At 48.3% G+C, this 115,343-nt stretch carries 92 protein-coding genes (2 of these 92 running past the window's edge); 40 read left to right on the forward strand and 52 right to left on the reverse strand.

Annotation, left to right across the window (positions count from 1 at the left end):
• The 4 genes in view from BTJ40_RS19045 to BTJ40_RS19060 are tightly spaced (at most 43 nt apart) and all read left to right on the forward strand, a layout consistent with a single transcriptional unit that may run on beyond the window.
• On the forward strand, window positions 1-72 hold the 3' portion of the coding sequence (locus BTJ40_RS19045; RefSeq protein ID WP_108734559.1) for an IucA/IucC family siderophore biosynthesis protein. The gene continues 1,848 nt to the left of window position 1, outside the view; the window shows 72 of its 1,920 coding nt (coding positions 1,849-1,920); its start codon lies off the left edge, out of view; it ends in the stop codon at window positions 70-72.
• Window positions 56-1,363, forward strand: coding sequence for an AMP-binding protein (locus BTJ40_RS19050; protein ID WP_157954167.1), 1,308 nt, complete (start codon window positions 56-58; stop codon window positions 1,361-1,363). The genes BTJ40_RS19045 and BTJ40_RS19050 overlap by 17 nt, the downstream gene beginning before the upstream one ends.
• A gap of 43 nt (window positions 1,364-1,406) precedes the next feature.
• On the forward strand, window positions 1,407-2,783 hold the full coding sequence (locus tag BTJ40_RS19055) for a DUF6005 family protein (protein WP_108734561.1): 1,377 nt from the start codon (window positions 1,407-1,409) through the stop codon (window positions 2,781-2,783).
• Complete coding sequence (locus BTJ40_RS19060; RefSeq protein WP_108734562.1) at window positions 2,780-3,628, forward strand: sugar phosphate isomerase/epimerase; 849 nt, start codon at window positions 2,780-2,782, stop codon at window positions 3,626-3,628. Before BTJ40_RS19055 ends, BTJ40_RS19060 begins: the two co-directional genes overlap by 4 nt.
• 53 nt (window positions 3,629-3,681) lie before the next feature.
• Here BTJ40_RS19060 and BTJ40_RS19065 read toward each other — a convergent pair whose 3' ends face one another.
• Both BTJ40_RS19065 and BTJ40_RS19070 read right to left on the reverse strand, forming a co-directional pair.
• Window positions 3,682-4,569, reverse strand: a complete 888-nt coding sequence (locus tag BTJ40_RS19065; protein ID WP_108734563.1) for a carbon-nitrogen hydrolase — start codon at window positions 4,567-4,569, stop codon at window positions 3,682-3,684.
• Between the two features lie 58 nt (window positions 4,570-4,627).
• Window positions 4,628-5,662: an agmatine/peptidylarginine deiminase gene (locus tag BTJ40_RS19070; protein WP_108734564.1), complete on the reverse strand. Its 1,035-nt coding sequence runs from the start codon at window positions 5,660-5,662 to the stop codon at window positions 4,628-4,630.
• Between the two features lie 475 nt (window positions 5,663-6,137).
• On the opposite strand from BTJ40_RS19070, the gene BTJ40_RS19075 reads away from it, so the two are divergent.
• Window positions 6,138-6,455, forward strand: coding sequence for a multidrug efflux SMR transporter (locus BTJ40_RS19075; RefSeq protein WP_108734565.1), 318 nt, complete (start codon window positions 6,138-6,140; stop codon window positions 6,453-6,455).
• Between the two features lie 39 nt (window positions 6,456-6,494).
• Here BTJ40_RS19075 and rsgA read toward each other — a convergent pair whose 3' ends face one another.
• The gene (rsgA, locus tag BTJ40_RS19080; RefSeq protein ID WP_108734566.1) at window positions 6,495-7,613 is read right to left on the reverse strand and encodes a ribosome small subunit-dependent GTPase A; all 1,119 of its coding nucleotides are present in this window, start codon (window positions 7,611-7,613) and stop codon (window positions 6,495-6,497) included.
• A 592-nt stretch (window positions 7,614-8,205) separates the two neighbouring features.
• Between rsgA and pulA the strand changes: the two genes are divergently transcribed.
• On the forward strand, window positions 8,206-11,532 hold the full coding sequence (gene pulA / locus BTJ40_RS19085) for a pullulanase-type alpha-1,6-glucosidase (protein WP_108734567.1): 3,327 nt from the start codon (window positions 8,206-8,208) through the stop codon (window positions 11,530-11,532).
• A 151-nt stretch (window positions 11,533-11,683) separates the two neighbouring features.
• The gene (locus tag BTJ40_RS19090; protein WP_108734568.1) at window positions 11,684-12,958 is read left to right on the forward strand and encodes an amidohydrolase family protein; all 1,275 of its coding nucleotides are present in this window, start codon (window positions 11,684-11,686) and stop codon (window positions 12,956-12,958) included.
• 125 nt (window positions 12,959-13,083) lie between these two features.
• Here the strand turns inward: BTJ40_RS19090 and ribA are convergent, their stop codons facing one another.
• The 13 genes from ribA to BTJ40_RS19155 form a co-directional block, all read right to left on the reverse strand.
• Window positions 13,084-13,701 (reverse strand): GTP cyclohydrolase II, encoded by a 618-nt coding sequence (gene ribA, locus BTJ40_RS19095; RefSeq protein ID WP_108734569.1) that lies wholly within the window; start codon window positions 13,699-13,701, stop codon window positions 13,084-13,086.
• 17 nt (window positions 13,702-13,718) lie between these two features.
• Complete coding sequence (locus BTJ40_RS19100; protein WP_108734570.1) at window positions 13,719-14,354, reverse strand: TIGR02281 family clan AA aspartic protease; 636 nt, start codon at window positions 14,352-14,354, stop codon at window positions 13,719-13,721.
• A 17-nt stretch (window positions 14,355-14,371) separates the two neighbouring features.
• Window positions 14,372-14,860 carry a phosphatidylglycerophosphatase A gene (locus BTJ40_RS19105; RefSeq protein WP_108734571.1) on the reverse strand — a complete coding sequence of 163 codons (489 nt, stop codon included), beginning with the start codon at window positions 14,858-14,860 and terminating at the stop codon, window positions 14,372-14,374.
• 42 nt (window positions 14,861-14,902) lie between these two features.
• Window positions 14,903-15,844 carry a thiamine-phosphate kinase gene (gene thiL / locus BTJ40_RS19110; RefSeq protein WP_108734572.1) on the reverse strand — a complete coding sequence of 314 codons (942 nt, stop codon included), beginning with the start codon at window positions 15,842-15,844 and terminating at the stop codon, window positions 14,903-14,905.
• Window positions 15,845-15,854: 10 nt separating this feature from the next.
• Complete coding sequence (gene nusB / locus BTJ40_RS19115) at window positions 15,855-16,298, reverse strand: transcription antitermination factor NusB (protein WP_108734573.1); 444 nt, start codon at window positions 16,296-16,298, stop codon at window positions 15,855-15,857.
• A 69-nt stretch (window positions 16,299-16,367) separates the two neighbouring features.
• Window positions 16,368-16,838, reverse strand: a complete 471-nt coding sequence (ribE, locus tag BTJ40_RS19120; protein ID WP_108735355.1) for a 6,7-dimethyl-8-ribityllumazine synthase — start codon at window positions 16,836-16,838, stop codon at window positions 16,368-16,370.
• Window positions 16,839-16,915: 77 nt separating this feature from the next.
• A complete protein-coding gene (gene ribBA, locus BTJ40_RS19125; protein WP_108734574.1) occupies window positions 16,916-18,037 on the reverse strand; it encodes a bifunctional 3,4-dihydroxy-2-butanone-4-phosphate synthase/GTP cyclohydrolase II in 1,122 nt (373 codons plus the stop codon).
• A 78-nt stretch (window positions 18,038-18,115) separates the two neighbouring features.
• On the reverse strand, window positions 18,116-18,778 hold the full coding sequence (locus BTJ40_RS19130; protein WP_108734575.1) for a riboflavin synthase: 663 nt from the start codon (window positions 18,776-18,778) through the stop codon (window positions 18,116-18,118).
• The gene (gene ribD / locus BTJ40_RS19135; protein WP_108734576.1) at window positions 18,778-19,923 is read right to left on the reverse strand and encodes a bifunctional diaminohydroxyphosphoribosylaminopyrimidine deaminase/5-amino-6-(5-phosphoribosylamino)uracil reductase RibD; all 1,146 of its coding nucleotides are present in this window, start codon (window positions 19,921-19,923) and stop codon (window positions 18,778-18,780) included. The genes BTJ40_RS19130 and ribD overlap by 1 nt, the downstream gene beginning before the upstream one ends.
• The gene (nrdR, locus tag BTJ40_RS19140; RefSeq protein WP_108734577.1) at window positions 19,920-20,387 is read right to left on the reverse strand and encodes a transcriptional regulator NrdR; all 468 of its coding nucleotides are present in this window, start codon (window positions 20,385-20,387) and stop codon (window positions 19,920-19,922) included. Before nrdR ends, ribD begins: the two co-directional genes overlap by 4 nt.
• Before the next feature lie 153 nt (window positions 20,388-20,540).
• Window positions 20,541-21,809, reverse strand: a complete 1,269-nt coding sequence (glyA, locus tag BTJ40_RS19145) for a serine hydroxymethyltransferase (RefSeq protein WP_108734578.1) — start codon at window positions 21,807-21,809, stop codon at window positions 20,541-20,543.
• A 218-nt stretch (window positions 21,810-22,027) separates the two neighbouring features.
• The gene (locus BTJ40_RS19150; RefSeq protein WP_108734579.1) at window positions 22,028-22,522 is read right to left on the reverse strand and encodes a porin family protein; all 495 of its coding nucleotides are present in this window, start codon (window positions 22,520-22,522) and stop codon (window positions 22,028-22,030) included.
• Between the two features lie 174 nt (window positions 22,523-22,696).
• Window positions 22,697-23,185: an outer membrane beta-barrel protein gene (locus BTJ40_RS19155; RefSeq protein WP_108734580.1), complete on the reverse strand. Its 489-nt coding sequence runs from the start codon at window positions 23,183-23,185 to the stop codon at window positions 22,697-22,699.
• A gap of 479 nt (window positions 23,186-23,664) precedes the next feature.
• Here BTJ40_RS19155 and BTJ40_RS19160 point away from each other — a divergent pair, with 479 nt between their 5' ends.
• A complete protein-coding gene (locus BTJ40_RS19160; RefSeq protein ID WP_108734581.1) occupies window positions 23,665-24,240 on the forward strand; it encodes a hemerythrin domain-containing protein in 576 nt (191 codons plus the stop codon).
• A 29-nt stretch (window positions 24,241-24,269) separates the two neighbouring features.
• Window positions 24,270-24,713 (forward strand): STAS/SEC14 domain-containing protein, encoded by a 444-nt coding sequence (locus BTJ40_RS19165; protein WP_108734582.1) that lies wholly within the window; start codon window positions 24,270-24,272, stop codon window positions 24,711-24,713.
• A gap of 67 nt (window positions 24,714-24,780) precedes the next feature.
• On the opposite strand, the gene BTJ40_RS19170 is transcribed toward BTJ40_RS19165, so the two are convergent.
• From BTJ40_RS19170 to BTJ40_RS19185, 4 genes are all read right to left on the reverse strand, one after another.
• Window positions 24,781-25,446, reverse strand: a complete 666-nt coding sequence (locus tag BTJ40_RS19170; protein WP_108734583.1) for a putative adhesin — start codon at window positions 25,444-25,446, stop codon at window positions 24,781-24,783.
• Window positions 25,447-25,896: 450 nt separating this feature from the next.
• Window positions 25,897-26,076, reverse strand: coding sequence for a helix-turn-helix domain-containing protein (locus BTJ40_RS19175; RefSeq protein WP_304598635.1), 180 nt, complete (start codon window positions 26,074-26,076; stop codon window positions 25,897-25,899).
• Window positions 26,077-26,436: 360 nt separating this feature from the next.
• Window positions 26,437-27,168: a fumarate/nitrate reduction transcriptional regulator Fnr gene (fnr, locus tag BTJ40_RS19180; protein ID WP_108734584.1), complete on the reverse strand. Its 732-nt coding sequence runs from the start codon at window positions 27,166-27,168 to the stop codon at window positions 26,437-26,439.
• Window positions 27,169-27,393: 225 nt separating this feature from the next.
• Entirely contained in the window at window positions 27,394-28,260 is an 867-nt protein-coding gene (locus tag BTJ40_RS19185; protein WP_108734585.1) for an SDR family oxidoreductase, read from the reverse strand.
• A 305-nt stretch (window positions 28,261-28,565) separates the two neighbouring features.
• Between BTJ40_RS19185 and BTJ40_RS19190 the strand changes: the two genes are divergently transcribed.
• Window positions 28,566-29,588 (forward strand): adenosine deaminase, encoded by a 1,023-nt coding sequence (locus BTJ40_RS19190; RefSeq protein WP_108734586.1) that lies wholly within the window; start codon window positions 28,566-28,568, stop codon window positions 29,586-29,588.
• Window positions 29,589-29,640: 52 nt separating this feature from the next.
• Here BTJ40_RS19190 and fnr (BTJ40_RS19195) read toward each other — a convergent pair whose 3' ends face one another.
• The 5 genes from fnr (BTJ40_RS19195) to BTJ40_RS19215 form a co-directional block, all read right to left on the reverse strand.
• Window positions 29,641-30,369 (reverse strand): fumarate/nitrate reduction transcriptional regulator Fnr, encoded by a 729-nt coding sequence (gene fnr, locus BTJ40_RS19195; RefSeq protein ID WP_108734587.1) that lies wholly within the window; start codon window positions 30,367-30,369, stop codon window positions 29,641-29,643.
• Window positions 30,370-30,439: 70 nt separating this feature from the next.
• Window positions 30,440-31,822 carry an oxygen-independent coproporphyrinogen III oxidase gene (gene hemN / locus BTJ40_RS19200; protein ID WP_108734588.1) on the reverse strand — a complete coding sequence of 461 codons (1,383 nt, stop codon included), beginning with the start codon at window positions 31,820-31,822 and terminating at the stop codon, window positions 30,440-30,442.
• Window positions 31,823-31,945: 123 nt separating this feature from the next.
• Window positions 31,946-32,647: an OmpW family protein gene (locus BTJ40_RS19205; RefSeq protein ID WP_202862829.1), complete on the reverse strand. Its 702-nt coding sequence runs from the start codon at window positions 32,645-32,647 to the stop codon at window positions 31,946-31,948.
• Between the two features lie 397 nt (window positions 32,648-33,044).
• Entirely contained in the window at window positions 33,045-33,950 is a 906-nt protein-coding gene (mmsB, locus tag BTJ40_RS19210; RefSeq protein ID WP_108734589.1) for a 3-hydroxyisobutyrate dehydrogenase, read from the reverse strand.
• A 72-nt stretch (window positions 33,951-34,022) separates the two neighbouring features.
• Complete coding sequence (locus BTJ40_RS19215) at window positions 34,023-35,129, reverse strand: enoyl-CoA hydratase/isomerase family protein (protein WP_108734590.1); 1,107 nt, start codon at window positions 35,127-35,129, stop codon at window positions 34,023-34,025.
• Window positions 35,130-35,309: 180 nt separating this feature from the next.
• Between BTJ40_RS19215 and ettA the strand changes: the two genes are divergently transcribed.
• On the forward strand, window positions 35,310-36,974 hold the full coding sequence (ettA, locus tag BTJ40_RS19220; RefSeq protein ID WP_108734591.1) for an energy-dependent translational throttle protein EttA: 1,665 nt from the start codon (window positions 35,310-35,312) through the stop codon (window positions 36,972-36,974).
• A 2,328-nt stretch (window positions 36,975-39,302) separates the two neighbouring features.
• Here the strand turns inward: ettA and BTJ40_RS19225 are convergent.
• From BTJ40_RS19225 to BTJ40_RS19235, 3 genes are read right to left on the reverse strand one after another with little or no spacing between them, the layout of a single operon-like run.
• The gene (locus BTJ40_RS19225) at window positions 39,303-41,420 is read right to left on the reverse strand and encodes an ABC transporter ATP-binding protein (RefSeq protein ID WP_108734592.1); all 2,118 of its coding nucleotides are present in this window, start codon (window positions 41,418-41,420) and stop codon (window positions 39,303-39,305) included.
• The gene (locus tag BTJ40_RS19230; RefSeq protein WP_157954168.1) at window positions 41,410-44,142 is read right to left on the reverse strand and encodes an ATP-binding cassette domain-containing protein; all 2,733 of its coding nucleotides are present in this window, start codon (window positions 44,140-44,142) and stop codon (window positions 41,410-41,412) included. The genes BTJ40_RS19225 and BTJ40_RS19230 overlap by 11 nt, the downstream gene beginning before the upstream one ends.
• Before the next feature lie 2 nt (window positions 44,143-44,144).
• Window positions 44,145-45,329, reverse strand: coding sequence for an HlyD family secretion protein (locus BTJ40_RS19235; protein WP_108734594.1), 1,185 nt, complete (start codon window positions 45,327-45,329; stop codon window positions 44,145-44,147).
• Between the two features lie 983 nt (window positions 45,330-46,312).
• Here BTJ40_RS19235 and BTJ40_RS19240 point away from each other — a divergent pair.
• Window positions 46,313-46,630 carry a hypothetical protein gene (locus BTJ40_RS19240; RefSeq protein WP_108734595.1) on the forward strand — a complete coding sequence of 106 codons (318 nt, stop codon included), beginning with the start codon at window positions 46,313-46,315 and terminating at the stop codon, window positions 46,628-46,630.
• A 109-nt stretch (window positions 46,631-46,739) separates the two neighbouring features.
• On the opposite strand, the gene BTJ40_RS19245 is transcribed toward BTJ40_RS19240, so the two are convergent.
• Both BTJ40_RS19245 and BTJ40_RS19250 read right to left on the reverse strand, forming a co-directional pair.
• The gene (locus tag BTJ40_RS19245) at window positions 46,740-49,613 is read right to left on the reverse strand and encodes a TonB-dependent receptor (RefSeq protein ID WP_108734596.1); all 2,874 of its coding nucleotides are present in this window, start codon (window positions 49,611-49,613) and stop codon (window positions 46,740-46,742) included.
• A 526-nt stretch (window positions 49,614-50,139) separates the two neighbouring features.
• Window positions 50,140-50,841 (reverse strand): GMP synthase, encoded by a 702-nt coding sequence (locus BTJ40_RS19250; RefSeq protein WP_108734597.1) that lies wholly within the window; start codon window positions 50,839-50,841, stop codon window positions 50,140-50,142.
• Between the two features lie 315 nt (window positions 50,842-51,156).
• On the opposite strand from BTJ40_RS19250, the gene BTJ40_RS19260 reads away from it, so the two are divergent.
• The 4 genes from BTJ40_RS19260 (at window position 51,157) to BTJ40_RS19275 (ending at window position 56,369) form a co-directional block, all read left to right on the forward strand.
• Complete coding sequence (locus BTJ40_RS19260) at window positions 51,157-52,758, forward strand: AbgT family transporter (protein ID WP_108734599.1); 1,602 nt, start codon at window positions 51,157-51,159, stop codon at window positions 52,756-52,758.
• 738 nt (window positions 52,759-53,496) lie between these two features.
• Complete coding sequence (locus BTJ40_RS19265) at window positions 53,497-54,555, forward strand: AraC family transcriptional regulator (RefSeq protein WP_108734600.1); 1,059 nt, start codon at window positions 53,497-53,499, stop codon at window positions 54,553-54,555.
• A 391-nt stretch (window positions 54,556-54,946) separates the two neighbouring features.
• On the forward strand, window positions 54,947-55,201 hold the full coding sequence (locus tag BTJ40_RS19270; RefSeq protein ID WP_108734601.1) for a hypothetical protein: 255 nt from the start codon (window positions 54,947-54,949) through the stop codon (window positions 55,199-55,201).
• Window positions 55,202-55,253: 52 nt separating this feature from the next.
• On the forward strand, window positions 55,254-56,369 hold the full coding sequence (locus tag BTJ40_RS19275) for a YHYH protein (RefSeq protein WP_108734602.1): 1,116 nt from the start codon (window positions 55,254-55,256) through the stop codon (window positions 56,367-56,369).
• Between the two features lie 137 nt (window positions 56,370-56,506).
• Here BTJ40_RS19275 and radA read toward each other — a convergent pair whose 3' ends face one another.
• Window positions 56,507-57,901 (reverse strand): DNA repair protein RadA, encoded by a 1,395-nt coding sequence (radA, locus tag BTJ40_RS19280; protein ID WP_108734603.1) that lies wholly within the window; start codon window positions 57,899-57,901, stop codon window positions 56,507-56,509.
• A gap of 261 nt (window positions 57,902-58,162) precedes the next feature.
• Between radA and BTJ40_RS19285 the strand changes: the two genes are divergently transcribed.
• Window positions 58,163-58,606 carry a pseudoazurin gene (locus BTJ40_RS19285; RefSeq protein ID WP_108734604.1) on the forward strand — a complete coding sequence of 148 codons (444 nt, stop codon included), beginning with the start codon at window positions 58,163-58,165 and terminating at the stop codon, window positions 58,604-58,606.
• 13 nt (window positions 58,607-58,619) lie between these two features.
• Window positions 58,620-59,417, forward strand: coding sequence for an MBL fold metallo-hydrolase (locus BTJ40_RS19290; protein WP_108734605.1), 798 nt, complete (start codon window positions 58,620-58,622; stop codon window positions 59,415-59,417).
• Here BTJ40_RS19290 and BTJ40_RS22865 read toward each other — a convergent pair.
• Window positions 59,397-59,735, reverse strand: coding sequence for a hypothetical protein (locus tag BTJ40_RS22865; protein WP_238152064.1), 339 nt, complete (start codon window positions 59,733-59,735; stop codon window positions 59,397-59,399). The two genes, BTJ40_RS19290 and BTJ40_RS22865, sit on opposite strands and share 21 nt — an antisense overlap.
• A gap of 220 nt (window positions 59,736-59,955) precedes the next feature.
• Here BTJ40_RS22865 and BTJ40_RS19300 point away from each other — a divergent pair, with 220 nt between their 5' ends.
• The 4 genes from BTJ40_RS19300 to BTJ40_RS19315 all read left to right on the forward strand — a co-directional run bounded on the left by BTJ40_RS19300 (window position 59,956) and on the right by BTJ40_RS19315 (window position 64,526).
• Window positions 59,956-60,444: a DUF411 domain-containing protein gene (locus BTJ40_RS19300; protein ID WP_108734607.1), complete on the forward strand. Its 489-nt coding sequence runs from the start codon at window positions 59,956-59,958 to the stop codon at window positions 60,442-60,444.
• Between the two features lie 11 nt (window positions 60,445-60,455).
• Window positions 60,456-62,246 carry a copper resistance system multicopper oxidase gene (locus BTJ40_RS19305; RefSeq protein WP_108734608.1) on the forward strand — a complete coding sequence of 597 codons (1,791 nt, stop codon included), beginning with the start codon at window positions 60,456-60,458 and terminating at the stop codon, window positions 62,244-62,246.
• Window positions 62,239-62,985, forward strand: coding sequence for a copper resistance protein B (locus BTJ40_RS19310; RefSeq protein ID WP_238152065.1), 747 nt, complete (start codon window positions 62,239-62,241; stop codon window positions 62,983-62,985). The genes BTJ40_RS19305 and BTJ40_RS19310 overlap by 8 nt, the downstream gene beginning before the upstream one ends.
• Before the next feature lie 512 nt (window positions 62,986-63,497).
• Window positions 63,498-64,526, forward strand: a complete 1,029-nt coding sequence (locus BTJ40_RS19315) for a hypothetical protein (RefSeq protein ID WP_108734610.1) — start codon at window positions 63,498-63,500, stop codon at window positions 64,524-64,526.
• Between the two features lie 463 nt (window positions 64,527-64,989).
• Here the strand turns inward: BTJ40_RS19315 and BTJ40_RS19320 are convergent, their stop codons facing one another.
• Together BTJ40_RS19320 and BTJ40_RS19325 are read right to left on the reverse strand one after the other, a co-directional pair.
• Window positions 64,990-65,802, reverse strand: coding sequence for an SDR family oxidoreductase (locus BTJ40_RS19320; protein ID WP_108734611.1), 813 nt, complete (start codon window positions 65,800-65,802; stop codon window positions 64,990-64,992).
• 95 nt (window positions 65,803-65,897) lie between these two features.
• Window positions 65,898-66,917, reverse strand: coding sequence for an MBL fold metallo-hydrolase (locus BTJ40_RS19325; RefSeq protein WP_202862830.1), 1,020 nt, complete (start codon window positions 66,915-66,917; stop codon window positions 65,898-65,900).
• 173 nt (window positions 66,918-67,090) lie between these two features.
• Here BTJ40_RS19325 and BTJ40_RS19330 point away from each other — a divergent pair, with 173 nt between their 5' ends.
• On the forward strand, window positions 67,091-67,702 hold the full coding sequence (locus BTJ40_RS19330; RefSeq protein WP_108734613.1) for a TetR/AcrR family transcriptional regulator: 612 nt from the start codon (window positions 67,091-67,093) through the stop codon (window positions 67,700-67,702).
• Window positions 67,703-67,792: 90 nt separating this feature from the next.
• On the opposite strand, the gene gbpA is transcribed toward BTJ40_RS19330, so the two are convergent.
• The 4 genes from gbpA to BTJ40_RS19350 form a co-directional block, all read right to left on the reverse strand.
• Window positions 67,793-69,403, reverse strand: coding sequence for an N-acetylglucosamine-binding protein GbpA (gene gbpA, locus BTJ40_RS19335; protein ID WP_157954169.1), 1,611 nt, complete (start codon window positions 69,401-69,403; stop codon window positions 67,793-67,795).
• A gap of 785 nt (window positions 69,404-70,188) precedes the next feature.
• Window positions 70,189-71,016, reverse strand: a complete 828-nt coding sequence (locus tag BTJ40_RS19340; RefSeq protein ID WP_108734615.1) for a DUF417 family protein — start codon at window positions 71,014-71,016, stop codon at window positions 70,189-70,191.
• Between the two features lie 156 nt (window positions 71,017-71,172).
• Window positions 71,173-71,541: a cupredoxin domain-containing protein gene (locus BTJ40_RS19345; protein ID WP_108734616.1), complete on the reverse strand. Its 369-nt coding sequence runs from the start codon at window positions 71,539-71,541 to the stop codon at window positions 71,173-71,175.
• Window positions 71,542-73,785, reverse strand: a complete 2,244-nt coding sequence (locus BTJ40_RS19350) for a heavy metal translocating P-type ATPase (protein WP_108734617.1) — start codon at window positions 73,783-73,785, stop codon at window positions 71,542-71,544.
• 200 nt (window positions 73,786-73,985) lie between these two features.
• On the opposite strand from BTJ40_RS19350, the gene BTJ40_RS19360 reads away from it, so the two are divergent.
• The 5 genes from BTJ40_RS19360 (at window position 73,986) to BTJ40_RS19385 (ending at window position 78,680) form a co-directional block, all read left to right on the forward strand.
• Window positions 73,986-75,293, forward strand: coding sequence for a DnaT-like ssDNA-binding domain-containing protein (locus BTJ40_RS19360; protein WP_108734619.1), 1,308 nt, complete (start codon window positions 73,986-73,988; stop codon window positions 75,291-75,293).
• The gene (locus BTJ40_RS19365; RefSeq protein ID WP_108734620.1) at window positions 75,205-75,870 is read left to right on the forward strand and encodes a replication protein P; all 666 of its coding nucleotides are present in this window, start codon (window positions 75,205-75,207) and stop codon (window positions 75,868-75,870) included. The genes BTJ40_RS19360 and BTJ40_RS19365 overlap by 89 nt, the downstream gene beginning before the upstream one ends.
• 142 nt (window positions 75,871-76,012) lie before the next feature.
• Window positions 76,013-76,723 carry an outer membrane beta-barrel protein gene (locus tag BTJ40_RS19370; protein WP_108734621.1) on the forward strand — a complete coding sequence of 237 codons (711 nt, stop codon included), beginning with the start codon at window positions 76,013-76,015 and terminating at the stop codon, window positions 76,721-76,723.
• Between the two features lie 218 nt (window positions 76,724-76,941).
• Window positions 76,942-77,652, forward strand: a complete 711-nt coding sequence (locus BTJ40_RS19375) for an outer membrane beta-barrel protein (protein WP_108734622.1) — start codon at window positions 76,942-76,944, stop codon at window positions 77,650-77,652.
• A 590-nt stretch (window positions 77,653-78,242) separates the two neighbouring features.
• Window positions 78,243-78,680: a VanZ family protein gene (locus tag BTJ40_RS19385; protein ID WP_192879357.1), complete on the forward strand. Its 438-nt coding sequence runs from the start codon at window positions 78,243-78,245 to the stop codon at window positions 78,678-78,680.
• Here the strand turns inward: BTJ40_RS19385 and BTJ40_RS19390 are convergent.
• Both BTJ40_RS19390 and BTJ40_RS19395 read right to left on the reverse strand, forming a co-directional pair.
• Window positions 78,658-80,538: a phytase gene (locus tag BTJ40_RS19390; RefSeq protein WP_108734624.1), complete on the reverse strand. Its 1,881-nt coding sequence runs from the start codon at window positions 80,536-80,538 to the stop codon at window positions 78,658-78,660. The genes BTJ40_RS19385 and BTJ40_RS19390 overlap by 23 nt on opposite strands.
• 131 nt (window positions 80,539-80,669) lie before the next feature.
• Entirely contained in the window at window positions 80,670-83,273 is a 2,604-nt protein-coding gene (locus BTJ40_RS19395) for a TonB-dependent receptor (RefSeq protein WP_108734625.1), read from the reverse strand.
• 229 nt (window positions 83,274-83,502) lie between these two features.
• Between BTJ40_RS19395 and BTJ40_RS19400 the strand changes: the two genes are divergently transcribed.
• The gene (locus BTJ40_RS19400; RefSeq protein ID WP_108734626.1) at window positions 83,503-85,425 is read left to right on the forward strand and encodes a PhoX family phosphatase; all 1,923 of its coding nucleotides are present in this window, start codon (window positions 83,503-83,505) and stop codon (window positions 85,423-85,425) included.
• 111 nt (window positions 85,426-85,536) lie between these two features.
• Window positions 85,537-86,619, forward strand: a complete 1,083-nt coding sequence (gene pstS, locus BTJ40_RS19405; protein ID WP_108734627.1) for a phosphate ABC transporter substrate-binding protein PstS — start codon at window positions 85,537-85,539, stop codon at window positions 86,617-86,619.
• On the opposite strand, the gene BTJ40_RS19410 is transcribed toward pstS, so the two are convergent.
• The gene (locus tag BTJ40_RS19410; protein WP_238152066.1) at window positions 86,616-88,478 is read right to left on the reverse strand and encodes a diguanylate cyclase; all 1,863 of its coding nucleotides are present in this window, start codon (window positions 88,476-88,478) and stop codon (window positions 86,616-86,618) included. The genes pstS and BTJ40_RS19410 overlap by 4 nt on opposite strands.
• 1,019 nt (window positions 88,479-89,497) lie before the next feature.
• On the opposite strand from BTJ40_RS19410, the gene BTJ40_RS19420 reads away from it, so the two are divergent.
• Both BTJ40_RS19420 and BTJ40_RS19425 read left to right on the forward strand, forming a co-directional pair.
• A complete protein-coding gene (locus tag BTJ40_RS19420; protein ID WP_108734629.1) occupies window positions 89,498-89,905 on the forward strand; it encodes a nuclear transport factor 2 family protein in 408 nt (135 codons plus the stop codon).
• An 81-nt stretch (window positions 89,906-89,986) separates the two neighbouring features.
• The gene (locus tag BTJ40_RS19425) at window positions 89,987-90,346 is read left to right on the forward strand and encodes a putative quinol monooxygenase (RefSeq protein ID WP_157954170.1); all 360 of its coding nucleotides are present in this window, start codon (window positions 89,987-89,989) and stop codon (window positions 90,344-90,346) included.
• 65 nt (window positions 90,347-90,411) lie between these two features.
• Here BTJ40_RS19425 and BTJ40_RS19430 read toward each other — a convergent pair whose 3' ends face one another.
• Together BTJ40_RS19430 and BTJ40_RS19435 are read right to left on the reverse strand one after the other, a co-directional pair.
• Entirely contained in the window at window positions 90,412-91,161 is a 750-nt protein-coding gene (locus BTJ40_RS19430) for a sulfite exporter TauE/SafE family protein (RefSeq protein WP_108734631.1), read from the reverse strand.
• 174 nt (window positions 91,162-91,335) lie between these two features.
• Window positions 91,336-91,944, reverse strand: coding sequence for a MarC family protein (locus tag BTJ40_RS19435; RefSeq protein ID WP_108734632.1), 609 nt, complete (start codon window positions 91,942-91,944; stop codon window positions 91,336-91,338).
• A gap of 156 nt (window positions 91,945-92,100) precedes the next feature.
• Here BTJ40_RS19435 and aceK point away from each other — a divergent pair, with 156 nt between their 5' ends.
• Complete coding sequence (gene aceK, locus BTJ40_RS19440) at window positions 92,101-93,855, forward strand: bifunctional isocitrate dehydrogenase kinase/phosphatase (protein WP_108734633.1); 1,755 nt, start codon at window positions 92,101-92,103, stop codon at window positions 93,853-93,855.
• A gap of 56 nt (window positions 93,856-93,911) precedes the next feature.
• On the forward strand, window positions 93,912-94,421 hold the full coding sequence (locus BTJ40_RS19445) for a hypothetical protein (protein WP_108734634.1): 510 nt from the start codon (window positions 93,912-93,914) through the stop codon (window positions 94,419-94,421).
• A gap of 10 nt (window positions 94,422-94,431) precedes the next feature.
• Here BTJ40_RS19445 and ppk1 (BTJ40_RS19450) read toward each other — a convergent pair whose 3' ends face one another.
• Both ppk1 (BTJ40_RS19450) and ppk1 (BTJ40_RS19455) read right to left on the reverse strand, forming a co-directional pair.
• Window positions 94,432-96,525, reverse strand: coding sequence for a polyphosphate kinase 1 (gene ppk1 / locus BTJ40_RS19450; RefSeq protein WP_238152067.1), 2,094 nt, complete (start codon window positions 96,523-96,525; stop codon window positions 94,432-94,434).
• A 307-nt stretch (window positions 96,526-96,832) separates the two neighbouring features.
• Window positions 96,833-98,881 carry a polyphosphate kinase 1 gene (ppk1, locus tag BTJ40_RS19455; protein ID WP_108734635.1) on the reverse strand — a complete coding sequence of 683 codons (2,049 nt, stop codon included), beginning with the start codon at window positions 98,879-98,881 and terminating at the stop codon, window positions 96,833-96,835.
• Window positions 98,882-99,268: 387 nt separating this feature from the next.
• Here ppk1 (BTJ40_RS19455) and BTJ40_RS19460 point away from each other — a divergent pair, with 387 nt between their 5' ends.
• From BTJ40_RS19460 to BTJ40_RS19470, 3 genes are all read left to right on the forward strand, one after another.
• Window positions 99,269-100,741: a Ppx/GppA phosphatase family protein gene (locus BTJ40_RS19460; protein WP_108734636.1), complete on the forward strand. Its 1,473-nt coding sequence runs from the start codon at window positions 99,269-99,271 to the stop codon at window positions 100,739-100,741.
• A gap of 64 nt (window positions 100,742-100,805) precedes the next feature.
• On the forward strand, window positions 100,806-102,272 hold the full coding sequence (locus BTJ40_RS19465; RefSeq protein WP_108734637.1) for a YdiU family protein: 1,467 nt from the start codon (window positions 100,806-100,808) through the stop codon (window positions 102,270-102,272).
• 159 nt (window positions 102,273-102,431) lie between these two features.
• Complete coding sequence (locus tag BTJ40_RS19470) at window positions 102,432-102,851, forward strand: DUF2147 domain-containing protein (RefSeq protein ID WP_108734638.1); 420 nt, start codon at window positions 102,432-102,434, stop codon at window positions 102,849-102,851.
• A 64-nt stretch (window positions 102,852-102,915) separates the two neighbouring features.
• On the opposite strand, the gene BTJ40_RS19475 is transcribed toward BTJ40_RS19470, so the two are convergent.
• The 3 genes from BTJ40_RS19475 to parC form a co-directional block, all read right to left on the reverse strand.
• On the reverse strand, window positions 102,916-103,995 hold the full coding sequence (locus BTJ40_RS19475; RefSeq protein ID WP_192879358.1) for an HlyD family secretion protein: 1,080 nt from the start codon (window positions 103,993-103,995) through the stop codon (window positions 102,916-102,918).
• Window positions 103,988-104,437 (reverse strand): MarR family winged helix-turn-helix transcriptional regulator, encoded by a 450-nt coding sequence (locus BTJ40_RS19480; RefSeq protein WP_108734640.1) that lies wholly within the window; start codon window positions 104,435-104,437, stop codon window positions 103,988-103,990. Before BTJ40_RS19480 ends, BTJ40_RS19475 begins: the two co-directional genes overlap by 8 nt.
• A gap of 136 nt (window positions 104,438-104,573) precedes the next feature.
• Window positions 104,574-106,823, reverse strand: a complete 2,250-nt coding sequence (gene parC / locus BTJ40_RS19485) for a DNA topoisomerase IV subunit A (RefSeq protein ID WP_108734641.1) — start codon at window positions 106,821-106,823, stop codon at window positions 104,574-104,576.
• Between the two features lie 516 nt (window positions 106,824-107,339).
• On the opposite strand from parC, the gene BTJ40_RS19490 reads away from it, so the two are divergent.
• Window positions 107,340-107,669: a hypothetical protein gene (locus tag BTJ40_RS19490; RefSeq protein WP_108734642.1), complete on the forward strand. Its 330-nt coding sequence runs from the start codon at window positions 107,340-107,342 to the stop codon at window positions 107,667-107,669.
• A 145-nt stretch (window positions 107,670-107,814) separates the two neighbouring features.
• Here BTJ40_RS19490 and BTJ40_RS19495 read toward each other — a convergent pair whose 3' ends face one another.
• Window positions 107,815-110,877 (reverse strand): hypothetical protein, encoded by a 3,063-nt coding sequence (locus BTJ40_RS19495; RefSeq protein ID WP_157954171.1) that lies wholly within the window; start codon window positions 110,875-110,877, stop codon window positions 107,815-107,817.
• A gap of 1,005 nt (window positions 110,878-111,882) precedes the next feature.
• Here BTJ40_RS19495 and BTJ40_RS19500 point away from each other — a divergent pair.
• Both BTJ40_RS19500 and fetB read left to right on the forward strand, forming a co-directional pair.
• Window positions 111,883-112,488 (forward strand): ATP-binding cassette domain-containing protein, encoded by a 606-nt coding sequence (locus BTJ40_RS19500; protein ID WP_108734644.1) that lies wholly within the window; start codon window positions 111,883-111,885, stop codon window positions 112,486-112,488.
• Window positions 112,485-113,285 carry an iron export ABC transporter permease subunit FetB gene (gene fetB, locus BTJ40_RS19505; protein ID WP_108734645.1) on the forward strand — a complete coding sequence of 267 codons (801 nt, stop codon included), beginning with the start codon at window positions 112,485-112,487 and terminating at the stop codon, window positions 113,283-113,285. The genes BTJ40_RS19500 and fetB overlap by 4 nt, the downstream gene beginning before the upstream one ends.
• 69 nt (window positions 113,286-113,354) lie before the next feature.
• On the opposite strand, the gene BTJ40_RS19510 is transcribed toward fetB, so the two are convergent.
• The 3 genes from BTJ40_RS19510 to BTJ40_RS19520 all read right to left on the reverse strand — a co-directional run.
• Complete coding sequence (locus tag BTJ40_RS19510) at window positions 113,355-113,660, reverse strand: hypothetical protein (RefSeq protein WP_108734646.1); 306 nt, start codon at window positions 113,658-113,660, stop codon at window positions 113,355-113,357.
• A 291-nt stretch (window positions 113,661-113,951) separates the two neighbouring features.
• Complete coding sequence (locus BTJ40_RS19515) at window positions 113,952-114,359, reverse strand: GFA family protein (protein WP_108734647.1); 408 nt, start codon at window positions 114,357-114,359, stop codon at window positions 113,952-113,954.
• A 389-nt stretch (window positions 114,360-114,748) separates the two neighbouring features.
• Window positions 114,749-115,343, reverse strand: the end of a protein-coding gene (locus tag BTJ40_RS19520; RefSeq protein ID WP_108734648.1) for a DUF748 domain-containing protein. Its footprint extends 4,661 nt past the window's final position; 595 of the gene's 5,256 nt are visible here — the last part of the coding sequence; the start codon falls outside the window, past its right edge — the gene reads right to left on this strand; the stop codon is at window positions 114,749-114,751.

A 115,343-nucleotide genomic window follows, 5' to 3' on the forward strand; every position in this document is an offset into this window, starting at 1 on the left:
CAAAAGGAAACCTCAAAGACATCAATATCAGTGCCAGCAGTACCAGGAAAATCCTATGCTTACAATAAATGATAAGTTTTATAGTAAAGAAGACTTTAACGAGCAAAAGCAGTCCTATGTCTCAATAAATACTATTAACCAGAGTAACGCTGTTGCGGTATGTGTTGAAGATAATTTTATTTGGCTGACTCTATGTTATTACTTAAAGTCAAAGAAAATATCTGCCATGCCTATCCACCCCAGTGTTCCGAAGGATACTGCAAAGCGTATGGCAGAAAAGGCTGGCTGCGAATTGCTGATTTATGGTGACTTAACAGGATTAATCGAGCTATCGACAACTAATTTGAATAAATCTGAAGCAGGTATTATTCAAATGAGCTCTGGTACCACAGGTGAGCCAAAATGCATATTACGAAGCTGGGCGGATATTGATATTGAGATAAAGAGTTATTGCCAAGCTTTCAGCGAGCCAGATAGCATGACTCCAGTTATCGCCTGTCCCGTTACCCATTCATATGGATTAATTTGTGGCGTAATGGTTGCTCTGAATCGGGGTCAGTCGCCACTGATAATTAGTAATATCAATCCTAAATACCTTATCAAGAAGCTGCAGAGTTGTCAGCGCCCGCTTTTGTATTCTTCTCCGGTAATGTTGCAGGGATTATTACGTTTATGGCCGGCCAATAGCAAACTATTTGCTGCCATGACTTCAGGTTCCACTATGCCACAACAGGTATTTGAGCAAATTCAGGCACGTGTAGAAAACTTATATCAACAGTATGGATGCTCTGAAGCGGGCTGTATTAGTATAGGACAAGATTTATCTGCTGCTAACGATCAGGGAAAGCCATTACCTCATGTCGAAATTACCTGTGGTAATCTCGACAATAAACAGCAAGAAATAGTTGCTTATGTAAAAACTGCATCAGGAACTAAAACTGTTAAAACACAGGATGTCGGCTATTTGAGTGAAAATGGTCGACTGCATTTTCTTGCACGAATGGATGACACTATCATCGTATCAGGCCTAAATGTATATCCTGCAGAAGTAGAAGATATCATACTTGAACACCCACAAGTTAATGATGTAGTGGTATTTAAGATAGATGATCAATTTGCAGGCCAACGAGTTTGCCTACAGTATGTCGCTTCCCCAGCAATAAACCCCGCTGAACTACGTCAATGGTGCAGTCAACACTTAGCACTGTTTCAAGTACCGCAAATATTACAGCCGGTCGATGAGATAATGCGAATGGCTAACAGTAAAGTGAACCGTAAGCTGATTGCGCTGAACTATCAACAGAACATACTGACCAGAACAAATAAAAGTAGTGAAGGAAAACAAGCTGAAAGAGCCAACTAGTAAGTAGGGGCTATCTATTGAGTAAACAAATAAAATATTAATTATGCAAAAGACTGAAATAGTAGATTCGATTCAGAGCATACTTACTAATGAGTTGAATCTAACACATATAGAAGATATTCAGCTTCACTCCAAGCTAAATGAAGATTTATATCTTGACTCCGTACTGATCCTGCAAGTACTTATTAGCTTGGAATTAAAGCTGGGAATTGATATACCCGATGAAGCCTTAAACTTGAAGGATTTTGATACAGTCGATAGCTTTAGTGAGTTTATATTAGGCCGGGTTAACTATAAGGGTGAGAATGGCGCTTCTCCCAAGTATACAGATCCTCAAGAGAAATCAGGAGTCGAAATAGCCCCAGCAGAACAAACTGGAGAGCAGACAGAAGAATTTGAGGATATTAAAGTACATTGTTTTGTGAGTTGTCTATGCGAGTGTATCAAAGCAAATGATCACGTTGACCATAGACCATTTTATTTTGGTGTATGGGACGCCGATGTTGTAGTTGATAATGATTATTGTATCAACTATCACGCTGAGAATTTGAACCATGACTTCTTTCGACACTGGTTCGAGAAAATTTATGGTGTCGAGGTAAAGTCCTGGTACAACCAAGGCTTATCCAAAAGCGATAATATTAATACATTACTAACATTACTAGACAATAAATCTGCCAGTCAGAACATAATGGTAATGCTAGATATGTATAGGTTGCCAGAACGCGAAAATAAGTTTAACCAGAATCCATTCCCTCACTACGTAATGCTGGAAAATAGTCAAGATCCAGAAATGTTATTTATGTGGGATCCTGATTTTCGTTGGGAAGGAAAGCAAAATAAAAAACAAGTATTACACGCAATTGAGTCGGACGCTGTTGCTGGCGGTTATATCTTTGATAGCAGCCAAATTAAACTAAGCTCCAACCAGTCAATCCATGACTATTTTATTGCCTGTTTGAACTTAAAAAATAATCCGATGACGGATGCCGTGCGACAAATTGTCACGGCACATTTAACGCCTGAAAGTCAGCTATGCCCCTCTAATTTGAGCCGTGCTCTCACTCAACTTCCCGTATTGGCTATTCGAAAATATGCCTACGAACATGGCTTGGCATATTTTATGTTGCAGCTGAATTTGGATTTTGATGAATTTGAAACATGGTGCGACATTATTGAAGAGTTAGTTTCCACCTATAAGCAGATTCAATTTCGCTCTATGAAAATTGCGAATTACGCTACTGAAGGAAACTATCCATCCGAATCATCGACAGATATTAAAACAGAAATCATGCAGCTACTGGATCAACAAGATCAGCGAGAATTTAAAATCAAACGTCAGCTACATACATTATTTCAACAATGGCAAAACCATGTAGCTATTACTAATAAAGAACGTTCCAATGAGGTGTGCATATGATTTTATCTATCTGTACAATCTCTTTTCGCCATCAACTGGTTTCAATTGATCATTTGGCAAAGTGGGCGAAGCATAATCATTTTCAGGGTATTGAATTGTGGGGAACTCACGCAAAAAATCTCGCCTCTCAACCAGAATATAATAAAGATTGGTTGGCGGACTACGGCCTAAAAATCACGATGTTAAGTGATTATTTAGCGCTATATGCCACTGAAGCAGAGTTACATAAACAAGTAGAACATTTATGTTACTTAGCAAAACATTGGGGCGCTAAGAAAATTAGGACTTTTGCCGGCTCCGAAGCAAGCGCAAACACATCTGAGCATGGCTTTGCACGATTAACAAAGACGTTGCGCAAGGTCTGTCATTGGATGTCCCGACATGACCTCAATTTGATTATTGAAACACATCCCAATACATATGCGGATTCCGTCCCAGCAACAAAGCATTTATTACAGAGCGTTGCTTGTGACAATCTTCAAATCAATTTTGACGTACTCCATGTCTGGGAATCAAAAACTGAAGTGATCCCAGCTTTTGAGGCTTTAAAAGATAATATTAATCATATCCACTTAAAGAATGTAAGTTCTGCAGAATTCCTGAATGTGTTCTCGCCTGCTAATGTATATTCTGCTTCTGGCTCGCGGGAAGGTATTGTCCCGCTGTTTGATGGCGCTGTTAATTATCAGGAATTCGTAAGTCATATTAGTCAACATCCAGACAAGAGAGTCCGCAACATTGAAGCTTCACTGGAATGGTTTGGTGATGACTGTAAAGAAACACTAGCTAGAGATAGATACCTAATTCAACAACTTCAGCAGTGTCGCGAACCACTAGCCATTTAGTAAATTGGGTCTGCTAATTTCTAGGAAATCTGGCAGACCCAAGCTATCAACTCTTAATCACGGTAAATTTTCGTTAAGTCTTGGTAATGATCGACACGTCTATCTCGCAAGTATGGCCAAATACGGCGTACTTGTTCACTTTTCTCCATATCTATATTCGCAATTAGTATCTCACCATCACTTTCACTTGCACAGACAAGTAGCTCGCCTTGTGGACCGCAGATAAAGCTATTACCCCAGAAATCAATGCCGGCAGAACTTCCACTGGAATCACTTTCATGGCCCACACGATTACAACTAATAACTGGTACGCCATTCGCTACCGCGTGGGACCTTTGTACAATTTTCCAGGCTTCAAGTTGTCGTTGCTGCTCAGCCGCATCATCGCGCGGGTCCCATCCAATTGCGGTTGGGTAAATCAGTAATTCTGCTCCAGCCATTGCCATCAGTCGGGCGGCTTCAGGAAACCATTGATCCCAACAAACCAATATGCCCAACTTGCCAATACTCGTCTCTATAACTTCAAAGCCCAAATCACCAGGCGTGAAATAAAATTTTTCGTAAAATCCCGGATCGTCCGGAATATGCATTTTTCGATACTTTCCGGCAATAGAGCCATCTTTATCCAATACCACTGCAGTATTGTGATAAATACCTGCAGCACGCTTTTCAAATAGAGAAGTCACTATGACCACGCCGAGTTCTTTTGCAAGCTGTCCAAAATAATCCGTACTGGGTCCAGGGATCGTCTCAGCTAAATCGAATAAACTTACATCTTCTGACTGACAAAAATACAGGCTACGATGCAACTCCTGCAGCACTACTAAATCAGCGCCTTCACTCGCTGCGGCACGTATTCCCTGAGTTGACCTATCAATATTTTGTTGGCAATCAACAGTGTTATTTTGCTGAACAAGTGCCACTTTAACTATGTTACTCATTAATAAATTCGCTAGATTATTTAATTTTAGATTAGATGCAATAAATTATTTTTAACGCCTAATTAGCTAAGAAGTTTTTCGGCAGCTGCATAGTTAAACAATGCAAACTACCGAACTGTTCGATAATGGGCCGGCAATTAACTGCAACTATCTGATGCTCCGGAAATGCCATCTGGAGAGTTTGTAACGCCTCAGTATCTTCTTCAACATCATATATAGGAGCTAGTACCGCATCATTGATAATTAGAAAATTGGCATAAGTGGCAGGTAAACGCTCACCACTTGCATTAGCTTGTCCGCTAGGCCATGGTAATTCCAGCAAATTAAATGGTTTCCCATCAAGCGAGCGCATTTGTACTAAACTCTGCTTCATTTTCTCAAGCTCATCAAAAAAACGATAACCACTTTCATTACAGCCCTGATAGATAATGGTTTGGCCAGGTGCAAACCGTGCAAGAGTGTCGATATGGCTATCCGTATCATCGCCCTCTAATACGCCATGATCCAGCCATAGAATATTCTTTGCACCTAACTCAGTTTTTAGCAGTCCCTCGATATCCGCTCTTGTCATACGGTGGTTACGATTTTTATTTAGCAAACAGCGCTCAGTCGTTAAAAGGTTACCCTTTTCGTCAATATCTATTGCTCCACCTTCAAGAACGACGTCAATTTTTCGCCAATTACAGATACCCAGTTGTTTAAACATTTCCTGGTTAATCTGATTGTCTAAATCAGCCGGGTATTTGCTTCCCCATCCATTAAACGTGAAATCGAGAGCAACAACTTGTCCTTGGCTGTTCACTACTGAAATTGGGCCATGATCTCTCGCCCAACTATCATTTGTGGCAACAATAACAAACTGAACATTCTGAATTATTACATTAGCCCCATGTAATAACTGGCTAATATGTATTTTTAAAACCTCATCATGACAAACGACTACCAGTTTTTGCCGAGCAGTTATAGCTTCGCAAATAGAAACATAAACCGCTTCTACTTCGTTTAGTATCGGTTTCCAATCAGTATCCGCATGGGGCCAAGTGAGCATTATTGCATCTTGCTTGGCCCATTCAGGTGGCAATCTATTTGACATAAGTTTTAATTACTTTATCTGATAGTTATTTTAAATTTACAAGGGTATTGAACCAGTACCAAATGATAATAATTATCATTACAATGATATAGAAAAATTCATTTCGCGCAAGTTTAGGCTCTGATTTAAATAGACTTTCGCACAGTTTTATCGTTTTCCAGATTTCATCTGGAAAACGATACAAAGCCCTCTCAGTAAAGATTTTATTTATTTAGCATGCTCCAACTTCCTCCGAAACAATGCACTTGGCAATGTAACTAATAGATAGCGTTTTAAGAACTCAAACAGGTCCGGCTGCACTTTGAGATTAATTACTGGATGGGAGCGAGGCACAGCTCTCCACCTGACTTTCAATAAAGCCATCTCAGCTATTCTCAACTATATCTGTTCTAATACGGGAAAGACTTGTTTACTGACATGTCAACATTGATTTCTACGCTAAAAGCAAATCGCCGAGTCTCTTTAAAGGAATATCATGGCCTGGTTCTACTTAATACTCGCCGGACTATGCGAAATTGGTTGGGTGCTGGGACTGAAAATTTCACAGGGCAGTAACACCCGCCTTCTGGGTGTGGTTATGGCTGTGGTATTTATTGGGGTCAGTGGATTTCTTCTGTGGCTGGCGCAGCGGGAGATACCTATTGGTACTTCCTATGCGGTCTGGACTGGAATTGGTGCCGCCGGAGCCTTTGCGGTAGGGGTGCTGTTCTTTGGAGACTCCACCAGCCTTGGACGCTATCTGGGAGTTTTGCTCATTATCTTAGGTGTTGTCACGTTAAAACTCTCTCATTAATTGAGAAGCACCCGGGAAAATTCCCGGGCGCCAGTTCTATTAATCCTCTGAATATTTGTGTTTACGCGCCTGGTTTTGTACAGATCGATACATCTGGGATAGCGCTCTCTCCCCTGCCCGTTTCTGCGCGAGAGTTTGACCGTTACGGCTTAGTTCCTGTTGCAGTTTTTGCCAATTGCGCAAGCGCCGATCATCCAACGAACCGCCCGTTATTGCCTCTTGTACCGCACAGCCTGGCTCCGACTGGTGCTGGCAGTCAGAGAAGCGACACTCTCTGGACAAGGCCTCAATATCAGAAAAAGTCTCCGCCACGCCATCTTCAACATGCACCAACCCCAGCTCCCGCATTCCAGGGCTATCGAGTAACAGCGCTCCCCAACTCAGGGAGTGAAGAGAGCGTTTCCGTGTAGTGTGACGCCCTTTACTATCGGCTTCGCGAATGGTCCCAGTCTCAGCCAGGGATTCGCCAGACAGCGCATTTAGCAAAGTGGATTTACCCACTCCAGAAGAACCTAACAGCGCGATAGTTTCCCCAGGTAAGCACCACTGGCGCAGCTGTGCCACGCTTTCTCGATCCAGGCTATTTACCATTGCAACAGGTAATTCACCGAATGGGCGCAAAGCCTGAAGAAAAGGGGCAATGTCTTCACACAGATCGGCCTTAGTCAGTATCAGGTGTGGGCTGCAACCGGACTCCCGAGCCAGAGCCAAATAGCGCTCAATACGTGAGAGGTTAAAGTCATCATTCAGGGACGAAACAATAAAAACACTATCGACATTGGCGGCGATCATCTGCACCTGATGCCCCCCAGGTGCCATGCGCTCAAACTGGCTGCTGCGACTCAACAAACGCACGAAATATCCACTGCTCTTCTCTAACAACAGCCAATCCCCCACCGCGGGCAAATTAGCCACAAGACTCCCGGTTAGCGGAAGGGACACAGCCCCCTGCTCGCCGGCCAATTCCAGGCGACTGCGGTGTACAGCCATAATCCGCAGCGGCAAACACTGCTCGAGTTCTTCGAGCGTCAGCTGCTGTTGGAAAAAAGACTTCCAACCAAGTTTTTGCAGCGGAGAAGCTTCCCGCTCAATTTTGATAGATGGGGATTTAGTGCCGAATCTATTAACAGACCGGCGGGTAAAGTGAGATTTACTCAAGATTGAAACCCTCTGGGCGCAACAAAGCACCAAGCGACCGCAGATACGCGGCCAACAGAGCTTTCTCAGGGAAAGCCCGACGTCTAGGAATCTATCGCCGGGCGTGGGCAGCTGGAGGCTGCTACTGGACCCGACGGAGGGCTGCAACAATCATCAATCATCCTCCGCAGTCATTGAGTTCTGGACTCCGCCATTTTACCTGGCGGGTTATGGGTAAATTAGCACTACCAGGGGACAGGAGCAAGTCGGTAATCCTGGGAAGCCTCTTAGTAATTGCCCCGCCACAAAAAGCAAAGCCGGCAAAAGCCGGCCTTCGAATCCGATTACAGCGAGTGCATCACCTTTCTCGACTCACCATAACCCGATCAGTTGAGTATAGATCCGGCTTTTTCTTTCGCCATCGCGTTTACTCGGGAAACATCTTCTCCTGCGGGTGTTTCCACCAAGTGACGAATTTATAAAGGTTTTATGACACCCCCAACCACCTCTGCCAGACCTCCACCTCCTCGGGGTGGGAGGCCGTCAATGCGTGACTGCGATTCAATACCAACTGAGAGAACCGCAACAAGTAAAACAAAAAATGGGAAGCGCTATGCCAACAACAAAATTTACAGGACCCGGCACAAGGGCGGGGCTGATTCTGGGGGCAGTCTTCTGCTCCATCCAATTACCGGTTTGGGCATCTGACACACCAGATCCCACAGAGGTCAATATTCCCGGCAACCTACAAAGCCAACTGGGCTGCGATGGCGACTGGCAACCAGGTTGTGTCGCCACCCTGCTCCGCTATGACAGCGAAGACGACAAATGGCAGGGCAACTTTTGGATACCCGGCGGCAACTGGGAGTACAAAGCCGCTCTCAACAATAGCTGGGATGAAAATTATGGCTGGGGCGGCCAGCGGGACGGCGGTAATATTTCCCTTAGCCTGGATGAGGCCCGCGAAGTTAAATTTATCTACGACCACGAGAGTCACTGGATCACCGACAACCACAATAGCGTGGTCGCCACTGTAGCCGGCAACTTCCAATCCCTGCTCGGGTGTCCGGGAGACTGGCAACCCAGTTGCCTGCGCAGCTGGATGCAGGATGCCGATGGAGATGGCACCTACACCTTTATCACCTCAGCGCTTCCTGCCGGTTCCTATGAATTCAAGGTAGCCCTGCACGAAGGCTGGGAGGAGAGCTACGGCAACAATGGAGCCAACGTCAACTTTACCGTGGCTGCCGATTACGACGAAATCTACTTTGCTTTTGACTCGAATAGTAAAGAAGTCACCGTCAGCAGTGATGGCTTCGCCAAGGGTGACCTGAGCAGCGATAAAGCGCACTGGGTGGATACCAGCAGCTTTGCCTGGGATATCCAGGTGCAGGAAGGCACCAAGGTTAAATTGCACTACAGCAACAGCGCCGAGCTAAAACTGGAGGACGGTGATATCCGTTCCGATGGCACCATCGATCTCACCCCTCTCGCCACCCTGCCCGGCAGCGCCCAACAAAAATTCCCACACCTGGCCAGTTTCAGTGCCTGGCAATTGCCAGGGCAGGTTTCCATTAGTGATCTGGTAACCCAGCAGCTCGCCCTCGCCGCTTACGATGCGGAAGGCAAGTTACTGGATGCGACTGGTGTGCAGATGGCAGGTGCGCTCGATGACCGCTTTTACTACGACGGTGAACTCGGTGCCCGTGTCGGCGAGGAGAGTATCCAACTCGATCTTTGGGCACCCACCGCACGGGCAGTAAAGCTGTACCTGTTTACAGACTCCAGCAGCGATAGCGCCGATCAGGTGGTATCCATGCTGCACGATGAATCTACCGGGGTTTGGAGTGCCGATATCGATAAGCAGTGGGACCGCAGCTTTTACCTCTACGAGGTCGAGGTGTACTCCTACTTCAGCCGCCAGATTGAAACCAACCTGGTCACCGACCCCTACTCCCTGAGTCTCTCCATCAATAGCGGCAAAAGCCAGATCGTCAACCTGGATGACCGGGACCTGAAGCCGCGCGGTTGGGACCGCCTGCGCAAGCCCAAGTTAACCCAGCCGGAAGATATCAGTGTCTACGAGCTACACGTACGCGATTTCAGTATTGCGGATCAAACTGTCCCCGAAGCAGAGCGCGGCACCTTCAAGGCTTTCACCCGCAAGCACAGCGACGGCATGCGCCACCTCAATAAACTGGCCCGCGCCGGCCTCACCCATATCCACCTGCTGCCGGCCTTTGACTTTGCCACAGTCAATGAGGATCGCACGCAGCAGCAGCAAACCCCGGACCTCTCAGACTACGCATCGGACAGCAGCGAGCAGCAGGCCCAGGTAGATTCTGTTCGCGATACCGATGGCTTTAACTGGGGCTACGATCCATTGCACTACACGGTCCCCGAAGGCAGCTATAGCAGCGCTCCCGATGGACCTGCGCGCATTCGCGAATTCCGTCAAATGGTGCAAGGGCTATCCCACTCCGGCCTGCGACTGGTGATGGACGTGGTTTACAACCACACCAGCTCCTATGGCCAATACGATAACTCCGTACTCGATAAAATCGTCCCCGGCTATTACCACCGCCGCAACCTGGAAGGCGGTGTGGAAATGAGCAGCTGCTGCGCAAATACCGCCAGTGAGCACGCCATGATGGAAAAGCTGATGATCGATTCCCTGGTCACCTGGGCCCGGGCCTATAAGGTGGACAGCTTCCGTTTCGATCTGATGGGACACCACAGCCTCGACAATATCCTCAAGGCGCAAGCGGCACTGCAATCACTGACGCCGGCAGCCGATGGTGTCGATGGCAACGCTATCTATTTGTACGGTGAAGGCTGGAATTTTGGCGAGGTGGCTGACGATGCTCGCTTTGTACAGGCCCGCCAGGGCAATATGGCAGGCAGCGGTATCGGCACCTTTAACGATCGCCTGCGCGACTCCGTGCGTGGTGGCAACCCCTTCGGAGGCTTTGAGGAGCAGGGCTTTGGTACCGGCCTGTTCACCGACAGCAACGGTAAGTTTGAGGGAGAAGATGAGCGTGCCACACTGCTAACCCTGGCAGATAAAGTCCGCGTTTCCCTCGCCGGCAACCTGGCAGATTATCCTTTTAAAGATGCCAACGGCAATATCATTACCGGCAGCGAGCTGGTCTATAACGGCCAGCCCACCGGCTATACCGCCGACCCGCAGGAATCCATTAATTATATTGCCGCCCACGACAACGAGACGCTATTCGACGGAGTACAGATCAAAGCCAACGACAGCGCCGACTTGGCTGAACGAGTGCGTATCCAGGCATTCAGTAATTCCCTGGTTCTGTTCGCCCAGGGAGTGCCGTTTATCCACGCAGGCCAGGATTTCCTGCGCTCAAAGTCGATGGATCGGGACAGTTACAACTCTGGTGACTGGTTTAATGCACTGGACTTCAGCCTCGCCACCGATAATTGGGGTGCGGGTTTACCTATCGCAGATAAAAACGAAGATAACTGGTCCCTGATGCAACCTTTACTGGCAAACCCGGAACTGGCTCCCGAGCGCCGACACCGCTTGTGGAGTTCTGCTCTATTCCGCGAGCAGCTGGCGATTCGCAACAGCTCTCCCCTGTTCCGCTTGTCTGATGCAGAGTCCGTAGAGGCACACCTCAATTTCCTCAACACCGGACCCGACCAGATTCCTGGGCTGATTGTGATGGAGTTATCCGATTCCAGTGGCGGCATCGATCGCCGCTTTGAACGTATTGTGGTGCTGTTTAATGGCGATGACGAATCATTGGAATTTACCAGCGAAAACCTTATTGGTGAGTACCTGTTCAAGCACCCACGTCAGCGCCGATCAGTAGACTCACGCCTGCACAAAGTAAAATTTGATAGGAGCAGCGGCACCTTTACCCTGCCCGGCCGAACTACCGCAGTATTTGTGCAGCCACGCCGTAGATATTAATTCTTCATAAATTTTAAAAGGCCGGATTTTCCGGCCTTTTTTTCATTTTTTAGAAACTATTTCCCGGGTCTAATCAAGTAATCAACTCGCAATTGTCATATTCCGCAGATTGATTTAGCGTGTACCTAAATAATAAATAGGTGTACAAATCATGAAGCATCTCCTTCTCTGCGGCATAGCAACTCTTCTCTCATCCGCAACACTGGCAAAAACTACTGTTATCCATGCAGGCACACTCCTCGCCGTTCCCGGTGAGAAACCTTTGCAAGAGCAAAGTGTAATTATCGAGGACGGCAAGATCAGTGCTGTCAGATCCGGTTATGTAAGCCCGGATAACGCTGAAATCATTGATCTTAAGAATAGTTTCGTAATGCCGGGCTTAATGGATATGCACGTGCATTTACAAGGTGAGCTGGGACCTAAAAATGATACCGAGGCTCTCAAGATGTCCATGCCGCTGACCCAGATGCGCTCGCAAATGTTTGCCATGCGAACCCTGGAGTCTGGTTTTACCACTGTGCGCGATGCTGGTAACAGTGGTGAAGAAATGTATGCGATGCGCGATGCGATCAATAAAGGTTGGGTAGATGGCCCGCGAATTATTGCAGCCGGCAGGGTGGGAATAACCGGTGGCCACGCAGATATCAGCGGGGTGAGTCCAGAGCTAATGGAGCTGCACGACGACAAGACCAAAACTGTATGCGACGGCCCCTACGAGTGCCGACGCGCGACCCGCCATGCGATCAAATACGGTGCTGACTTTATCAAGATTACTTCTACTGGTGGTGTGCTCACCGATCGCGCTACCGGAACCGGTCAGCAGATGGAAATGGATGAGTTAAAAGAGGTGGTCCTTGCAGCCCAGCGTATGGGCCGCAAGGTGGCCAGTCATGCGCATCAGGAAGAAGGCATTATCGCCGCACTGGAGGCTGGTGTAGACAGTATTGAGCACGGCACCTACGCAGGTCCCCGCGCCCATAAGTTGTTTAAAGAAACCGGCGCTTACTTGGTTCCGACACTTCTCGCTGGCGATACCGTGGTACAGCTGGCAAAAAATACCGATGTCTTATCTGAAGCTCAGAAGGAAAAAGCCATTCGTGTTGGCACAGACATGCGCGGCAATTTCCGTAAAGCGGTCAATGCCGGAGTAAAAATTGCTTTCGGTACCGACTCAGGTGTATCCAAGCACGGCATCAATGCCCGCGAGGCGGTACTGATGAATGAAGCCGGTATGGACAATATGGCCATCCTGCAATCTGCTACCGTTAACGCCGCCGACCTGATCGATATGAGCGATTCACTGGGCACCATTGAGTCCGGTAAGTACGCCGATATTATCGCCACCGATGGCTCGCCACTGGATAATATCGATGAGCTTTTAGATGTGGATTTTGTGATGAAAGGGGGCAAGGTCTTTAAGAATTAAAAGCCTCTGAATAGTTTAAAACCGAAATTAGAATATCCGAACCCAGTTTTAAATAATTTCTACAAAATAAAAAAGGCCGGATAACTCCGGCCTTTTTTATTGGGGTGCTTAAAGAAAAGTGAAAGTTAGTTTTCCTCTTTTCCTTCTTCATCCTCATTTTCAATCAAGTGACCAAGTTTGCCTTTTTTGGTGGACAAATACTTGGCATTGTGGGGATTGCGTCCGGACTGGTGCGGCAGGCGCTCAGTCACATTGATGCCCAAGTCCTCCAGCGCTTTTACTTTGCGCGGGTTATTCGTCATTAAGCGAATGGCATGGATACCCAGGTGTTCGATCATTGCCTTCAGAATCGAGTAATCCCGCATATCGGCGCCAAAGCCCAACTGCTCATTGGCTTCCACCGTATCCGCACCACAATCCTGCAAGTGGTAAGCGCGAATCTTATTTAACAGGCCAATACCGCGGCCCTCCTGGCGGAGATAGAAAATAGCTCCACGCCCCTCCATCGCAATACGATGCATAGCATGTTGTAGCTGGGCACCACAATCACAGCGCAGGGAGAATAGTGCATCTCCGGTCAGGCACTCAGAATGAATACGGGCCAACAGAGGCTCTTCGGTATCGAAGTCACCCATGGTGAGCACCACGTGCTCTTTTCCGGTTTCCACTTCCTCGAAACCGTGCATCTCAAACATACCCCAAGAGGTGGGCAGTTTTGAGGATTCCACAAAACGAATGGTCAACTTAATACCTCTTTAAATCAGTGTCGGGCGCGCAGTACCAGCACACCACCCTGCTGTTCCATATCAACCTGGCTGAGAAAGCTGTTGCCAAGAAGTACCACCTGGGGGAAGTCATCGGCATGAACTGTCGCATCAACATTGTGAACTTTGATTCCACCTATGGTGACACTGCTAAGATTCACTCGATAAACACTAGTAATACCATTAGCAGTAGAGACTAGTACTTCCTCGGCATTATCCAGATTCAGCCTTAGGCGACGAGCGGTAGGATAATTAATAGCAATATTGGTAGCGCCGGTATCCACCATCATCGGCACTCTCAGGCCATTGACCCAGGCATTTGTTAAATAATGTCCACGGCTATCGGCGGGAAGCCGTACTTCTGCTTTCGCCGCCTTGGCAAAACTAGTTGCTATAGGTGCATCCAAGGTCAGCTTCTGCTCCCGTCCAGACACACTAATCCGTGCATAACGAGTAGTCGCTTCCAACAGGGTGACACCCTCTGGGGATTTTTGTCCCGCCTTAAGAATTTTCTGGCGGCCATCAATTTCGAGCATGGCGCTATCGCCAAATAACCCCTTTAATTGAACCTGCTGCGCATTAGCACTCAGAGCAATAAAGAGACTTAAAAAAAATACAAAATAGCTGCGCATTGATCTTCCCTATCAATCTAAGCGCCCAGTACCCACGCCGTTAATTGCAGTACCAGGGACGCATAAACGGCGGCCAGTATATCGTCGAGCATAATCCCAACGCCACCTTGCACCTTGCGATCAGCCCAGCCAATGGGCGGGGGCTTGGCAATATCAAATGTCCGGAAGAGGACAAAGCCGTATAGCGCCCAAGCCCAACCTGTAGGAGCCATAAACATGGTGAGCCAGTAGCCCACCATTTCATCCCAAACAATACCGCCGTGATCGTGAACTCCCATTTTCTTGGCAGCTGCACCACATAGATAGCAACCTGCCACACCAGTAACAAACACAATGGCCAGATACCAGAATGGAGGCAAATCCTTCATCAACCACCAAAAAGGAATCGCTGCCAGGGTACCAAACGTACCCGGCGCTTTGGGTACCAGCCCGGAGCCGAACCCAAATGCCAACAGTAGGGTGGGATCGCGCAACAGCTGGGGAAATGTCGGGTTGTTAATGCTCATGTTATTGAATTCTCACAAAGGCACTATGGTCTACACAATGACTTAAAAGTGCCTATAGCCTGGCGATTGAGCAACCCAGGGGTTCCCGTGATAGGAGCAACGTACCTGCGGCTCCCCCTCAACGAGTTTCCCTATGGGTGTGAAACCCAGCTGACGAACTTGATCAACAGCGGCTGCCGGTGCAGTAAAACAGAGCTGGTAGTCATCCCCTCCACAGGCCGCCAGCTCTACGGCAGTATCAGCTGCCAATCGATTGGCCAGGGGTGCTATGGGCAGAGACTCCAGGTTTATTTCTGCTGCCACACCGCTCGCTTTGCAGATATGGCCCAGATCCCCCAGTAATCCGTCGGAAATATCCAACGCACTGGTAGCAATGCCTGCAATCGCGTTGGCGGTTTCTAATTGCGGCTCGGGAAAATAGAAAGCCTGCTCCGCCTCCCGCCGCACTGACTCAGTCACATTCCGCTCAGCCAAAATAACGGGCAGGGCTGCTGCGGCAGCGCCCAGTGGGCCGCTCACATAAATATTGTCGCCGACAGAAGCGCCATCCCGCCGGAGGGGCTTTTCGGTATGGCCGATCACCTGAATCGTAATGGACAAGGGGCCAGCGGTAGTGTCACCACCCACAAGGGAAACCCCAAACTTGCCAGCAGTTTCCAGCAGGCCACTGGCGAATTTCTCCAGCCAAACGGAGTCGCTATCGGGTAAGGTCAAGGCAAGGGTAAACCAGAGGGGGCGGGCATTCATTGCCGCCAGATCACTGATATTCACACGCAGTGCACGGCTGGCAAGCATGAATGGGTCAGCACCTGTGGGGAAGTGACGGCCTGCTACCAGGGTGTCCATAGAAGTGGCCAGCTGCCCGCTGACAGGTGCTTGCAATAGCGCGCAGTCATCGCCAATCCCCAGGGCTACGCCTTCGCCCTGGGGAGCGCGGGCGAAGTAATCGCGAATGATCTCAAACTCCCCCGGCGCTTTAGACATAATTGCTGACTCAGCCCTTCTTGTCTGCGGCTACCTCTGCCGAGCGCAGGTCCGCAGCGGTCTTATCCAAAATGCCATTGATGAACTTGAAGGCATCGGTGGGACCAAATTTTTTCGCCAGTGCCACCGCCTCATTAATGACAACCTTGTAAGGTACATCCATACGGCTTTTCAGCTCGTAAGTGGCCATGCGCAATAGCGCGCGGGATACAGGGTCCAGGTCTTCCACTTTGCGATCCAGGTGCGACGTGTAAGCGCCCTCTACCTCATCGAGGTTTTTCGCTACGCCGTGGAAAATATCACGAAAATATTCCACGTCGGTTTTGCTCATATCATTATCGGCGTGAAACTCGGCCTCAATGGAATTGAGGCTGGCGCCGGCCATCTGCCACTGATAGAGCGCCTGCATGGCGTAGTGACGTGCCTTACGGCGGGCGGATGCAGTTACGGTCATTGTCTTTTCCGGTAGATACTTCACAGAATGGGCTGCACCGACACACCTTTTGTGCCGGTGCGCCGGCAATTAAATCTTGCCGAGTAGGGAAACCATTTCCAGGGCGGTTTCGGCGGCTTCACAACCTTTGTTGCCAGCCTTGGTGCCTGAGCGCTCGATAGCCTGCTCAATGGAGTCCACAGTCAGCACGCCAAAGGTGACGGGAATACCAGTATTCATGGATACCTGAGCCAGGCCTTTGGTGCACTCGCCAGCCACATACTCAAAGTGCGGGGTGCCACCACGGATAACCGCGCCCAGGGCAATAATGGCATCAAACTTTTTAGTCTCAGCCAGCTTCTGTGCCGCCAGGGGAAATTCGAATGCGCCCGGGGCGTAGTAGATAGTGATATCTTCATCCTTGATACCCTTGCGGCGCAGGGTGTCCAGTGCACCATCCTTTAGGCTTTCAACCACAAAGCTGTTCCAGCGGCTCACCAACAGTGCGTATTTGCCCGTACTGCCGACAAAGTCCCCTTCGATCACTTGAATATTGCTCATAATTTTCAATCCGTATTTCTTGTCCATCGCCGCCGCTATCAGGACAGTAGCGGCGCTTCAGTATTGTTACTCTTTTATCAGAGTTGCGGCGCCTCTACGTTCAGGTATTCCTCTACTTCGAGATCAAACCCGGAAATAGCACTGAACTTGAACGGTGCGCTCATCAGACGCATCTTGCGCACCTTGAGATCCCGCAGAATTTGCGAACCGGTACCTACCTGCTTGTACACCAGGTCCTGGCTGGGGCGCTGTTGCTTGCCGCTGATCAGCCAATCAATACTCTCTTCGATTTCTTCAGTGGTTTCGTTGTGGCAGATCAGTACCACAACACCCTTACCCTCTTCTTCAATACGCTGCATCGCGCGGCGAAAGGTCCACGGGGTGAATTTTTCATCGCCGCGCTGAATCGTAAGCACATCGCGCAGAGTATTTCCCACATGCACACGAACCAGGGTCGGCTCTTCTGGGGTGGGGTCGCCTTTAACAAAGGCAAAGTGGCGTTCGCGGCGGGCCTTATCGAGATAAGTGCGCAGCTTGAACTCACCGAACTCGGTGCGCACCTTGCGCTCATTAACGCACTCGACGGTTTTCTCATTCAGGGCGCGATAGGTAATCAGATCGGCGATAGTGCCGATTTTCAGGTTGTGCTCTTTCGCGAACTTTTCCAGGTCCGGGCGGCGGGACATGGTGCCGTCTTCATTCATGATCTCAACAATCACCGCAGCCGCCTCAAAACCCGCCAGGCGGGCCAGGTCGCAACCGGCTTCGGTGTGGCCTGCGCGGCTTAATACACCGCCGGGCTGGGCCATAATGGGGAAGATATGGCCGGGCTGTACAATATCGCTGGGCTTGGCATTTCTGGCCACAGCGGCGCGAACCGTGCGCGCGCGATCGGCGGCGGAAATACCGGTGGTGACACCCTCTGCCGCCTCAATGGATACGGTGAAGTTGGTGCTGAACTGGGCTCCGTTGTCCCGCGACATCAGCGGCAGGTCCAACTGCTCACAGCGCTCTTTGGACATGGGCATACAAATCAGGCCACGGGCATGAGTGGCCATAAAGTTGATGTCTTCAGCGCGAATCTGCTCCGCAGCCATCACCAGGTCGCCCTCGTTCTCGCGATCTTCATCATCCATCAGGATTACCATTTTGCCCTGGCGGATATCGTCGATCAGTTCTTCAACCGTATTTAGTTCCATGGTTAACTCTGGATAAATTTATCAATTGCAAATAGAGCGGCTATCGCTGCTGTTTTCGCCGTGGTGCACGGCCCATCTTTAGCGCTTGTAAAACCCGTTCTGGGCCAAAAATTCGAGGGTCATACCCCCACCACTAGGCTTGGCTGCCTCATCACCGAGGAGTAGCCGCTCCAAGTAGCGCGCAATCAGGTCCACTTCCAGGTTGACCCGAGTACCGGCGGTATAGCCGGCCATAATCGTTTCCTGCAACGTGTGTGGCACTATGGTGAGTTCAAACTCAGCCCCATCCACGGCATTGACCGTGAGGCTGGTGCCGTCGACGGTGATAGACCCTTTATGGGCAATATAGCGAGCCAGATTTTCCGGTGCGCGCAGGCGGAAACGCTCGGCGCGAGCCTCGGACTTGCGCCATACCACCTCGCCAATACCATCCACATGGCCGCTGACAATGTGTCCACCCAGGCGGGTCTGGGGTGTCAGTGCTTTTTCCAGATTGACCCGGTCGCCTTTTTTCCAGCGGCCCACCGTTGTCACATCCAGGGTTTCCGCAGAGACATCCGCCCAGTAACCATCACCGGGCAGGTCAACAACCGTGAGACAAACACCATTGGTGGCAATGCTGTCCCCCAGTTGCACATCACCCAGATCCAGCTTACCGCTGCGCACTCGTACACGCAGGTCGCCGCCCTGGGGTTTTAACTCTGCGATCTCGCCTAAGGCTTCAATAATTCCGGTAAACATCAGCGCTCGATATCGGTTGTTGCAGTAATGCGCCAGTCGTGACCAACTGCGCGCATATCGGTAATCGTAATCGGCAGCATCGAGCCCATACGCTCGATAGGCAATTCAAACAGCGGCCGCCCGGTGCTACCCAGCAGTTTTGGCGCCATATAAACAATGATTTCGTCGACATGGCCCCGGTAGAGGAATTCACCAGAGAGGGTCGCACCGCTCTCTACCAAAACTTCATTGCACTGGCGTCGCGCCAACTCCTTGAGCAGGGCGAGCAGGTCTACGCGACCTTCTTTGTCGTGGGGTAAAACCACGACTTCCGCACCCGTTTTTTCAATACGCTCGCGGCGCTCGGCCTCCGCGCACTCTGTCGTGCACACCAATGTGGGGGCATCCCCCTGCAAAATAAAGGCTCTCGCTGGGGTGCGCAGCTGGCTGTCAACAATTACCCGCAGCGGCTGCACTTCGGCGGCTCGCTCTGCGGCCAGCATTTCCAGTGCCATTTCATCGGCGCGCACATTGAGATTGGGATTGTCGAAGCGCACCGTCTCAACCCCGGTGATCACTGCACAACTGCGAGCACGCAGGCGCTGTACATCGGCGCGAGCCGCAGGGCCCGATACCCACTTTGATTCCCCACTGGCCATAGCGGTGCGCCCATCCAGGCTCATGGCAGATTTGCTTCGCACCAGGGGCAGTCCCAGGGTCATACGCTTGATAAAGCCGGGGTTTAGAGCGCGACACCTCTCTTCCAGGATGGGGCCTTCCACTTCGATCCCAGCATCGCGCAATATTTGCAATCCGGCACCGCTGACATTCGGATTCGGATCCTGCATTCCGTAAATAACCCGGGCCACGCCGGCCTTTACCAGCGCCTCGGCACAGGGACCTGTGCGGCCGGTATGGCTGCAGGGCTCAAGAGTGACATAAACACTAGCCCCCTGAGCCAGGTCGCCGGCATCACTCAGGGCTTCGATCTCAGCGTGGGGTTCGCCGGCCCGCTTGTGCCAGCCTTCGCCGACAATATTGCCATCCCCGTCAGTAATCACACAGCCCACTCGCGGATTCGGCATAGTGGTGTAGAGACCGCGCTCTGCCAACTGAATAGCGCGGGCCATCAGTGCTTCCGCACTGTGTACAACAGTTTGACTCATTCCGTCTTCGATCCCTTACTGGTCAGGCGTTCAATCTCTTCTCTAAACTCGCTGACATCCTCAAAGCGGCGATAGACAGAAGCAAAGCGCACATAGGCCACCTGGTCCAGCTCACGCAGCTGCTCCATCACCAATTCACCAATAGCACGCGCCGGCAACTCCCGTTCTCCGGTCGCCTGCAGAGCGTGTTTTATTTGAGATACCGCCGACTCCACCCGCTCAATACTTACCGGGCGCTTTTCCACAGCGCGCTGAATACCCGCGCGCAACTTGTCTTCATTAAACGGCTCGCGCTGGCCGTTTTGCTTGATCACTCGCGGCAGCAGCAGCTCCGCAGTTTCAAATGTGGTAAACCTCTCGTGGCACTCCAGGCACTCGCGCCGGCGGCGTACTTGGTCGCCCTCAGCCACCAATCGGGAATCGACTACTTTTGTTTCTTCTGCGCTGCAGAACGGACAGTGCATGTGGGATTATCCCCGGAATGGAAAATGGGCCGCAGTTTACCACAGCCGTTGCACTGTGTGACCGCAGCACGCACAGCCACAGTGCAACGCAAATTCAACAGGGACACATAAAAAAAGCGGCTCTATGAGCCGCTTTTTTGTCAGCAGTGCTGATCAGCCTTTTTTATACACAGGAAACTCTGCGCAAATACCCAGAACCTTCTGCTTCACATCGGCGATAGTGGCTTCAACATCACCTTTCTCCAGTGCGTCCAGCACGTCGCAGATCCAGTGAGTGAGCTGTTGGGTTTCCTTTACACCAAAGCCGCGAGTGGTGATTGCCGGGGTACCGACACGCAGGCCGCTGGTAATGAAAGGAGAGCGCGGGTCATTGGGTACCGCGTTCTTATTAACGGTGATGTTGGCGTTACCCAGGGCTTCATCCGCATCCTTACCGGTGTACTCTTTGCCAATCAGGTCAACCAGCATCAGGTGATCATCGGTCCCACCGGATACAATGTTGATGCCTCGATCGAGGAAGGTCTCCGCCATTGCGCGGGCATTTTCCACAACCTTCTTCTGGTAGGCCTTGTATTCAGGGGTCATGGCCTCTTTGAAAGAAACCGCTTTCGCCGCGATCACATGCATCAGCGGGCCACCCTGACCACCGGGGAATACGGCGGAGTTGAGCTTCTTCTCAATTTCTTCGTTGGCGCGCGCCAGGATGATACCGCCGCGGGGGCCGCGCAGGGTTTTGTGAGTAGTAGAAGTCACAACATCGGCGTGGGAGATTGGGGAGGGATACTCACCAGCGGCAACCAGGCCCGCAATGTGAGCCATATCCACAAACAGGTAAGCACCCACTTTGTCAGCGATCTCGCGGAAACGCGCCCAATCCATCACTCGGCTATAGGCAGAGAAACCAGCCACGATCATCTTCGGCTTGTGCTCAAGCGCCAGGCGCTCAACTTCCTCGTAATCCACTTCGCCAGTTTCCGGGTTCAGGCCGTACTGTACTGCATTGTAGATCTTGCCGGAAAAGTTAACGCGGGCACCGTGGGTAAGGTGGCCACCGTGGGCAAGGCTCATACCCAGTACAGTGTCACCCGGGGCGCAGAGCGCCTGGTAAACAGCCGCATTAGCCTGTGATCCTGAGTGCGGCTGCACATTGGCGTAGTCCGCACCAAACAGCTCCTTAGCGCGCTCAATGGCCAGGGTTTCCACTTTATCCACATACTCACAACCGCCGTAGTAGCGCTTGCCCGGATAGCCTTCAGCGTACTTATTGGTCAGGCTGCTGCCCTGAGCTTCCATCACCATTGGGCTGGTGTAGTTCTCAGAGGCAATTAACTCGATATGGTCTTCCTGACGAGAGTCTTCCTCCTGAATGGCTTCCCAAATTTCCGGGTCATAAGAAGCTAAAGTGACAGATGAATCAAACATGGTGTTCCCTCGGTAAAGCGGGCTTGAGTAGAGGCTTGTGAAACTCGATACCACAGTGCCCAGGCTTTTGAGTAGGACCAAAGGCTCCCAGTATGGGATGGCCCTACTGCTCAATGCATTCTGGGCATTTTAGAAAGGCGCGCATTGTACACCAAGGGCAGTAAGAATGCGCAAATGTGAAGACGTGATAGATCACCACGCCTTCCCCAAAAAAACGATCAGAATTTGTACACTACAGAGCCGGACCAATAATCCACATCAGATTCAATAAATGTGTAATCCAGTTCCAAAGCTGCCTTATCAGTCAGCTTAAAGCCCGCTCCAAACCCTGCAGATGCTCCACTATCTGAATAGTCGCTGCCCCAGTCATCTACCTCCAACTCCTCGTGCAGGTAGCCGATACGCCCCTTGAGATAAATATCCCCCTGGGTCCGATAAGTAGCGTAAACAGCCTGAGTGGTCAGAGAGTAGTTATAGTCGTACCAGTAAAGGTCGTACTCACCCTCAATAACAGAGTCAGTGACTTCTGCTTCAAATCCCCAGCCAGAACCCCAGGTATAACCGGCGCGAACGCCCGCATTAAAAGGACTATCGCCTGCGGCATCAACATCCATAACACCGAAAACACCACCAACATACGCACCTTGCGCCTGGACAGTAGCGGAACAGAGCAAAGCAGTAGCTACAGCCATCGCCTTGAGATTAAAGCTCATTATCTTCTCCTTACATCTCGAAGACCGGTCAAAGGGCAGGGATTATAGGGGTAAGAGTAACTGGCACAAGTGTTCACTTAGACATGTTGCGATTGGAGTCAAAAGTTTTTGCGGAATTTACTAAGGGGAAGTGTCGCCACCGGCCAAAAGCCGGGGCGAACCGGGAGGGGCTAATTAAAATCTCAAGCTGAATCCTCCAGACCAAAAGCTGACATCTCTCTCTAACACCGTGTATTCAAACTCCAAGCGATAAGCATCGCTCAGGTTGTAACCAATGCCCGCTCCCAAGCTGATACCCAAATCATCACTGCTATCACTGCCGACGGTTACATCCTCATAAAGAACACCTAGACGCCCTTTCAGATACCAGTCTCCTTCAGTTCTATATGTCGCATAGGTTGCAAAGGTGTTGAGCTCAACATCTACATCCCGACCATAAACCTCAGTTTCACCACTTAACACAGAACTCGTATATTCGACCTCTACGCCAAAACCCGAGGCGCGAACATAACCTGCACGTAAACCCAGATTGAGAGGATTATCCACTCCCTTAAAGTCAAAATCCGCCATCCCTGCCACACTCCCCCAATAAGCCCCCTCAGCAATTACACCAGCTGAAGCAAGGAACGCCAGCAAACCAATACACACTCTAATTTTTCTCATAAACACTCCAGCCTGGTTTTATTCGCTTTGTGCCCGCACATAAATAGAGCAACCCAAAATAAATTTATGCCAACACTCACCCTAAGGCTCCGTTAAACCACTAGAACAACAGGCAAAAGCGCAGCTATTCAGCATGTGCAACAACACATCATCGAAAATTATTGAAATAGGAAGAACCAGACATACCCTTACCCAAGTCCGACAGAAGAGCGTACTTGTGGAAAAACTGAAGAAAGGGTTTTCTGAAAATAGGTATTATTTACTTTGTGGTCAAATACATCGGAGCACAGATCAGCTATGGACTTGGACTTCAAAGGTGTAGCCGAGCCACCCACAAAGTGATAGGTCTCCCTTACCCTATGTAGGTAGCGGTAAATTCTACCTAGCGTCCCATTAAGTCCCCCTCACTTGATCCAAATCAACTTTGCGCTTGTGCATATGGCAACAATAGGCCCATCGACAAATCGCGGAGGTCTGGGATGAATACCATCTACCGACAACTGTGCTGTGACCACAAACATATGCAAGAGCTACTCAATGCTTTTGAACGGCTGCTCTTGGATCTTTTTGGCTGCGGCGACCGCGATCCCAGTACCTTATCGTTGATCCTCGATGCCTTGGATTATTTATCGGTATACCCGGATCGGTATCACCACCCGATAGAAGATTTAATATTTTCTCGGTTATTAACTAAACCGATCCACGATAGAGAATCAATTTATGAGGCGCAAATGCAGCATGAAAAAATAGCAGCGACTACAAAACATATGTGCGCACTATTTTATGCTATTGCTAATGATGCGACTGTTGAGCGGAGAGTACTGCAGGAAGCTTGCAATACCTATCTTAAGCTACAGCGTAATCACATGGACCTGGAGAACAAATCAATATTTCCGCAGATTGAGCAATATTTGGGAACTACTGATTGGATCTACATTCAGAAACAGGCAAGCGAATTAAGCTGCAAGTATTTTGACAGGGCAACGAGAAAAATCTATGAGTCACTGCATGAAAGTCTCACGCAAACTCAGATGCCCGCACTGGCATTAGCTTAGATCTAGATAAAATCAGGGAGGAAATGATAATGCAGTTTAAACGTCACGGTATATCCATTGGCATGGAACGCATAAACGATGATTTTTTCCTTTATATTAAGGCTATTGGCCAGCTGACACATGAGGATTATGAGCATATAGCGCCACTTTTGGAATATGCTCTAGGAGGGGTAAAAAAACCCCAGGTTCAATTGCTTATTGATCTCAGGGATTTCGAAGGCTGGGGGATGCACGCGGTCTGGGACGAGTTCAAGCTGGCGTTAAAGCATGGCAACGAATTCTCACATATCGCTGTACTTGGGGATGAGGAGTGGCAGCAAATAGCCACAAAAGTCGGGAGCTGGTTTGTCAGCGGTGAAGTCCGCTATTTCAAACAGCAACAAGAGGCCATGGACTGGCTACAGGAAACAAGGAAGAGGGATATTGGTCACAGGGAATCTGAAAAGGAATTAGCTTTCTCCACACACTCCTGATAAGTAGTGGATTAAGGGGGCGTTTCCGCCCCCCTTTTTTTGCCCCAAAGTTGGCAATTGAATATTATCAAGTACTTACGCTCTGGTTCTTACTGTTCCACGAGGGAGTACCAATTACAAAATTCTTGAAACTCACTTCACTGCGACAGAAAGAACAGTAAATATTCTCATAGTGCAATTTGTTTCTATGCAAAATATTCAGAACATCCACCAAGGTTGGATCGTCCATTCTCACCCTGTTGCGGATCGTCAACAAATCGGCCGTCATTACCGGTTTGATACCTGTCGCTGCTATAAAGGGTTGATGCATAGGGTTATTCGGGTCAAGGTTACTCACCATTTGATTATGGCTGTGCGCCTTATCAATAGCGCTTTGCATATCGGAATAGCTCTCTCCCTTGATAAAAGGACGGGTGATACGACCGAGAATCTGCCCGGTCATTGTACCGTGATAGCCTTGATACTTGCTCAAGGTATAGTTATGACAAACCTTGCCCTTTCCAATCCACTCATGGTACTTGGCATGGCCGCTTAAGACGCTGTCAACCCCAGGGTCATTAAGTGAATACCCATGCGGTGAGAAAAAGAAAAGATTATCTCCACCATGTCCCTTAGTATAAAAAATCTGCTTGGTCGTAGCACCATGAGCAGAAATAACCAAGTTCGGGGCCTCACCTACCTGAGTCCCCTCTGCCGAAAATATTTTCACTAAATCCAGTTCTTTGACAGGCATGGAATCCATTTCCTCTTATTTACGATTTGTTATGCAACCTATCTTGGCAAGACATCTGAGAGGCTACTATGACTACTTGGACACTTGCGGATACTCCAATATCCGTTAACAGAAAAAATAATTGTGGAAAGAAATGCCAATCTTTTCTCGATGCCAGAGAAAACAATGGAAAACAAGGTTTCTTGTATCTTTGTAAAAAAGGGGTTAGTTGATAAAGATGCCGTTAAATCGGCAATAGTAGTCACACTATTGGCCAAACTGCCGCGAGCAGATCAATCAACGACGGCCAATCCCCTGAGACGGCACCAGGAAAGAGAAGCTTCGTAGCACTCTTTCAAGGCCAAAGAAGCAGCATTGAGGGATCACAACATATAAGACCGAGTTCAGTACATCAGAGTAACGAGATATTCCAATCTGTTTATGTCACAGGAAACTGTGAATCAGGAACCGCTATTGATCACTCTCATAGCCACAGTGAGTTCCAGCCAATTCACTCAGAGCTAATAAATCCAAGATTTCTACTGTTCTGCCACAAACCCTTATCAATCCTTCGCGTTGAAACCGGGAAAACAAGCGGCTTACAGTTTCAGCTGTCAATCCCAGGTAGTTGGCAATATCTATTCGCGGCATTGAAAATTTTCATTATTTGACTCCCCCTAATTGGCGCCATATAGAAAAGGCTACTACGACCTGCCAGGGCTTATCTAGCGAATGTAAAATCAATTCCGAAAAAAAATACTGACTAGCGAGTAAAAGCCTTCGATTAAAACTTCGAAAAAAATAGGTAAATTTAAAAATTATTATAGAAATGCCCATCTAAATAGCACTACCGTTCAACTTTCTAGCGGCAATATTCGCAGCATTTATGGCCAAAATAACTGGCAGGAAGATAAATAATCAGATTGCACCTTAAAAGGATCAAAAACTCACAGACTATTCAACGAATACATCCGGATTAAAGGACAGCCAATAAATGATCAGTAGAAGAACCTAGCCTCCTTCCTCATAGCCACAATGAGTTCCCGCTAAGTCACTTAATGCCAGCAGGTCAAGAATTTCAACAATCCTACCGCTAACTGTTATCAACCCCTCTCGCTGAAAGCGGGAAAATAAGCGACTTATTGTTTCTGCCGTTAATCCGAGATAGTTAGCAATATCCGTTCTTGGCATTGACAGAACAAACTCACGGGGCGAATAGCCTCGACAAGCATATCGACTCGAAATATTAATCAGTAATGCAGCGAGACGCGCATCCGCTGAACGCTTACCCAACAGCATCAGGATTTCATTTTCCTGACGTAACTCTTCAGAGAAAATGCTATAAATTTGCTGCTGTAAAGTAGGGACTTCCTGAGCGAGGGTTTCCAGCTGATCAAATGGAAGTAGACACACACTGCTGTCTTCAAGCGCCTCTGCATAAGTGGGGTGGACGCGACAGCTATAGGCATCGAGCCCTAGAAGCTCACCGGGAAGGGCAAAATGGGTTATCTGGGTATCACCATCCGCAGCAATGACCACCGTTTTGACACTTCCGGACCGAATCGCGAACAGGTTTTGGAAGGTGTCGCCTGCGCGGTACAAAGTTTCACCCGCTTTAAACATTTTCTTTTTACGGGTAACACGCTCAAGTCGATCAATATCGGCCTGTAATAGCCCTGCAGGCAAACACAAGCGCTTGACTGAACAGTTACTGCAACTTACAGCCACGGGGGCCTTGGTCATAGCGAATCAACCAAAGGAACTCTTTTCTATTATATTGTTAGCCTCGCATATGAAACGGTATTTTCACTATTTTTACGCCTGACTCACCTTAGCGAGTTAACTTTATAAAATCGCAAACGGTCCAATACGTGACCAATTGATCAACCACAAAGCAAAACAATTAAAATGGAATATAGGTTTTACCTTGTAAATAAATGATAAATTTTCCCTCTGAAAAATATAATTTTACAGGTTAGGTAAAAAGCTTTCTATCACCTGTTTTTGTTGCTTTTTCCCATCCTTATCCAGGCCGGTCTTAAAGTTACAAAACTTATTGGCCCAAGGGGATGTCCTGACCCGAATTGGTGGCTCCTCAGCCTGCACAACTTGTAAAACTACGGCTGCCACCTGATCAGCGGTTTGATATATTTCTTCTGTCTGCTCTGGGCTCCGCGATCTCATTCCGACGATATACTGATCGAAGACCGACTGGTATTCATCTTCGGGATACCCTTGGCTCTGCTCCAACTGCGTAAGCAAATTGTTGGCAAATTCAGAGTGAATGCCTCCAGGCTCAACAGCGGTAAAGTTAATGTTAAAAGCCGGTGTTACATAACTTGCCAGAGCTTCCGTATAGCCTTCTACAGCAAATTTGGCTGCACAGTACAGCTCATTAAATGGCTGTCCCACCAACCCACCTACCGATGAAATATTGATTACGTGACCACTGCGAGCCTTGCGCATATGCGGCAGAACCGCTTTGGTACAACGCACTACGCCGAGATAATTCACATCGGTTACCCAGTGAACCTCTTGTTCACTGGCATGCTCGGTGGTCTTTACAAAACCCGCTCCGGCATTGTTGATCAATATATCGATCCGCCCTGCATCCTGGATAATGGTATCCACGCAATGTTGGATACTGTCAGGGGCTGTTACATCCAGCTTCATTACTTCGATAGCAGCCCCCGGAGGAGCAGCAGTTGTCAGCTGACCGGCCTTGGAGAGATCTCTCATGGTGGCGTAAACCGTAAACCCCTGCCTGGCCATTTCCAGCGCCAAGCTCTGTCCCAGTCCAGTGGAAGTCCCGGTAATCAGCGCTACTTTAGTCATCGCCCTCTCCTCATTATCAGTCGACAAAAACCCAAAATGTAAACTAGTCAGTTTAGTATATATTTAAGGCGCAGGAAGTAAACCAATTGGTGTATTTTGTTTGGTGGCTAAGGGGCGGAGTTATATTTAGGGACTTTCCAGTCAGAATGGCCGGCAAAATAAGCCATGATAGCTAGATTCTCGGAGAGGGTAACCTGATACCATAAGCCCCCATTCACCACCCAAACAAGGTTCCAGTGTGCAGAAATGGTGATTAGCCATTGGCGCACTCACGTTTAAAGATAGCCCCGTAACAAGGTATTTGTATGTCCATTGCCGATTTGAACTTTTTAAAGGCACTGCCCAAAGCCGAGCTTCACCTCCATATTGAGGGCTCACTAGAACCAGAGCTAATGTTCGAGTTAAGCAAGCGCAACAATATTGAAATTCCTTTCTCAAGCATTGAGGAAATCAAAGCAGCGTACAAGTTTCACAACCTGCAGTCATTTCTCGATATCTATTACCAGGGTGCGTCGGTCCTGATTCACGAGCAGGATTTTTATGATTTAACCATGGCCTACCTCAAGCGCTGCCGCGAAGACAATGTTGTCCACACAGAGATTTTCTTTGACCCTCAAACCCACACGGAGAGAGGCATTGATATCGGTGTCGTCATCAACGGTATTAACAGCGCACTGCGGGATGCTGAGGATGAATGGGGAATCAGCAGCCATCTGATTTTGTGCTTTCTACGCCACCTGAGTGAGGGGGAGGCAATCGCCACACTGGAAGCGGCAAAGCCCCATATGGATTTAATTAAAGGTGTGGGGCTGGATTCCTCCGAACTGGGGCACCCCCCAAGTAAATTTCAAAAGGTCTTTGCTATGGCCAAAGAGCTGGGGCTGGAGAGAGTGGCCCACGCAGGTGAAGAAGGACCTGCAGAATATATCCTAGAAGCTCTTGATCTATTGGATGTGAGCCGTATCGACCACGGTGTTCGCTGCGTTGAGGACTTAGCACTCATTGAGCGTTTAAAGAAAGAAAATATACCTCTGACCGTTTGTCCCCTATCCAATACAGCGCTCTGTGTTTACGACGACATGAGCCAGCACCCAATTCTGTCACTCCTTGAGCAAGGCTTATGTGTAACAGTTAATGCAGACGATCCCGCTTATTTTGGCGGTTACGTGAACAAAAACTACCTAGCCCTTAGCGAAAGTCTGGGCATGACCAAAGAGCAGGCGAAAAAACTGGCCCTGAATAGTTTCAAAGCGAGCTACATTCCAGAGGCAGATAAAGAAAAATGGGCGGAGGCAATATCAGCAATCGAAACGGTTGCTGAAGTTTAGTGGATTGGGTAGTGTCCTGACTGACCATAAAGCCAGGACACTATTTTAAGATTCAGTCTTCATCATAACCACAGTGAGTACCCGCAAGCTCACTGAGTTCAATTAAATTAATAATCTCAACTGATCGGCCACTCACCTTAATTAATTTTTCTCGCTGAAAACGCGAGAAAAGCCGGCTGACAGTTTCCGCTGTCAAACCTAGATAATTGGCGATATCAGTGCGCGGCATCGATAAAACAAATGCACTGTGAGAGTATCCACGGCGAGCATAACGGCTGGAAATATTAATCAGAAGAGCCGCCAAACGAGTATCAGCAGAGCGCTTACCCAACAACATTAAAATATCGTTTTCCTGGCGTAATTCTTCAGAAAAAATGCTGTAAATCTGCTGCTGTAGGGCTGTCACCTGCTGGGCCAAAATTTCCAATTGAGTAAAAGGCAACAGACAAACACTGCTGTCCTCCAATGCTTCCGCATAACTCGGGTGTACCCGTGTACTGTAGGCGTCCAGACCGAGCAGTTCCCCAGGTAAAGCGAAGTGAGTGACCTGAGTGTCACCATCTGCAGCAATCACCACAGTTTTAAAACTACCTGAGCGAATTGCGTAGAGATTGGCAAATGGATCGCCAGCTCTGTAAAGGGTCTCCCCCGCTTTAATTATTTTCTTTCGACGCGTGATCTGCTCTAGCCGATCAATATCAGACTGACACAAACCCGCAGGCAAGCACAAACGCCTGACTGAACAGTTGCCGCAACTAACAGCTGTAGAGGAATCCATCATACTAAACCGGTCGGTAAACTAATTTGCCGCAATTGTAACGGCTGTCGAGCCGTTAGTCTCCTGCCGGTAGCTATAGAACACGTGAATATTTCGCATCTGTTTGTTGACTGTGCAAATACATATCAAATGCAGCGGCAACATTTCTCACAAACCAACGACCTTCCTCTGTAACAATAATATTTTGGTTATCCTGATAAATTAGACCATCGTCAAACATAGGCTGTAAGCGCGCTAATTCCTCAGCAAAATATTCCTCAAAGGATGCACCTATGCGCTGCTCAACAAGGTTTTTATCCAGGCGCAAACGACACATTAATTCACTAATAACCCACTGGCGCAAACGATCTTCATCATCCATTAACCAGCCCCGGCAGGCTGCAGATTTCCCTTCTCCAATCGCCTGAGTATATTCCTTTAAGCGATGTAAATTTTGCCAGTAGCCATCGCGACTGTAGCTGATCGCCGATGCCCCCAGGCCGACCAAAGCATCTGCCGGCATCAGGGTGTAGCCCTGGAAGTTGCGCTGCAACATACCGGCATGGGCTGCCTTAGCCAGTTCATCCCCAGGGCGGGCAAAGTGATCCATCCCCAAAAATTCATACCCCGCCTTACCCAGATGCTCTACAGCCGCCAGCTGCATCGCCACCTTTTCTGAGGCTGAAGGGATTAAATCAGTATCAATCAGGCGCTGGGCCTTAAACCGGTGTGGCAGGTGTGCATAATGATAGAGAGCTATACGGTCCGGTTGCAGCTCCAGCACTTTATCCAAAGTGCGGTGCAAGCTGTTCAGGCCCTGCTTGGGTAGTCCGTAAATCAGATCGTAGGAAATAGATTCAAATCCGCGCTCACGCGCAGCTACGGTCAGCTCAGTGACCTGGTCGGCACTGCAGATACGATTAATTGAGCGCTGCACTTCGATATCGAAATCCTGCACCCCCAGGCTCAAACGGTTGAAACCCAGTTCTCGCAGGGTATCCAGGGTCTCTAATTCAAGGGTACGTGGATCGGCTTCAATACTGTATTCGACCCCGTCGCCTGGTCGCAAATCAAAAACTTCGGCCAGCCCCCCCATTAAACGGCGCATATCGCCGTCACTTAAGAAAGTCGGTGTGCCACCGCCCAAATGCAATTGGGTAACAGGGACATCAGCCACTTTATCCCGGTACCATTGAGCTTCTTGCAATAGATGGTCCAGGTAACTGGAAGCCAAGCCATACTGATGAGTAATTACTTTATTACAGGCACAGAAGTAACAAAGGGAACGGCAAAAAGGAATATGAACATAAAGGGACAAGCTGCGAATATCCTGCAGTGCTGCCCAGGGCTCAATTCCATTTAATGTGTGAAAACGATCGGCGGTAGGATACGAGGTGTAGCGCGGGCAGGGTCCGCTATAACGGGATAAGAGTTCTTCAGACAGCCCTCCCACGGGGCTTTTAATCTCTTGCTTCATATTCATTCACACCTCGTTCGGTAGTTTGCTTGGAAATCCGACACAAACAAAAAAGCAGCCACCGGGTCTTCGACCAGAAAACCACAGTGACTGCTCTACCCCAGACCTATTTATTGCTACCTTTTAGAAGCGGTAGCCCAGACCAGCCATGTAAACCAGCGGATCAATATCCACATTGGCAGTCACCTCACCCAGGCCAGGTACTTTGACTTTGGCGTCGGTCTCGATGTCCATCCAAAACACAGACATATTGAACAGCCAGCGTTGATCGGCACCGAAGGTAAAATCGATACCGGCTTCTGCTGCCAGGCCAAATGAATTGTCCAGGGACAGTTCTGCATCACCGGTGGCGCCAAGGCCTTCGAAAGCGCTATCGGCGGTGCTGCTGATTTCTTCATCAAAGAAAGCGGTGTAGTTCACACCCAGGCCAACATACGGCTGAATGTTGGACTGCGGCTCCATCGGATACCACTGAACCAGCAGAGTCGGCGGCAGGTGCTTGGTTTCACCCAGGTTGAAGCTGCCCCCCAGACCCTGGCCTACAACTTCGATATCATGGCTGAACGGTGTCGCAGCAACCAGCTCAAGGCCCCAGTGGTCGCGGAACATGTATACGCCGGTAAGACCCAGAGCGGAGCCATCATCAACGTCAACGCCTGTCTGGGGAATGCTTCCCCCATTCAGGGACAGTGCGCTGGAACTGGTATCGGGTGCTACAGTGGCCATGCCACCACGCAGAATAAAACTGCCTTGTTCATAGGCCAGTACGGGTGCAGAAAGTACGGCGGTCAAAGCGGCTGTCGCACAAGCAGTTATACGATTCATTAACTTCTCCATAAAGCGATTAGGCATTTTTCCCGACTCAGGAAGGGCCCCCCTCCAGGCACAATCACAAGTCGCGGACAGGTTACTCGCTGACTGCCTGAGACTGCTTGATCCAAATCAAGCTGCCGAATTACCTGGAAAAAAATCCATTGGAATGTGCAGCAGCAAGATAATTGCGCTGTTTAAGGGAGACCCGTTTCCGGGAAGGGGCGGGGAAGATAGCGGCTCAGAAAGTCCGAGGGAACCTAGCACTCAATGGTATTTGACACGATCTTGCCAAATTGAGAACTACCGCAAATTTTTTCTTTAGGCGACAGGATTGAGGGCAAACAAAACAGGCCAAAATTGCACCACTGCCGACATTGCCAGACTGTGGTGCAGGACCTTTAAACAAGCTCTAAGTAAGGCTACCCGCCGGACGCCGGAACATATTCTGAATACTGGAGAAATCCAGTTGCTGGTTTTCCTCACTGGCGCCATGCAGTTGGAAAAGATTTTTCGCCAGGGCTCCCATCGGAGTAGAAGATGCACTGGTTGAGGCGGCATCCATAGCTAGTCCCAGGTCCTTAAGCATCAATGCCACACTGAAACCACCGGCATAGCCCTTTGCCGAAGGCACGCTCTCCATAGTGCCCGGGTAGGGATTGTAGTTAGCCAGGGACCAATTATTACCCGAACTTTCCCGCATAATATCGCTCAGTACCTTGGCATCCAGCCCCTTATCCACTCCCAGTTGCAAAGCTTCTGCGGTACCGGTCATATGGATTGCAAGCAAAAGATTGTTGCAAATCTTTGCCACCTGCCCGGCACCGGCAGCACCGGCGTGAAATATCTTGCTGCCCATAACCTGCAGCGGGGCCCGCGCTGCGTTGAATGCCGCTTCATCCCCGCCGCACATAAAGCAAAGCGTCCCCGCCTGTGCAGCAGCTGTACCACCGGATACCGGAGCATCTATCGCTCTCAACCCATGCTCCTCGGCAGCCTGGCTGACCAGGCAGGCATCCTCTGCGGAGATAGTCGAACAGTCGATAATCAGGTTATTGGCCGGGAGTTGCTGCAACAGCCCAGCCTCTCCCAGGTAGAGCCCTTTCACCGCGTTGCCACTGGGCAGCATGGAAATTACGATATCCGCGCCCTCAACAGCCTGTTGGGCACTATCACAGGGCAGGCAGCCGTCTTGCTGTGCCTGTTCCAGAGCAACAGGGCTCAAATCAAATGCCGCTACGGTATAGCCGGCCTTCGCCAAGTTGGCAGCCATGGGGCCACCCATATTACCCAGACCAAAAAAGGCTATCTTTTCCATAAAAGCCACTCCCTATTTTGTTGTTGGTATCCCCGGCGATTAACAGCCCGGGACGCTCGGTAAATACGATCTCTACAGGTCGGCCAGCGGGTGCTCACCGCCCCAGGGTCCCTCAAAGCAGCTTTCCACCTGCGCAGGTGTAATCTGTTCCAAGCTGCCAGGTTGCCACTGGGGTTCACGGTCTTTATCAATCAACAGCGCCCGCACCCCTTCCTTAAAGTGGCCGCTGGCACAGAGATTTACCGCGAGTGCTAACTCCATGCGATAAATATCCGCCAGGGACAGGTGTCGAGCCCGCTGTAATTGCTCCCACACAATCCAGGGTGTCAGCGGAGAGCCACCCGCCAAAGTGGCAGCTGCCCGCTGCAACCATTTATCCACACCCTGGTAAGCGCTGATGGCGGCACAAACTTCTGGTAAGGTGGCAAAATCGGTAAGTTGCTGGATTTGGTCATAATGCTCTCGCAGAGCAGACTCAGGCCGCTCCAGAAGGGGCAGCTCCAGGGATTTAAGGCAATTGCTAATTAACTGGTGATTGGCTTCCAGGTTTTCACCAAAACTGAGCCCCGCTAACGCAGACAAGACTGATTCCCGCTGGTCCTGACCGATTATGCGATCCGCCATACCGGCAAACAGGGCATCGGCGCCATTAAACTGCGCACCGGTCAGCCCCAGGAAAAGCCCAAGGCGCCCGGGCATACGATTCAGGAACCAGCTGCCCCCCACATCGGGAAACAAACCAATCGTAATCTCCGGCATTGCCATGCGAGTGGTTTCGGTCACAATCCGGTGGCTGGCTCCCGCCATAATGCCGATACCGCCCCCCATCACGAAGCCACCGCCCCACACCACGACGGGCTTGGCGTAAGTGTGAATCTGGTAGTCCAGGCGATATTCGCGGGAGAAGAAGTCGGTGGTGAAGCCGTAGTCCGGTGTCTCACCATAGGCGGCGGACTCCTGATACAGCGCCACCACATCGCCTCCGGCGCACAGCGCCTTTTCGCCACTGCCATCGATCCAGACTGCTGCCACTTCAGTATCTTCAGCCCAGCGGTCCAACTGGGCCGACAACAGGTCGATCATGGGTGAATTTAAGGCATTGAGAGCCTTGGGGAGGTTTAGTGTCGCGATCGCCAGGGCGCCGCGCCGGGAAAACAACACCGGGGAATCCTGATCCATTTTTATTCGTCTTATAGCTCTTGTACTAGATAGTGTCGCAGTTAAACACAGATCACATTTGACGTCAGCCACACGCGAGTACAGCGGGCTACCACAGACATGCCCGGTTGCACTTTTTACGCAAACTGATAAGTTGCGCGCAAAATCTGACCGATTCCAACACCCATTACGGAACCCCAAATGGCCGAATACGTATACACCATGAACCGGGTGGGCAAAGTAGTGCCCCCCAAGCGCGAGATCCTCAAGGACATCTCCCTCTCCTTCTTCCCCGGCGCCAAGATCGGCGTACTCGGTCTCAACGGCGCAGGTAAATCCACCCTGCTGCGCATTATGGCTGGGGTCGACCAGGACTTTAACGGCGAAGCCCGCGCAATGCCCGGCATCAAGGTCGGCTACCTGCCCCAGGAACCGCAACTCGATGCCAGCAAGACCGTGCGCGGCAACGTAGAGGACGGTGTACGCGAAGCCATCGACGCCCTCGCCGGCCTGGAGCAGGTCTACGCCGATTACGCCGAGCCCGACGCGGACTTCGATGCCCTGGCCAAGAAACAGCAACAGTTCGAAGACATTATCCAGGCCTGGGACGCCCACAACCTGGAGCACCGCCTGGAAGTTGCCGCAGACGCACTGCGCCTGCCGCCCTGGGATGCGGACGTCAACAATCTGTCCGGCGGTGAAAAACGCCGTGTGGCCCTGTGCCGCCTGCTGCTGTCCCGCCCGGATATGCTGCTTCTCGACGAACCCACCAACCACCTGGATGCGGAATCCGTATTCTGGCTGGAGCGCTTCCTGCACGATTTCACCGGCACTGTGGTAGCCATCACCCACGATCGCTACTTCCTCGACAATGTTGCCGGCTGGATTCTGGAACTGGACCGCGGCCACGGCATCCCCTGGGAAGGCAACTACACCACTTGGCTGGAACAGAAAGAAAAACGTCTGGAGCAAGAGCAGCGCGGCGAACAGGCTCGCGCCAAAGCCATGCAAAAGGAACTCGAGTGGGCCCGCCAAAATCCCAAGGGCCGTCAGTCCAAAAACAAGGCCCGTTTGTCCCGCCTGGAAGAAATGCAGTCCCAGGACTTCCAGGCCCGCAACGAGACCAACGAAATCTACATTCCGCCCGGCGAGCGTCTCGGCGACAATGTGATTGAGTTTAAAGGTGTGAGCAAAGGCTTCGGCGAGCGCCTGCTGATCGACAACCTGTCTTTCCGCGTGCCCAAGGGCGCAATAGTAGGTATCGTCGGCGGTAACGGTGCCGGTAAGTCCACCCTGTTCCGTATGATCAGCGGCACCGAGCAGCCGGACTCCGGCGAGATCAAGACCGGTGAAACCGTTAAGGTCGCCTACGTTGAACAGGGCCGTGAAAACCTGGATGACAGCAAGACCGTATGGGAAGCCATCTCAGACGGCCACGATATGCTCAAGATCAACAACTACGAAGTGGGCTCGCGCAACTATGTTGGCCGCTTTAACTTCAAGGGCAGTGACCAGCAGAAGCGCGTAGGCGAACTCTCCGGTGGTGAACGCGGACGCCTGCACCTGGCCTATACCCTCAAGCAGGGCGCCAACGTACTGCTGCTGGACGAACCCTCCAACGATCTGGATATCGAAACCCTGCGCGCCCTGGAAGAAGCCCTGCTCAACTTCCCCGGTTGCGCCCTGGTAATCTCGCACGATCGCTGGTTCTTGGACCGCGTTGCCACCCATATCCTCGCCTATGAGGGTGAGAGTGAAGCGGTATTCTTTGAGGGTAACTACACCGAGTACCACGAGGACTTTGTGCAGCGCAAAGGTGAGGATGCAACACCGCATCGCATGCATTATAAGAAGCTTAAGACTTGATTTTGATAATAAAAAAGCCCGCGTAAGCGGGCTTTTTTATTTAGAAAGTAAAAATACAAGCTTATTTTATGAGCTCTTATAAATTTATACGAGACCTTAAGCTTGAGCACGCGGCGGATCAAATGCACCATCAGGACCTGCAGAAATATCAGTTTCAATGTTCATATAAATCTCCTGTCGTATAATTTTTTCAACAAATATCCAAAAAAATCTCATTAGATTATTGGATAGCGATAAGCTTAACCCGATTACAGCACAATACACCATAAATACTCAACAATTATGGGGGAGTGGTCACAACTAAAGTCTCTTTCATGGCATCGAAAACAACTCAAAGTACGACTTAAAAATCCAGAAAAAGTGGTTATGGGCTGCATTCTTAAACAATCAACATTACTTTTCACCAAAGTGGTACGTATGACATAAATAGCACACCTTACTCTTCGTAGAGTAAAACCATCCACTTTGATTTGAGTTAGTGTTTACCACACAATATTTTTAACTTAAGCTCATCACAAAAATGATAATTTTCTAATATTCCCTTCTCATTGTAGACAATTCTTTTAGTAGACTAAAATACGATGCACTTGGACAACCTGATGTTACTTAATTTAATACAGTGAATACTCCAAGCTCAACTAATTACTTACCCAGCAGGAACTATAGTACCTATTAGATTGTAACAGCTTTAAGATTGCCTTTAGGGAGATCATTATGATCTACTGGTTCATTCGGTTAATTTTGTATCGAACAATATGCTTTTGCTACTGAAGCCATTCTTTTACTGGCAGACCTCATTGTTTTAAATGACTTGAAGCTACAGTGTTGTGAACTTTAAAAGTTTTTTCAGCCCTGACTTCAGCTCCAAAACAGTCATAAATACTTTCAGGTAAGGCGCTCTATACCCTAGTTTAGAAACCCTTCCTGTACCACATTCAAGCACGATGAACTAGGAGGGTAATGAAGGCGGGTACGCTAACTTGATTTTTTCAATCTCTAACTACTTTTACTTTCGGTAAGCTCTCTGAAGTCATCTTAAATTATATGATGGCCTTTTCTTGGTTAAGTGCAATGTTTGGTCAGCGTCAAAATTATAGGAACTCTTTGCTGACTATCCTATCCGCAACCCTTCCACTCTCCCAGCAATCGTATTTAAGAAGCAAACAAAATTTTCAACCATGTTTCTTATAGCAATTGACCCAAATTCCTATTCGTCTCCAATTTAGGGGCGATCGAGTGGCATTCAATACAAGCCTTGGTTTCGGATAATAAATGCAATTGGTAAGAGGGGTGTCAGCATCCCTCCAGGCCAAGAGAAAAACACGATGAGCTACCAGCAACTGAGCAAGAATGAACGATACCAGATTAAAGCCTATGAAAAAGTGGACACTCTCAGAAAGAAATAGAAAAATTGTTGGAAAGGCATCCCTTGACGACCAGCCGATAGCTGCAACGCAATAAAGATTTGCGAGGATATTACTCAGGGTAAGCACAGAAGCTTACGGATCTTAGGCGCCTGCAAGCATATGAGGCACAGAAAATAACCGATGGTGTGTGGCAAAAATAGACACTCTAACTTGGAAAGAATTAATTCCTCAGCAAGCTAATTAAAGAGACATACAGATGTATCATGACAACACGAAATGATCTATCAGCCGATCTATTTATGGAGATTTATACAAATAGCTTAGGATTACATCAAAGCCCTTTCGCAAGTGTTATGGAAAGCATGATAGGCACGAAAAATCAAAAAAAGTGTGAACATAGATAATTGTGCAATTGTTGTTGACCTAATGAATCGGATAGGTGAAAGGGAAGGTGACACTTTTATAGGCAAGGGGCCTGGCGGAGCTTTGCTGACGATGGGCGAACGCAAGACGTTATTTCTATTATTGTTCGATTGACAGGTAAGTGATCAGACTTATTGGCTGAAGCAATGGTTAATCATATGGTGTGTATCAAAGATAAAATAAAAACAACTATCATTCAATGATGATCTTGAAGGCCCTGATCATGAAACGATTATAGAAGGCTTAGAAACCGATATTTATTTTCCTTCCCCATAATTATTCTGGAATAGGGGCATCAATAAAAATACTAATGGAGTCATTCAACAGTATTCCCCAAGGGATACCATCTTTAATAAAGTAACAGACAAGTAGGTTCAATTTGTAATGGATCGCCTGAATATTAGTCCAAGAGCGAACCTGAATAAAATATCAACGAATAAGTTTTTTATAGAGCTGCAAAAAATCTGCTTGCAGTATGAAAAAGTTCCAGTTATTACTTGAAATCAAGACTCATAAATTTTTTCTATATTGTAATCAACTATGGGTGAGCAATAACCATTAGGGTTTTCGCATGCTCCTGCACACAAGCTACCGCCACCCGTAGATTCTCCGGATCAAGTGCCGCAAAACTTTCATCCAGCACCACTAACTCAGCATTTTGCAAGAGTGCACGAGCGATAAATAAACGGCTCATCTCGCCGTGAGATAGCTGCCATCCCATCTCACCAACCGTTTGTAAAATTCCCGCAGGCATTTTTTCCAATAATGGGGTCAACCCCAACTCATCGCAGATTGCATAAGCCCTGCGCAAGCTCTCACGGCGAGGTGGCCACTGATCTCCCATCAATAAATTAAAAAGAAATGAATCTCCCAACACATGATTTTCATGAAATTGCGGAGCTGAAGCGACCATCCTGCGCCAAGATTCGGCACCAATACTTGCGCGGTCGTAGCCATTAAGCAGCAACAGGCCATCATCCGGTTTCTGGATACCGGTGAGGACATTCGCCAAAGTGGATTTCCCTGAACCGGAAGCGCCCTGCAGCAAAAGCCGGTCACCGGGATAAATACTGAGATTACAACCCGCCAACACCGCTTGATTTTTTCCCTCGTAGGTAAAACGGATATCGCGTAAATAACACAGAGGCTGTGAAGAGCTTTTCTGGCCCGCCGACGCTACCATTGCCGAACCGGCACTGCCCCTTAAGTGGCTATCTTCCAGGGAAAATAATTCACGTACTTTTTCCCAGGAAACTGCAGCACTTAAGGCGCTGGTAAAGCCATTCATACACTTTAAAACTGCGCGATATCCCAACAACATGCTCCCGAAGGCAATTGCGAGTTGGGTGCTACTGGCACTGTCGCTAATAAATATTGGGGCCAGCCCCACGATCCCTAAAAGTAACCACAGGCGCGGCAAAAAAGCCTGCAAACGCGCCATGGTATTATCCATGTGAGAAGAACTTTCCAGGTAGTCATTTAACTCACTGTCTTCGCCCCGGTGCCACTCGCCGGGTGCCTGCTGCGCGAGCCGGGTGCGGTGGCCGATCATTTTCTCAATCAGACGGTGGGTCATTGACAGGCGCTGTGCTGTCCACTCTTTGCGTCCGTAGTACTGTGCCCGCCCCAGAAAAAATGCAACCGCTAAAAATAGGGGCAAAACTGCTGCATAGATAAGGCCACCAGCTCCCATCAGTAAAATTGAGGCTGCAATTAACAGTTCTACAACGCCGAGCAATAATAAAAAGGCACCCTGTAATGCACTGGCTTCTATATTCTCCGCATCGTAAACCCTGCCCAATACCTGACCCGAACCCATATGGCGAATACGACTGGGAATGACGCGCAGCGCGCTGGCGAGCAATCGCTGTTTCAGGAGTACGCCGGTCTCAACGGAGACCACACCGCGCAGCCGGGCTGTGAGCAGGGATAGGGGAACCTGAGTCACCATCAACAATACCCAGGCAGATAGCCAGCCGGTATCAATATGGCCCTCGAGCACAGCCCTACCTATCACCCACCAGCCGCACAGAAAAATAGCCATCTGGGCACTGTGACACACAAGCATGGCGGCAAAGCGCCAATACAGCCCACGCTGGCGAAGCTGTAAGCGGAAAGACCGGTGATTGGATTGACGCAATAGCCAGAAATCATCCAAGCGTACGCTGGCAAGATTCTCCCGCAGCAGAGCAGTCATGGCTGTCCTGCGGCGACGCCCTTGAATGTGTGCGCTATCCAGCAATTGTTCGATACGCTCGCGCTGGGGCCCTTCAAGCTCGCAAGCCAGCTGCTGAATTACCAACTCTAGGCAAACTTTCTCCAGGTGCAATGCCGGTGTGAGCAGCTGTAACTTATGCCCCCTGCCACCACACAGTGCTATAAAATATTCCCCCTCGGGAAAGCGAACCCGCAACAGTGCAGGGGCGGCTCCCAACAGCATGGTTTCGAGCTCTGGATAGCTACAACTCACCTGCTCCACTTGCAAGTCTAAAGCTTCGGCACCTGCCTGCAACCTGGCATTCAACTCCAGGGCGCTTCCAAGGGATTTGCGCTCCGCTACCTCAGGCTCCAAGCCGCTGTATTTTGCCAACGCTTGTAAAGCAGCCTCCAGCTGCGACACTGGCCAGCAATAGGGCATTAATTCTTTACTGCTCACTGGCAACCTCCGTAAACCGGGAGGCTGGTGTCGCCCCAGAAACTCCTTGCACTTCTGTCAATTGGCCGCTGGCCATGCGCAAGTGACGCCAACTGCTACTCTGCCAACACTCTTGCCAAAGACTGCTTTCAGCTGCCAGTAGCTGCGCATAGCGCGTGTCGCCCTGGGCTTGAAGCTCACTGGGCTTACCATCTTCAATAATGCAACCATCGCCCACGACCAAAACACGAGGAAAGTCCCGGGTTTCGCTGATATCGTGGGTAATACAGATCAGGGTGACCCCCTGCCAAACCTCCCGTACCCGGTTCATCAGGCGCTGCCGCTGTTGGCGATCAAGACCCCTGAACGGTTCATCCAGAATCACACAAGCAGTTTCCTCGCGGCCAAGTGCGCGCCCAAGACGTACGCGCTGCCCTTCACCACCACTGACCAGGGCACCACTTTCGCCTAGCGGGCTTTGCAGCCCCTCCGGTAGCGCTGCTACCAGCTTGAGTAAATCCGCTTGCTGTAAAATGGGGTAAAGGGGAGCTCCCGGCTTATTGCCGTAACTCAAGTTCTCTAAAAGGCTGCTATTCCACAACTGAATTGCGGGATCAACCCAGGCACAGTGAAGGCGAAAACGATGCAGTAATTCTCCCTTCAATTCTCCGCCGTTGAGCATTACACGGCCACTGGCCGGTTTGTGCCACCCCAGCAATACCCCGGCAAGGCTCGATTTGCCAGCGCCGGATGCCCCGACCACAGCAATTTGCTCGCCGGGGCTGATCTCCAGATTTACCCCGTTGAGAATAGTGCGGCCGCTGGCATTAACGCTGACATTCTCAAACTTGATTCCCACTGGTTTTGCCGGGGAAAATTCCACACTATCAGCGGAATTTTTATCTGTATCAGTCTCAGTGACTGCTTGCAGCGGTTCGAGGGCTCTCAGTAAGAAATTTCGCTGCCGTGGATAACTTCGCATCAGCCCCGAAATTTCTTCACCCAGTGGTGGTAGTGCCAGTACCCAGTAAATCAGCAAAAGCAGATCGGGACTTGCCCCTCGTGCATTAACACAATAAATCACCAGCACGCTACTGAGGGTACAATTCACTAATAGCTGCACTGCCTGACTATTGAGTTGAAAGCGTAATGAGGAATAACCAGCTCTAATCCACTCGGTGAGTAGGCTTTCATGCTCTCGTTGAACGGACTCACTGGCGCCGTGAGCCCTAATTGGTATTACTCCCAGTAGCGCATCCATATAAAAGCGAGCCAGAGCCCCGGCGTGAGTCTGTACTCGCATACTGTAATCAGTGAGCACTGGATGAAATATCAAAGGTACAGCAACCTGCAACACAGCCATGATGAGTACTAAAGGCGCAGCGGTAGGTGCGAGCCAGATAATTCCCATTGCAGTTGCCAACAGAGTAAAAACCTTAAAAATAATACTGGTCCCAAGGACAGGTAAATCTCTCAAGGTGGAAATGCGGTGCGAGCGCTCGGCAGTATCAGACGTGGGGCGACTCTGAAAGAAGTGATCGGGTATTTTTGGTAGTGCAGCTAGAAAACGCATACGAAAACGGTTTTCCAAATGGCGCCCTATCATCATTTGAACTTTTGCCGTGGGAAACTGCAATAGCAATAGAGTAACCATAAAGCCAATTAGCAGGCCAATCGTACCAGCTCGTTGTACCTCTGTCGCTAGTTCACTATGGATATCTATCAGTCCGCGGAAAAGCAGTGCTTCAAACATTAATCCCAGTACCGATCCGAGCATAGCGATAAAAATAGTAAGTGGAGCAATTACTCCATCTTCACGCATAAACCTCCAGAGCTGCTGGAGAGGTTTAGCTGGCGGCTCACTTAAAGCTCTCGACAGCGCTTCCGATTTTGGCTCTACTTCATTGAGATCACGTACACCTTTAACACTTACGATGACCGCACCACTGAACTCCAGCAGCTCGGGAGCAAGTTCAATTTTTTCTTCAAGCTCACTTCCACGTGGGTGGGATGGACGCACGCACCAGTAATTTTCCGGTACTAATGAAAACCCTTGGCTGGTATCTGTAGAAAATTCAACTGATAACCTTCGCAACATTCCACTAACTTCAGCCCCACGTTTTATTGCTCCAGACATAACCAGTGAAACAAGCATCCGAATGGAGGCATCAAGAAAAGCCAATGAGAGCCAACTCTCATCCTTTAATGCTCTTTCACATAGAGCGGTGGCCACAGTACTTCCGACCTTAAGTGCTGCGATACGCTCTTTGAGTGGCCCAATAAAGTCGTCACTACCGGCCCAGCTTCGCCACCTCTGAGGAGGGATCCGAGCAGTGTGAACGTGCAACTCATCCAAAAAACGGCGTGCACTGGGCCAACGCCTACCGCTTGCTGGGTCCATCACTTGTACAATTCCGCAATGATTTCTCCAAGCTACAACAAAGTGGGTATTACCGTTAGGCAGTCGCACCACAACTAGCCCGGGTAAGTAACCAGGAATATCCAATAATAGATGGTCAACAGGAACCACCATCTGAACAGCGTCCAATCCCAGCTCTACTGCAATTTTCTCCAGTGTATTTATGGAAGTACCGTCCACATCCGTCTGGCAGGCATCGCGCAAATGGCCGTAGTGTGTACTTACACCAAAACCTTCAAGTAAGCACTTTAAGGATGCCGGACCACAATCCATATTGGAGGTTTGAACTACCTCAGGAACCAACCAGCGTAATTTCTGTTTCAAGATCACGCTCCCTCCTCCATAACATCTTTGGGAGCTTTACCTGAGAGTATTTCTCCTGCCCGCTGTAAAAGCAGCTGATAAGGTGTCTTCTTACCCGTGGCAATTTCTACCCGCGCTGGCAAATCATGTAATAGCGGGAGGTGAGGTGGAACTTCACCTTGCAGAGAAAGCTGTACGAGGACTTTACCCTGTTGAACGGCACTGGCCACTCGTTCCACACGCGCTTCCAGTTGTCCATATCGGGCCCAGGAAAAACCATCCAGTTTTACCCGAGCCTGCTGCCCGGGCTGGATATGTCCCAAGGCTAGCGCCGGTGGAAAAAATGCCTGAATCGAGATAAGGCCCTCTGCCTGAATAGTCGCTATTTGTTGACCCGCCGCAAGAACCTCGCCCTCCCTAATTTCTGCAAGGGCGGCGAGTTTCCCGGCGATTGGTGCCCGCAATTTTTGCTCACTCACCGCTAGGTGGCTTTGTTGAATACGGGTATCTACTTCTGCAAGCTTGCCATCTATATCTTGATTTCGTTGTTTGAGGGTACTCACCTCCAACTCATATTCACTGATCAACTGTGCTCTTCGATCCTCCAGAGCACGAATATCCGCTTGTATTTTAAGTGTCGCCATTGCCATTTGCTGGTAGGTACGCTTTGCAGCTAAGTAATCCAACTCTGAACTTTGCTGTTTCTCCAGTAATCGCTCATAGCGATCGGCAACCTCCGCTTGAATCTTTTGATTGCTAGCCTGAAGCTGGTACCTCTGTTCCAGTATCTTCAATTGATCGCTAAGGGCTTTTTCATCTTCGCCAATTTTTTTATCTAGCAACCGTCGCTCTCGCTGGACAGAGTCAAGTTGGTCCCTCAAACTTTCAGATATTTTGGTATCACCCTTTAAACTCAAATCAAGTACAGACGTATCAAGTTGTACCAGGATATCCCCGGCCACAAGGGTATCACCTAGTTCAGCATCAACAGTGATCACCCGACCAATCCTCTGGGTACTCACATGAATTGTGTTTTGCTCCTGCTCCAACCTAGCATCATCACTTACGCTATAGATGGTAATATCTTTCGTAAAAAACCAAATTAACCAAGCAATCAGAAGTAAAAATCCTAACAAGGTAACAACGACCAAAGCGCGGATAGAGTCTGAGGCAATAGCTCGGGTAGTATGAGAAAAAGGCGTTGACAATGCATTAAACCTATTAGTCGACCTGCCGGGCAGGCAAAAAATCAAATCTTTATTTTTTGCAGATTATTGTAAATTAAGTGCTCAAAATTAGATGTGTTAAATTTAAATTTCTTACATAGAGGAGTCAATTAAAATCTATACTTCATTTATCGGTAAATAACAATCACTTCATACTTTTAATCCATGCTTTACAAACTACCCAGAACAACCTCTGATATTTCCGCTGTCAATTCATTCTGAACTTCTCTATTAGGAGCAGCCAAGAGGAAGCAAGATATAGAGATATCTCCATATCCTCATATTGGATTCGTACAAGGCCACATAGAAATATAATTTTCGGATGGGAGCGCTCTTCGCTTATTATAAGTTTTCCTTCCAAAAGATTCAGCCTACAAATGGAAACCAGATGGTCTATATACTTCGCTCTTACATATACCTCTCTCATACCGCTAACTCGTTAACTACTTTTACTGAACAAGCTATATTGATTAGTAACCGAAAAAATATTTTTAGACTTGAGAGGTTGATACCTCTATAAGAGACCCAATCCAACCAGTCATTATCCATTCAATATCAAAATATGATTTTTACCAGCCTTGAGTAGCAACTATTTTTGGAGAGGCACTCAACCCAGTAAAACCTACTAAAAAATACTTTCCTGCTTTGCATACCTGTAAGTATAGCGCTGCCGTATAAATTTCTACTGAAGTGACACATAAAGCTTATCAGTCGACTCATCTAAAGCCCTCAGCCATCTACCCTATATAATAAATCGTTATAGTCATATATAGATAATCTAAAAAATTGAGTGGCGCATGCTAGGATCCTCTACTATGAAAAGTATGGTGAAATATATTAGTTATATACTTTTATTTACCAAAAAACCTAAAAGCAGGTTTTAGAGAATTGCCATTCAAGGCGAGCTTATTGTAAGGACACTTCAGGACAGGCACCAAATCAACTAATCAAACTGGAAACTAAGTATGGCCAGCTGTAAAATTTATCTTGATAAATCTAAGTTATCTCCAGATTCAACCCCATCTTTTTTAGCAGACTTACTAAACAGGGCGCTTGATGTAGAAGAAGATACTGCTGTCGTGATAATACCAGCCACTTTAGCGGTTCCGGCAGGTTGCTATATTGAAATATTATGTAAAAAGCAACCTAACAGGACTCATCAGGTCTTGCAGAATCTTGCCATTCAGATTGATGAATCCGCTCGTAGGATGTTTCAAATTGAAGAGCCAATTAGAGTTCGGATTGTTATGCTGGAAGAAGATTTTATTTTTGGGGTAAATTAAAAATAAGAAATCTTATAACACAGACAAATAACTATAAATCTAAGCCTATAAGTTCAGGCAAGTTTTTTCACTTGCCTGAACTTAGCAAGAACTAAGTTAAAAATATAATCTAATTAAAATCGTATCTTAAGCCTAAGCGAATGCTGCGTGGCGTTTGATAATAATAAGCACGCCCAAAGTAATCATATGGCTCCGTCGTCCCATCAAGATCTCCTTGTTCTTCCACCTCTAAAACAGCATCATTATTAAAAACATTAAAAACATCCAAGCTAACTAACAATCTCTGATTGTCAGCAAACTCAATCGGGTATTGTGCATTTAGGTCAAGATTCCAGTAATCATCAGTTCTTCCCAGACTACCTCGTGAATTGAGCTCTCCTTGACAGTAAAAAGACTCAGATCCATATTCCTGGGCAAACACATCATTCGGATGCATTCCAAAGCAGTTTTTTGGACGGCCTGTCTGCCACATGAAATTGGCCCCTAATCTCAACCCCATATCAAAACTATAGGTACCAAAAGCTTTGACCGTGTGCCTGCGGTCATTTGGCAGATCGCCATACCCACCCTCTATCAATCCCGGTTGATCAAAGTTAGTTGTTAACCCTGAATCTGTTTGTCCATTATCTGAACGAACGTACCCTTCATTGTTACCCCAGCTATGCCCCCAAGTATATGAGGCATCTAATGACCACCTGCCATCAAATGGGCGCTTGAAAGTAAATTCAACAGCACCGTATTGTCGCTTAGCCTCAGGATACCCTAGTTGAGCTGCCGATAAATTAATATACTCCCCCTGTTCAGGAATATAAATTCGCATATCGTTGCCAGGGTTAGTCAATACATACTGGTGGAAACCACCAAATATATCTTCGACGCTGGCACCATCGACCTTAGATGCATCCCAAGTACCAGAGGAGTTATAGTAGTCAATTACTGCTGCATCAATAGCCAAATCTTCTAACGCAACTTCCAAGTTGCGATAAATACCGCGAACACCAAGCTGAATACCGCTATCCATAATATATTCATATCCGAGAATATACTCAGACTGATACATTGGGTCGATATTCTTATCTACAACACTTTTGGTATCTTTTAGACTACCATCAGCATAATATCCGAGACCATCGGATTCACCTAAATTGCAAGGCGTTGAATCACTATTCAGGCAAGAACCATCCCAATCGAACCACTCAGTGGTATATAATTCTGTACCAGCAAGTCTTACATTGGTATTTGAAGCTACAGGAAGGTAATAAAGACCAAAATTTGCAAATATCTTTTGCTTTCCTTCACCAGTTGGATCCCATACAGTAGAAAATCGCGGTGCCCACTGATCACTCACGTCAATAAATTCCTCTCCTGCTGCATTCTTATTGGTGAAAGTCTCATTCCGCAAACCCAACTGAACAGACCAGTCATCTGTTATCTGCCAGGTATCCTGTAAATAAAAAGCTGTAGACTCTGTTTCAAAACTGCCAACATTTTCGTAGATAAGGTTGCGAGCCCGTCCTAGCTCTGGATAGAGCCTCCACACCTCTCCCCCTGAATACGTGGTATTTTCTGTAAGGTTATTTGTCTCATTATCAATACCAACTTCAACAAAATGATCCTTAATAACCCAGGAGAAATCAATACGGAACATTTCCCGTGTATCTTCTCCAACTTCTACTGTCGATCCAACCCAATCACCAATTGATACTCGACCCGGGTTGTACCAATAAACGGTAGAAGCATCTTTGTTTTCTGGTATTTCACTTCGATCCTGTGTGTTTTCACCATAGGAAATACTTAAAGTCATATCATCATTTAAGTTGCCGATATAGGAAGCTATCCAGTTGAAACCTCCCCTTCCATAGACAATATCGCCGATATAATCGCCTGTTTGCTCTGTCTCAGAATCATAGTTATAAATACCTTCTACAATATCTCTTTCATCACTAAAGGCGGTAAGCTCTATTCGATGGTCTTCAGTAATATAGCCATCTATTTTCACCCCCCAAAAGTCTGATTCGGTTTCCTCTTTATAGCCACGACCACTGGTCATCCCATAGTATTCTTTATTTTTTAAAACACCACTATAGAGAGCATAAAAAAACAATCTGTCTTCTATGATTGGCCCCGAAGCATAAATATTTGCCTCCCGAGCATTTAGTTCATCCTGATCATTATCGTAGACAAAGGTATTTGGAGCGGTTTCAGTCTCCTCATCATAATAAAAACTAGTACCAAATTTAAATTCATTAGAGCCACTCTTGGTAGTAGCGTTCATTACCCCACCCGTAGAGCGACCAAACTTGGCTGAATAGCCACCAGTTTTTACTTGTATATTATCGTAAAATTCAAATGGAACTGTAGAGTAACCCAACCCATTCCTAAAATTAGTAGTATTCAATCCATTAATGTAACTTACATTTTCTGCAATTGATGCTCCTGCAAAACTAGTCCCACCACCGAACTCATCAAAAGTACGATCACCCCTAGAAACACTTGGTGCAAGAAGAGTAACCGAGTCCAAGTTTCGTGCCACAGGAAGCTCTATAATTTCATCTGATGATATCACCAAACCTGACTCAGCAATTCCTGTATCTACCTGAGAAATTCTCTGCCCTTGAACAATAACTTCCTCCATTTCAGAACTATCGCCGAGAGCAATATTAACAGTCCCCCCCAAACTCACCGATACTGAACGAGATTCCGTGACTTGGCCACCAGAATAAAGGTCCAACTGGTATTCTCCAGGAGGCAGGCTTCCCACTCTAAATTCTCCGCCATTACCTATGGAAATATCTTTAGAAATGCCTCGAGCAACATCTGTAATTCTTACTTTGTCTGATTTTGCTACATTTAGCACAGACCCCCTAATTGTACCAGTCGTATTATCTGCTAGAGAAATTGAGCTTATTGAAAGAGTTGCACCAATTGAAATTGCTAACAGGCTCTTAGAAAAACCCTTCTTAACTTCATATATAGAAATCATAAAACCCCCAGAAATTATCTTTATTTAAATAACTGGGACGCAATCTGGCACATCGAGACAGACATCCCGAGAACCGTCATTCTCAACTTTACAAATAAAAAATCACACATAAAAAATGCAAATCAGTTCTCAAAAAAAACAAAACACTTAATACTTTTAATAAAAAACAAACAAAAGACTGATACGCGATATAGCAACTATGAACATTCGAAATATGGAGAATAAGAACAAATTAAACGCCAACAAAACATTAAGACAGATTAAAACTATGGAAATGGCACGAAAAAATCAATTAAAAACCCAAACCCTCAGCACAAATATATTTACCTTGATATAAAAATAACAAAGCACCAAAATTAATTAACAATTAGATAAAATCATTTAAAAAAACAACAAGTCATTTCCACTTAAAAATTCCCTATAAACTAAGGAATTTAGACTATTGGTTATTTTTCAAATAATGTATGAGGGAAATAAAGCATATAAAAGGTGGGCTCCCCCACCTTAAGATTGATTTGGCGCTATACTATTTACGCAAAAACTCCAGCATCCACCTGGCAACCGCATTCTCATGGATATCGTTCTTTAGCGACTCCTGCCCTTTATCAACCACAGCTTCACCAAAAGCTTTCCGACGAAGCTCCATTAGGCTGTTTGAATAAGGCTTGGTAAATTCAGGATGCGCCTGGAAGCTAAGCATATGGCCATCCACTTGCACCATCGCCATAGGACAGAACTCACTGGACGCCAGTACTCGACCACCTGGTGGCAGCTCATCCACCTGGTCCTGATGCGTCACTAGAAGGCTAAAGTTAGGCGCGGGCTCGGACATCCAGTTTGGCGTCTCCTGCATCTCATAGGTGTGCACTCCCAGCCCCCAGCCCTTATCTGATTTGCGCGCCCGGCCTCCCAAGGCCTGGGCAATTAACTGGTGACCAAAGCAAATACCGATGGTTGGCTTTTTCTCATCATGGAGCTTTCGTACAAAGTCCATTAGCGGTGGAATCCAGGGTTTATCGTCATATACGCCTGTCTTACTACCCGTAATAAGGTAGGCATCCACTTCATCTATCTGTGCTGGGTACTGACCGTGCTGGACTTCGTAGGTATTAAACTCCAGCCCGGGGTCCTGGTCGCGCAGCAGGTCGGCAAACATTTCTGGGTACTCCCCAAATTCGCCCACAAGCTCTTTGCGCACATCATCGGTTTTTAAAATTCCAATCTTCATTATTTTCACCGCTGAATTGACTGCTTAGTATTGGGATTATGGCATATCGAAGCATCAGAGGCCGCAAGCTAAAGCATTTGGTGCTCAATACCAATAACGCCACCAGCACATCGTTCATCATAGATCTCTTATCTATCAGGTCAGCCTGATAGCATTTTAACCGGTCACCTAGGAGCAACATTTCTTCCAAGGCATTCTTAGCTGAAGTAGTTTTGTGTATGATCTCGCCTTTAGCACATTTTTCAGCCAACCCTTCGGCTACAGGGCGATCCAGAGGCAATTAGGGTCGCTTGCAGTAACGACTGAGGACAAACAATGACCACAACAACCTCCCCGAGCGATCGACAGGACGGTCCACCCGGGCGCAAGACAGCCTTTATCCGCTTCCTAGATGCAGTGGAATGGCTCGGCAACCTTCTCCCCCACCCGATAACGCTGTTCGCATTATTCGCCGTTGGCGTGATAGTCATTAGTGGTATCGCTTCTTACTTTGGCCTGTCTGTCCCCGATCCCCGCCCGGTAGGCGCTGCTGGCCGAGCACCAGATGGCGTTATTGAGGTATTTAACCTCTTAAGTGGTGATGGCCTCAGGATGATCGTTACCAGTCTGGTGAAGAATTTCACCGGATTTGCCCCCCTGGGCACAGTTCTGGTAGCTCTATTAGGGGTTGCGATTGCCGAGCACTCAGGCCTGTTGAGCGCTGCTGTACGGGGCCTGGTACTCCAGGCTTCCAAACGCACGGTGACTGTTATCGTAGTTTTTGCCGGTATTATCTCCAATACAGCCTCTGAATTGGGCTATGTGGTACTGATTCCATTGGCAGCAATGATTTTCCACTCCCTCGGTCGGCACCCTATTGCCGGCTTGGCCGCTGCATTTGCCGGTGTCTCAGGCGGCTACAGTGCTAACTTGCTGCTGGGAACCGTGGACCCGCTGCTGTCGGGGATCACTGAATCCGCAGCCCACATGATTGACCCGACCTACTCAGTGGGCCCGGAGGTAAACTGGTTCTTTATGATCGTCAGTACCTTCCTGATCACTGGAGTTGGCAGCTGGGTGACCATGAAGATCGTAGAGCCCAAGCTGGGTAAATATGATCCCAGTGAAGCATCTGTCGACCTGACTCAGGACAAGGTTGGCACACTGACCGACGCCGAGAAACGTGGTCTCAAGTATGCAGGCTTAGCCGTTCTGGGCGTATCCGCTGTACTCGCTTTAACGGTAGTACCCGAGTGGGGCGTCTTACGTAACCCAGAGACAGGCCTGGTAGCGGGCTCCCCCTTCCTTAAAGGGATCGTTTCACTGATCCTGGTGTTCTTCGCTATCCCCGGTTTTGTCTATGGCAAGGTTGTCGGCACCATGAAAAATGACAGAGATGTCATTGATGCCATGGCCAAAAGTATGAACAGCATGGGAATGTACATTGTGTTGGTGTTCTTCGCCGCACAGTTTGTCGCCTTCTTTAAGATCACAAACCTGGGTACCATCTTTGCCGTTCTGGGTGCTGATGCACTACAGAGCATCGGCCTCACCGGACCGCTGCTATTCCTGTTCTTTATCATGATGTGTGGCTTTGTGAACCTGATGCTGGGCAGTGCCTCAGCTCAGTGGGCGGTAACAGCTCCCATCTTTGTGCCCATGCTGATGCTGCTGGGTTACGCTCCGGAAGTAATTCAGGCGGCCTACCGTATTGGTGACTCCGTAACCAACGTTATCACACCGATGATGAGTTACTTCGGCCTGATTATTACCTTTGCCGCGCGCTATAAGAAAGACCTGGGTATGGGAACTCTGATCGCTACAATGATCCCCTACTCCATCTTCTTCTTTGTCGGCTGGACAGCTCTGTTCTTCATCTGGGTCTTTGCCCTCGGGCTGCCAGTTGGCCCAGGTGCAGCCACTTATTATGGCAGCTGACCCATTACCCAAATACTGATCCAAGAGCCCGCTTCAGCGGGCTTTTTTATCTGTTCAGGATGACTATTCTTCAAGCGTGGTCATTTTTATTCAGCTGCGACTTCCCCCAAAAATGTTAAAGCGTTCCTGAAATCGCCAGTCAATCAAGATAGCTTTAGGTAGAGGAAAAAAAGTGGATAAAATGTGAAAAAAATTATTATTCCCAAATCTAGAGTCACCATAAAACAAAAATATTTTATTGCTGTCATTTAGAAATAAAGTTTCAATATATTAAGCTTTAGCAGCATTTTTTTTCATTAGGTGACACTTTGTTTATGGGTAAAAGTCAGAAGCCCTTCGAATCCACAAAAAAAAACAAGTAATATAGGCCTTGAAATAATACCTAGCGGAGACTGATAGGCGGATTGCGCCAGTTTCGCCTGCCCTGTTTTAATCTCAAATATTATTTTCTCAGGATGAGCCGTGTGCACTTTGTGGTAGTTAGTGCAGTAACAATTATCCATCGCACACAATACATATCAGGAAATCGAAATAAAACAGGCATTCGCCAATATGACGGTTTCGTTAATCCGTCAGACAAAGCCCAGGAAAGCATAATCCTGGAATTTGCTCTTAATTGCAGATTCCTAAAATTATCGGGCGCCCCTATCAGTTGAACATTTCCGCTCAAATAGAAGTTGCGACCCGGCACGCCTAATAATTAAATCAGGCTGGGTTCTTGGAAGGATTTGGAAGACATTGACCCAACAAATAAGAGCTAAGCTGTTAACCGGCTTTTATGACCAAGTATCCCAGCTAAATGGCTGCCCGGAAACACTGCTTAATAGCGCCGGTATTAACCCCGAGCAAGTTGAAAAACTCGAGGGGTATCTCCCGTTGAGTAAAGTGACTGACCTTGTTGAAAAGGCTGCCCGCCAACTCAACTGTGCAGATTTCGGACTGAGACTGGCAAAAAGCCAGGGGGCTGCAGCCCTGAGTTCTCTCGGTGCGGCAGTATTGCAGTCACTGACTCTGGGCGAGTTCCTCAATGCTGCGGTAAAACAATTTGCCGCCCCACCTTATAACCTGCGAGTAGAGTTAGAAGTTAAAGGGCTGCAAACGTTTATAACTTTTCATTGTTTAAATGACTTGGAAAGTTATATACCTTCAGACTCTCCATTACCTCTTGAGCTATTCCGGGAATTTCTCCTCGGGGTTTCCGTTGTCGCATTGCAAATACTGTGTGGAGAGAAATTTCATTTGGAAGCGGTTATTTTAAAATCCAAACAACCGCTCCACGACAAGTACCAAGACTTTTTTGGTACAGAGGTACAATTTTCACAAAACAGCGATACCCTGGTTCTCAGCAGCAGCCAATTGTCCCAGCCTACAGAGAAATGTAATCCGGTATTGAGGCCTCTGCTGAAGTCTTATATCGATAAAGTGCTGGAACAAGGTGAATCAAACCTGATTCATCAGGTAGAGCAACTTATCTACTGCCTGATGCCCCTAAAGCGTTGCAGTCTGCAGGAAGTTGCCAACCAATTGAGCATGCATAAGCGCACGCTGCAGCGCAGGCTGCGCGACCGGGAATTGGTATTTGAGGATATTCTGGACCGAATTCGCCGCGAGCGTGCAGAGCACTACCTCAGCAGGAAGTTGCCGCCTATGGCCCAGATTTCCAATATGCTGGGATACCGGGAACAGAGTTCATTCAACCGGGCCTGCGACCGTTGGTTTGGGGCCACCCCCATGAAAGTGAGACGCAGACTATTGAGTGAAGCTGCTGCAAAAGCTGCACTGGAAACCGAAAATTAAAATTCTTTCAGGCAGAATAAACCGTGGCACAAACCAGACTCAGGTTTGCGTCACGACTACTTTCGCCCAAATAGCCAACCTCTAAGCCTCGTACCCTAGCAACTTCGCCTCGCACTTAGTAACAATACGCAGATATTTCCCCGGATAGGCAGTCATAAAGCGGCCTCAGTGCACCACACTTCTTTACAAGTAATCCACATTACTTACTCATTCCTCAACTATTTTCGATTCAAGTCCCAGGGCGATATCAGGAAGCCAATGTTCTGCTGAGCGGTCATCGCCATTACCCGAGCCTATAGTTTCGGGCGACAGCAAAAATCTCTGTCAAAGCCCTATGAGCGAAATCAAGGCTCTGGGACTCCCCTCAATGTGCCTACGACAGGAGAAGATGATGAAAAGAATATTTATCCCAGTAGCAGCCCTTTTACTGGCCACAAATGTATCTGCGCAGGGTCGCCAACCGCCGCAAGAAGCGATTGATGCCTGTAGCAGTTTGGCAGAGGGCGATGCCTGTAGTGTAGAAACACCGAGAGGCACCATGGAAGGCACCTGCCGTATGCCGCCACAAATGGAACAGCTGGTCTGTGTACCTGCTGGCGGCAAGGGCAAAGGTGGCTCCCGTCCCACGGAAGATGAAGATCAGTAAATTCCAATAAGTAGCGGCCGGCCAGCGGCACTGTAAACCTTGAGATGTGATTATGAAGAAGTGGTTATTTGCGGGGCTTTGCAGTATTGCGCCGCTCGCGCTGGCTCACGTACCAGAAAGCGCCCTGGAAGCCTGCCAGGATCTATCCAACGGCGCCAGCTGTGCTATGGAACTGCCCAACGGCCGGATGAGTGGCCGCTGCCGTACCCTGCCCCAGTCACACGGCCTGGCCTGTGTTCCTGAGCGAAAATCGGCAGCGCGCCCAACCGGGAGCGCCGCTGGCGGACGCCCCGCAGCCCGCAAACATACAGTAGTGCAGTCCGACGGTCTGCAGCACACAGTCCCTGCTACCGAGGCGCCCATCACCTTTAGTGAAGTGAGTATCAGTATTCAAGGGCCTTGGCGCGTTATTGAGGCCAACGGTATTTCCGAGCACAAGACTGGCACCTTCCCCAATCGCGGCAATCCCCATGAAATCGAGGTGCAGCGCTACCGTTTTCGAGTTCCGGCTATACCCCAGATCGCCGCTCAATCCACACCGGTTCCGCTACAGGATTTTGGTATCGGCCTGAACGGGGTACCCTTCGACCCCAGTGCCGCCGAATGGTATCTGGGCAACCGCGGGCGCTGGCGCTACGAAGCCCTATCCGGTGCGATTCAGTTAGGTGTAGACGATAACTACGCCCACGTTCAACCCAATGGCGCCTACCACTATCACGGCATTCCCACCGGCTTGCTGCAGCGCCTGGGGGTGTCCAAGGAAAGGCATTCACCGCTAATTGGCTGGGCTGCCGATGGCTTCCCTATCTATGCCCTATACGGCTATGCCGATGGTTGGGAGCCGGAATCCGGTATTGTGGCGATGAAGTCGAGCTATCAGGTGAAACCAGGGAACCGCCCCAAAGGCAGTAAAGAGCCAGGAGGTTACTACGATGGCACCTTTGTAGATGACTACCAGTATGTAGCCGGCTCCGGCACCTTGGACGAGTGCAATGGCAGGATGGTTCGTACCCCGGAATTTCCTCAGGGTACCTATGCCTACTTCCTGACTGAGGACTGGCCGATTATCCCACGCTGCTACAAAGGCACACCATCAGAGGATTTTCGTCGTGGCCCCGGTAACAATCAGCGTGAGAGGACAGCCAAAAGACCAGCCAGACGCCTATGACCCTCGGGACTTAGAAAGCTCACATCCCCTAGAGAGAAAACCCTGCAATATTACTCTTGGCAAAACGATTCGCCCCTTTGATAGTGCAAAAATTGAGATTGCGCAATGAGGGGCTGATCACAGATTTTTAAGAGACGTTAACTCATATCAATCACAGCCAGCGCTTCCGCCAGGGTTTTAACCGAGTGCATTTCCATTCCCTCGATATCGTTCTTAAGACGGTTGGCTGCAGGCACAATGGCTTTGCGAAAACCATGTTTGGCCGCCTCGCGCAAACGCTCCTGGCCCGAGGGCACCGGGCGAATCTCGCCTGACAGCCCCACTTCCCCGAATACCACCAGATCCCGGGGCAGGACACGGTTGCGGAAACTGGACACCACCGCCAATAACAGTGTCAGATCGGCGCTGGTTTCCATCACCTTTACCCCGCCGACCACATTGATAAAGACATCCTGGTCCCCCACCAAGACCCCACCGTGGCGATGCAACACAGCGAGCAGCATGTTCAAGCGGTTCTGGTCGAGGCCCACCGCTACCCGGCGGGGGTTGCCGAGGCTGCTATCGTCCACCAGGGCCTGCAACTCTACTAACAGCGGCCGGGTGCCCTCCCACACCGAAGTCACCACAGAACCGGCTGCGATCTCCTCGGCCCTTTGCAGGAAAATGGCTGAGGGGTTGGATACCTCTTTCAAGCCCTGCTCTGTCATGGCAAACACGCCGAGTTCATTGACGGCCCCAAAGCGATTTTTATGGGCCCGCAGTGTGCGGAAGCGGGAGTCGTGGGTGCCTTCGAGGAGAATGGAGCAGTCGATAATATGTTCCAGCACCTTGGGGCCCGCGAGACTGCCATCTTTGGTGACATGCCCCACCAGAATCAGCGCCGTGCCGGTCTGTTTGGCAAAGCGGGTCAGGTAGGCCGCACTCTCGCGCACCTGTGCCACAGAGCCCGGTGCCGATTGAACATCGCTCATGTGCATCACCTGGATCGAGTCCACTACCATAACCCGAGGATTCACTTCCTTGGCCGCCATGCAAATACGCTCCACATCGGTTTCGCTGAGCAATTGCAGGGAATCCGTGGGCAGACCTAAGCGCTTAGCGCGCATAGCAACCTGCTGGAGAGATTCCTCGCCGGTGATATAAAGCGCCAGCATTGAAGTGGCGAGATGGCACAGGGTCTGAAGTAAAACGGTGGATTTACCGGCACCGGGATGGCCGCCGATCAATACAACGGAACCCGGCACCAGCCCGCCGCCCAATACCCGATCCAGTTCCGAGGCCGAAGTGGGAATACGCGGCAATTCACTGAGGTCGATTTCTGATAATTTTTGCACTTTGCCAGCACCGGCGGAACCGGCGTAGCCACTTTGTGCATCAGTAAAATTCGCGGCGCGGCTGTCCTTGTGATCCGGCCCCAGACGTACTTCCGATAGGCTATTCCAAGTGCCACAAGCACTACACTGCCCTGCCCATTTGGTGTAGTCGGCGCCGCATTCATTACACACATAGGCAGTTTTACGTTTTGTGGCCAAGACACTCTCCCGAAAAGTCACAGAATTTAACGGCGCACAGTTTACCCCTTATCCGGCCGAGGCGGGTGGTGCTCAGCGGTCAAAAATGACTCTCCTACACTGATCCCTTCTATTGGCATCTTCTCCTTCTAATTGGTCTATCTGCGCGATTGATCTAGATCAATTCACCCAGCCCCCTCCGAGATAACATCCGCCGCTGCCTCTACCCACTAATGGGGAGGCGCTGAACAACACTGACTAACCATCGAACAGGAAGTAAGTATGTCGTCTATTACTCTTCGCGGCGCGATCCTGGCGCTCGCCATGGCCTCGACCTCCGCCCTGGCTGCGGATCACGAAGTTAAGATGCTGAACCAGGGCAAGGAAGGCATGATGACTTTTGAACCGGCATTTCTCGCGGTAGCACCGGGCGATTCTGTCACCTTCCTGCCCACTGATGCCGCCCACAACACTCACTCAGTTTTGTCCCCTGCCGAGGGCGCTACCTGGAATGGCAGCATGGGAGAAAAGGTGACTGTCACCTTGAACCAGGAAGGTGTCTACGTATACCAGTGCGACCCACATCTGCCACTGGGTATGGTTGGGGTAATTCAGGTAGGTAAGGCAACCAACTTGGAAGAAGCCAAGAAGCATGCCGAAGGCATGAATGCCGGTATTGCTATGAATAAGGAGAGGCTCACTCAATACCTCGGCCAAGTCCAATAAGGGGAGTCGCGGCGTGGACATCCTATTTGAAAAAGGTCACCACCTGGTTGCGCGGTTCGGCGATTTGGTCAAAGAGCAGAATGGCAGCGATGGGGTACAGGCCAATCAATTTGTTATTCGCCGCGGCACCAAAGGGGCGCTTATCGATCCCGGCGGCGATCTGACCTACACACACCTCACCATTGAGCTCAGCCGCCATTTGAACCTGAGTGAACTGGACCTGATCCTGGCCTCTCATCAGGATCCAGATATTATCGCCTCGCTGCCGCGCTGGATGCTGCATTCGCGCTGTAAGGTAGCGGTGTCGAAACTGTGGTCGCGGTTTTTGCCACACCTCGTTTCTGGCTTTGTCGCCTCGCGTGCCGGTGCTGAGCGCTGGCAGGAACGCATCATGCCTCTGGATGATAAGGGAGAGATTATCCCCTTCAGCGACAGTGAGATCTGGGCGCTGCCAGCGCACTTTATGCACTCCTGTGGCAACTTCAGTTTTTATGACCCGGTCAGCCGCATATTATTTTCCGGCGATATCGGTGCCTCCCTCGGTGGTGAGGAGGGCGAAGTCAAAGATTTCGACGAGCACCTGCCGTCGATGGAAGGGTTCCACCGCCGCTATATGGGCGGGAACTGGACCTGCCGTCTCTGGGCCAAGATGATTCGGGAACTCAACCCCGCAATGATTGTGCCCCAGCACGGCGGTTACTTTGCCTCAGGCGATGTCAAAGAGCGCTTCCTGGGCTGGCTCGAGCGCCTCGAATGTGGGCCGGACCTGTTGCGACACCAGGACTTCCGCCTACCCCTGGGCCGCTCTTAATCCACCATCCCGCAAGCGGGAAAGTTGCACCGGCAGAGGCCAGCCCATACACTGCGGGCTGGCTTGTTTTCTGAATACCGCCATGCACACCGGGATCTTCCGCCTATTTTTGCTCATACTGTTACTGGCCTTCGGCGGCCAGGCAGTAGCGTCATCCTGTGCGGAAACACACGAATCCCCAGCGGCATCCATCGCCGCAGAAGAAAAAACCCACTGCGACGGGGCAACCCTTGAGAACTGCAGCGATAGCCATCCCTCCAGTTGCACCGCTGAGTGCAACTGTTGTGCAGGGCCAGGCACCAGCTCTGCAGTAAACACTCAATATAAAATCCTTGTATACAACCGCAATCTACTTGTAACAGCCTACCGGGAATTTAATTCCTCTCCAGATCCGGAAATGGCACTGCGCCCACCCATATTCCGCACTTAATGGGCCCCGTATGCCTAGGCATACGCGTACTCCCCAGTTTTACTCCAAATATTTTTTATAAATACCCGCACACCTATGTGCGCCCTAAATCTCATCACCGGAGTTCATATGAACCGTTCAATTTTGATCGCTATTGCTGCGCTACTCACAACCCTGGCATTAAGCGCCTGTGCCGAATCTCCAGACCCCCAAAAGGAATCTGTGAGCCTGACCACTTATAAATCCGCCACCTGCGGCTGCTGCAAAATTTGGGTTGAGCATGCCCAACAAAGTGGCTTTGACGTCGTAGCAAAGGATGTCGAAGATCTTAACGGCGTAAAAAAGCAGCACCATATCTCTCCGCGCTACCAATCCTGCCACACCACAGTGTCAGAACAGGGCTATGTTTTTGAAGGGCATGTACCGGCAAAGCTGATACAGCGTTTCTTGCAAAATCCACCGCAAAATGCCATTGGCCTCGCAGTGCCAGGTATGCCCCTGGGCAGCCCCGGCATGGAAGTGGGCGACCGTTTTACGCCCTACCAGGTAATGCTGCTTAACAAAAACGGCAGCAGCGAAATTTACGCCGAAATCAATACGGCACAAGAGCAGTTTTAAAAGGGACGTCGATGACAGAGAGCTTCCGCACCGACGCCGTATCGAGGCGTACTTTCGTCACAGGTCTTGGAGCGGGAGCCCTGCTGCTGGGGTTACCCCACAGTTCGCACCCAAACTCGCCAACAGCATCGACAACAACCCTGCGCGGTAACCACTTTGATCTATCCATCGGTTACCGCCAGGTAAATCTTACCGGGCGCGAACGACAAGCCCTTACCATTAATGGCAGTCTACCGGGCCCCATTTTGCGCTGGCGGGAAGGGGAAACTGTCACCCTGAATGTCCATAACCAATTACCCGACAAATCCTCCCTACACTGGCACGGTGTTAGGGTACCCAGCGATATGGACGGCGAACCGGGGCTGAGCTTTAGCGGCATTCAACCTCGGAAAATATTTCGCTACCGATTCCCAGTACGCCAAAGTGGTACTTATTGGTATCACAGCCAATCCGGATTTCAACAACAGCGGGGGCTAATTGGAGCAATAGTCATTGATCCGATATCTCCAGAACCATTTTCTTACGAGCGGGATTATGTTGTTGTCCTATCCGATTGGAGCGATGAATCTCCCCAAACTATTTATACCCATCTAAAAAAAGACCCGGACTACTACAACCGGCAACAGCGCACGGCTACAGATTTATGGCGTGAAGTGCGTACAAAAGGTGTCGCACGAACCTGGCGGGACCGGCACCAATGGAACTGGAAACAACTTTCTGACCGCAATATCTCCCAGGTCACAGGCGAGACTTACACCTACCTGATTAACGGGCATACACCCGATACCAATTGGACTGCATTATTTAAACCTGGTGAGAGGGTTCGCCTGCGATTAATTAACGCAGCTTCGATGACCTTATTCGACCTGCGTATCCCCGGCCTGAAAATGAAGGTGGTGGCGGCCGATGGACAAAATGTCGAGCCCACTAGCGTCGATGAAATTCGCATTGGCAACGGTGAAACCTATGACGTAATTGTCGAGCCAGAGAGCGAGCTGGCCTACAGTATATTTGCGCAGTCCATGGACCGCAGTGGCTATGCGCGAGGCACTCTGACAAGTGATATACGTCTGAGCGCAGAAATTCCCGCGATGGATCACCGCCCAGTGCTCACTCTGCAAGATCTGGGACTGGCGAGAAAAGCCGAGGAGACAAACACTCACTTTAAAACCGCCCAGACTGCTCACACCGAAAAACATTCCGACTTGCCCGATGCAACTGAGGGGGGATGGTTTTACGGAAACCTTGCCGCCGCAGGACTCGGTAGTAATAGCCCTATCATTCACCAGCCAAGTGAATCCAGCTTCAGGGTGGATCATCGCGCGCTGACGCCAGGAAACGGAATCGCCGACCCCGGTGTAGGACTCAGACACCACAAGCATCGCTATAACCGCCGTGTACTGACATACAGCGATTTGCGCAGCAGTAAACCTACCCAGGATCAACGGGAGCCACAGCGGGAATTACAATTGCACCTGACCGGCAATTATGAGCGCTATCTCTGGTCAATAAATGGTGAAAAATTTCGCGATGCCAGCCCATTCTTATTTCGGCACCAGGAGCGCCTGCGTATTACCCTGGTCAATGACACCACGCTTCCCCAGCCCATGCACTTACACGGTTTTTGGAGTGAGCTGGAAACCGGTGACGGAGAGTATTTACCTCGCAAGCACACGGTGATCGCGCAACCCGGATCAAGCATCAGTTACTTGGTCAGCGCCGACACCTATGGACGCTGGGCTCTACACAGTCAAATGCTTTACCAAAGGCCCGGTATGTATCGGGAGGTGCGCATTGTTTAAGAATGTAGCAGGGATAACAGCAACACTATGGATACTTGCTGCCCAGACCAGCTATGGGCAGGCAGACTCTCAGCATCAACGCCACAGCTACCAGTCCTCTGACGAGGATAACGAAGAAGAACCCATGGCTGAAGTCAGCCTCGACTATGTGGAGCTTCGAGGTGATAACGGCGGAGAAATCGAGGGAGACTTCAGTTATGGCGGAGAGCAAAATAAGTTTGTTGCCGAAGTGGACTATGAGCGAAGCAGTGGGGAAATTGAAAAAAATGAATTATGGGCGCTCTATAGCCGGGCAATTTCGGCAAACTGGAATTTCCTAATTGGAATTCGCCACGATTTTAATCTGGAGACTACCAGCAGGAATTGGGTTGCTGTGGGTATTACTGGAGAGTCTCCCTACAAATTTGAAATGGATGCAGTATTTTTCTATGGAGAACATGGCAGTACTGCATTCCGCCTGGAAGGTGAGTATGAAATAAAGTTGGCACAGGACTGGAACCTAGTCCCACGTATCGAGCTGAACTTTTTTGGACAGAACGATGAGGCCCGAGGTAGCGGCTCCGGCTTATCGGAAGCGGAAGTCGGCCTTCGGCTCATGTATGAAGTCACCAGGAAATTTTCACCCTATATTGGCATCCACTATGAACGGGAAGTGGGCAATGCCGCTGATTTCGCCCGTGAAGAAGGCGAGGATGTGGTCTCGACCGTATGGGTGCTGGGGTTTAGAGCTTGGTTTTGATAAAAAAATTTTTGTATCCGTATCGAATGTACCACACGATATTTACTTCTATCGACTTTACCACTCCATCAATCTGCCATAACATTTAATAACACACAGAAAGTGACTGATATCAATTTTTATAAATAATAAAGCCCAGCAAGGATATCGGTGATATAGTTTATTCATGAACAGTAAAAACTTCAGCTTTTCTTTTATTATTCATATCACGAGCTACCTAAAACTTATAGAGCTATCTTTCTATCACCGTATCAAAAATAAACCAGCTGCAAATACCTGTGGTAAAATCCATTGATTTAGGCACAAATAAAATAAAAGGATTTAGTTCGACGTGAACAAACTAGCAACTACTGGCATACCAGTTAACACTTACGTACCAAACAAGTGGAATAAAGCGCCAGTTTTCAAAGATAATCACCCTTAAATTAACCCTCTAATCGACTCAAATAAAAGTTCCACCCTAAAATAGATATAAATGGAAAACAACTTTAAACTAAAAAAGGATTCTACATGTGAAACAATTTAAACTTTTCTCTATTATTATTTTTTTCCTGACTTCAAGTTCCAGCTTTCTGATAGCAGAAGAGATAGAGCCTACCAAAGCAATGGATTTGAAAGAACCTCCAATGGTGATAATCCACGGGCCCATATCTATCCCGATTCTGGCTGATCCAGGAAACGTTGTTCCTGATCATCTAGAGGCATTTGGATTCTATCAATCAGGGTGGGAAAAAGAAGACATTCCTGATGCGGCAACATTATCAACCTTTGTTAATATAGACTACGGAGATGTTGATACATATTTGGAAGTTGCAAAAAATAGTGGCACCAAAGTTTGGATCTCTCTTAGGTCAGTTTTCTTTAGTGGATACAATGATGGCTACATTAAATATGACAACTATTATGACAATTGGATGGAAGCCAAGGAAAAACTAAAACCCTACGAAGAGATCATCTATGCATTTGACCCTATTGATGAGCCATACCATCGCTCATACATGCCAAACAATGAATTAAAGGAGTATCTAGAAGAAATTGGGCTTTTGCTTAAAGCAGACTTTCCCAACGCACACAGGGCAATAACTTTTACAAAAGATACCGTGGGGGAAATGAAAGATGAATACAAATTTCCAACAAACTGCGACTTCTATCCTTTGTGCTACCCTCCACTACCACCTAGCAACTATGATTTATTTGGTGCAGACTACTACAAGCATATAAATTTTCAGTATGATGTAGTTGAAGATCTTATGTATGCAACACAGGATATGAATGTAAAATACTATATTATACCTCGCGCATTTAAAACCGACAGCCCAAGCTACAGCGTTATGACAGAGGAGCAGTTGATTCTTCGAGCCTGGGATGCTTATGATTATGCTACTAGCAATGAAGACATTATAGCCATATTCCCGTTCGTTTGGCGTGAAGCTGGGAACTCTGTTAATGAACCTTATACTTATTTTGGGGTTAAGACTCTTCCCTTATTAAGAAGTCAATACGAAATAATTGGAAAGGCAGTATCCATGTTTAGAAATTAATAACTTATAAACATGGACCACCTTCTGAAATAGGCTTTTAGGGTTGCCAGTTTTTACAGGCGACCCAATTTATTTTACATCAGATTTTCCTCAACAGGAACCAAGACAACCTCAATATTTTATTTATCAATTTGAGCATCAACTTTAATTAATTGTATCGCGATATACTTTCTTCGAACGGACCAGAAACACCAAAAGATACACTCACTCGCTTTCTACATAAACTCGAACCAGAGAGACGGACAACAACCGCTATTTCCAATTGTTGCTAATTTTAAAGATAGAGGATCCAAATTCAACAGAATAATGACTATGGCTTACAGCCTACTTATACTGAAAAACAAATATAAAATAATAAAAATAGCTACTTTAATCCACAACAGAGCATTCTAATAGAATTTCTGTATGGACAGCCCCAATACAAACAGTTCGGACTGCCCTTAAAGTTTTTTTAAGAGATTACTCAGCGTCCTTCCATTAGCCCTATTTTCTTATTGTTCACTATCTTTTTAAAAATTTTTCCAGACAACTTCAGCAACTTAGAGCGACTTAAGAACCTGGGTAAGATACTAAGTAACATCTTTTGTTTTCCAGAGAGCACATAGCTCCTGTTGGCAAGAAATCCATGCAACCCTACTTTAGCTACATGCTCCGCTGTTTCGTACTGTTTTTCATCAACACTTACTTCATTATTTGCCACTGCTGCAAAGTTTGTCTTAGTTCCACTAGGACATAAACAAGTTACGGTGACACCTGTCTCCTCTAATTCGTTATATAAAGCCTCTGAAAAATTTAAGACATAACTCTTGGATGCAGAATAAACACCTGCATAGGGCACTGGCATTAAGGCTGCACCAGAAGCGACATTTATAATTCCACCAGACCTTTTAATTTTCATACCGCCAAGGTATAGGTAACAAAGTTCTGTGAGAGTATTAATATTGAGCTGCAGCATCCCTTTATAGGTTCTTAAATCAAAGTCCTCAAAACGGCCCCATTTCCCAAATCCAGCATTATTAATAAGAATATCTACATCAAGTTCCTTATCCTTAGTTTGCTGAAATAATTCCTGTGCAGCCCCCTCTACACTTAAGTCCATAGCTATTAGGGCTACTTGGACTTGATACTTCTCTTGAATTTTTTTACTGACTTCTGCCAAGCCCACCTGAGATCTAGCAACCAGAATTAAATTTGCTCCTTTATTTGCACACTCATGCGCAAACGCCTCGCCGATCCCTGAAGAAGCACCTGTGATTAATACGGTTTTTGACTTCATAATACAGCCACTTAAACATTTAGAAATTGGAAAAAGGTTAAGATAATAAAAGGTGTATAACCTTATATTTACCTAATTAAGATTCAAACGATAACTTATCTATTCTTTTCAACTAAAAGCTCCCGCCACCAGGACTGGGTGGGCAATGGATTTCTCAACTTTACAGGTGCGCCTATCACCGGTATTAACAGTTTTACACCCCAGTTTTCCGCAGTAATTTCTGCACGCTCTAATGGTTCATACCAATCGTGTAGAGCAAGATCAAAAGTACTGTTATGAATAGGCAGCATCGCTCGCCCACCGAGATCCAGATGTGCCTGTACGCTCTCTTCGGGCATCATATGAACTGATCTCCAAAGCTTGTTGTAAGCACCCGTTTCCATCAGTGTCAGGTCGAACGGACCAAAACGCTCACCAATTTCACGAAATCCACTAAAGTAGCCGCTGTCACCGCTAAAGAATATACGGCCCTCGCGCCCTTCAATTACCCAGCTGGCCCAAAGTGTTGAGTTTTTATTCGTAAGTCCACGTCCGGAAAAGTGCTGAGCCGGAGTCGCAGTAAAATGCAAACTCCCCAGGGCAAAGGATTCCCACCAGGCCAACTCCTCAATTTTTTCTGCCGGAATTCCCCAGTTACGCAAGTGACTCCCCACCCCGGTAGGAACTACAAACTGCTCTACCTTATCCTTGAGTGCGCGGATACTATTTTTATCCAGGTGATCGTAGTGATCATGGCTGATAACTATCGCTTTAATCGAGGGTAAGTCTCTGATCTCTATGGGCAATGGATGGAAGCGCTTTGGGCCCATCCACTGTACCGGGGATGCCCGCTTACTAAATACCGGATCTGTCAAAACATACTGATCATCCATTCGAATCAGTACCGTGGAATGCCCGAGACGATACACAACACTTTCAGATTCTGGAGCATCCAGCTCTGAGGCGGGAATCTGGCGCAATGGAATCGGTTTCACCGGTGTTGGCGCAGCCCGATCAGCCTTGATGTAGGCGCCAATCATCTCAATCATACCGCCACTACTGACCATGTAGTCAGAATCACTATTGCGGAACTTCTTTGGCTGATTTGTAAAGCTGCCAAAAAGACTTACCGACATAACAATCACTCCTGCCAGAATCAACCAGCGCTTCCTCATTGCATTCACCATGTAAACTATACGGTGCAGTGTACAAACTAACTATAGGAAAGTAAACCGATTAGTGTAAAATTGATTTATCGAGTTATTTGCCGACCAAGGAAGCTATCGGCCCCTATTCAGTAGAGAGTTCTATGACTGAAAAGAAACTGACAAGAAGTGAATTGAAGCGCCAGGCTATTATCGATGCCGCCAAGCAGGCCTTTCAGGAATTAGGGGTTCAAGGCACTAGCATGGACGAGCTAGCAGCCCGCGCCCAGGTGTCAAAACGGACTGTCTACAATCACTTTGCCAGTAAAGAGGCGCTGGTAATGTACTTGATCAGTGAACTCTGGCAACAGGCGACACAGTCTCCCGGTTGTGATTACAATCCAGATGCTGACATGCACACGCAGCTGTGTAACTTACTGAAGTTAGAAGTTAAAACAATTTGTAACCCGCAGTATATTGAACTTAACCGAATGGCCTTCGACTACTTCTTCCATCAACCGGAAGCATTGCGTAAGGAGATGGAAAAATATAAGGCCCATGAAACCGGGGTGCAGCGCTGGATTAAATCTGCTATAGCTGACGGCCGACTAAAGCCTCTCGACATAGAGGTCGCCAGTGGGCAGATTCATAACTTGATTAAAGGCGGTTGCTATTGGCCTCAGTTACTCCAACTTTCCGGCCCACCAAGCCTCATCGAACAAGAGGCACTTGCCGAGCGTACCGCTGCGATGTTTTTAAGTTATTACCATGCTTAAATCACTGCTCTATAAAGGCCATTTTTTACCGGCCAATTTACCTATAAAAAAGGCCCCTAAAGGGGCCTTTTTTATTTCATCGGGACTAAATTACAATCTTTCCCACAATATCTCCCAGTTTCCACCGACACCCGGCTCGAACTGTATTGCACCTCTTTTTACTTCCTTACAGTAATGAGAGTAGGCAGAGTCCTTACACTCGTAGACATTACCGTCACGGCCCAGAACTTTGGTGCCCGCGGCATAGTTTCTATGACCTCTAGGGAAGACATAATCGTAATCCTGATCACCCGAGGACTGGTCATCATCATTGGAGGTATCATCATCTCCGTTCGAAGTGTCGTCATCTCCGTTCGAAGTGTCGTCATCTCCGTTGGAAGTATCGTTATCCTCATTCGAGGAGTCATCGTCACCAGAGCTATCTTCAATCAGATAGAAGTTCAGGGTGTTTTGATCAACCATGTTGCCATCGCGGTCTTTTACCACCACTACAACCATGTGGTGCCCTGCTACAGTCTCTGACAGAGTCAGGCTTGTGCTGGCAGTATCACCATCATCAATATCATTGCTATAGCTTGCGAGAGTATCACCATCATGGTTCACCACTGTAACCTCAACGCTGACATCTCCAGTTGCACTGAGAGCCAAGTCTAGAGAAATAGCACCGCCTGAAATCGTGTATTCATTTTCAAGGCCACTTACCGTTACTTCATAGTTGGGTTCTTCTTCGCTCAACTCATAACCGATCTCGACATTTTCCAGGCCACTGCCATCTTTTAGATAAATTCGGTTGATACCGTACAGAGGTTCAAAACTATTATCACCATCGAAATCACCGGCACGAATATCGGTCTGCTCTGCATTAATCAACTCAGCCAGATCGTGTGACCAGTTTTCAGCAATACCCTGCTCTTCGGAGGCAATTTCCAAAACAGTGCTGTAAGACGAGTTTTCACCTGAGCCATCAAATACGCGGATATACACTTTATCACCCACGTTCAAGTCCTGCGTCGGATTGATGGTGCCCACAGCGCTCCACTCGGTATTAGTGACATTATCGCCATCGAACTCTACATCGATAATATTGTAGAAAGCATTAACCGTATCGCCCACATCCCAAACAGCCAGAATTACATGATAGCCCTCGCGACCCGGCACCTGGCACTCATGAGTTGTATTTACATCTGGCTGTTCATAATTGCCATCTATCTCACAGAATGGGTCGAGATCAAATTGATCGCGAGTCAAGACTGAATTCGGATTCCAATCTTCTTTAGTAATATAGTATTTCCAATCACGAGTTACATGGTTGGCGGTGAAGTACCATTTGAAGGTTTGCCAGCCGGAGCTAATATAATTTTTTACCCAGCGATCAGATGTCTGTTCATTAAGCTCAGACCAGGCACTACTTCCTCCGCTGGCAATTTGTCCATCGGCAGGGCCACTATCTGGAAAGCCTTCAGGCCCCTCAATACTTTGAGGTTCCCACTGAACGGCACCGCAACTCAGGTTCATTTCCCCCGTATCTAATGCGTATTTACATAGGGTTCCTCGTGCAGAAGCAACACCGCCGTCAGCGGCCTCAACATAACCATGGCTGAAAGCGTTGGAACTGGCTCCGGCTAGCGCCACAGCCATTAGTGTCCGATTGACTATTGGCTGTTTAAATACAGATGCTAATTTTTTCTTACGTAGAATCATATCTCTGCCCATTTATTGATTCGCACCCAACTTCCTTCTCAAGCTGAGTACAATCTTTTAATTTTGTAGGATGTTAATCCTGCAGCGCTAGCGACAGAGTTATGGACCGCCACTAATTTTCACGGTTCCTGTTCATTTTATAATTTAGGGCAACACTAAGTGAATTGTCACCATAAGATAAGCATCGAGCTTTCCAAATAAATATTCATCCCGCATATGAACTTTTACCGCCTACCTGAAAACAATCAATTTATCTTTAAAATGGAATCGAGAAAGGGGAGGCAATTTACTTCAAAATAGAAAATTTAACTTCATGTTACAGTTGACGTCAGCCTGGAAAAAGAAAGATAAATAGACCAGGCAACCAGTTCTATAGTTAAAAATGGAAATTAAATTCTCCCCAGCAGCCAACCATAAAACTCAAAACTGAATTTATATTGAGCCTTACCATTAATTGCTGCCGACTAAAGTCAACTACCTCGTTGATATGTAAATAAGGGGGGGGGTATTTTAATAACAGCCGTAAACGGTATACCCTGGAAAATACGTAACCGAGATGAAACGCCAAGGTTTAACATTTTTTTGAATTTAGATATTGACGAGCATAGCTTCAAATTAATACTAAGCTTAATTACCTGAGAAAAAACACCCTACCATTGACGTTCTCTTTATAAAGAGAGTGAGCGTTTTATACTAGAGGATAAATTTTTCCACCTATCCACTATCTCTAATTTATTGAATCTAACGCTCTGGGGCCTCAGAACTACTCTTCAGCCCCATGAGACTTAATATTTTTCCATGGAATTTCTAAAACCAAGAATTAACACCAGGTTTGCGATAAACCATAGATCTTTAATAATAAAAATACCGCTGGAGCTAAGTTGCCAGGGGGCTACCCAGCTACCCGGGTAGGAGTAGAGGAAGGTCTGGGTTGTTATAAATACTGCGGCACAAAGCAATAGTCCCGGCCAAAACAGCTGCCGGATATAAATACCCAAGGCGAGAATAGCCAGAGCAATCAAGTCATATATACCAATAAGATTTGAGGCCATTTGCACGCTAAATACACTGTATAACCAAGACATCAGCGGCGAAGTGCTTACAAGGCCTTCAATCCCCTCAGCCTCAAGCGCTGTGAATTTCATCCCACCGATCCAGAGTAATACCAGGCCGACAGGGAAATAATTGAGCCATATCAGCTTTAGTGGGCTCAACGAATCCCGATACAACCAGGTGACACCCAGGGTTAACAGGGCAAAGTACTTAATTATCCCCTGCCCTGAGCCAATTGCCGGAAAACCGCCCAGGGAGTCGATCCAATGGCCGCTGCCAAGAAGACTCAGTAGGGGCACTAGCGATATTAAAATCAGTAGAATTGCCAGGGGCTTAACAGCCCGCTCAAAACGAAGGGCGAGTGCCCCCAAAATAGCGGCGACTGAAAAAATAATGGCGGTCAGTAACCGTATAGAGGAAAGCACCTCCTCATTAGTGACACCGTAGAATTCAAATACGCGCTTGATACCACCCCATTGGCCGGAAAAAAGCGCCACCGCAATAAGCGCAAAGGCGATGGCCACCAGGGCGAAGGGAAGTTTTCGAAGAAGAAATGACATTTGTTGACGACCTCTTAACAAATTAGAGCTTAGTCACCAGCCTGACCAGAGCCGCCTCTCTCCGTACGGGTGAGAGGCGGCTCTGGGGTATTGGTTAAATCTATGTCGTCTTGGCCCGAGGAATTATTACACCCCCATAGAGGTGCACACTTACTGTCACTCCAGTATCAATGTGCCCCGATACATTTGCATCTGGCAGTTGAACGGGTATTCACCCGGCTCGGCTTTTGGTATTTCCACCAAGGTATCCTGGTTCAGGGCAAGCTGAGCGCTGACTTCCAAGTCTGGAAACAATACCCACTCGGAGCAGGGACTGGGGTCCTCCCGGTGAAAATGCAAAGTCGCTGTGCGACCGGCGGGCAGGCGGATAAGATCCGGTTCGTAAACACCGTCCTTAACCAGAATCTGTAAATTATCCGTGCTCGGCGTCGCCTTACTGGTACTTCGTTTTGGCCCCAACCAAAACCACCAAATAACAGCCAGTATCATCAGCACACCGACAATATTTACGAGAACTTCAGCCATTTAGCGAGCCTCCGATGGTTTAAAGAAGCGCAGGCGGTTGGCATTACTGACCACCGTCAGGGAGGAAAGCGCCATAGCACCACCGGCAACAATGGGGCTCAGTAACATACCCGTAATCGGGTAGAGGACACCGGCGGCGATGGGAATACCCAGAGTGTTATAAATAAATGCGCCAAACAGGTTTTGCTTGATATTGTGCAAAGTGGCCCGGGACAACTCCACGGCATTGGCAACCCCGTGCAGGGAGGAACGCATTAGGGTGACATCGGCGCTCTCAATAGCAACATCGGTACCGGCACCTATCGCAAAGCCCACATCGGCCCGCGCCAGGGCTGGGGCATCGTTAATCCCGTCACCCACCATACCCACTCGCTCGCCTTTTTTTTGCAATTCAGCGACGATCCCCTCTTTATCTTCCGGCAATAGTTCTGCGTGAACTCGATCGATGCCCAGTTGCCGGGCAACCGCTTCGGCACTACCGTGATTGTCCCCGGTAAGCATTTCAATGCGTAAACCCAGTTTGCTCAGCCGCTCGATTGCAGCTTGCGCATCAGCGCGAATCGGATCGGCTACGGCAATAATCCCCCGCAACTTGCCGTCCACGGCGGCGTACATCACCGTGCGCCCCGCCTCGGCCAATTTGGCTGCCCGCTCACTCCAGGCATCCAGAGAAATGGCCTCCTTTTGCATTAACTTGGTATTCCCCAACAGCACGCGACTGCCACCGATATCACCACTCACACCGTGAGCTGTGATGGCTTCAAAGTTGGCTGGAGACTGCAATTCAAGGTTTTTATCGTGAGCTGCCGTCACTATGGCTTCAGCCAAGGGGTGCTCTGAGCCCTGCTCCAGGCTCGCCACTAAACGCAGCAGTTCATCGCTGTCGCCATCACTATCGATATCTGTCAGACGCGGAGAACCCTCGGTGAGAGTCCCGGTTTTATCCACAACCAGGACATCCAGAGTACAGGATTGTTGCAGGGCCTTGCCGTTGCGCACCAGTACACCGTACTCGGCACCTTTGCCGACCCCCACCATAACCGACATGGGAGTCGCCAAACCCAAGGCACAGGGACAGGCGATAATCAGCACCGAAGTCAGTACTACTAACATATGGGCAACCCGAGGATCGGGGCCCAAGTTGAACCAAACCAGTGCGGCCACTAGGGCAATAATCATCACCACTGGAACAAAGATGCCGGAAATCTTGTCCGCCAAGCGCGCGATAGGTACCCGGGAGCTCTGGGCATTCTTTACCATCTCGATAATCTGCGCGAGGCGGGTGTCGGAACCCACTTTATCTGCGCGAAACAACAGGCTGCCATTTTTATTCAGGGTGCCGGCGGCGAGGCTGTCACCCTCCGCCTTTTTCACCGGCACTGGTTCCCCGGTGAGCATGGATTCATCCACCAGGCTGCGCCCTTCAAGGACAGTGCCATCCACCGGAATTTTCTCGCCGGGGCGGACGCGCAGCTGGTCTCCCTGCTGCACCTGCTCGATAGGGAGATCCACCTCTCGGCCGTCTCTCAATACCCGCGCGGATGTATCCTGGAGCTCCAACAGCTTCTCCACTGCGGCACTGGTGCGCCCGCGAGCCCGAATCTCCAGTGCCTGGCCGAGGCTGATCAGGCCAATAATCATGGCACTGGCCTCGAAGTACACATGTCGTGCCGCTTCCGGTAAGAGATGGGGGACCAATACCACGATCATGGAGAAGAGCCAGGCCGTTCCCGTGCCCAGGGCCACCAGCGTATCCATAGTGGCATTGTGGTGACGCAGTGCCTTCCAGGCGCCACTGAAGAAGTTGCCGCCACAGAAGACCAGTACCGCCAGGGTAATCAGTCCCATAACACCCCAGGCCAGCTGCTCCACCGGGGTATTCACCGATACCCTATCGGTGATCAGCCCCCAGGCCATCATTGGCACGCCCACGCCCAGAGCAAATGCCGAGCGCCACAACTGCTGGCGATAGTGCCGCTGTGTCTGCTCCCGCTGTTCCGCGCGCTGCTCTCGTTCACTACTTCGCAGGAGTTCAGCGCCGTAGCCCGCGCTTCGAACGGCTTCGATACAGGATTCAGCCTCTGCCGAGCCGTATACTGACAGGGTTTTATCGGACAGGTTTACCCGGGCATCAGTCACCCCGGCTACGGTCTTAACCGCAGTCTCAATTTTGTTGATACAACCGGCACAATTGACTCCACTCAAACGGAACACCGTTGGCGCAGATTGTTGCTCCTTCGTCATCTTGCTCTCCCGCAACACCAATTACAGCGACAAAGTTACAACCTTACCGCTAGGGGAAGGCAACAGTTGGCAGCGCACCGCCCGCCGAAATTTCGCAGTCAATTCATCCTTCAGCTTAGTGGCTGGCACCAGGTGCGGGAAAAGGCTGAGGATTCGCCAATGATCGCGCATGCGATGCGCCGGAATGTTATTATCGCGCCATGACACATCCCCTGCTTCCCGAAAGACCCCTGAGTATCTCTCCTTCTCTGGCTGCCACTGTCGGCCTGGAGGAAGCTGTGCTGCTCACTGCACTTGGCGACCTGGCTCCATTCCTTCCCCTGGAGCCCTACGGAGGCCGGGATTGGTATACCGCCGAGGGGGAGCAGCTATATCTGCTGCTGCCCTTCTGGCAGGCAGCGGATATCCAGCGGGTAGCCACCAGCTTGCGCAACCAGGGTGCCCTTCTGCTGGGGGCGGCACCATTCGGCAGTAGCGAGATTCTGAAGTTCGCCCTGCCCGGTGAGTACAAGCGCCCGGTGGCAACACCCCCTACCCCATCCAACCGCAATGCCAACACCATTGCCCCCAGTTGGCAGCCGGATAGTGAAACCATGGCGCGTATCGCCCAGTTGGGTATTCCCGAGCACTTTGTAAGGGAGCAACTGCCGGAGTTTGTCACTTACTGGCGCGAGCGCGCCGAGCCCCGCCACTCCTTTGGCTCCCTGTTCCTGCGCCAGGTTAAAAGCAAGTGGGAGGCTTTTCGAGCAACTGCTCAGCGCAAACAGCCACTGCCCAACGGCTGGCAGCCCAGCGATGAGACCCTGCGCAAGCTGGCAGACGAGGGAGTCCCCAGCACTTTTGTCGGTCGCGGCCTACAGCGCTTTCTCGATTACCACCGCTCCAGTGGCAAGCAGTCCATTTCCTGGGATTTGGAATTCAATGACTGGATTATGGAAGACTGGGAAAAGCAGGACACGCCATTTATCGAAAAGCGCAAGCCCACTGCTATGTCCCGCGACTGGCAGCCCAGCGAGCACACCTGGGAGCAGTTGCAGCGCCTGGCCATCAATCCGCGCTTTGCTGCCGAATTGCTGCCGGAATTTATTTATAAATGGACCGAGCGCGGTGGCCACAGTGCCCGCTGGGGTGAACTGTTTATCGAGTATGCGCGGGAAGAGTGGGCCTATTACTGCCAGGGTATTGAGAAAAACCCGGTGGCCAAACCCATCTCCCGCAACTGGCAGCCCAGTGGTGACTGCCTGAGTCATTTGATGAACCAATGCGAGATAGATCGCGACTTTGCTCTATCCCTGGTTCCGGAATTTATTATTTACTGGCGCGGTCAAAATGCCGCACGTAAAAGCTGGGACGCCGTATTTGTGCGTCACGCGCGCCACCAGTGGGCGGAGCGCAACAAACTGGCAATAGGAAACTCTTATGGCAATCCACAAGACTCCCACAACAACACCAACCAGCGCACCCGCGACCGGTCAATCGGCGACATACTCACAGACACAAACTGGTAGTGAACAGGGCCAGGAACTACTGAACGAAAAGAAGCGCGCAATCAATGAAGTATTTGCGCTGTTTAAACTGAATTATCACAATCAGTTCAGCGCAGCGTTTCCAGACACTGAAACCCTTCACCACGCTAAGCGCCTCTGGCTGGAGGCCCTGCTTGCTTTCGCTCCCCAGGATATTATGCAGGGTGCCAAGCGAGCGATCCTGCAAAGTGAGTACCTGCCCACCGTACATAAAATGCTGCAGCTGTGCGCCGCTGGGGAGAATGGTTTACCAGAAGCTCGCGCCGCCTATCGCGAGGCCTGCAATGCCCCCAGCCCCAAAACCAATTACAACTGGAGCCACTTAGCGATCTACCACGCGGGGCGGGAATCCAACTGGTTTTTTCTTGCCAATAACCCCGAGTCTATCGCCTACCCGGTCTTTGCCGAGCACTATCGAAAAATATGTGAACGAGTCCTGGGGGGAGAAAAACTAACCGCTCCAGAGCAATTAAAGCTCGAGGAAAACCCCGGCTCACCACTTTCCAAGGAAGAAAATTCGAAAAGACTCTCGGAGATGCGAGCAAAGCTTGGTATTTAGAAATTAACAGCCAACTGCTTACTCTGACTTTGAATACAGGGCCTGATACCTAAAGGCCCTCACGCCAATGACTTGTTAAGTAAAAGCCCTGATCTAGCTTTACTGTGCTTGAAATAAAAATAAACAAAGCACAGGACAGATCATGAATAATTTTAAGACCACCGTAAAAACAAGTTTGTTTTCCAGCCTTATATTCACTTTCGCTACAAATACCAGCGCTGACTTTGCCAACAGGAAATATATTGGGGCTACCCTCGGTGAAACCTCTTATCCTCAATTTTGCTCATCTGCAAACCCCCGGATAAAATCCCAGATTCCTCAAGGATCTACAGACGGACGCTTTCATTGCAATAGTAGCGGCAGTACGGTTAAGTTTTATGGCGGCTTGCGCTGGAACAGATACCTCGCCCTTGAAATCAGCTATCTAAAACCTTCAGCTGCGCAAAGCAGCTTTTATACCAATAATGAAAATGGAGAGTATGCAAAGGCCGCATACCAGGTTGAAACACATTTATTGACCGCCTTTTTATTGGGGTTTTATCCTATTAACTCCAATATAAATATGTTTGCCAGAGTCGGGGCTGGAGCTTGGAGAGGGAAATTATCAGAGCAACAATCCGCTCAATTTTATATCCCCCAGCAATTATCCAATGGACAATTCACGGCACAACTTCAGACGCTCGATAAAGACAAGTCCCAAAACCACAAAGGCCCTCACTGGGGAGTTGGGGTCGGTATGAATTATGTCTATAGGAGTCACTGGATTTGGAGACTGGAGTGGGAGAAACTGGAGCCCACTGGAGTAGACTTCAATGCAGAAACACTATCACTGGGTTTAGGGCGGCTTTTTTGAATTTTGTTAATTGACACCTATAACTTTATACAAATTAAATAGAGTTCCCGCGAACTATTACTGGGAACTCTACCTTTAGGCGCCGAATCCAGTTAATAGAGTAGATCCTACCTTCGACCATTTTAAGAGACGCTGTTATTTTGGTGGTTGCCTTAATCAAATTTCACTCTAAAATCAGCTTCAGCGGTCCCCCCATATAAGCTAAACAAGGTCAAGCCATGAACCGCTTTAGCCCCCTATTCATTATTTTTCTACTTTCCTTACCTGCCCTTACTTGCGCCGATTTCTACTCACACAAATATGCTGGTATCTCTTTCGGTAACCAGCATGCCAATAACTTGTGTAGCGAAGCAGAAAAGCGAATTCAACAAATTAGCGCCAGCTTAGATCAAGTGGATCTCAGTCGGTGTGATGATAAAAATAACGCCTGGAAACTATTTGCAGGAATTCGATGGACACCTTACCTGGCAATTGAAGCCAGCTATCAAAATTTCAATAAGTACCAGCTGGATACCCATATCTCATATGGGGATGGTGAATATTTAAACTATTTCTCTGATTTTGATAGCCAGCTTTTCAATATATTTTCCCTGGCATATCTTCCCCTGGGAGAGTCATTTAGCTTATTCGGGAAACTTGGCACCGGCATCTGGTACGCGGAAACCAATGAGATTCAGAAGGGTGAAGTGTTTATCCTATACCAGTTTGAAGATGGCAGTTTAATAGAACAGTTAACTCCAGTCAGAGGTGAATTAACCGATAGCAGCAATGGATTCCACTGGGCATATGGTGCTGGTGTTAACTATAGCTACAGGGGCAAATGGAGCCTACGGATAGAGTGGGAACAGTTTTCAAAAATTGGGGGCGATACGTTTCTTGATGAAATAGATAGTGAAGCTATCACCATGGGGTGGAGTATGCATTTTTAATGATAAAATCCTGTTAAATACTGATAGGACTCCTCTGTATAAACAGCCATTAACTAATACATTCCAAAATGAACAAAAAAAGAATAAAATACTGAATGAAAAAGATCTGGAGGAATACCAAGAAGACCATCGAGCGAAAATAGATTATGAAAACACGCTAAAAGAAACCAAAAAAACTCATTCAATTATATACATTACAATAGTTTCTATACTATTAATTTATTCAATCTTCGTTTCGAGAAGCTCTAGGCAGCCAGACAATTTTCAATGGACCATTCTTATAGTGTTTGTGCTGTTAATATTCGGAACAAAAAAACAGCTAGAGCAAGAAAAACTTGAAAACCCACCTATTTGCACCGACTGTAAGAAAAGCATGGAGCCCTATGAGTTTCGATCTAAAAGTAAATCACTAGATATTAATGGTATCGCCTACCTATGTAGGGACTGTAAGTCGAAAATAATTGATACTGAGCCATCACATTCTGGCTAATTCACATAGCCAAATGGCCTATCTTTCCGATCCAATTAGATCTCTATAAAATCAATAGCCAAGCTTCACAAGATTAGACAAAACTGTATCAATAAGTATTATGCCAAGATTTCTCAAGGCTTCAGCCCTACTGTTTTTTCTTTTTATTCTTTGGATTATCTATCTAGCCAATACCGGATCGAGCAGTATATTTTTCGACCTTGTCCGTGCTATGCCCTATGGCGATAAACTAGGCCATATCGCCTTGTTCGGTACTTTTAGCCTTATCCTGATACCTGCCACCCGCGCCACTTATTTTAAGCTCGGCTTTATTAGATTTTACTATGGTGCTATCGCAGTGCTTAGCTTTGCCCTGATTGAAGAGATAAGCCAGGCATTTGTTCGCTCAAGAACTTTTGACTTAATTGATCTGGCCGCCGATATCGTTGGAGTGATACTTGCGAGTTCTCTGGTTTACCTGGTTCAGAGAGCCCGCAATATTAACAATTTAAGCCAGCCTGAAAACCCCGATACCACTAGTGAGACAACAGACGATTGATATCCCTCCAATCAACCAATTTAAAATTCTGGGCTGCGCTGGGCATTCGGTTGCGCCCATCCTGAACAACTAACAAACCTTGCGGATATTCCGCGCCCAAAGCTGAACTGGTAACGGCCAAACCATCGGTTTCCGAACTGCCATCCACACCTAGTTGGGGATTCATACCAACCCGAAAATGGGTAATAAATTCATTCCCACTACGGCTGAATAGTGCATAGCTATCATTACCTTGACTGGATATCACTAGATAGCCCTTGTCCCCATCCTGATAAAGTGCCAATCCCTCTATATCTGCCACCAGCTTTTCACCATCCACTTCTGCCACCAACTCTGGAGCGGCCTCTGATAAGGACTTTAGGTCCAGCCGCCAAATCCCCCGGCCCTCCTCAGCAAAAAACAGGGTTCCGAACTGGTCATCCACAACACAGCCTTCAACCTGTCCATAACCATCAAACTGGATACCCTGCTCAATCTCAAACTCATTGGAGGACTCAGAGACATTGATTTTCAGCTGATACAAGCTGGCCTCCTTGTCAGAAACCCAGGCATAAAACCCACTATCGTCCTGTTGTAGGCATAAGCCATAGGGATCATCAAGTTCTATACCCCGGTATCCCAGGTGCTCCACCTCGCCCAGTGCTCTGATAGCAAATAGATCCAAACCGGGGTTAGTACGATTAGAGGCAACGGCAATCGCATCGATATCGGGGTGAGAGATTTTACGAATATCAACGTTATTGACCCGGCCCACAGGAAAATGCTGTTTTAAGTCGCCTGATAGATGGTAAATATTGAGCCCCTTTTTTTTATCTGTAGCAAAAATCAGGCTGTTTGCTGGCGAATGAGAGTTCACCCAAATAGCGGGATCATCAGCAGCATCCCCATAAGAGTGAACCGGGTCAGTTTGTCCCCTGGCGGCAATAGTGGGAATAATCTCAAGCGGATTATCTGTAACGCTGGTCAGCTTGGCATTTATCGGGAAATAGGTTATTTCACTCTGCTTATCATTTAACACGGCCAACCTATCACCAAAAACTGCTATAGAGGCAGGACTTTCTTCAGGCAATGCCCAAGACTGGTCGGGCCTACCACTTCCTGACAAGTCGAAAACCTGTACTCCCTGTTCCACAGCAATCCAGATTTGGTCCTGCTGATAACTCAGTCGCAAGCTACCAAAATCATCACCGAGCTGTTTGGCCGAGATTAAAAGCTCACGCTCCTCATCTCGCTCTGCATCGGCATTCAATGCCAATATCCCTACAGGCGGCTGTGATACCAGTAATCGCCCCCGACGGTTATCCACGCTACAACTATTAATCTCCTCCCCCAAATATATTGGGCGGATCTCGGTAAAATCCCAGTGCTCATCACTGGGAGAAAGCAGGTACTCAAACCCCAGTCCGTCCTCTCCAATGGCAAACAGGTGATCTCTTCCTGCTTGTAGTGAAAAACAGAGTGCGCTCACAGGCTTGACACTCTCAAGCTTTCCTAAAAGTTGAGGCTGCAAATCATCATTTAGATCAGTAAATAATTGATATAGCTGTAATTGCGCTTCCTGCTCTTCGTAAGCCGCCACCAGGTAGCTACCATCTTCCCTTGGCTGAATGGCAAGTGCCTCTACTCTGCCATCCTTTTGAACTTGTATTTCTGCGGACTCATCTACAAGCACTAGCCCCTTATCTTTACTGGATAGCAACAAGTATTGCTGCTCAGGGAAACTGACCAGCTGAATCTGTTCAGCTATCACCCCCTTTAAAGAGATAATCTTTTGCGAAGATAAGCTTTTACTATCCTTTTCAAGATCACATCCGAGTAATATAAGGCTGGACAAAACACCGACCATTAAAAAACGCATAATAAAACCTGCTTAGGATTTACCGGTAACTGACAGAAAATATTATTTTTACAAAAACAAAGCCCCCACAATATTGCAGGGGCTTTATCAGGGTAAGAATTTACACTAATCCAAAAATTCCAGTGAAAATTCTAGAAAGTGCTATAGCTCAGCCCAATCGCATAAGTCGGACCGTATTCTTCGTACTGACCATTAAACCCAGACGTGTGAACATAGTAAGGCTCATCCGTGAGGTTAACCCCAGTAAAAGTAAGTTGAAGGCCATTATCAAAGCGGTAGCGGGCCGACAAATCCAATTGCAAATGGTCTTCTTCGTAGCGGTCATTGGACTCATTTTCAAGGTCAACTTCCAGCAGGCGTTCACTGCGGAAAGCTGCTGACAGGCGCATACTAAAGGCATCGCGCTCATAGCCTACAATAAAGTTGCCGACAAAATCCGCCTGGGAAGGCATAGATATTTTGTCACTGCGATCACTGCTATTGAGACCCAGATCAGCTTCTGAATCGGTATATGTTGCATTGGCCCTGAGTAAGAACCCATTTTCAAAACCTTGGGTCCAGGCCAGTTCGGCACCGCTGATACGGGCGTTGTCTCCGTTAATCGGTTGCCATACTTCAGCATCATCAACCGCTAAATTACCTACAAAACGGGTAAAATCGGTATTACTGGAAACCTCAGACATGACAATAAAGTTATCGATACTCTTATGGAAAAGTCCCACAGAAAACATACCCAGGTCATCCGCATAGTATTCGGCAGACAGGTCGATATTACGGGATTCATAGGGGTCTAACTCTGGATTTCCAGCTTCAACCTCCAGTTCCCCATCATCATATTCAATCTTGGCCGGAGAAGGGTTCAAATAACCAAATGATGGACGCGATAAAGACTCCGAATAGGCTGCACGGAGAACAACATTATCATTGTAATCAAACTTGTAATTAATACTGGGGAAGAAATTGTCGTAGTCCCGTTCGTAGTTAACCTCAGTGGCATAAACCTCTTCTGCAATTAAATCGGCACCTGGCAGGGGTTCTTCCGACTCTGCCACATTCACGCCTTCAGCATTAAATTCGGTGCGTTCATAGCGAACCCCAAAAACCAGCTGGGAGCGATCCAACTCAATAGAATTCATCACATACAAGGCCGTGATGTCTTCATTCATTGCGTAGTCACGGGCGGATGCCAAAGCGGTCTCTGTCTCATCTATGTCAAAATCACTGAGATTAGCATTGATAAAACTATTCAAGCTTCCAACATTGACGCCAGGTCCAAATGCATCCAGGCCATAATCGATACTATTTCGAGAAAAGTCCGCCAGAGTGTAATCCCCATCGAACCCTTCATATACAGTCGCATTCAAGTCGCCAGTCTTTTCTCGCTGACGCTCATGCAATCCGAATTTAACTACTGAAGGATTGCCAGCCCAATCAATTTCTCTACTAATATCAATACGGAAGCTGATTTCTTCATCTTCAGTAAAGTTATCTTCAATGACCAACTCATCGAGTTGATAACTGGCCGGGTCCAATACTGCTTCAACATCCTCACTTCCCACCGCCATACGGGGAGTATCACCAGCTTCAACATACCCCAAACGCAGGGAGTCCAAGACAAAGTCGGTATCGCGGCGATTGGGTTCAGATTCCTCTGCATGGGAATATCCCAAGGCATAGGACAATCCCCATTGCTCAAAATTATGCTCGCCACCAAATACCGCAGAAATAATTTCCTGTTCTTCCAGGCGGTCCTTCAGGGACTTCTCCAACGCGGCCTCTTCCCATTCTGCCGAGTTGGTCGAAATAGTCTCCGGCTCATCGCGCTCATCATCGAGCTTCCAGGAATTGCGCTGGCGGATTTCCTGATCAGAAAAATCGGAGTACAAGCTGTGGAGATAGATGCTTGAGTCACTGCCCAGTTCCAGGTCGAAGTTGGCAGCAAGACCTGTGCGCTCCCGGGTAATACTGTAATCGCGATGTTCTATTTCGGTCGCGCCCTTAGCTACAGAGCCATCTTCAGCGGTCAGTTCTTCCCAGCTACCATCAGTCTCAATATTATCTGAGCCAAAATCCCGTTCCTGGTGACTTAGCGCCAAGGCCACCCCGAGACGGCGCTCTCCATCAAGTTCAAAAATATTGGTCATGGTCGCAGCCACTTTGGGGCTGTACTCTTCCTGAAGCTCGCTGTAACTATTCTCTACGCTGAACTTGTAGCGATTGCTGTCATAATCCAGGGCATTCAGACTTTTGATCTCAATGGCACCACCAATAGAGTCTGCGCTCATATCCGGCGTAAGAGTTTTAAATACCTCCAAACTCGCCAATAAGTCCGATGGAATAACATCCAGGGCTACCGCCCGGGTGTTTGTTTCCGGTGCGGGCAGGCTCACCCCATTAATTGTCGCCGCATTCAAATTTGGATCTATACCCCGTACCCCAACGAAACGCCCCTCACCCTGATCTCTCGCAATAAATACACCGGGCATCCGCTGTAACGCTTCTGTGACATTGGCATCGGGGAGTTCACCAATCGCATCAGAAGTTTGCACCGCTACGACCTTATTGGCGTCCCGCTGTCGATCCAAGTCGCTGCGCGCATTACTTGCCTGGGCGGTAACCGTCACCGTTTCCATTAGCTGCTCATTTTCTGCGACAGCATTTGCACTAATGATGGCAGTCGCCAGAGCCGCCAATGGCATTCCCAGTAACCGCAAGCCTGAAGTTCTGTATTTCATTGCGTCCCACTCCCACATTACCGGTGGTTAATTGAATTGGACGCAGACTAGAAGGCCGCTATGAACTTTACGTGACATTTTTTTTAAGCTTGTCATCACATAGTCAATTAGTACTGCGACGATAGATGTAAGCCCTGTTATTTACACAGATATCCATCGCCTTAAAAAGAACCATCAAGGCAATTAACAGTAAAAAGCGTCATATACTGAAGCCAAATATGGAGCAGTCATGAACGAAAGCCCCAAAAACCCAGCACGCCGGTCTCTTTTTAAAGTCTTGGGTGGTGTAACCGCCACCGGTACTGTAAGCAGCTTACTACCCGGCTGTAGTGGGAGTGAAAATCCCACACGCAACTCCCTCACCTTTAAAGAAATCCCCCATAGACTGGATTACCAACACCATCTACCAGAGGGCTATAAATCCACGGTTCTGCTGAGGTGGGGAGACCCTTTACATAAAGAGGAAACATCTTTTCAGCCTGAAGAACTTAGCGCCAGTAGCCAGGAACAGCGATTCGGTTACAACAACGATTTTATTGCTTTTATGCCCTTGGCAGCGGGGACCAGTTCCACCCAGGGGTACCTGCATATACAAAGTAAAAATAGTGATCGCGGGCTTTTATGTGTCAACCACGAATACACCCAGCCCCATCTAATGTTCCCCGGTTATAACGACGAATACAGTGCCACCCGGGGAGTGAGTGCCGAGCATGTGGCCATTGAACAGGCCGCCTGCGGACACTCCATCGTGGAAATTCAAAGAGCTAAACAGGGCTGGAAGTTAGTGGCTGACAGTCCCTATAACCGGAGGATAACTTCTACGACGCCAATGGAAATCACCGGTCCCGCCGCAGGCGACGAACGTTTGAAGACCCGCCAAGATCCCAGCGGAACCCAGGTCCTCGGCACCATAGGTAACTGTGCAGGAGGAAAAACTCCATGGGGAACCGTATTAATTGCCGAAGAGGGGTTTGGCGGCGCTTTTCAGGGAGACCCAAAAAAGCTCGAAGATTCCCGGGAGATCGAAAACCATCAACTTTTTGGTATAAAACCGGAAAATCGCAACTGGGGTGACCACGACCGCCGATTTGATATTCAGGTAGAACCCCATGAGCCCAATCGCTTCGGTTGGATGGTGGAGTTTGACCCCTATAACCCCCAATCAAAACCGCGCAAGCTGACCAGTTTGGGGCGCTTTGAGCACGAAGGCTTTACCCTGGTCTGTAAACCGGGACAACCGATCGTTGCTTACGGCGGCGATGATGATGAACATCAATTTGTCTATCGCTATGTATCCCAAGATAACTATCAGCCCGAAGATCCCGATACAAACCGAAAGCTACTCGTTAATGGCACGCTCTATGCCGCGCGATTTGCCGACGATGGCAGTGGCGAATGGCTGCCGCTGATATATGGCCAGGGCCCACTGACCGCAGAGAATGGTTTTCGCAATCAAGCAGATGTAATGATTGATGCGCGCCGCGCAGCCGCGCTACTGGGAGCCACGCCAATGGATCGGCCGGAGGACGTGGAGACTAACCCCCACAATGATTGCACCTATGTAATGCTGACCAAAAATAAGAAGCGCAGCGATACCGATGCCGCCAACCCCCGCGCCCGCAATACTGCCGGCCATGTATTGGAAATAGCGCCCCCCGGGGAGAAGGGAGACCGCGACCACACAAGCGCACAATTTCAGTGGCAGCAATTTCTACTTGGTGGAAATCCCAATGCTGAAAACCCGGCTGAAAGGGGCGCCTATGGGCAGCAGTCCCCTTACGATATCTCTGAGCACGGCTGGTTTGCCAATCCCGATAACGTCGCTTTCGATCCCAGGGGCAATATGTGGATTGCTACCGATGGCTGTGAGCGCTTTGGGTTCCACGATGGACTTTGGGCAATGGCGACTGAGGGGCCTTTGCGGGCCGCACCCAAGCATTTTTTTGGCTGCCCGCAAGGGGCTGAAGTGTGCGGGCCGGAATTTACTCCCGACGGAAAAACCCTGTTTATTGCCGTGCAACATCCAGCCGATTCACGCAACTCCACTTATGACCAACCCCTGCACCGCTGGCCAGATAATAATCCTCTGTTACCACCTCGGCCGTCGGTACTGGCCATTTACCGTGAGGACGACCAAATAGTCGGTAGCTAGGCAATTGATATGACAAACCAGGGACCCTGCTAAAATTTTAATCTAAAGCAGTTTTTGGCCTCTCACCCCGCCTATAGGCAGGTTGTCGGAGGCCTATAAGCCGAGGTCCCTATGATATCGAGGTGTGCAACCCTTTTACGCCGCCTTACCGCTGTGCTGGCAACCGCCAGTTTTATCCTTGCCGCCACATCGGGAACTGCCCAGGTACCAGAAAATCCTGTAAATCTCCGGGGCAGCGGCGCCAGTTTCCCCTACCCAATCTATGTGGAGTGGTTTCGGCAGTTCACTCATAGAGAAAATAATATTTTTATTTTTTATGAAATGAGCAGTAGTGGAGATGGCATTCGCGATTTCCTTGGACATACAGTAGATTTTGCCGCCTCTGATGCTGCTATTGAGATTGATGAATTACGCGACCTGAAAGAAGGTGGCGTCGTATTGCCAGTCACCGCTGGTGAGGTAGTACTGGTATTTAACCTTCCTGGCATCAATAACCTGAAGCTATCCCGGGAAGCTTACGCAGGTATTTTCCTCGGTGAAATCACCCACTGGGACGATCCCAAAATTGCAGCAACCAATTCGGAAATCAAATTGCCAAGGGATGAGATTACTGTCGTTACACGCTCCGAGGGATCAGGGACTTCCTATATTTTTTCAGGACACCTAAGCAGCTTTAGCCAGGCTTTCCGCGACAAAATTGGTCTGGCTCGCACACCAAACTGGCCTAAAATACCCAGATTTAAAAAAGCACCAGGCAATCAAGGCGTTGCGGCCAAGGTTCGAAAAGTTCCGGGAGCAATTGGTTACGTAGAACACGGTTTTGCCCAGCTGGTCAATCTTCCCGTTGCACTACTGGAAAACCACGCCGGTAATTATATTGAAGCAGGCCCCAAGAGTGGTGCAGAAGCACTTTCTGAAGTGGTGTTTCCAAAGGAAGCTCTGCCCGTTAGCGGAGCCCCAAACCTTATCGCCTGGGTTTGGGACCCGAAAGGGGAAACTGCTTACCCTATTACCAGCTTTTCCTGGTTGCTGCTATACGCAAACCAGGATGATGAAAAAGCAAAGGCACTTCGCCAAATGCTGGTATTTATGCTGAGCAGGAACTCTCAAAGCCAGGCTGGTACCCTGGGCTTAGTACCACTACCGGAAAATATACGCCTCAAAGTACTAAACGCAGTCACTTATGTCCGTTAAGTAGCTTCGACACATTCGACTATACGATTACGTCCAGAGCGCTTCGCCTGATATAACGCAGCGTCCGCACGACGTATTAATTCCAGTATATCTTCTCGCTCCTGTAAATTGGCAATTCCTATACTCGCAGTAAATTGAGCCTGACCTACTGCACTTTTAATCACTATTTTTGCGATATCTCGGTGAATACGATTGGCAACTGCCATAGCACCTTCAATATCAGCACTGAGTACCAGGGCAAATTCCTCACCACCAATACGTCCAAAGATATCCACATCCCGCACATGCTGAGAAATCACTCGAGCAGTAGCACAAAGTGCCTGATCACCAATTAAATGGCCGTGAACATCATTAACGGATTTAAAATCATCGATATCCAGCATTAAAACACATAGAGGGATGCGATTATTAATCGCCATTTTAACCTGTTTACTGGCCTCTTCAAAAAAGCAGCGGCGGTTAAATATACCAGTTAAGGGATCGGTGCGAGCCTCGCGCTCTGCCTTGGTCTTAGCGTGCTCTAACTCCTGGGTACGTAACTGAACCTGCTGCTCCAGGTCTGTTCTCGACGCTTCCAGGTGCAGTAAATATTTCCTTTCCGCCGATTCTTTCTGCTTACGCAAACGCTGCACCATGAGACCGATAGCCACCATAATCGCCAGCATCTCAACAAAGGAAGCAACCGGTGGCCAGTAGTAGTTAATTGGATTATGAACTACATAACCCAAGTCGCGCATCGCCTGAACCAAGAGCCCCAAAACCAGAATCAGCCAAGCCAGAGCGAATACAGCAGCGGCGGCATTGCCTTGTCGCCAGCGCACCAGTGCGACAACGACAACACCGGGGTAGAAAAATAAAGCCAGCATCATAGAGAGATGGGCCAGGGCTTCCCACTGAAAAGCAACACAAACAATCAAGAACAATCCATTAAATAACATCACCTTTAAGAAATTGTCCATTCTTGGAGTGTACTTTGCGGTTTCCAAAAAACAGCGGGCAAACAGAATTCCTGTCAATATCACTGCTGCGCTACTAAGTGATTGGTAACTCCAATGGAAATGGTCTTGTATCAAGTACTGATGGGTATATCCCAGCAGAGATCCCCATACCCAAATCTTGGTTGCAGAATACACCGAGTAAAGATATAGGATATTCTCACGCATGGTAATTGCACCAATTAAGGCGAGAATAGCCATTAGGAAATATCCTCCAAAAAGAAAGGAGGTCAGGATGGCCTCAGCTTTACTTCGCTCCATCAGTTGCTCGGGCTTCCAGATACGCATATTGGGGTAGACAACACCCAGAGTCCCAGCGTCAAATTTAACCATCATTTCCGTTGAGGAAAATGGGGGAACCTCTACTGAAAATGCAAACCGGTGATGCTTAATTTCACGGGTGGAGAAAGGTTGACTCGTAGATAAATAAACCAGTTCAGTGTAGGGCTCCATACCCTCCCGAATCCTGGAATAGACTTGAATCCCATCAAGCTGGTTATCAACATACTCTATCGATACGTCAACCGGTTTCGTACTGGAATTTTTAAGTACGAAATAAGACCAAAAGGCACCGGGCTTTATCCCGGTCGACCCTGCACTGCCCAGAGGCAGAAAGTATTTATTTCTATAAGCTGCTTCGGCTTTAGAAATATCGCTCATTCCTGTGGGATCATGCCAGATTTCGTTCAAGCCACTGGATTTACTCCCAACCTCCAGTGAAGTGACATCCAGCCAAGAATGCGCTTGGCTATCCATAGAAAAGAGCAGTAGTACTGTCAGTGCCACATAGTAAACAAAACCATGGTGCCATTTAGGGCTTACCCCTTGAAGCAGCAATCGAAATTCGCCAATTGTTCTATTCATTGTCACTGTGGAAGGGCGTGAAAAAATCCGCCTTTATAAAGACAGTATCAAGCATAGTAAATACCGAGCTTCAATTTAGATTAATAATTTTTTTTGTATTTCAGAGATATATCCTCAATACAAGAAAGTCACCAAATGACAGCGGCATAAGCCGGTTGGCAAGGATCGTACAAACCTACCTATGCATAAAAAACATACTGAAAAATGCGCTAATAGCTAGAGTAGAACTGGGTTCTAATCCTCTATTTGGCAACTACACTCTTCAATTATCAAGCGTAAACCAAAGTGTTTTCTGCCTTTCGACGTCAACATTAGACAAGATGACCCGTTACACCGCCTTACACTCTAGATATGCCCTCTCAAATAAAGCAAGAAACATAGACTTTAACGAATACATAACTTTTGAAACAGAAAATAAACGGGGCTGTTAATGATTACTTTTTGACTATATTCTGGTCGATACTTAAGGGCTCCCAACGCTTGTAGCAAATTCTATTGAGTCAGCAATCAGAGTGAACCAGAACAATATAAATACTTTCTCTTAATTCATTGAACCTGAAAATAGTATTGATCCTTAGGATATTTAGATGATTTTGTGTATATAAGCAATATATACACAGTGATCAGAAGACGTAGTTATCCATCAAGCTTTGGATCTTGATCCTACAAATCACGATTTTAATAACTCCAAATTTGTTAATGGAAAAATCGAAAATTTCAGAATTAAAAATCTGATCAAGCAGATCTTCAGCACCCCTTATTTTGACCATATATTTAAATTTCACATTTATAAACTTACTGAAAAATCAATCTATGTATCTAAGAAAGCGGTCTATATTCAAACTGACCAACCTGCCTCAGAAGCACATTGTAAAGGGATATAACAATTTGATTTACTCACTTCTATCTTTTCCGTAATAGCGGCCTTACCCAAAATCCAATAAAATCATTTTTCAGCTTGATATTTATAACAGGCCTATGCTTGATGAAACATTCATGATATTGCAAGAGGCAACATAATGGATAGAAGGAAAAAGATAGCCATTATAGACGCATTCTTTCAATATTTCTCTACCACTGAAGTCGATAAAGCTCTGGAATTATTGGATGATTCAGTTACGTGGCAAGCGATGGGTATATCTGGGGGATTACCCCTATCTGGCATCATGGACAAGCAATCCATTGGCAAACTAATGACCTCTATCAGGAAGGCTATTCCCGAAGGGATGAAGCTTACCGCAAGCGGATGGACTTGTGAGGGCAACCGGGTTGCTGTAGAAATGAAGTCCTATGGTATTAAAACCAATGGTGTCGTCTATAATAACCATTACCACTTTTTAGTAGTCTTAGACGGTGGAAAGATCCAGGCTATTCGTGAATACATGGACACGCTACATACTAAGCATGTATTTATTGATAATCAGTAACAGGTTTTGATGTTCCAGTCGAGACATACTTTGTGCAGTCACACTTACAGAGCAATCGACCAGGTAAAACTTGAGATAATGATGTTTAATAATATTGGCTGGATTGTGGAGGCGAAGATAAAGAAAGGCCAGGAACAAGCTTTTAAATCCATTGTTAATGAAATGGTAGAAGTCACCTCGCAGAAAGAGACGGGGACACTGAATTACCAGTACTATATTTCTGACAATGGGAAAATTATTGTATACGAACACTTTAAGGACGTAGGTGCCGCACATAAGCATGTAGATACCTGGGAGACTTATTCTGAACGTTGGCTTAGTACTGCAGAACCCAGTCGTGTTGTCTATTTAGGAGACCTGCCCAAAGATCTTCAGGCGCGCCATGCAGGCTTAACACCGCATCAGTATCATACCTATGCTGGGTTTGAACGCAGCCACTAGTAAAGTTGATATCAAAGTCCCCTGAAATTACCAATGCCTGTGACTCAGAAACTTCGGCATTGTAATTAGCCAGCCCCCTCTGAGACCATGTCGTAAATCGCTCTTATTACTAAAGCCAAGCCGCAGACAAACATTACCAATATTGTGTACTTTCTGAATCTCTTAAAGCTGACTTGATGCAACTTTTTTTTGGCCAGGGTCACACCAATAATGCCACCCAGACCTGCTGCAACCCCATAAACCACCAACTCTAAAGGTATTGCCGAAAACGTAATGTAAGTGCCTAGCTTCGCAATCTGCATCAATTGGCCATTAAAAGCCTTAGTGGCAATCAGAGACTCCTTCTCAACACCATAATTGAGCAAAAATGGGTTTTTAAGAGGCCCTATTGCCCCAATAAGACCTGAAGCGAAGGCAGTAACTAACCCCAAGGGTAGAAAAAATGGCAGTGTCATAGGGAAAGATTTTTCCCTGTTACCAAAACGATACTGAAATATCGTGGATATTAAAAAGAGCCCGACAACTATTTGTATCCACTCCGGGGCCATCTGTGTATAGGTGTAAGCTCCTAATACCGCCCCCACCAAACTACCAGGGGTAAGCCAGCGAATAACTCTCCAATCGATATAGGACCAAAAAACCAGAGCCCGATAGGGGGAGGCCAGGCACTTGGCAATAGTGACCGTTGGTGCAACCAGGTGTGGACCCACTAGAAAACTAATCACTGGCACAAGAAGCAGTGCCCCACCCCCAGCGGCAAGGGTACAGACATACCAGATGAGTGCGCCAAAAATCAGCAGTAACAGCTCAATCATTTCACCGCTTCAGATATCAACGGGGGATACCACTCAAAAAAACAGGATTTGTCCACCAGTCCCAGGGTATCCAGAAAAATGACTATTTCACCACAGGATAAAAGTATACTCGGCAACTAACTAGAGGAAGCAGCTTTACCCATTAATCTCAAAATCATTTTTAACCGCCACCGGCTAAATTGAAAAGAATTGTTGAATTCCCACGAGCACGTTGGTTGTAGCCACAGAGGCCAGAATAAGCCCCATAACGCGACTTACGATGCTGGCCCCCGCATCACCGATAAAACGATATATCCAGTTGGCTGTCAGTAGCAGCAATATCACTATCGCCAATACCGCTACCATCGCAGATGCGGTCGACACCTGATGGATCACATCAAATCGATGGTTATCTGTGAGTACTACAGCCGCGAGCATGGCCCCGGGTGAAGCGATAGAAGGGACGGCCAGAGGGAAAATCGCAGTCTCATGCCCCTCTCGGATGATTTCAATTTCCTGCTCAGGTTTGCTCTCGCCAAAGATCATGGTCAGAGCAAACAGGAACAGAACGACACCGCCAGCTACCTGGAATGCAGAGAGGGGAACGCCAATTGCCTCCAGGAAGAATTGCCCTGCAACCAGAAAGAACAACAAGATACCGGTGGCGACAAGCACTGCCAGCCAGGCTATCTTGCGCTTTTGCCACTCTGCGTGGCGAGAGGTAACGGCAATAAACACCGGCAGAGTACCCACCGGGTCAATCACAGCAAAGAAAAAGACAAAGCTACTGATCCAATCGTTCAATTGGGACTCCGGCGTGCCGTGCTACTATCCGCTTAATTAGAGCCACCGGCAGAGTGGGCAGGACCGGAGCGAGGTATGCTTAAGGGGTCCAACGCCGTTATCAACGGCAGCTGCTGGCGCAAGCGTAACTTGTAACTTAGAAAAAAAGTCTAGTGCATGACGAATCACTCACCGACCGCCCGGCGCATCGCTAAAACCATCCTCAATGGTTTTGACGCCTATTTCGCAGACTATCAGAACATCACTCTGGGCGCCAAGGCCCGCTTTGAGACTGCCTCCTGGCAGGCCGCACACGAGGCCAACAAAGCCCGTATCGACCTTTACAAAACCAAAGTCACCCAGGTAGTGGAGCTTGTCCACTCAGTAACCAGCAAGGATACCAATCGACTGGAACTTTGGCGCGACGCTCGCGCCACTTATGCACAACTGATCGCCAATCACAGCAACTATGAAATCGCTGAGACCTTCTTTAATTCAGTATTTTGCAGCCAGTTTCATCACACCAATATTCACGACAGCAATATCTTCGTAAAGCCGTCACGGGCGCCGGAAGATAAACCGCTACGGGATTACAGTATCTATATCAGTTACAACGCCAGCCACGGCCTGGAGTGTATGATTGAAGATATCCTCAAGGATTTCAGTTTCTCCACGCCCTGGGAAAATATGGAGCGGGATATTGCCCATATCTGCGAATCCCTGCGCAGTGCCCCTCTGGCAAACCTGGACAGCGAGAAGCATTTGCGGGTAGATATGCTGGAGTCGGTTTTCTACCGTAACAAAGCAGCCTACTTGGTTGGGCGTATTATCCTGAATGGCGAAGTTATCCCCATGATTCTGCCCTGTCTGAACAACGGGCGGGGCGGTATTTTTGTGGACACCCTTATCTACAATAACGATTCCGCCAGTATCATCTTCAGTTTTACGCGCTCCTACTTTATGGTGGACGCGCCGATCCCCTCCCGTTTTGTGCGCTTCCTCTCCACCATTATGCCGCTGAAAGAAAAATCCGAACTGTACAATTCCATCGGCTTCCACAAGCATGGTAAAACTGAGTTCTACCGCCACATCCTCGCCCATATGAAGGTCAGCAATGACAAGTTTGTTATTGCTCCGGGTATCAAGGGTATGGTCATGAGCGTATTTACACTGCCCTCCTATCCGGTGGTATTTAAGGTCATCAAAGATGAGTTTGACCAACCGAAAACTGTTACCGAGAAGATCGTCAAAGAGAAGTACAAGTTTGTATCCCGCTCCGATCGGGTTGGTCGTATGGCTGACACCCAGGAATACTCTTACTTTATTTTCTATCGCAATCGGTTCAGTGAAGAACTGATTAAAGAGCTACAAAAAGTGGCGCCTTCGAAACTGATCATTGATGAGAAGCGGGTCATCATCAAGCACCTGTATGTTGAACGGCGTATGGAGCCCCTCAACCTCTACCTGCAACATGCCAATGAGGAGCAAACCAAAGAGGCCATGGAAGAGTATGGCAATGCCATCAAGCAGCTCGCTGCCGCAAATATCTTCCCCGGCGATATGCTGCTGAAAAACTTTGGAGTTACCCGCCACGGGCGTGTGGTCTTCTACGATTATGATGAACTCTGCCCACTGACGGAGTGCAACTTCCGCAAGATTCCCGAGGCCCATACCACAGAGCAGGAACTGGCCGACAAGCCCTGGTATACCGTTGCTGAAGCCGACGTTTTCCCAGAGGAGTTCCGCTTGTTTTTCTCAGGTAACCCCACTGCGCGCGCTGCATTCGAAAAGCTTCACAGCGACCTATACAACTACCGCTTCTGGAAACTGCTACAGGATCGCATTCGCGCCGGCCATGTAGAGAGCGCCTTCCCCTATCGGCGTAAGTGGCGCTTTCCCCGTCGCTCCCATACCCGTTCACAACGAAAGTAGACGAACGATCTATGACTATATTGGTAGGAGGACTTTTCCAAGGGAGCGGTTAATCCGTGCATATTTTTCGCTGGGCTCTGATCGCCGCAATTTATTCCCTGCTGACGGCCAGCGGTTGCGGCTATTTCCCCAGCGAGATGTCGATTCCCGGCAAGCTCCCCCCTGCAAAGCGCCCTGCTCCTTACGCACGAATCACTGGGAAGCCCCATGTGGTCAGCTGTGCAACCCCCGCCCGGGGGTTTCCTACCCTATCCTTTGATGACGTCTTTACCTTTACGGAAAACCCCCGGCAACCGTTTATAGAGTCATATGGTTTGCCTCGACAGTTCGATGTAATCGCCTATGTCTGGGGTGCCGAAAGATGTACACCCGCGGCCTTCTGCAACTATGGAGACTATTACCAATTGCTGGGGCGAGGCCCCAGAGGCGACTTTGCGACCTGGATCTCCACACCGCAGTACCCCCGTATTACAATCCAGTCCCCCTGTGGCCAGCGGTTGAAGGTGGGGCAGGGATATCGCTTTTCATTTAGTGATGGACAGTTGGTGGGCTTTAGTCCCAATTAAAGAAACTGAACTACTTCTGAGAGCACTTCTTCAAATAACGGTAAATAGCGTCCTGTGCCCGGCAACCTCTGCTCCCCTCATTGGCCATCCTGGTATTAGTTTGACCGGCATCAATTAAGCGAGCTTTCTGGTTATCATGCCACTGTAATTCCATAATTTTTCTAATCGTACGGAAATGTCGAGGGTTAGTTACCGGGTAAGTCACTTCGATCCGTTGGTCCAGGCAGCGGTTTTTCAGGTTTGCAGAAGACAACCACATTACTTCTTCACCGCCATTATGAAAAACATAGATTCTTGCGTGCTCCAAAAATTTATCCACCAAACTGATCACTTTAATATTGTCAGATAACCCAGGAGTATCACAAACCAGGGAGCATTCACCGCGAACAAGCAATCGTATATCTACGCCTGCAGCACTAGCCCGGTAAAGATGGGCAATCAATTTGCTATCTATCAGGCTATTGCACTTAAAGAATATCCCTGCCTTGCGCCCGGCAAGAGCAGCTTCAATCTCTCGCTCAATTGCCTGCTCAAAGGATTTTCTCAATGTAAAAGGGGATACAATAATATGCTTATAGGCCTGCTGTGTACTAGGGAATCGCATAAATTCGAACAAATTATAAATGTCACGCCCAACGCCTTGATCATTAGTCAACACACTGAAATCACAATAAATACGAGCTGTATTCTCATTAAAATTCCCGGTACCTAACTGAGTGTAAAATCGGTTTTTTCCACGCTCTCTACGGACCACAGAAATTAGCTTTGCATGAACCTCCATTTCAGGTACACCGTAAACAACCAATACACCGGATTCAATCAATTTACGGGACCAGTAAATATTGGCTTTTTCATCAAAACTAGCCCGCAATTCAACAACAGCAATCACTTTTTTATTGTTTCTCGCAGCGTTGATTAATGCCGCTATTACCCTCGAATTCTTTGCCATTCGATATAAGGTAATACGTATCTCTTTTACTTGCGGGTCAATAGAGGCTGAGGCGAGAAAATTTGTTATCGCCCAAAAATCATGATATGGATAACAAAATAACCCATCATCAACCTGTAATTGATCAAAGATGTTTTCATTTGCAGATAAAGCCAATAATGGTGCCGGTCTTCTATACCGATAACTTTTAGAGTCTAACGCAAAACTCATTAGATCTTTGGAGTTGTGATAACGTCCTCCGGGCGTATAGCTATCCCTAGCCCCCATTTTTAACTTTTTCTTTATCAACTCCAAGAGAGTTTTCGGCATTTCCATATCGTAGGCAAGCCGTACCGGCTCGGCACGCTTACGCTGCTTAAGCGATTTTTCCACACGTTCAATAATATCTCGGTTAACGTACTCCCCCAGGTCAATATCAGCATCTCTACTTATTTTGAACATATAGGCCTTAGCAGATAAAATCGACAGAACATTACGAAAAACTTTCTCAAGGCATAACCGGATAATATTATCCAGAACTATATAAACCTTTTCTTTCCTCCCCTTGCGAGATGGAATCTCTAAAAAACGGGGAAGAATAGCGGTAGGAATTTCCATAACCGCATATCGTTTAGGCTCTCCCTTTAAATTTAGTACGATAGCGAAATAAATATTATTGTCATTCAACAGCGGCATTGGCGATCTGCCATCGATAAAAAATGGTTCCAATTCAGGCAAAACCTGACGGTGAAAATAGTTTTTCACAACCCCCAACTGGTGACTATTTAGAGTTTCCTCTCGTACAAGATAAATATTATGCTTTCTCAATCCTGATAGAACTTTTACATACGCTTCAGCATAACGCTTCTCGAGGGTTAAAATGCGATCATTGATAGTTTTCAGCAGTTGAGAAAAATGTTCTTTCTGTCCCATACCGGAATCTATAGACGCCAACCTCCGCACACCGGCAACCTTTATACGGAAAAATTCATCCATGTTCTGGGAGAAAATACCGAGAAAATACACCCGTTCGATAGCCGGGACTGTCTCATCCTCAGCCTCCTGTAGCACTCGTTCATTAAAAGACAACCAGCTTAATTCACTGGGAAATAGAGGAGTATTATTTGGCATGGATAGAGCACTTCTACTATCAATCACCAACAGCCAGATTACCATTCACATACATCTATTCAGCCCTGTTAGGACAGAGCTTAAAATCTATCTAACTATTTAATTGTAGAACAAGATGTCAGGTAACTTTTGGCTATAAATCCCTCGCGATATTATCCAAATCGATAGCAGAGTTTCGCTTAGATAACAAATCTGAGGCAACACTGAATGGCAACTTAATAAAGGGGTAGGCTAATGAGAGAACTTTATGCTTTAGGAGTTGGGGCAATAGCAAAAATCAGGTTTATGACTTGACAGACAAACTGAAAGGTCATCTTTTAAGACTTCCAGTGACTGGATGGTTTTCAATCAGCTATTCAGTCTCACGCTGCTTCAAAAAGCGGTAGATTGCATCTTGCGATCGACAGCCCTTACGCCCAGCATTAGCCAGCTTTGAATTTGTCTGTTTAGCGTCAATCAGGCGCGCCTTCTGGTTATCGCTCCACTGCAATTCCATAATTTTTCGGATAGTGGCCTGGTGCTCTGGATTCACAACCGGGAAAGTAACTTCAACCCGTTGATCCAGATTTCGTTTCATCAGGTCCGCCGAAGACAGCCACATCAGTTCATCGCCCCCATTGTGGAAAATATAAACCCGGGCATGCTCCAGGTATTTATCCACCAAACTGATAATACGGATATTGTCGGACACCCCCGGGGTTTCACAAACCAGCGAGCACATTCCACGTACAATAATATGGATCTTTACTCCAGCAGCACTGGCACGGTAAAGCTGCTCGATAATCTGGCTATCAACAAGGCTATTACATTTGAAAAATAACCCAGCTTTCTGACCCGACTGGGCAGCAGAAATTTCTCGATCGATTGCTTCAGTAATCTCATCTCGGAAGAAAAACGGTGAGGTGATAATACGCTTGAAAGAAGGGCGCTTATGAGGTGTTTGCATAAACTCAAACACGTTGTAAACATCTCGCCCTAGCTCCTGATTACAGGTCAACAAGCTGAAATCACAATAGACCTTTGCCGTGCTCTCATTAAAGTTTCCAGTTCCGAGATGACTGTAGAAACGATCCTTACCATCTTCACGGCGAAGTACAGAAATCAGCTTGCAGTGTACCTTGAGATCAGACATTCCATAGATCACATTAACTCCAGCCTCACTCAGCTCATGGGACCAGTGAATGTTGGCTTTCTCATCAAAACGCGCCCGCAATTCCACCGCTGCCGTCACTTTTTTATTGTTGCGTACCGCATTGACCAGGGCTGAAATTACACGAGAATTCTTGGCCACCCGATAGAGATTGATACGAATCTCTTTGACTTGAGGATCTAGAGCTGCAGAAGCTAAAAAATTCACAATCGCGTGAAAGTCATAATAAGGGTAGTAGTAAAGCCGATCACCCGCACGTAATTGTGAGAATACACTTTCATTTTTTGGCAATGCCGGCAGCGGCGTCAGGCGCTTATATTGAAGTCGAGATGACTCTCCAGGAAACTTCATCAGGTCTTTGGAGTTATGATAACGCCCACCGGGGGTATAGGTATCATAGCGCCCCATTTTCAATTTTTTCTTCACCAACTCCAGCATAATCTCTGGCATATCGCCATCGTATGCCATGCGCACGGGATCTGCGCGTTTTCTCTTTTTCAATGAGCGCTCCATACGATCGAGAATATTCTGGGTAACCTCTTCACTCAACTCCAGTTCAGCATCGCGACTGATCTTAAAGGTATAGGCTCTCGCTTTTACTATAGGTACCACATGGCGAAATATTTCTTTGAGACAAGCGCGGATGATATTATCGAGAACTATGTAGACCTTCTCCCGCTTACCTTCCCGCGGTGGAATCTCCACAAACCGGGGTAGTGTATCTGTAGGAATCTCCATTGCTACATAACGCTCAGCCCCATCATCCAACTCAAGTGCTATTGCAAAATATATGCTGGTTTCATTAATTAGCGGCATGGGCTTGCGCCCATCGATAAAGAATGGCTCCAACTCTGGCAGCACTTCCCGGTGAAAATAACTCTCCACAAACTGGCGCTGGTTCTCGCTGAGAGCCGTTTCCCTAACTACATGAATACCGTGTTTGCCCAGGTCCTTTAAGGCTTTGTTATAGGCCTTTGCATATCGCAGCTGCAATCGCTGTACCCGGTCATTAATCGACTGCAATAAGTTACTAAAGTATTCTTTCTTGTCTCCACCAACAGAAAAAGCCGCTAAACGACGCACCGCTGCAACGTGCACACGAAAAAACTCGTCCAGATTGTTGGAAAAAATACCCAGGAAGTGTACCCGCTCGATAATAGGTACATCCTCATCTTCAACTTCCTGCAAAACACGTTCGTTGAAGGAGAGCCAGCTCAACTCTTTAGGGAATAGAGGCACATCATTAGACATGGCAAAACCGTAAAACGCACCCGGGATCTTACGACTGCTTACAAGCCCAGATAATTCTGGAAAACAATCTAAAGCACAGGGATAAGAAATCAATATTAAGCAAATAAATATGCCACTGAAATGCAGCCACGGGCAAGCTTCAATAGAAATTTAGCAATCTATTATGGCCCTATAATTTTCTGCCACACTACTTCCAGCCCAATTTGGTACAAATAAACAAAAAATATCTTTTATTTATAAAATAAATTTCACAATTCTGTAATATTGTTGCAAGTGGCGCCGTTGTGGTGCATTTAAAAGTAACTCAACCAATTATTGGACTAGAAAGTGGCAAGATGAATAATAGAGTGTCCAACTCTATTTCTTGGCGCCTTCAGCGGGATATTGATGCAAACACCAAACGAACGCTACGCCGCCCTCGACCTGGGCTCAAACAGTTTCCACCTGCTGCTGGCAGAGTTTCGCGATCAGCGTATGGTACGGCTACATACTGACCGGGCAATGGTCCGCTTGGCTGAAGGCTTGGATATCAATCACCACCTAGACCCGGCAGTAACCGAGCGCGCCCTTGCAGCGTTACAGCGCTTCCAGCCAGTAATGGATAAGTTGCCGCTGGACCATGTTCGTGTTGTAGGAACAAATACCTTACGCATTGCCGCAGCCAACGCCGACGGTTTCCTTGAAGAAGTGGAGTCGATCCTCGGAGTGCCGGTTGAAATTATCAGCGGCATCGAAGAGGCCCGCCTGATTTTTAATGGGGTACTGGCCGCCGCTAATGGCCCACCCAGATTGCGCTGCATTATTGATATCGGCGGAGGCTCCACCGAACTGGTCCGCGGCGGTGACACACCGCAACAACTGGAGAGCCTGGAGATGGGTTGTGTCTCCTATAGCAAGCGCTTCTTTGCCGATGGCCTGATCAGCCGCAATACGTCTAACCACTTCCAGCGCGCAAGGCGTGCAGCTCGGGCAGAGCTACAGGAGTTGCAACATATCGCTGAGGGCGCCGAGGTCACTGGCTGCTCTGGGACGATTAAAGCGGTATCCCGCATCTGTAACAACGGCGAGGTTAAAGCGATAAAGCGTGGGGATATTGACCTGCTCGCTCACCGGGTGGCTTCCGCCGACCACATTGCCGACCTGGATTTACCCCATCTCGATGAAGAACGCCGCCCGGTATTTGCCGCGGGCCTGGCCATACTGCACGCCATTTTTTGCGAGCTGGATATTATGCGTATGGAAGTTTCCCCCTATGCGATCCGTGAGGGCATAGTGCACGACCTGGCTGGGCGCCTGCACGGCGGAGATCGTCGCGCAGATACCATTGCCGCGATGGTGAAGCGCTGGCAGGTGGACACCAACCAAGCGCGGCGTGTCAGTTCAACTTCTCTCAATCTTCTGCAACAATTGCGCCCCCAGTACTCGCCAGAGGGCAAGGTGCGCCTACACTGGGCAATCCAACTTCACGAAACCGGGCTCGCACTAACCCACAGCAGTTTTCGCAAGCTTGGCGCCTATATGATTAAGCACGCAGACCTGGCCGGCTTCTCCAGAAGTGAACAGGAGCACCTGGCCTATCTGGTGCACAACCAGCGCGGGCGTATCAAGCCGCCGCGCGAGCACTATGGCTTTCACCCCAGCCCGGACCTGCTACTTTGCCTGCGTCTGGGCTGTATCATTCACCGCGACCGTACCGAGCGCAGCCTGGATGGATTGAAACTCTATGACCAGGGAGACTCCTATCATTTAGAGGCCGATCAGCAATGGTTGGAGGAGAGCCCGGCGGTTGCCGAGCTACTTGAGCAGGAGGAGCTTCACTGGCGCTCTCAAAACCGCCCGCTGCACGTGACTGCGGTTTAACTCCAAGTGGGTTACCCTGCGACCCTAGCGCTTCAAGCGGCAACCCACCCTACAATAAAAAGCTATGAAACTCAGCGAAGTTACTCTCGAACACCGCTATGCCGATCTTGGGGAAGCCTTTGGCACCACCGTGGCGCCAACGCCTTTTCGCCACCCCAAGGTAATAGATACCAACCCGGCGGTTCTGCAACTGCTGGGTATAGATCCCAATGAGAAATCCGACCCGGCTTGGGCCGAGCTAGGCTGCGGGGCTAGGCTATTTAAGGGAAGTCGCCCCTTCGCGATGAAATATACCGGCCATCAGTTTGGGGTCTACAACCCGGATCTTGGCGACGGCCGCGCTCTATTATTGGGAGAGATTGAAAGTGAAGGTCGATACTGGGAGCTGCACCTCAAAGGCGCCGGTAAGACCCCCTACTCCCGCTTTGGTGATGGCCGCGCCGTTTTGCGCTCAACGATAAGGGAGTACCTCGCCAGCGAAGCCCTATACGGCCTGGGGATACCCAGTACCCGCGCGCTGTGTATTGTCGGCAGTGACGAGCCCGTAACCCGAGAGAAGATCGAAACCGGAGCCATGCTCATCCGTGTTGCCGAAAGTCATGTGCGTTTCGGGCACTTTGAATACCTGTTTTACACCAAACAGCTGGAGGCCCTACAGGAGCTGATCGAAGTTATTTGCCGCCGCTTTATACCGGGCACCGAAGGTATGGCTGTGGTCGATCAGGCCGAGGCACTGCTGCGTTTTACCACCCGGCGCAGCGCCGAACTGGTTGCCGCCTGGCAGTCCGTAGGCTTTGCCCACGGTGTACTCAATACTGATAACATGTCGATTATTGGCGATACCTTCGACTACGGACCCTATGCATTCCTGGATGACTACGATCCCACTTTTATCTGCAACCATTCGGACCACACTGGCCGCTATGCCTTCGAGCAACAGCCGGGCGTCGTGCTCTGGAACCTGAATGCACTGGCCCATGCGCTCTCGGCTTTTGTGGGCGTAGACGCTCTGCGCGAGTGCCTGGAGCAGTTCCAGCCTGTGGTGAGCGAGGTCTACGCCCAACGAATGCGGGCAAAACTGGGGCTGGAGCGGGAAGAGGATGGCGACCAGGCCCTCTGCGCAGAATTGCTCGAGTTGTTACAGCAAAGCCAGGCCGACTACACCCTGTTTTTCCGCGCTCTGGCGCACTATCGGGGTGAGCGACCGGCCACGGGGCTGCACGAACTACTCAATCCTACTCACCACAGCGCACTGGATAAGTGGCTGGGGCACTACGACCGTCGCCTCGCCAGAGAGACCAACAACTCCCGCGAACGCAATCTGGCTATGCTCTCAGTCAACCCCAAATATATTCTGCGCAACTATTTGGCACAGAAGGTCATCGAGGCCGCCGAAGATGGCGACTATCATCCCTTGCGGACTTTGCGCCAGTTACTGCAATCCCCATTCGCCGAGCACCCGGAACACGAAGCCTGGGCCAGTGCGCCACCAGAATCCGGTAAGCGCATTCCCCTGAGCTGCTCTTCTTAACGTCTCGAAATTGGAACAAATATATCGAAAAAGTAGGTAAATGTGGGCAAATGCTACTTTTTGGCTGTTAGATTTTACCTGATGACGACTTGCCCACTGCCCTTGGGGATGACTTGATGTAAGATCTGGGTCACCCTACTTTACATAGGAAAATAAGTGATGATTAGAAACCTGCTTCTGGCCACCTTTGGCCTGCTGTTCGCCCTGCAGGCCAGTGCTGCAGATATCCTGGGCAACTGGCGCACTATCGATGACGAGACCGGAGAAACAAAGTCCATCGTCAACATCTATGAAAAGGATGGGAAGTATTATGGCAAGGTAGTGGATCTTCTGATGAAGCCTAACGACACTGTTTGCGACAAGTGCCCAGGCGACCTGAAAGGTAAGCCCATTGTCGGCATGGATGTCATTAGCGGGTTGGAAAAGAAAGGGAAAAAATACGAGGACGGGGAAATTCTCGACCCGGTAAAAGGCAAGGTTTACGACCTGAAAGTCTGGCTGGAGGATGACAACACCCTTAAGCTGCGCGGCTACCTGGGCTTCCTCTACCGCACCCAAACTTGGCACCGAGTTCAATAAACAACTTAGTGCAGCTTTCGGGCCCGAGTTCTATCGGGCCCAGAACCCTCTCTCTCAAACCCAGTTAAAGCACCACCCTGCCGCTTTCACCGCTCGTTGCACGGGCCGACACCACTTTATCGTCTTCACTGGTATCAATTCGTACCTTGGCGCTCATACCTGCGCGCAGAGGCGGAGAATCCTTGAGGGGGTATAGACGCAATCGCACCGGCACCCGCTGCACGACTTTCTCCCACTTGCCACTGGCATTCTGCGGCGGTGTGGAAGCAAACTCACTGCCACTGGCGGGGCTCATACTGTCCACCTGAGCCTGCCACTCAAAATCCGGGTAGGCATCCAGGGTCACTTCCGCTTGCTGACCCGTGCGCACGCGACCCAGCTCGGTCTCTTTCAGGTTGGCCTCCACCCAAAGGCCAGTGGAGCCAATCATTTGCAGCAGGTTAATGCCCAGAGTGGCCATCTCCCCCACCTTGGGTACGGTATTGGCGATAGTGCCATCCACGGGAGCAATAATGCGCGTGCGCGATAATTGGTAGCGGGCTGTATCCAGTTGCGCTTGAGCCACTTTTAAATCTGCCTGCTCTTCCAGGGCAATGCTCGGGTCGCCCCCCAATTCAGCGCGCAAGCTGGAGAGCTTCTCAGCATTAATAGTGATCTGTGCACGGGCCCTCTCCAACTGCTGGCGGGCGCTGTCCAGCTCCGCCTCGGAAAACGCCACCTTGCTCAGTTTTTCATTGCGCTCCAACTGGCGGCGGTAAAAGTCCGCATCTTTCCGTGCCTGCTGCAACGCTGCATCCGCCTCAGCATATTCCGAACGACGAGCGAGCAATTCGTTGCGCACCTGGGCCAGGCGCGCCTCCGCCTCAGTTACCGCCAGCTCGAAGGCCGTACGGTCAATTTGAATCAGTAGCTGGCCTTTTTCCACCACCTGATTGGCGCTCACCAGAACCTGGGTGACCACGCCACTGACCTCAGGCGCCAGGGAAATCTTGTCCGCTTTCACGTAAGCGTTTTCTGTCTCGACAATATCGCCACCGCGCAAAAGGTTCCATCCCACAATCAGGACAGAAAGTACCAGGAAAAATGAGAGTGCGAACTCTCGTTGCCCGGCGCGGTCTAGCTTATTGGACAGTTTTTCAGTCACATTCAATCTCTTCACGTGTCAGATTCTTGCGCAGCCGCAATAGGAACGCCTGCAATTGATCCACCTCTGCGGCGGAAAAGCCCGCAAGTGCCTCACTGCGGGTCTGCTGGGCTACGCCGCCCAGTAGCTCAAGGGCCGGCATTGCCTGCTCCGTAAGATGAATACGGTAACAGCGCCGGTCATCCGGGTCCGGGCGCCGTTCCACGAACCCCTCCTGCTGGAGGTTATCAAGCTGGCGCGCAAGGCTGATCGGCGCCAGGTCCAGGCGCTCGGCCAATTCCGCTTGCTTGAGACCCTCCTCACGCAATAGATGCCAAAGCACCTGCCAACGAGACCCACTGAGGCCATGATCCTTGGCCCTGCGGTCAAAGTTGCGCCGCAGCAGCCGTGCTGCACTGTGTAGTTCAAAACTCATTTCAGTAACGGCATCTTCCCTGGACATATCTGCTCTCCCTGTCTAAGGCCGCTCATTATAAGCCTGCTTATTATTTCATCAATGTGCGAGTTATCAATATCCCAAAACCCCATTAAAAAAGGCGGTCACTAGGACCGCCCTTTCGACCTGCATCCGGGATGGTCTATTTCTCCAGAACCTCGATCTTATCGACCTTCTGGAAGCCCCGGGGCAGCTTGTTGCCGCGCCGGCCACGCTCGCCGCGATAGTGATCCATCTCCGAGATCTTGATCTTGGTATGGCGCTTACCGGCGTGAACGACCAGTTGGTCCCTGCCCTTCAATACGGCAACACCGATGACCACCTCTTCGCGGGCCGCAGCGCGGGCTGAAGTGATATTGATAATTTTGTTGCCCTTGCCTTTGGACAATTCCGGCAATTCAGTCACCGGGAATACCAACATGCGCCCTTCAGTGGTCACCGCTGCCAGCAGAACGTCATCGAGACTCTCCAGCAATTGAGGTGAAAGTACCTGAGCCCCCTTGGGCAGGGTCAGCATGGCTTTACCCGCCTTATTGCGCGACTGCAAATCAGAGAGCTTGGCGATAAAGCCATAGCCCGCATCGGAAGCCAGTAACACTCGCTGCTCATCAGGGCCCATCAACAAGCCCTCAAAGGTGGCACCGGAGGGGGGATTGATACGCCCGCTGAGGGGTTCGCCCTGCCCTCGTGCCGAAGGCAAAGTATGGGAGGCAATGGAGTAACTGCGACCGGTGCTATCGAGTAATAACGCGGGCTGGTTACTCTTGCCCCGCGCGGCAAAACCGAGACTGTCCCCCGCCTTATAACTGAGCGCTGCCGCATCAATTTCATGGCCCTTAGCCGCGCGAATCCAACCTTTTTCAGAAACGATAACGGTGATGGGATCTGAGGACAGCAGCTCGGATTCACTAAACGCCTTGGCCTCTTCACGAGCCACAATCGGGGAACGGCGATCGTCGCCAAACTCTTTGGCAGCAGCTAGAAGCTCTTTCTTGATCAAAGTCTTGAGGCGACGCTCACTGTTGAGGGTCTTGGTGAGTGTATCGCGCTCTTTTTCCAACTCCGCCTGCTCACCGCGAATCTTTATCTCTTCCAGGCGCGCCAACTGTCGCAGCTTGGTATCGAGGATATAGTCCGCTTGGATATCCGTGAGCTCAAAGCGATCCATCAGCTCCTGCTTGGGCTCGTCACTGGTGCGGATAATCTCGATCACTTCATCAATATTGAGGAAAGCAACCAGCAAACCTGCCAACAGGTGCAGGCGCTTCTCAACTTTATCCAGACGAAACTGGAGACGACGGCGGGTGGTAGTAGCGCGGAAAGTCAGCCACTCCCGCAGGATTTTATCGAGGGATTTCACCTGCGGGCGCCCGTCGATACCGATCATATTCATATTGACGCGGTAGTTGCGCTCAAGATCAGTGGTGGCGAACAGGTGATTCATCACCGATTCCATATCCACCCGGTTGGACTTCGGCACAATTACCAGGCGAGTCGGGTTTTCGTGATCCGACTCATCGCGCAAGTCGCTCACCATGGGCAGCTTCTTCGCCTGCATCTGTTGGGCGATCTGCTCCAGTACCTTGGCACCGCTCACCTGATGGGGCAGCGCGGTAATGACAATATCACCGTCTTCCTTGCTCCACAGGGCGCGCATCTTGATAGAACCGCGACCGGAGGTGTAAATCTTACGGATATCATCCCGCGGCGTAATAATCTCTGCCTCAGTGGGCATATCCGGGCCGAGAATATGCTCACACAGCTCTTCTACTGTGGCCTTGGGATTTTCCAGCAGCTCTACAGTCGCGTTGACCACTTCGCGCAAGTTATGTGGGGGAATATCCGTAGCCATGCCCACGGCAATACCGGTGGTACCGTTCAATAGAATATTGGGCACCCGCGCAGGTAGTACGCAGGGCTCATCCATGGTGCCGTCAAAGTTGGGCTGCCAGTCCACAGTGCCCTGACCCAGCTCCGACAGCAGCACTTCCGAATATTTACCCATGCGCGACTCGGTGTAACGCATCGCGGCAAAGGACTTGGGATCATCCGGCGAGCCCCAGTTGCCCTGGCCGTCAATCAGGGGGTAGCGATAACTAAAGGGCTGCGCCATCAGTACCATCGCCTCGTACACCGCGCTATCGCCGTGGGGGTGGTACTTACCGATCACATCGCCGACGGTGCGTGCGGACTTTTTATACTTGGCAGTATTCTTCAGGCCCAGCTCGCTCATGGCGTAGACAATACGCCGCTGTACAGGCTTAAGGCCGTCACCGATATTCGGCAGGGCGCGGTCCAGGATCACATACATGGAGTAATCCAGGTACGCCTTTTCGGTGTACTCCTTTAACGGCAGGCGCTCTGTGGCCTCATAAACAGAGGTGTCGGTCATACAGCACTCGTTATTTTGTTCGGAAGGGGTGGATTATGGCGGACTGGGGCGGGAGGTTCAAAGGGGGCTGATAGTGGATTTTATCACATTTGTTCAAAATTTGCTCAACAAGCAAAACCTAAAGAGACTATCCAAACTCCCTTACTAACAGCAATTTAGCCAATAACGCTCTAAATTTTTAAAGCTTATCCTCGATCAACTTAATATGACCGTATTAATTATCTAACTCGCACTGATAGTAATCTGCCTTACACCCTAGCTGGCATCTCAAAAAATTTCTTTTCACTCATGGTTTGATAGGTTTAAAATATATGTCTTGAATTAAAACAGTTAAAGAAGCTAAACATTCTGTTAAATATCCAAAGTGTAAATAGTATTTAACTGAAGATTTATAGGAACAGCATCTAGTAGATTGACTATAAAAATAGCTATCAGTGCATTTTGAATGCCCAACATAATTAAATAAAACCCAATTTTAAACCACTTCATATAATTTACTTTAGGAATTTTACTTCGATGGAAAAAGGCATATTTAAACTAGCGATTTTCGGACTTTTCATGGCATCTTTAAACACCAGCGCCGCCACAGGTCCCTACACAGCCCATATAAAACAAATTCAAGCTACCGAGCTAGGTAACCCCTACAATACTATCTATCTAGACTTAGATATAACTGACTCTCCATGCTCCAGCACCAACTCCCTGGATCGCCTCACACTTTACTCTGAAGCCCAATACAGTATGGCTTTAGCTGCATTCATGTCTGATTCTCAAGTAACCATTTATGGAACCGGCGAGTGTTATTTCGATATAGAAAGAATCAACAATATGCAGATTAAGAAATGACCTTCATTAGAAATTCATCTAAATATGGAACTGGCTCTGAATAGAGCAATGCACTTTAGGTATTACTAGTAAAGGGATTACGTTTTTCATAGCAATCCCTTTCTTACCTCAATTAAACTAAAATTCTTAATACTAAATACGACTATTATAGAGGGCCAGAGGGACTACCATCATTACAAGTAGAGTAATTGCTAGCCTTAAAGCGATGCTCAAAAATCAGTTCTACGTCCCTAATTGCTTCAACATCCACCACTGAACCGTAGATATCCTCCAATAAGAAGGATAAACGCCAACCTGTCGCCGCAACACTGCGCTCCTTAAATAAATCTGTAACCGTATTGATAGAGCCTGCTCCAGACCCAAATACATCCAGAGACGCACTCATAGGCACACGATAACTATTGCGAACAGCAGCCAGCTGAGAAAGTCCCGCGGCATCCCATAACAGCGCGCTGTAAATGTTGAACTCTCCCTCAACGCCAGCAGCACCTTCATCAGTGATAACTTCATTTCCAGGGAGAGAGTCCCGCACAACACTGGCACCACCATAGGTAAGGTAAGCTGGGGTTTGAACTTCACCACTAGTGCTATAGAGAATGGGGATATTAAGCTCTACTGTTTCAATCTTATCCCCATAGGCACCAGCAACAGCGATACAATTCTCCCCATCTACTTCACTGATAATCGGTCCAGTGAAAAGATCACTCCTAACAGGTTCTTTAACCGTACTAAACTCGATTGTTACCCAGGTGTCAGACCCGAAAGTGCGTGCCAGTAATTTCAGCTGTTCTTGAAAGGCCTCTCGGGCGCTTAAGCGGGGACCGTTTTGTTGATTCGGATCTGGGTGTAAATAGGTTTGTTCTTTACCGTTAATACTATCCCTGTATCCGAATACATCCTCTTTGATGGAAAACACATCACTTTCCTGATGAGAAGTAGCTATACCCGGCGAGTCAAAATCCATCATTTTGCCGTAAAAATCCCACATATCCCCAGCATTACGCAGATGGAATACAGAGCCTTTGCTGATATCTACATCACGAATAGCGAAAGATTTTTGCCATTTATACTCCAGCGCCTCGGCAGTATAGAAAAGCCACCGTTGTGCACGATCAAAATCACTGGCCGCTTTTAAGGTCGTCTCTGTAATTCGACGTGAATAAATCAGGTCTGCAAAATAACGCTGAGCGGTCATTGGGGCATCACTGGTTGCAACCGCGATCAAGCTACTGGCCTGATTCAAAATAACAGGGAGACGCTTCGCTTCCTGCACCAGTGTCGCTTCACCCTGGGCGAGTTCCAAAACAATAGCATTCACTTCGAGCCATAAACTTTCCAGGCGGTACTGACTACCAGCCTCCAGAATTTTGCCACTGTTATCGTACAGAGACGCACGGTGTTCAGCTGCAAGAGTCATATTCGCAGCTTCGGGCAGAGTAAAATCGTCCAAGTCATCAATAGAACTGTTGATCGCGGTTACACGATCTGAAAGCTCGTCAACATCATCCCAGCTACTGCTCATATAATCTTGGGCAGCTGTAGATAGAGATTCGAACAATACCGAGTGGGAATTGAATACTTCTTGCTTCTGGCGAATGCGATTAATCTGCTGGCCAAGAGAACTCTGCTGCGAACGATAATCCACAACAATCTTCTCAAAACCATCTGCAACACCAGCATCTTGCGCTAAGCGCTCCACTTCCAACTCGATTTTTGCCAGGCGATTATCAAGCCGCTGAAGACTTAGGAGGATAGAATTTTGAACACTATCTACATTCCGCGACCAAGCAGCTACTTCACTATTGTCTCGAGCCTCACTGGTGATATCTACACAGTTTTTGTCATAGCAACTACTTGGGAACCTAGCACCTAACAAACTGTATAATTTATTAGACGACAGTTCATGGCGCCCAATATAGGCGTCCGTTAATGCCTGGGCATTATGAAGGTAGCTATCATAATCCAACTTGGCAGCAGCAAGACTACTTTCCGCCTGCACAATAAAGCCTGTATCTTCCCCATCGAGGAACTCACTCAATATATTGAAAGCATCAAAATGTGTATCGCTGCTAAAACCGTGTGGCACAGCTAACTTCGACATACCCAGGAAGTTAGTATCACCGGTAAGCCAGGACATAGCATTTTCCAGCTGATCAATTTGAAAATGCCACAGCTCTACCGCCTGAGGTAAGCCGGAATGCGAAGAGACTTCAGTAAAATCAGTGCCGGAGAATAGAACGCGTAAATCAGCTTCCTTGGCTAGCAGAGTATTCTGCAGAGATAAAATCTCATCGATCATTTGAGTAGACAAGGAAGAGTTAAGCTGGCCTGACTCTATCAATAAGCCTGCCTGCTGTACTTTTATGGCCGCAAGATTACCCATTAACTGGTACAGCAAGGTGATATCTTTGTACTCGCCGGGCAGAACACCGGCTGGGGCGACATCGTTTTGGGTATCTGTGACGGGATCATAGTACCGAGGACTAACCTGACCCCGAGAGCTGGTCAATTGCTGCAGATAAGTGGGCGTATTCTCTACTAGAGCCACATACTCAACGAAAGCACTATTGAGCAGGGTAAAGGCATTCTCGACATGCTCAATTTCAATAGCAGCCAGCTCTCCATTCAAACGACTGGACAGCGCCTTATCCAGAGTAATATTGGCGTGAACAATTTCTGCGACCGCTCGATCGTAATAGAGATCCAGCAAGGACTGTTGCAGGTCTAAATTAGTGGGATATAACTCTAACTGTTCGTAAATCAGAGCTTCAGCAACAGAAATACGTGCACGCTCCGGATAGCCATATAAATCAGAAAACTCTTTGGGAGAGACACTGCTAAGATAGCTATTGATAACCTCTTCAGATTTACCATCCAAGCTATACATTAAATCTAAATAACGGAATGCTGCATTATCGCGAGAATAAACCCCACCTTGCGGATCCTCTGCCTCAGCACTTACTGAATCAGCTTCGTTATAATAAAGCTGCTTACGAATAGCATCTACTAGCAGCTGACTTTCTACTTGAGTACCAATTCCAGTAGAAAACTCCAGTGCACTAGCTCCATCTAGTTTTGATGCAGCTGTCAATTCACTGCCAGATAACTTATCTGTGACTCCAGATTCGCCTCTAGCCGGAGAGTGCAACGACAGCCCAGCAACTAGTGCCAGTCCCATAACAACTGTCGATCTCGACGAGTATTTCACTTATTCCCTTCCTATATTCTTATAATTTATCCCTTTAGCCTGCCACATCCATCCACATACGTTCACCGCAATAAAACAATACAACAGGATAAAATTCGCACGCTTTCTAACATGGCAATTAATTAAATTCAACAATAATAAATTCACCATCACCACTTATTACACCCAAACCCGTTAATGAAATAAATTCGCATACGGTAAATTCAAACTTGCATATAAAATATATTTACCGAGAAATTTCTATAAACATAAATCCCCTGAAGTCATTATTAAGAAGACTAAAAACCTAAAAATCCGATAGAGATCAACTTCTATCACATAATTTACACCCCTAATTTTACGATCAACAACCCACCCTATAAAAATTCACTTCACCTTTACCATAAATATAATTCTCATAGTTCCATAGTAGATAAGCGCAAGAAATAAAATTCTCGACCCAGCAATTTCAAGCAACTCGTAATTGTATACACAAGAAATACAGGGAAGAACCATTAAATTAGCTTCTGCACCATAAAGAACCGTAGTTTCAAATATTCCTGTAATATACCCTACATCGTATAATTTTATCTTTAGCCTTTCAGATAAATTTTTATTTTCAGAAGAGTCGCAAATATGCTCTATAGTAGAAGAGTATCCACCTACGAGTAGAATTAAAAATATCTAAAACCCTCTCACCTAAAACCCTCCCACCAAGAAAGAAGCAAATTTTTGGTCATAATTCACTAGACAAATATGAAAAAGGCGAAAAAGAGTTACTTCTCTTAACATAACCCTATAATATGCAAGAAATACAATTTCTTATATTGAGATTATTAAAATAATAGGACCAAATAACAATTTATTTTCCGCATTGAGATTTGAGATTTGAGATTTGAGATTTGAGATTTGAGATTTGAGATTTGAGATTTGAGATTTGAGATTTTCAATAGAACTACAAGCGCTTCACTCAGACAGCTAATGTGAAGATAATTATTGGTATCCAATATCTATACAGAGCCATCCATGCCGGACCTTAAAATCAAAGACCTTTCCATCGGCACTTTGCAGGGCGTGAGCTTTACCCTAAAGCCCGGCCTAATTACTTGCATATCTGGTCCATCTGGCGCTGGGAAGAGTCGCTTGCTTAGAGCCATAACAGACTTAGAATCTCACTCTGGTGATATATTCCTGGGTGATAAATCTCAATGTGCTTATCCAGCACACAAGTGGAGAAGCCATGTGATGTTGGTTCCTGCGCAGAGTGCCTGGTGGGGAGAAACTGTCGGCGATCACTTCGCATCATCCATGAATGATGCTTTAAAAGGTCTCGGCTTTCCTGAGGACGCGGTAAAGTGGCAAGTAAATCGACTCTCTTCGGGAGAAAAGCAGCGCCTGGCCCTTATTCGCGCAATATCCTACAAACCCCAAGTACTTCTTCTGGATGAGCCCACGGCCAACTTGGACGCCGACTCCACTCAAGTAGTAGAGCAATGGCTGACGGGGCTCATTGAAAAACACAGGCTGCCTACGATTTGGGTAGCTCATAGCCAGGAGCAGATTCGAAGGGTAGCTCACCGCCACTTGGCCATTGTTAATAACCAACTGGAAGAACAGGACGTCCATCAATGAGTGTGATCGACCTATCCTGGTGGCAATTATCATTAGCGGCGGGGCTGGTGTTAGCCCTGGCTGTTTGTACTCATATCGCACGTCTACAGTTGAGTCGATCTCTGGTCATTGCCGCCCTGCGTACAGCAATTCAGCTAACGCTGGTCGGGCTTGTACTGGAAACCCTATTTGCAGTTGGCACCTTGCTTTGGATCGGACTGCTGGCCATGGCAATGCTGTTATTTGCCGGACAACAGGTGGCTGCCCGACAAAAGTATCGCCTGCGCGGAGGCTGGAGCTTTGCTATTGGCACCCTATCAATGCTGGTGTCCGCTTTCAGTATCACTATTTTAAGTTTGGCCGTACTTATTGGCCCCACTCCTTGGTATCAACCACAGTATTCCATTCCACTTTTAGGCATGCTGCTGGGAAACACAATGACTGGCGTCGCTCTGAGCCTGGACCGCTTGACTGAGAGTATGCGGCGCTCACGGGATATCATTGAGAATCGCCTGATGCTGGGACAGACCTGGCAACTAGCCAGCCTGGAATTCCGGCGGGATGCGATGCGCGCAGGGATGATGCCAACCATCAACTCAATGGCTGCCGCTGGCATAGTATTCTTACCAGGGATGATGACAGGGCAGATTCTTTCTGGTACTTCTCCCACAATTGCCGTGAAATATCAGATTCTTATTCTCTTTGCGATTGCATCAGGTACTGGCTTCGGCACCTTTCTCGCTGTTGCATTGGCCTCTAGGCAAATGTTTGATAAACGGGAACGCTTGCGCACAGACCGCCTGATTAAGAATGCCTAAGGAGCGACAGAAAAATTCAATTAGAGGTGAGGAGCGCTGGCTAAGAGAGCACCAGCGCTCGAGTGGCATTTAGCGGCCAAAGAATAAGATGGCGGCAGCCATTATCAGGCCTACCAACAGGACCCATACGCCGCGCAGCATCAGCGAACGGGCATATTCGGCCTCCTTGTAACGCAACGCATAGGGAATGCCGGTAATCGGTCCTAGGACGATCGTTACAATCCCCCAAACCCAACGCTTGTTACCCAGGGCTGTCAACGCAGCCATCAGGCCTCCAAACCAGCATAAAGTTACGCCAATTACAATTACCACCAACGCCAGGATGGACCACCATTGGTTGGCCAGGAAAATTTCTACAATTTGGGTTTCAGTCATGGAATTTAGCCAGTCCGTATTACCTTCCGATTACATCTTAATGCTCCCGACCCCCAAAAAGATTAGGTGCTGTCGGAACTAAATATCCGGACACCAACGCTAGAGAGCTAAAAGAACTACCGTAGCGAGTAACACCCACATAGACGTCCCAGTTGGTACCCTTCAAAGCTGAAATCACCATTGGAGGGAGCGGCGATACAGCCCTAGGACACTATAGTAACCCCAAAGTGTATCCCAGGCGCACATATAGCCTTATCCACAAGATATCCACGAGCTAGCAAGCACTCACTATCATGAATACTCAGTGACTATCTCGAGCCCAGTAATCTTCTGAGTTTCATTGGCAAACTCGTAGTAATCCGGTTTTTCATCGATAAAGATCTGGTGCGTCATTGTTGTATCTGCCGGAAGATCAAAGATTCCCGCCGGCACCGAATACTGGGAAGTTTCCTTTAGGCGGTAAAAGAGATGGGAACCACACTTAGAGCAGAAACCTCGCTCGGCCCAAATTGATGAGTCAAACACACTGACGTGCTCCTCTCCGGTAATCTCAACGCTGGTTTGGCAGTCCACAGCCAGTAAGGGGCCACCACCCCACTTCTTGCACATACCACAGTGACAAACCCCCAGGTTTGAAGAGGGCAAAGACGCGCTAATTGTCACTGAACCGCAGAGGCAACTTCCGTGTACTTGAGTCATTTTTCTACCTAGATATCTCTTACTTAAAAAATCAATATAAAACTATAAGTGGAAACTATCATATAAAAGTTAACAACAATTGATCTAAAGCAATATTAAACTGACCCTCACAAAGCAGTGTGAGTTAGTGCACAATCAATCTGCATAAAATCGCTACAGACACTTCCAAAGTATATTAATAAGCCACTTATTAAAGTGACTATGCACACTTTATTCCGTCTCTTCAAGCCACAATAAAAAAACTATAGATATTCCCAAGTAAAAAATTACCCACATCCAAAATAAATTAATACTCACTTACAAGAAAAACACTTGAAGACATACATCAATCAGAGAAGTTATCAAGAAACCAAACAATATTTAAATTATTTAAGATATGTATTGGACGTCTAATTTGAAAACTCAACTCTCGGATCACCAAAGTCCTTACCAATATAATCAGGTGCACAGGGAATTAATTCCGAGGCTTCAATTCCTGCATCAATTAAATATCTCTCTACTACTCTGCTACGCTCCATTGCCAGGTTTTCCAGTTCTTCACGAAGCTCCAGAGGTGGATTGCGATAGAATGCAACCAGAGCTCTTCGACTCCTACTTATACCCGCCGCCGCATAGGGATAGAGGGCTTGCCAGTCTCTGGCATTGGAAATACCACAGACACCCGGCCGCGCATCAGGGTTTTTGTGTAGCACAAACACCATACGTTGCAGCTGAGTCAATGCCAGGTTAGTCAATTCTGAGCTGCCTGGCTCAAAATCGATAGAGGTAAAAGATTTAGCCCGGAATCGCCCCCAGGCATAGCGCACCAACAGATAAACCCCATAAGGAGTAAAGTAGCTAATCAGGGCATCTATAATTGCCTTCTGTAGGAGTTCACTAAATACAAAGCTAAAAGAAAATTTGGGATCGCGAATATTGCCACTTACCGGCATACTAAACCTGATATCTCCTTTACCATCTTTGAGCAGCCACAAAGCAACGTTC

Source organism: Microbulbifer sp. A4B17 (genome assembly GCF_003076275.1).
Classification (GTDB): Bacteria; Pseudomonadota; Gammaproteobacteria; order Pseudomonadales; family Cellvibrionaceae; genus Microbulbifer.

Bases quoted from the DNA above. Each gene is read 5' to 3' on its own strand.
- BTJ40_RS19285 (WP_108734604.1), top strand. From the start codon at position 58,163: ATGTCGTCTATTACTCTTCGCGGCGCGATCCTGGCGCTCGCCATGGCC.
- BTJ40_RS19215 (WP_108734590.1), bottom strand. From the start codon at position 35,129: ATGGATCAGGATTCCCCGGTGTTGTTTTCCCGGCGCGGCGCCCTGGCG.
- fnr (WP_108734584.1), bottom strand. From the start codon at position 27,168: ATGACCAAGGCCCCCGTGGCTGTAAGTTGCAGTAACTGTTCAGTCAAG.
- BTJ40_RS19340 (WP_108734615.1), bottom strand. From the start codon at position 71,016: ATGTCATTTCTTCTTCGAAAACTTCCCTTCGCCCTGGTGGCCATCGCC.
- BTJ40_RS19240 (WP_108734595.1), top strand. From the start codon at position 46,313: ATGGCCAGCTGTAAAATTTATCTTGATAAATCTAAGTTATCTCCAGAT.
- BTJ40_RS19050 (WP_157954167.1), top strand. From the start codon at position 56: ATGCTTACAATAAATGATAAGTTTTATAGTAAAGAAGACTTTAACGAG.
- BTJ40_RS19150 (WP_108734579.1), bottom strand. From the start codon at position 22,522: ATGAGCTTTAATCTCAAGGCGATGGCTGTAGCTACTGCTTTGCTCTGT.
- BTJ40_RS19465 (WP_108734637.1), top strand. From the start codon at position 100,806: ATGAAACTCAGCGAAGTTACTCTCGAACACCGCTATGCCGATCTTGGG.
- ribD (WP_108734576.1), bottom strand. From the start codon at position 19,923: ATGAGTCAAACTGTTGTACACAGTGCGGAAGCACTGATGGCCCGCGCT.
- ribBA (WP_108734574.1), bottom strand. From the start codon at position 18,037: ATGGAACTAAATACGGTTGAAGAACTGATCGACGATATCCGCCAGGGC.
- nrdR (WP_108734577.1), bottom strand. From the start codon at position 20,387: ATGCACTGTCCGTTCTGCAGCGCAGAAGAAACAAAAGTAGTCGATTCC.
- BTJ40_RS19390 (WP_108734624.1), bottom strand. From the start codon at position 80,538: ATGCGTTTTTTAATGGTCGGTGTTTTGTCCAGCCTTATATTACTCGGA.
- nusB (WP_108734573.1), bottom strand. From the start codon at position 16,298: ATGACCGTAACTGCATCCGCCCGCCGTAAGGCACGTCACTACGCCATG.
- BTJ40_RS19365 (WP_108734620.1), top strand. From the start codon at position 75,205: ATGGCAATCCACAAGACTCCCACAACAACACCAACCAGCGCACCCGCG.
- BTJ40_RS19490 (WP_108734642.1), top strand. From the start codon at position 107,340: ATGGAAAAAGGCATATTTAAACTAGCGATTTTCGGACTTTTCATGGCA.
- BTJ40_RS19185 (WP_108734585.1), bottom strand. From the start codon at position 28,260: ATGACTAAAGTAGCGCTGATTACCGGGACTTCCACTGGACTGGGACAG.
- BTJ40_RS19065 (WP_108734563.1), bottom strand. From the start codon at position 4,569: ATGAGTAACATAGTTAAAGTGGCACTTGTTCAGCAAAATAACACTGTT.
- BTJ40_RS19320 (WP_108734611.1), bottom strand. From the start codon at position 65,802: ATGAAGTCAAAAACCGTATTAATCACAGGTGCTTCTTCAGGGATCGGC.
- BTJ40_RS19105 (WP_108734571.1), bottom strand. From the start codon at position 14,860: ATGAGCATTAACAACCCGACATTTCCCCAGCTGTTGCGCGATCCCACC.
- pstS (WP_108734627.1), top strand. From the start codon at position 85,537: ATGATATCGAGGTGTGCAACCCTTTTACGCCGCCTTACCGCTGTGCTG.
- BTJ40_RS19500 (WP_108734644.1), top strand. From the start codon at position 111,883: ATGCCGGACCTTAAAATCAAAGACCTTTCCATCGGCACTTTGCAGGGC.
- BTJ40_RS19510 (WP_108734646.1), bottom strand. From the start codon at position 113,660: ATGACTGAAACCCAAATTGTAGAAATTTTCCTGGCCAACCAATGGTGG.
- mmsB (WP_108734589.1), bottom strand. From the start codon at position 33,950: ATGGAAAAGATAGCCTTTTTTGGTCTGGGTAATATGGGTGGCCCCATG.
- BTJ40_RS19075 (WP_108734565.1), top strand. From the start codon at position 6,138: ATGGCCTGGTTCTACTTAATACTCGCCGGACTATGCGAAATTGGTTGG.
- BTJ40_RS19430 (WP_108734631.1), bottom strand. From the start codon at position 91,161: ATGATTGAGCTGTTACTGCTGATTTTTGGCGCACTCATCTGGTATGTC.
- BTJ40_RS19305 (WP_108734608.1), top strand. From the start codon at position 60,456: ATGACAGAGAGCTTCCGCACCGACGCCGTATCGAGGCGTACTTTCGTC.
- hemN (WP_108734588.1), bottom strand. From the start codon at position 31,822: ATGAAGCAAGAGATTAAAAGCCCCGTGGGAGGGCTGTCTGAAGAACTC.
- BTJ40_RS19425 (WP_157954170.1), top strand. From the start codon at position 89,987: ATGTTTAATAATATTGGCTGGATTGTGGAGGCGAAGATAAAGAAAGGC.
- BTJ40_RS19055 (WP_108734561.1), top strand. From the start codon at position 1,407: ATGCAAAAGACTGAAATAGTAGATTCGATTCAGAGCATACTTACTAAT.
- BTJ40_RS19480 (WP_108734640.1), bottom strand. From the start codon at position 104,437: ATGTCCAGGGAAGATGCCGTTACTGAAATGAGTTTTGAACTACACAGT.
- BTJ40_RS19300 (WP_108734607.1), top strand. From the start codon at position 59,956: ATGAACCGTTCAATTTTGATCGCTATTGCTGCGCTACTCACAACCCTG.
- BTJ40_RS19275 (WP_108734602.1), top strand. From the start codon at position 55,254: ATGAAGAAGTGGTTATTTGCGGGGCTTTGCAGTATTGCGCCGCTCGCG.
- BTJ40_RS19190 (WP_108734586.1), top strand. From the start codon at position 28,566: ATGTCCATTGCCGATTTGAACTTTTTAAAGGCACTGCCCAAAGCCGAG.
- fetB (WP_108734645.1), top strand. From the start codon at position 112,485: ATGAGTGTGATCGACCTATCCTGGTGGCAATTATCATTAGCGGCGGGG.
- ettA (WP_108734591.1), top strand. From the start codon at position 35,310: ATGGCCGAATACGTATACACCATGAACCGGGTGGGCAAAGTAGTGCCC.
- BTJ40_RS19370 (WP_108734621.1), top strand. From the start codon at position 76,013: ATGAATAATTTTAAGACCACCGTAAAAACAAGTTTGTTTTCCAGCCTT.
- BTJ40_RS19130 (WP_108734575.1), bottom strand. From the start codon at position 18,778: ATGTTTACCGGAATTATTGAAGCCTTAGGCGAGATCGCAGAGTTAAAA.
- BTJ40_RS19395 (WP_108734625.1), bottom strand. From the start codon at position 83,273: ATGAAATACAGAACTTCAGGCTTGCGGTTACTGGGAATGCCATTGGCG.
- BTJ40_RS19245 (WP_108734596.1), bottom strand. From the start codon at position 49,613: ATGATTTCTATATATGAAGTTAAGAAGGGTTTTTCTAAGAGCCTGTTA.
- BTJ40_RS19070 (WP_108734564.1), bottom strand. From the start codon at position 5,662: ATGTCAAATAGATTGCCACCTGAATGGGCCAAGCAAGATGCAATAATG.
- BTJ40_RS19375 (WP_108734622.1), top strand. From the start codon at position 76,942: ATGAACCGCTTTAGCCCCCTATTCATTATTTTTCTACTTTCCTTACCT.
- BTJ40_RS19515 (WP_108734647.1), bottom strand. From the start codon at position 114,359: ATGACTCAAGTACACGGAAGTTGCCTCTGCGGTTCAGTGACAATTAGC.
- pulA (WP_108734567.1), top strand. From the start codon at position 8,206: ATGCCAACAACAAAATTTACAGGACCCGGCACAAGGGCGGGGCTGATT.
- ppk1 (WP_108734635.1), bottom strand. From the start codon at position 98,881: ATGTCTAATGATGTGCCTCTATTCCCTAAAGAGTTGAGCTGGCTCTCC.
- BTJ40_RS19155 (WP_108734580.1), bottom strand. From the start codon at position 23,185: ATGAGAAAAATTAGAGTGTGTATTGGTTTGCTGGCGTTCCTTGCTTCA.
- BTJ40_RS19270 (WP_108734601.1), top strand. From the start codon at position 54,947: ATGAAAAGAATATTTATCCCAGTAGCAGCCCTTTTACTGGCCACAAAT.
- ppk1 (WP_238152067.1), bottom strand. From the start codon at position 96,525: ATGGTAATCTGGCTGTTGGTGATTGATAGTAGAAGTGCTCTATCCATG.
- BTJ40_RS19385 (WP_192879357.1), top strand. From the start codon at position 78,243: ATGCCAAGATTTCTCAAGGCTTCAGCCCTACTGTTTTTTCTTTTTATT.
- BTJ40_RS19460 (WP_108734636.1), top strand. From the start codon at position 99,269: ATGCAAACACCAAACGAACGCTACGCCGCCCTCGACCTGGGCTCAAAC.
- BTJ40_RS19345 (WP_108734616.1), bottom strand. From the start codon at position 71,541: ATGGCTGAAGTTCTCGTAAATATTGTCGGTGTGCTGATGATACTGGCT.
- BTJ40_RS19470 (WP_108734638.1), top strand. From the start codon at position 102,432: ATGATTAGAAACCTGCTTCTGGCCACCTTTGGCCTGCTGTTCGCCCTG.
- BTJ40_RS19250 (WP_108734597.1), bottom strand. From the start codon at position 50,841: ATGAAGATTGGAATTTTAAAAACCGATGATGTGCGCAAAGAGCTTGTG.
- BTJ40_RS19350 (WP_108734617.1), bottom strand. From the start codon at position 73,785: ATGACGAAGGAGCAACAATCTGCGCCAACGGTGTTCCGTTTGAGTGGA.
- glyA (WP_108734578.1), bottom strand. From the start codon at position 21,809: ATGTTTGATTCATCTGTCACTTTAGCTTCTTATGACCCGGAAATTTGG.
- gbpA (WP_157954169.1), bottom strand. From the start codon at position 69,403: ATGATTCTACGTAAGAAAAAATTAGCATCTGTATTTAAACAGCCAATA.
- BTJ40_RS19165 (WP_108734582.1), top strand. From the start codon at position 24,270: ATGCAGTTTAAACGTCACGGTATATCCATTGGCATGGAACGCATAAAC.
- BTJ40_RS19410 (WP_238152066.1), bottom strand. From the start codon at position 88,478: ATGAATAGAACAATTGGCGAATTTCGATTGCTGCTTCAAGGGGTAAGC.
- BTJ40_RS19090 (WP_108734568.1), top strand. From the start codon at position 11,684: ATGAAGCATCTCCTTCTCTGCGGCATAGCAACTCTTCTCTCATCCGCA.
- BTJ40_RS19100 (WP_108734570.1), bottom strand. From the start codon at position 14,354: ATGCGCAGCTATTTTGTATTTTTTTTAAGTCTCTTTATTGCTCTGAGT.
- fnr (WP_108734587.1), bottom strand. From the start codon at position 30,369: ATGATGGATTCCTCTACAGCTGTTAGTTGCGGCAACTGTTCAGTCAGG.
- BTJ40_RS19170 (WP_108734583.1), bottom strand. From the start codon at position 25,446: ATGCCTGTCAAAGAACTGGATTTAGTGAAAATATTTTCGGCAGAGGGG.
- BTJ40_RS19325 (WP_202862830.1), bottom strand. From the start codon at position 66,917: ATGTCGGTAAGTCTTTTTGGCAGCTTTACAAATCAGCCAAAGAAGTTC.
- aceK (WP_108734633.1), top strand. From the start codon at position 92,101: ATGACGAATCACTCACCGACCGCCCGGCGCATCGCTAAAACCATCCTC.
- thiL (WP_108734572.1), bottom strand. From the start codon at position 15,844: ATGTCTAAAGCGCCGGGGGAGTTTGAGATCATTCGCGATTACTTCGCC.
- BTJ40_RS19420 (WP_108734629.1), top strand. From the start codon at position 89,498: ATGGATAGAAGGAAAAAGATAGCCATTATAGACGCATTCTTTCAATAT.
- BTJ40_RS19175 (WP_304598635.1), bottom strand. From the start codon at position 26,076: ATGCCGCGAATAGATATTGCCAACTACCTGGGATTGACAGCTGAAACT.
- BTJ40_RS19205 (WP_202862829.1), bottom strand. From the start codon at position 32,647: ATGAATCGTATAACTGCTTGTGCGACAGCCGCTTTGACCGCCGTACTT.
- BTJ40_RS19260 (WP_108734599.1), top strand. From the start codon at position 51,157: ATGACCACAACAACCTCCCCGAGCGATCGACAGGACGGTCCACCCGGG.
- parC (WP_108734641.1), bottom strand. From the start codon at position 106,823: ATGACCGACACCTCTGTTTATGAGGCCACAGAGCGCCTGCCGTTAAAG.
- BTJ40_RS19330 (WP_108734613.1), top strand. From the start codon at position 67,091: ATGACTGAAAAGAAACTGACAAGAAGTGAATTGAAGCGCCAGGCTATT.
- BTJ40_RS19160 (WP_108734581.1), top strand. From the start codon at position 23,665: ATGAATACCATCTACCGACAACTGTGCTGTGACCACAAACATATGCAA.
- BTJ40_RS19360 (WP_108734619.1), top strand. From the start codon at position 73,986: ATGACACATCCCCTGCTTCCCGAAAGACCCCTGAGTATCTCTCCTTCT.
- BTJ40_RS19060 (WP_108734562.1), top strand. From the start codon at position 2,780: ATGATTTTATCTATCTGTACAATCTCTTTTCGCCATCAACTGGTTTCA.
- ribE (WP_108735355.1), bottom strand. From the start codon at position 16,838: ATGAGCAATATTCAAGTGATCGAAGGGGACTTTGTCGGCAGTACGGGC.
- BTJ40_RS19400 (WP_108734626.1), top strand. From the start codon at position 83,503: ATGAACGAAAGCCCCAAAAACCCAGCACGCCGGTCTCTTTTTAAAGTC.